Source organism: Devosia marina (assembly GCF_009758415.1).
Taxonomy (GTDB): Bacteria; Pseudomonadota; Alphaproteobacteria; order Rhizobiales; family Devosiaceae; genus Devosia; species Devosia marina.
This window is the reverse complement of record NZ_WQRF01000001.1, coordinates 744,053-859,395: the sequence shown is the minus strand read 5'-3', so window position 1 is coordinate 859,395 and position 115,343 is coordinate 744,053. Positions and strand designations below refer to the sequence as shown.

105 protein-coding genes (2 of these 105 running past the window's edge) are annotated in these 115,343 nt (G+C 60.8%); 58 read left to right on the top strand and 47 right to left on the bottom strand.

What is annotated here, in order from left to right; genetic code table 11:
• The 6 genes from GO014_RS03975 to GO014_RS03950 form a co-directional block, all read left to right on the top strand.
• Positions 1 to 146 carry the end of a hypothetical protein gene (locus GO014_RS03975; RefSeq protein WP_157289192.1) on the top strand. It extends 331 nt beyond the left edge of the window, so only the last 146 of its 477 coding nucleotides appear in the window; its start codon lies beyond the left edge, outside the window; it ends in the stop codon at positions 144 to 146.
• Positions 143 to 667, top strand: coding sequence for a hypothetical protein (locus tag GO014_RS03970; protein WP_157289191.1), 525 nt, complete (start codon positions 143 to 145; stop codon positions 665 to 667). Before GO014_RS03975 ends, GO014_RS03970 begins: the two co-directional genes overlap by 4 nt.
• Positions 668 to 754: 87 nt before the next feature.
• Positions 755 to 1,042, top strand: a complete 288-nt coding sequence (gene gatC, locus GO014_RS03965) for an Asp-tRNA(Asn)/Glu-tRNA(Gln) amidotransferase subunit GatC (protein WP_157289190.1) — start codon at positions 755 to 757, stop codon at positions 1,040 to 1,042.
• The gene (locus GO014_RS03960; protein WP_157289189.1) at positions 1,043 to 1,528 is read left to right on the top strand and encodes a GNAT family N-acetyltransferase; all 486 of its coding nucleotides are present in this window, start codon (positions 1,043 to 1,045) and stop codon (positions 1,526 to 1,528) included.
• 34 nt (positions 1,529 to 1,562) lie between these two features.
• Positions 1,563 to 3,047: an Asp-tRNA(Asn)/Glu-tRNA(Gln) amidotransferase subunit GatA gene (gene gatA / locus GO014_RS03955; RefSeq protein WP_157289188.1), complete on the top strand. Its 1,485-nt coding sequence runs from the start codon at positions 1,563 to 1,565 to the stop codon at positions 3,045 to 3,047.
• Positions 3,048 to 3,177: 130 nt separating this feature from the next.
• Positions 3,178 to 3,495: a hypothetical protein gene (locus GO014_RS03950; protein WP_116590801.1), complete on the top strand. Its 318-nt coding sequence runs from the start codon at positions 3,178 to 3,180 to the stop codon at positions 3,493 to 3,495.
• Between the two features lie 37 nt (positions 3,496 to 3,532).
• On the opposite strand, the gene GO014_RS03945 is transcribed toward GO014_RS03950, so the two are convergent.
• Positions 3,533 to 3,790: a YjhX family toxin gene (locus tag GO014_RS03945; protein WP_157289187.1), complete on the bottom strand. Its 258-nt coding sequence runs from the start codon at positions 3,788 to 3,790 to the stop codon at positions 3,533 to 3,535.
• A gap of 259 nt (positions 3,791 to 4,049) precedes the next feature.
• Here GO014_RS03945 and GO014_RS03940 point away from each other — a divergent pair, with 259 nt between their 5' ends.
• From GO014_RS03940 to gatB, 4 genes are read left to right on the top strand one after another with little or no spacing between them, the layout of a single operon-like run.
• On the top strand, positions 4,050 to 4,364 hold the full coding sequence (locus tag GO014_RS03940) for a chorismate mutase (protein WP_343030758.1): 315 nt from the start codon (positions 4,050 to 4,052) through the stop codon (positions 4,362 to 4,364).
• 9 nt (positions 4,365 to 4,373) lie between these two features.
• Entirely contained in the window at positions 4,374 to 4,883 is a 510-nt protein-coding gene (locus tag GO014_RS03935; protein WP_116590804.1) for a GNAT family N-acetyltransferase, read from the top strand.
• Positions 4,880 to 5,380 carry a GNAT family N-acetyltransferase gene (locus GO014_RS03930; protein ID WP_157289185.1) on the top strand — a complete coding sequence of 167 codons (501 nt, stop codon included), beginning with the start codon at positions 4,880 to 4,882 and terminating at the stop codon, positions 5,378 to 5,380. Before GO014_RS03935 ends, GO014_RS03930 begins: the two co-directional genes overlap by 4 nt.
• A 13-nt stretch (positions 5,381 to 5,393) precedes the next feature.
• On the top strand, positions 5,394 to 6,893 hold the full coding sequence (gene gatB / locus GO014_RS03925; RefSeq protein ID WP_157289184.1) for an Asp-tRNA(Asn)/Glu-tRNA(Gln) amidotransferase subunit GatB: 1,500 nt from the start codon (positions 5,394 to 5,396) through the stop codon (positions 6,891 to 6,893).
• Positions 6,894 to 7,182: 289 nt separating this feature from the next.
• On the opposite strand, the gene GO014_RS03920 is transcribed toward gatB, so the two are convergent.
• The 3 genes from GO014_RS03920 to purM all read right to left on the bottom strand — a co-directional run bounded on the left by GO014_RS03920 (position 7,183) and on the right by purM (position 9,832).
• The gene (locus tag GO014_RS03920; protein ID WP_157289183.1) at positions 7,183 to 8,073 is read right to left on the bottom strand and encodes a DMT family transporter; all 891 of its coding nucleotides are present in this window, start codon (positions 8,071 to 8,073) and stop codon (positions 7,183 to 7,185) included.
• A 101-nt stretch (positions 8,074 to 8,174) separates the two neighbouring features.
• Positions 8,175 to 8,759, bottom strand: coding sequence for a phosphoribosylglycinamide formyltransferase (gene purN / locus GO014_RS03915; RefSeq protein ID WP_343030756.1), 585 nt, complete (start codon positions 8,757 to 8,759; stop codon positions 8,175 to 8,177).
• The gene (gene purM / locus GO014_RS03910) at positions 8,756 to 9,832 is read right to left on the bottom strand and encodes a phosphoribosylformylglycinamidine cyclo-ligase (protein ID WP_157289182.1); all 1,077 of its coding nucleotides are present in this window, start codon (positions 9,830 to 9,832) and stop codon (positions 8,756 to 8,758) included. Before purM ends, purN begins: the two co-directional genes overlap by 4 nt.
• A 134-nt stretch (positions 9,833 to 9,966) precedes the next feature.
• On the opposite strand from purM, the gene GO014_RS03905 reads away from it, so the two are divergent.
• From GO014_RS03905 to GO014_RS03890, 4 genes are read left to right on the top strand one after another with little or no spacing between them, the layout of a single operon-like run.
• The gene (locus GO014_RS03905; RefSeq protein ID WP_157289181.1) at positions 9,967 to 11,058 is read left to right on the top strand and encodes an AI-2E family transporter; all 1,092 of its coding nucleotides are present in this window, start codon (positions 9,967 to 9,969) and stop codon (positions 11,056 to 11,058) included.
• Positions 11,039 to 11,773 carry a P-loop NTPase family protein gene (locus GO014_RS03900; RefSeq protein ID WP_157289180.1) on the top strand — a complete coding sequence of 245 codons (735 nt, stop codon included), beginning with the start codon at positions 11,039 to 11,041 and terminating at the stop codon, positions 11,771 to 11,773. The genes GO014_RS03905 and GO014_RS03900 overlap by 20 nt, the downstream gene beginning before the upstream one ends.
• A complete protein-coding gene (locus tag GO014_RS03895) occupies positions 11,766 to 13,931 on the top strand; it encodes an RNA degradosome polyphosphate kinase (protein WP_116590812.1) in 2,166 nt (721 codons plus the stop codon). The genes GO014_RS03900 and GO014_RS03895 overlap by 8 nt, the downstream gene beginning before the upstream one ends.
• Position 13,932: 1 nt before the next feature.
• Positions 13,933 to 15,468: a Ppx/GppA family phosphatase gene (locus tag GO014_RS03890; RefSeq protein ID WP_157289179.1), complete on the top strand. Its 1,536-nt coding sequence runs from the start codon at positions 13,933 to 13,935 to the stop codon at positions 15,466 to 15,468.
• Positions 15,469 to 15,480: 12 nt separating this feature from the next.
• Here the strand turns inward: GO014_RS03890 and rnd are convergent, their stop codons facing one another.
• Positions 15,481 to 16,650: a ribonuclease D gene (gene rnd / locus GO014_RS03885; protein ID WP_157289178.1), complete on the bottom strand. Its 1,170-nt coding sequence runs from the start codon at positions 16,648 to 16,650 to the stop codon at positions 15,481 to 15,483.
• 185 nt (positions 16,651 to 16,835) lie between these two features.
• Here rnd and aspS point away from each other — a divergent pair, with 185 nt between their 5' ends.
• The 15 genes from aspS (at position 16,836) to GO014_RS03810 (ending at position 33,693) form a co-directional block, all read left to right on the top strand.
• Positions 16,836 to 18,626: an aspartate--tRNA ligase gene (gene aspS, locus GO014_RS03880; RefSeq protein ID WP_157289177.1), complete on the top strand. Its 1,791-nt coding sequence runs from the start codon at positions 16,836 to 16,838 to the stop codon at positions 18,624 to 18,626.
• Positions 18,627 to 18,782: 156 nt separating this feature from the next.
• Entirely contained in the window at positions 18,783 to 20,384 is a 1,602-nt protein-coding gene (locus tag GO014_RS19495) for an EAL domain-containing protein (RefSeq protein ID WP_157289176.1), read from the top strand.
• 190 nt (positions 20,385 to 20,574) lie between these two features.
• Positions 20,575 to 22,860 carry an NADP-dependent malic enzyme gene (locus tag GO014_RS03870; protein WP_343030755.1) on the top strand — a complete coding sequence of 762 codons (2,286 nt, stop codon included), beginning with the start codon at positions 20,575 to 20,577 and terminating at the stop codon, positions 22,858 to 22,860.
• Positions 22,857 to 23,147 carry a Dabb family protein gene (locus GO014_RS03865; protein WP_157289174.1) on the top strand — a complete coding sequence of 97 codons (291 nt, stop codon included), beginning with the start codon at positions 22,857 to 22,859 and terminating at the stop codon, positions 23,145 to 23,147. Before GO014_RS03870 ends, GO014_RS03865 begins: the two co-directional genes overlap by 4 nt.
• Positions 23,148 to 23,199: 52 nt before the next feature.
• Positions 23,200 to 24,171 (top strand): ribose-phosphate diphosphokinase, encoded by a 972-nt coding sequence (locus tag GO014_RS03860; protein WP_157289173.1) that lies wholly within the window; start codon positions 23,200 to 23,202, stop codon positions 24,169 to 24,171.
• A gap of 57 nt (positions 24,172 to 24,228) precedes the next feature.
• A complete protein-coding gene (locus tag GO014_RS03855) occupies positions 24,229 to 24,627 on the top strand; it encodes an FtsB family cell division protein (protein WP_157289172.1) in 399 nt (132 codons plus the stop codon).
• A 115-nt stretch (positions 24,628 to 24,742) separates the two neighbouring features.
• On the top strand, positions 24,743 to 25,762 hold the full coding sequence (pdhA, locus tag GO014_RS03850; protein ID WP_104894342.1) for a pyruvate dehydrogenase (acetyl-transferring) E1 component subunit alpha: 1,020 nt from the start codon (positions 24,743 to 24,745) through the stop codon (positions 25,760 to 25,762).
• 6 nt (positions 25,763 to 25,768) lie between these two features.
• Entirely contained in the window at positions 25,769 to 26,161 is a 393-nt protein-coding gene (locus GO014_RS03845; protein ID WP_116590820.1) for a hypothetical protein, read from the top strand.
• Position 26,162: 1 nt separating this feature from the next.
• Complete coding sequence (locus GO014_RS03840) at positions 26,163 to 27,554, top strand: pyruvate dehydrogenase complex E1 component subunit beta (protein WP_116590821.1); 1,392 nt, start codon at positions 26,163 to 26,165, stop codon at positions 27,552 to 27,554.
• A gap of 11 nt (positions 27,555 to 27,565) precedes the next feature.
• Positions 27,566 to 28,924, top strand: coding sequence for a pyruvate dehydrogenase complex dihydrolipoamide acetyltransferase (locus GO014_RS03835; protein ID WP_157289171.1), 1,359 nt, complete (start codon positions 27,566 to 27,568; stop codon positions 28,922 to 28,924).
• 12 nt (positions 28,925 to 28,936) lie between these two features.
• Complete coding sequence (locus tag GO014_RS03830) at positions 28,937 to 29,584, top strand: SGNH/GDSL hydrolase family protein (protein WP_157289170.1); 648 nt, start codon at positions 28,937 to 28,939, stop codon at positions 29,582 to 29,584.
• A gap of 22 nt (positions 29,585 to 29,606) precedes the next feature.
• Positions 29,607 to 31,046, top strand: a complete 1,440-nt coding sequence (gene lpdA / locus GO014_RS03825; RefSeq protein ID WP_157289169.1) for a dihydrolipoyl dehydrogenase — start codon at positions 29,607 to 29,609, stop codon at positions 31,044 to 31,046.
• 56 nt (positions 31,047 to 31,102) lie between these two features.
• Positions 31,103 to 32,143, top strand: coding sequence for a Gfo/Idh/MocA family protein (locus GO014_RS03820; RefSeq protein WP_157289168.1), 1,041 nt, complete (start codon positions 31,103 to 31,105; stop codon positions 32,141 to 32,143).
• Between the two features lie 151 nt (positions 32,144 to 32,294).
• Complete coding sequence (gene lipA / locus GO014_RS03815; protein ID WP_157289167.1) at positions 32,295 to 33,248, top strand: lipoyl synthase; 954 nt, start codon at positions 32,295 to 32,297, stop codon at positions 33,246 to 33,248.
• A 1-nt stretch (position 33,249) separates the two neighbouring features.
• Positions 33,250 to 33,693, top strand: a complete 444-nt coding sequence (locus tag GO014_RS03810; protein ID WP_157289166.1) for a type II toxin-antitoxin system RatA family toxin — start codon at positions 33,250 to 33,252, stop codon at positions 33,691 to 33,693.
• A gap of 80 nt (positions 33,694 to 33,773) precedes the next feature.
• Here GO014_RS03810 and GO014_RS03805 read toward each other — a convergent pair whose 3' ends face one another.
• The 4 genes from GO014_RS03805 to GO014_RS03790 all read right to left on the bottom strand — a co-directional run bounded on the left by GO014_RS03805 (position 33,774) and on the right by GO014_RS03790 (position 37,619).
• A complete protein-coding gene (locus GO014_RS03805) occupies positions 33,774 to 34,982 on the bottom strand; it encodes a PAS domain-containing sensor histidine kinase (RefSeq protein WP_343030754.1) in 1,209 nt (402 codons plus the stop codon).
• The gene (locus GO014_RS03800; RefSeq protein WP_157289165.1) at positions 34,939 to 35,727 is read right to left on the bottom strand and encodes an alpha/beta fold hydrolase; all 789 of its coding nucleotides are present in this window, start codon (positions 35,725 to 35,727) and stop codon (positions 34,939 to 34,941) included. Before GO014_RS03800 ends, GO014_RS03805 begins: the two co-directional genes overlap by 44 nt.
• A gap of 155 nt (positions 35,728 to 35,882) precedes the next feature.
• On the bottom strand, positions 35,883 to 36,389 hold the full coding sequence (locus GO014_RS03795) for a CinA family protein (RefSeq protein WP_157289164.1): 507 nt from the start codon (positions 36,387 to 36,389) through the stop codon (positions 35,883 to 35,885).
• Entirely contained in the window at positions 36,390 to 37,619 is a 1,230-nt protein-coding gene (locus GO014_RS03790; RefSeq protein ID WP_343030753.1) for a bifunctional 2-C-methyl-D-erythritol 4-phosphate cytidylyltransferase/2-C-methyl-D-erythritol 2,4-cyclodiphosphate synthase, read from the bottom strand. It abuts the gene before it with no gap.
• A 140-nt stretch (positions 37,620 to 37,759) separates the two neighbouring features.
• Between GO014_RS03790 and dusB the strand changes: the two genes are divergently transcribed.
• The 7 genes from dusB to hflX all read left to right on the top strand — a co-directional run bounded on the left by dusB (position 37,760) and on the right by hflX (position 47,174).
• Complete coding sequence (gene dusB, locus GO014_RS03785) at positions 37,760 to 38,761, top strand: tRNA dihydrouridine synthase DusB (RefSeq protein WP_281351132.1); 1,002 nt, start codon at positions 37,760 to 37,762, stop codon at positions 38,759 to 38,761.
• Positions 38,758 to 39,897 carry a two-component system sensor histidine kinase NtrB gene (locus GO014_RS03780; RefSeq protein WP_116590544.1) on the top strand — a complete coding sequence of 380 codons (1,140 nt, stop codon included), beginning with the start codon at positions 38,758 to 38,760 and terminating at the stop codon, positions 39,895 to 39,897. Before dusB ends, GO014_RS03780 begins: the two co-directional genes overlap by 4 nt.
• A complete protein-coding gene (ntrC, locus tag GO014_RS03775; RefSeq protein ID WP_157289163.1) occupies positions 39,894 to 41,342 on the top strand; it encodes a nitrogen regulation protein NR(I) in 1,449 nt (482 codons plus the stop codon). The genes GO014_RS03780 and ntrC overlap by 4 nt, the downstream gene beginning before the upstream one ends.
• Before the next feature lie 378 nt (positions 41,343 to 41,720).
• Positions 41,721 to 43,979: a sensor histidine kinase gene (locus GO014_RS03770; RefSeq protein ID WP_179952913.1), complete on the top strand. Its 2,259-nt coding sequence runs from the start codon at positions 41,721 to 41,723 to the stop codon at positions 43,977 to 43,979.
• The gene (gene ntrX, locus GO014_RS03765; protein ID WP_116590385.1) at positions 43,980 to 45,362 is read left to right on the top strand and encodes a nitrogen assimilation response regulator NtrX; all 1,383 of its coding nucleotides are present in this window, start codon (positions 43,980 to 43,982) and stop codon (positions 45,360 to 45,362) included.
• Between the two features lie 184 nt (positions 45,363 to 45,546).
• A complete protein-coding gene (gene hfq, locus GO014_RS03760; RefSeq protein WP_104894367.1) occupies positions 45,547 to 45,798 on the top strand; it encodes an RNA chaperone Hfq in 252 nt (83 codons plus the stop codon).
• Positions 45,799 to 45,806: 8 nt separating this feature from the next.
• Positions 45,807 to 47,174: a GTPase HflX gene (gene hflX / locus GO014_RS03755; RefSeq protein ID WP_157289161.1), complete on the top strand. Its 1,368-nt coding sequence runs from the start codon at positions 45,807 to 45,809 to the stop codon at positions 47,172 to 47,174.
• Here hflX and mazG read toward each other — a convergent pair.
• The 8 genes from mazG to GO014_RS19345 form a co-directional block, all read right to left on the bottom strand.
• Entirely contained in the window at positions 47,171 to 47,980 is an 810-nt protein-coding gene (mazG, locus tag GO014_RS03750; RefSeq protein WP_157289160.1) for a nucleoside triphosphate pyrophosphohydrolase, read from the bottom strand. The genes hflX and mazG overlap by 4 nt on opposite strands.
• Before the next feature lie 260 nt (positions 47,981 to 48,240).
• The gene (locus tag GO014_RS03745) at positions 48,241 to 49,077 is read right to left on the bottom strand and encodes an MBL fold metallo-hydrolase (RefSeq protein WP_343030752.1); all 837 of its coding nucleotides are present in this window, start codon (positions 49,075 to 49,077) and stop codon (positions 48,241 to 48,243) included.
• A gap of 3 nt (positions 49,078 to 49,080) precedes the next feature.
• A complete protein-coding gene (locus GO014_RS03740) occupies positions 49,081 to 49,860 on the bottom strand; it encodes a TatD family hydrolase (RefSeq protein WP_157289798.1) in 780 nt (259 codons plus the stop codon).
• Positions 49,861 to 49,862: 2 nt separating this feature from the next.
• On the bottom strand, positions 49,863 to 51,413 hold the full coding sequence (metG, locus tag GO014_RS03735; protein WP_157289159.1) for a methionine--tRNA ligase: 1,551 nt from the start codon (positions 51,411 to 51,413) through the stop codon (positions 49,863 to 49,865).
• Positions 51,410 to 52,435, bottom strand: coding sequence for an AAA family ATPase (locus GO014_RS03730; RefSeq protein WP_157289158.1), 1,026 nt, complete (start codon positions 52,433 to 52,435; stop codon positions 51,410 to 51,412). Before GO014_RS03730 ends, metG begins: the two co-directional genes overlap by 4 nt.
• A gap of 19 nt (positions 52,436 to 52,454) precedes the next feature.
• A complete protein-coding gene (gene tmk / locus GO014_RS03725; RefSeq protein ID WP_157289157.1) occupies positions 52,455 to 53,141 on the bottom strand; it encodes a dTMP kinase in 687 nt (228 codons plus the stop codon).
• Between the two features lie 236 nt (positions 53,142 to 53,377).
• Positions 53,378 to 54,520, bottom strand: coding sequence for a D-alanyl-D-alanine carboxypeptidase family protein (locus GO014_RS03720; RefSeq protein WP_343030751.1), 1,143 nt, complete (start codon positions 54,518 to 54,520; stop codon positions 53,378 to 53,380).
• A 63-nt stretch (positions 54,521 to 54,583) separates the two neighbouring features.
• Positions 54,584 to 55,630, bottom strand: coding sequence for a septal ring lytic transglycosylase RlpA family protein (locus GO014_RS19345; protein ID WP_343030750.1), 1,047 nt, complete (start codon positions 55,628 to 55,630; stop codon positions 54,584 to 54,586).
• 272 nt (positions 55,631 to 55,902) lie between these two features.
• Between GO014_RS19345 and metH the strand changes: the two genes are divergently transcribed.
• Complete coding sequence (metH, locus tag GO014_RS03710; protein WP_157289155.1) at positions 55,903 to 59,670, top strand: methionine synthase; 3,768 nt, start codon at positions 55,903 to 55,905, stop codon at positions 59,668 to 59,670.
• A gap of 12 nt (positions 59,671 to 59,682) precedes the next feature.
• Positions 59,683 to 60,027 carry a hypothetical protein gene (locus GO014_RS03705; RefSeq protein WP_157289154.1) on the top strand — a complete coding sequence of 115 codons (345 nt, stop codon included), beginning with the start codon at positions 59,683 to 59,685 and terminating at the stop codon, positions 60,025 to 60,027.
• A gap of 87 nt (positions 60,028 to 60,114) precedes the next feature.
• On the opposite strand, the gene GO014_RS03700 is transcribed toward GO014_RS03705, so the two are convergent.
• Positions 60,115 to 60,663, bottom strand: coding sequence for a DUF1643 domain-containing protein (locus tag GO014_RS03700; RefSeq protein ID WP_157289153.1), 549 nt, complete (start codon positions 60,661 to 60,663; stop codon positions 60,115 to 60,117).
• Positions 60,660 to 61,562: a bifunctional methylenetetrahydrofolate dehydrogenase/methenyltetrahydrofolate cyclohydrolase FolD gene (gene folD / locus GO014_RS03695; RefSeq protein ID WP_157289152.1), complete on the bottom strand. Its 903-nt coding sequence runs from the start codon at positions 61,560 to 61,562 to the stop codon at positions 60,660 to 60,662. Before folD ends, GO014_RS03700 begins: the two co-directional genes overlap by 4 nt.
• 74 nt (positions 61,563 to 61,636) lie before the next feature.
• Here folD and GO014_RS03690 point away from each other — a divergent pair, with 74 nt between their 5' ends.
• The 3 genes from GO014_RS03690 (at position 61,637) to GO014_RS03680 (ending at position 64,482) form a co-directional block, all read left to right on the top strand.
• A complete protein-coding gene (locus GO014_RS03690; RefSeq protein WP_157289151.1) occupies positions 61,637 to 62,245 on the top strand; it encodes a DUF1176 domain-containing protein in 609 nt (202 codons plus the stop codon).
• 11 nt (positions 62,246 to 62,256) lie between these two features.
• Positions 62,257 to 62,691 (top strand): DUF1801 domain-containing protein, encoded by a 435-nt coding sequence (locus tag GO014_RS03685; protein WP_157289150.1) that lies wholly within the window; start codon positions 62,257 to 62,259, stop codon positions 62,689 to 62,691.
• A 315-nt stretch (positions 62,692 to 63,006) separates the two neighbouring features.
• The gene (locus GO014_RS03680) at positions 63,007 to 64,482 is read left to right on the top strand and encodes an AMP nucleosidase (protein WP_157289149.1); all 1,476 of its coding nucleotides are present in this window, start codon (positions 63,007 to 63,009) and stop codon (positions 64,480 to 64,482) included.
• A 117-nt stretch (positions 64,483 to 64,599) separates the two neighbouring features.
• Here the strand turns inward: GO014_RS03680 and eno are convergent, their stop codons facing one another.
• Together eno and GO014_RS03670 are read right to left on the bottom strand one after the other, a co-directional pair.
• Positions 64,600 to 65,877, bottom strand: a complete 1,278-nt coding sequence (gene eno, locus GO014_RS03675; protein WP_116590399.1) for a phosphopyruvate hydratase — start codon at positions 65,875 to 65,877, stop codon at positions 64,600 to 64,602.
• A gap of 102 nt (positions 65,878 to 65,979) precedes the next feature.
• On the bottom strand, positions 65,980 to 66,936 hold the full coding sequence (locus GO014_RS03670) for an NAD-dependent epimerase/dehydratase family protein (RefSeq protein ID WP_157289148.1): 957 nt from the start codon (positions 66,934 to 66,936) through the stop codon (positions 65,980 to 65,982).
• A gap of 91 nt (positions 66,937 to 67,027) precedes the next feature.
• On the opposite strand from GO014_RS03670, the gene GO014_RS03665 reads away from it, so the two are divergent.
• Both GO014_RS03665 and GO014_RS03660 read left to right on the top strand, forming a co-directional pair.
• Positions 67,028 to 67,459, top strand: coding sequence for a VOC family protein (locus GO014_RS03665; RefSeq protein WP_343030749.1), 432 nt, complete (start codon positions 67,028 to 67,030; stop codon positions 67,457 to 67,459).
• Positions 67,460 to 67,523: 64 nt separating this feature from the next.
• Positions 67,524 to 67,934 (top strand): hypothetical protein, encoded by a 411-nt coding sequence (locus tag GO014_RS03660; protein WP_157289146.1) that lies wholly within the window; start codon positions 67,524 to 67,526, stop codon positions 67,932 to 67,934.
• A gap of 32 nt (positions 67,935 to 67,966) precedes the next feature.
• Here the strand turns inward: GO014_RS03660 and GO014_RS03655 are convergent, their stop codons facing one another.
• The 5 genes from GO014_RS03655 to tpiA all read right to left on the bottom strand — a co-directional run bounded on the left by GO014_RS03655 (position 67,967) and on the right by tpiA (position 71,822).
• A complete protein-coding gene (locus GO014_RS03655) occupies positions 67,967 to 68,143 on the bottom strand; it encodes a DUF4169 family protein (RefSeq protein ID WP_116590402.1) in 177 nt (58 codons plus the stop codon).
• Positions 68,144 to 68,161: 18 nt separating this feature from the next.
• Positions 68,162 to 68,482: a GNAT family N-acetyltransferase gene (locus tag GO014_RS19490; RefSeq protein ID WP_343030835.1), complete on the bottom strand. Its 321-nt coding sequence runs from the start codon at positions 68,480 to 68,482 to the stop codon at positions 68,162 to 68,164.
• 239 nt (positions 68,483 to 68,721) lie between these two features.
• Complete coding sequence (gene pyrG / locus GO014_RS03645; RefSeq protein WP_157289144.1) at positions 68,722 to 70,350, bottom strand: CTP synthase; 1,629 nt, start codon at positions 70,348 to 70,350, stop codon at positions 68,722 to 68,724.
• A gap of 113 nt (positions 70,351 to 70,463) precedes the next feature.
• The gene (secG, locus tag GO014_RS03640) at positions 70,464 to 70,922 is read right to left on the bottom strand and encodes a preprotein translocase subunit SecG (RefSeq protein WP_116590404.1); all 459 of its coding nucleotides are present in this window, start codon (positions 70,920 to 70,922) and stop codon (positions 70,464 to 70,466) included.
• A 144-nt stretch (positions 70,923 to 71,066) separates the two neighbouring features.
• A complete protein-coding gene (tpiA, locus tag GO014_RS03635) occupies positions 71,067 to 71,822 on the bottom strand; it encodes a triose-phosphate isomerase (RefSeq protein ID WP_157289143.1) in 756 nt (251 codons plus the stop codon).
• A 123-nt stretch (positions 71,823 to 71,945) separates the two neighbouring features.
• Between tpiA and GO014_RS03630 the strand changes: the two genes are divergently transcribed.
• The 8 genes from GO014_RS03630 to lexA all read left to right on the top strand — a co-directional run bounded on the left by GO014_RS03630 (position 71,946) and on the right by lexA (position 80,386).
• Positions 71,946 to 73,820, top strand: coding sequence for a peptidylprolyl isomerase (locus tag GO014_RS03630; RefSeq protein ID WP_157289142.1), 1,875 nt, complete (start codon positions 71,946 to 71,948; stop codon positions 73,818 to 73,820).
• A 31-nt stretch (positions 73,821 to 73,851) separates the two neighbouring features.
• Entirely contained in the window at positions 73,852 to 75,360 is a 1,509-nt protein-coding gene (trpE, locus tag GO014_RS03625; RefSeq protein WP_157289141.1) for an anthranilate synthase component I, read from the top strand.
• Between the two features lie 84 nt (positions 75,361 to 75,444).
• Positions 75,445 to 76,044: an anthranilate synthase component II gene (locus GO014_RS03620; RefSeq protein WP_116590408.1), complete on the top strand. Its 600-nt coding sequence runs from the start codon at positions 75,445 to 75,447 to the stop codon at positions 76,042 to 76,044.
• Complete coding sequence (trpD, locus tag GO014_RS03615) at positions 76,041 to 77,060, top strand: anthranilate phosphoribosyltransferase (protein ID WP_425482051.1); 1,020 nt, start codon at positions 76,041 to 76,043, stop codon at positions 77,058 to 77,060. Before GO014_RS03620 ends, trpD begins: the two co-directional genes overlap by 4 nt.
• Positions 77,060 to 77,872, top strand: a complete 813-nt coding sequence (gene trpC / locus GO014_RS03610; RefSeq protein ID WP_157289139.1) for an indole-3-glycerol phosphate synthase TrpC — start codon at positions 77,060 to 77,062, stop codon at positions 77,870 to 77,872. Before trpD ends, trpC begins: the two co-directional genes overlap by 1 nt.
• Positions 77,872 to 78,351, top strand: coding sequence for a cyclic pyranopterin monophosphate synthase MoaC (gene moaC / locus GO014_RS03605; RefSeq protein ID WP_116590411.1), 480 nt, complete (start codon positions 77,872 to 77,874; stop codon positions 78,349 to 78,351). The genes trpC and moaC overlap by 1 nt, the downstream gene beginning before the upstream one ends.
• Positions 78,348 to 79,550, top strand: a complete 1,203-nt coding sequence (locus GO014_RS03600; protein ID WP_157289138.1) for a molybdopterin molybdotransferase MoeA — start codon at positions 78,348 to 78,350, stop codon at positions 79,548 to 79,550. Before moaC ends, GO014_RS03600 begins: the two co-directional genes overlap by 4 nt.
• A 116-nt stretch (positions 79,551 to 79,666) precedes the next feature.
• Positions 79,667 to 80,386 carry a transcriptional repressor LexA gene (lexA, locus tag GO014_RS03595; RefSeq protein ID WP_157289137.1) on the top strand — a complete coding sequence of 240 codons (720 nt, stop codon included), beginning with the start codon at positions 79,667 to 79,669 and terminating at the stop codon, positions 80,384 to 80,386.
• A gap of 69 nt (positions 80,387 to 80,455) precedes the next feature.
• Here the strand turns inward: lexA and GO014_RS03590 are convergent, their stop codons facing one another.
• The gene (locus GO014_RS03590; protein WP_157289136.1) at positions 80,456 to 82,264 is read right to left on the bottom strand and encodes an IlvD/Edd family dehydratase; all 1,809 of its coding nucleotides are present in this window, start codon (positions 82,262 to 82,264) and stop codon (positions 80,456 to 80,458) included.
• 296 nt (positions 82,265 to 82,560) lie between these two features.
• Here GO014_RS03590 and GO014_RS03585 point away from each other — a divergent pair, with 296 nt between their 5' ends.
• From GO014_RS03585 to GO014_RS03570, 4 genes are read left to right on the top strand one after another with little or no spacing between them, the layout of a single operon-like run.
• The gene (locus tag GO014_RS03585; protein ID WP_157289135.1) at positions 82,561 to 83,478 is read left to right on the top strand and encodes a 2-dehydro-3-deoxygalactonokinase; all 918 of its coding nucleotides are present in this window, start codon (positions 82,561 to 82,563) and stop codon (positions 83,476 to 83,478) included.
• Between the two features lie 10 nt (positions 83,479 to 83,488).
• Positions 83,489 to 84,100 carry a 2-dehydro-3-deoxy-6-phosphogalactonate aldolase gene (locus GO014_RS03580; protein ID WP_343030748.1) on the top strand — a complete coding sequence of 204 codons (612 nt, stop codon included), beginning with the start codon at positions 83,489 to 83,491 and terminating at the stop codon, positions 84,098 to 84,100.
• Positions 84,097 to 84,972, top strand: coding sequence for an SMP-30/gluconolactonase/LRE family protein (locus GO014_RS03575; protein ID WP_157289133.1), 876 nt, complete (start codon positions 84,097 to 84,099; stop codon positions 84,970 to 84,972). Before GO014_RS03580 ends, GO014_RS03575 begins: the two co-directional genes overlap by 4 nt.
• Before the next feature lie 8 nt (positions 84,973 to 84,980).
• Positions 84,981 to 86,936, top strand: coding sequence for a beta-galactosidase (locus GO014_RS03570; protein ID WP_157289132.1), 1,956 nt, complete (start codon positions 84,981 to 84,983; stop codon positions 86,934 to 86,936).
• On the opposite strand, the gene GO014_RS03565 is transcribed toward GO014_RS03570, so the two are convergent.
• Positions 86,905 to 89,049 carry a ComEC/Rec2 family competence protein gene (locus tag GO014_RS03565; protein ID WP_157289131.1) on the bottom strand — a complete coding sequence of 715 codons (2,145 nt, stop codon included), beginning with the start codon at positions 89,047 to 89,049 and terminating at the stop codon, positions 86,905 to 86,907. The genes GO014_RS03570 and GO014_RS03565 overlap by 32 nt on opposite strands.
• 73 nt (positions 89,050 to 89,122) lie before the next feature.
• Between GO014_RS03565 and gltX the strand changes: the two genes are divergently transcribed.
• Both gltX and gltA read left to right on the top strand, forming a co-directional pair.
• Positions 89,123 to 90,538 carry a glutamate--tRNA ligase gene (gene gltX, locus GO014_RS03560; RefSeq protein ID WP_157289796.1) on the top strand — a complete coding sequence of 472 codons (1,416 nt, stop codon included), beginning with the start codon at positions 89,123 to 89,125 and terminating at the stop codon, positions 90,536 to 90,538.
• Between the two features lie 184 nt (positions 90,539 to 90,722).
• A complete protein-coding gene (gene gltA, locus GO014_RS03555) occupies positions 90,723 to 92,012 on the top strand; it encodes a citrate synthase (protein ID WP_116590420.1) in 1,290 nt (429 codons plus the stop codon).
• On the opposite strand, the gene GO014_RS03550 is transcribed toward gltA, so the two are convergent.
• The 16 genes from GO014_RS03550 to proS form a co-directional block, all read right to left on the bottom strand.
• Complete coding sequence (locus tag GO014_RS03550; protein ID WP_157289130.1) at positions 92,009 to 93,136, bottom strand: lipid-A-disaccharide synthase; 1,128 nt, start codon at positions 93,134 to 93,136, stop codon at positions 92,009 to 92,011. The genes gltA and GO014_RS03550 overlap by 4 nt on opposite strands.
• Before the next feature lie 21 nt (positions 93,137 to 93,157).
• On the bottom strand, positions 93,158 to 93,967 hold the full coding sequence (lpxA, locus tag GO014_RS03545) for an acyl-ACP--UDP-N-acetylglucosamine O-acyltransferase (RefSeq protein ID WP_343030747.1): 810 nt from the start codon (positions 93,965 to 93,967) through the stop codon (positions 93,158 to 93,160).
• Complete coding sequence (gene fabZ / locus GO014_RS03540) at positions 93,964 to 94,437, bottom strand: 3-hydroxyacyl-ACP dehydratase FabZ (RefSeq protein WP_104894405.1); 474 nt, start codon at positions 94,435 to 94,437, stop codon at positions 93,964 to 93,966. The genes lpxA and fabZ overlap by 4 nt, the downstream gene beginning before the upstream one ends.
• Positions 94,434 to 95,462, bottom strand: coding sequence for a UDP-3-O-(3-hydroxymyristoyl)glucosamine N-acyltransferase (gene lpxD / locus GO014_RS03535; protein WP_157289129.1), 1,029 nt, complete (start codon positions 95,460 to 95,462; stop codon positions 94,434 to 94,436). Before lpxD ends, fabZ begins: the two co-directional genes overlap by 4 nt.
• 72 nt (positions 95,463 to 95,534) lie before the next feature.
• A complete protein-coding gene (bamA, locus tag GO014_RS03530; protein WP_157289128.1) occupies positions 95,535 to 97,661 on the bottom strand; it encodes an outer membrane protein assembly factor BamA in 2,127 nt (708 codons plus the stop codon).
• Positions 97,662 to 97,844: 183 nt separating this feature from the next.
• On the bottom strand, positions 97,845 to 98,981 hold the full coding sequence (rseP, locus tag GO014_RS03525; RefSeq protein ID WP_116590425.1) for an RIP metalloprotease RseP: 1,137 nt from the start codon (positions 98,979 to 98,981) through the stop codon (positions 97,845 to 97,847).
• Positions 98,982 to 99,019: 38 nt separating this feature from the next.
• The gene (locus GO014_RS03520; RefSeq protein WP_157289127.1) at positions 99,020 to 99,880 is read right to left on the bottom strand and encodes a phosphatidate cytidylyltransferase; all 861 of its coding nucleotides are present in this window, start codon (positions 99,878 to 99,880) and stop codon (positions 99,020 to 99,022) included.
• Positions 99,877 to 100,638 (bottom strand): undecaprenyl pyrophosphate synthase, encoded by a 762-nt coding sequence (gene uppS, locus GO014_RS03515; protein WP_116590427.1) that lies wholly within the window; start codon positions 100,636 to 100,638, stop codon positions 99,877 to 99,879. Before uppS ends, GO014_RS03520 begins: the two co-directional genes overlap by 4 nt.
• Positions 100,639 to 100,671: 33 nt before the next feature.
• The gene (gene frr, locus GO014_RS03510; protein ID WP_116590428.1) at positions 100,672 to 101,232 is read right to left on the bottom strand and encodes a ribosome recycling factor; all 561 of its coding nucleotides are present in this window, start codon (positions 101,230 to 101,232) and stop codon (positions 100,672 to 100,674) included.
• 111 nt (positions 101,233 to 101,343) lie between these two features.
• The gene (gene pyrH / locus GO014_RS03505; RefSeq protein ID WP_116590429.1) at positions 101,344 to 102,063 is read right to left on the bottom strand and encodes a UMP kinase; all 720 of its coding nucleotides are present in this window, start codon (positions 102,061 to 102,063) and stop codon (positions 101,344 to 101,346) included.
• Between the two features lie 198 nt (positions 102,064 to 102,261).
• Positions 102,262 to 103,188, bottom strand: coding sequence for a translation elongation factor Ts (gene tsf / locus GO014_RS03500; protein ID WP_116590430.1), 927 nt, complete (start codon positions 103,186 to 103,188; stop codon positions 102,262 to 102,264).
• Between the two features lie 106 nt (positions 103,189 to 103,294).
• Positions 103,295 to 104,068, bottom strand: a complete 774-nt coding sequence (gene rpsB, locus GO014_RS03495) for a 30S ribosomal protein S2 (protein ID WP_116590431.1) — start codon at positions 104,066 to 104,068, stop codon at positions 103,295 to 103,297.
• A gap of 336 nt (positions 104,069 to 104,404) precedes the next feature.
• On the bottom strand, positions 104,405 to 107,860 hold the full coding sequence (gene dnaE, locus GO014_RS03490) for a DNA polymerase III subunit alpha (protein WP_157289126.1): 3,456 nt from the start codon (positions 107,858 to 107,860) through the stop codon (positions 104,405 to 104,407).
• A 692-nt stretch (positions 107,861 to 108,552) separates the two neighbouring features.
• Entirely contained in the window at positions 108,553 to 109,239 is a 687-nt protein-coding gene (locus GO014_RS03485) for an ABC transporter ATP-binding protein (RefSeq protein ID WP_157289125.1), read from the bottom strand.
• Complete coding sequence (locus tag GO014_RS03480; RefSeq protein WP_157289794.1) at positions 109,232 to 110,587, bottom strand: ABC transporter permease; 1,356 nt, start codon at positions 110,585 to 110,587, stop codon at positions 109,232 to 109,234. The genes GO014_RS03485 and GO014_RS03480 overlap by 8 nt, the downstream gene beginning before the upstream one ends.
• A gap of 14 nt (positions 110,588 to 110,601) precedes the next feature.
• A complete protein-coding gene (gene proS, locus GO014_RS03475) occupies positions 110,602 to 111,951 on the bottom strand; it encodes a proline--tRNA ligase (RefSeq protein ID WP_116590434.1) in 1,350 nt (449 codons plus the stop codon).
• Between the two features lie 296 nt (positions 111,952 to 112,247).
• On the opposite strand from proS, the gene GO014_RS03470 reads away from it, so the two are divergent.
• The gene (locus tag GO014_RS03470; protein WP_157289124.1) at positions 112,248 to 112,562 is read left to right on the top strand and encodes an MmcQ/YjbR family DNA-binding protein; all 315 of its coding nucleotides are present in this window, start codon (positions 112,248 to 112,250) and stop codon (positions 112,560 to 112,562) included.
• Positions 112,563 to 112,658: 96 nt separating this feature from the next.
• Here GO014_RS03470 and GO014_RS03465 read toward each other — a convergent pair whose 3' ends face one another.
• The 3 genes from GO014_RS03465 to GO014_RS03455 form a co-directional block, all read right to left on the bottom strand.
• Positions 112,659 to 112,910 (bottom strand): DUF1467 family protein, encoded by a 252-nt coding sequence (locus GO014_RS03465; RefSeq protein ID WP_116590436.1) that lies wholly within the window; start codon positions 112,908 to 112,910, stop codon positions 112,659 to 112,661.
• A gap of 251 nt (positions 112,911 to 113,161) precedes the next feature.
• Positions 113,162 to 114,835 carry a ribonuclease J gene (locus GO014_RS03460; RefSeq protein ID WP_157289123.1) on the bottom strand — a complete coding sequence of 558 codons (1,674 nt, stop codon included), beginning with the start codon at positions 114,833 to 114,835 and terminating at the stop codon, positions 113,162 to 113,164.
• 74 nt (positions 114,836 to 114,909) lie between these two features.
• On the bottom strand, positions 114,910 to 115,343 hold the 3' portion of the coding sequence (locus GO014_RS03455; protein ID WP_343030745.1) for a biotin--[acetyl-CoA-carboxylase] ligase. 397 nt of this gene lie beyond the right edge of the window; the window shows 434 of its 831 coding nt (coding positions 398–831); its start codon lies beyond the right edge, outside the window — the gene reads right to left on this strand; it ends in the stop codon at positions 114,910 to 114,912.

The window sequence follows — 115,343 nt, the reverse complement described above, 5'->3', positions numbered from 1 at the left end:
ATGGCATGGCGGCGAGGTTGGGAATTGCCCGTCGTCTTGTTGCTGACTATCGTCGAGACAAGCCAATTCCTCCGGCCATCGCAATGGCAACCCGTTTTTTGGTTGAGCGCCACCGCAGGTCGATGCAGTTCGAGGACGCCATTTGAAACTGACATGGTTCGGCATGACCACCTTTCGCATCCAGATCGGTGGGCAGATCGTGGTGGTTGATGCCCATGCCTCTCCAGATGGCATCGTAAGCAACGAACTTATCAGCGGTTCGGATCAGCAAGTCCTTTGGGATGAGGCGCTGCCGCATGCGGACGGCGCGACATGGAAACGGCGGCCCGCAGAGCGCCTGCTGGATGCGGGGGACCGGCAGAGGCCGGTGGTGATCTGGTCGGTTGGACCGCGAGGGCTGCTGCTGGACGGTGACGACGAGCGGCCCTTGCTGGTATTGGCGTCCGATGTGCCGCAGTTGGGGCGCTGGGCGCAAGAAGCGGTGGTCGTGCTGGCCGGTGCGAATATCCGCCAAGCAGGGCAAAAGGTCCTGGACATGGCCTCGCCGAAGCTTATTGCGCTAGCGGTCGATGGGGGCGTGGTCGATACAACCTTTGCCGCACTCAAGCCGAGACTGGACGGAACGGGCCTCATCGCGCTTGAGCCGGGGCTGGCTGTGGAAGTCTGATCCGGCGCATAAGGCATTTTCATTGTCATTTGTCGCGGCGCGTTGCTAATAACGCGGCAACACGCCTTTTCTGCCGGAGTTTCTTGCATGTCTGTCGACGCCGCCACCGTCAAGCGTATCGGGCGCCTTGCGCGCATTCGCATCGAAGAAGAGGAAGTAGCAGCCTACCAGACCGAGCTGAATGCGATTCTCGGTTTCGTGGAGCAGCTCGGCGAGGTTGATGTCGAGGGTGTCGAGGCCATGACCTCGGTGACCCCGATGACCCTGCGCCGCCGGGACGATGTGGTTTCCGATGGCAATTATGCCGAGAAGATCGTCGGCAACGCTCCGCTGACGGAAGACAATTTTTTCATGGTGCCCAAGGTGGTGGAATAAATGGCGGTCACGATCGCCATTGAGTCGCCGCTGCAGGACGATGTGCGCGCGCTTGTGGCGCAGCTCAACGATCACCTGCTGCCACTTTCGCCGCTTGAGTTCCAGTTCAAGATGACCGTCGAGCAGATGGCTGACAGCGCCACCACGCTGTTCGTCGCCCGCGACGCGGCGGGCAAGGCTGTCGGTATGGGCGCACTCAAGATGCACGGACCGGAGCTGGGCGAGGTCAAGCGCATGTTCACCCTGCCCGAAGTGCGCGGGCAGCGCGTAGGCCGGCAATTACTGGAGCGGATCGTGGATCTGGCGCGCGAGCGCAAATTGCCCGTCGTAATGCTGGAAACAGGCACCGGCGAAGGCATGGCCGAGGCGCATCGGCTCTACACACGTTACGGGTTTGTCCCGCGCGGTCCGTTTCTGGACTATCCCGACAGCGAATGGTCGGCCTTTTTTGAACTGAACCTGGCGGCTGCGGCGCGCGTGGCCTGATGGCCCCCGCCGTGACGAAATAGAGAGATTTGTTTTGACTGACCTCACCCGACTGAGCCTCGCCGATGCCCGCAAGGGTCTCAAGGACAAGAGCTTTACCGCGCTTGAGCTGACCGACGCCTATATCGGTGCCATTGAAGCGGCCAATCCGAGCCTGAATGCCTATGTCGCCACTACGCCCGAGCAGGCCCGCGATATGGCCAAGGCAAGTGACGCCAAGCTGAGCCAGAGGCAGGGCGGAGCACTCGAAGGCATTCCGCTTGGCATCAAGGACCTGTTTGCCACCAAGGGCGTGCATACCCAGGCAGCCAGCCATATCCTGGATGGCTTCAAGCCAGAATACGAATCCACCGTGACGGCCAATCTCTGGCGCGATGGCGCCGTGATGCTGGGCAAGCTCAATATGGACGAATTTGCCATGGGCTCGTCCAACGAGACTTCATACTATGGTCCCGTCGTCAGCCCGTTCCGCGCGGAGGGCAGCAATGCCAATCTGGTGCCGGGCGGCTCGTCCGGCGGGTCTGCTGCGGCGGTCGCGGCCTGGCTATGCGCCGGTGCAACGGCGACGGACACGGGCGGTTCGATCCGCCAGCCGGCGGCCTTTACCGGCACGGTGGGCATCAAGCCGACCTATGGGCGGTGCTCGCGCTGGGGCACGGTGGCCTTTGCGTCCTCGCTCGATCAGGCCGGCCCTATTGCCCGCACTGTGGAGGACGCGGCGATCCTGATGACCTCGATGTCGGGGTTTGACGCCAAGGATTCGACCAGTGTGGATATTCCGGTTCCCGACTTTGCCGCCGCGGTTGAACGCGGGGTGAAGGGGCTCACCATCGGTGTGCCCAAGGAATACCGCATGGATGGAATGCCGGCCGAAATCGAAAAGCTCTGGGCGGAGGGGCTGGAGTGGCTCAAGGCCGAGGGTGCTTCGGTGAAGGACATTTCTCTGCCGCACACCAAATATGCCCTGCCGGCCTACTATATCGTGGCGCCCGCGGAGGCGTCCTCCAACCTGGCGCGCTATGACGGGGTTAAATACGGGCTGCGTGTATCTGGGAAAGATATCACGGACATGTATGAGCTGACCCGCGCCGAAGGGTTCGGGCGCGAGGTGAAGCGCCGCATCATGATTGGCACATACGTGTTGTCTGCCGGTTATTTTGATGCCTATTACGTTAAGGCGCAGAAGGTCCGGACGCTGATCAAGAAGGACTTTGAAGACGCGTTCAACGCTGGCGTCGACGCGATCCTGACCCCCGCCACGCCGTCGGCAGCCTTTGGCATTGGTGACGAGGCACTGGCGAGTGATCCGGTCGCAATGTATCTCAATGATATCTTCACCGTCACAGTGAACATGGCTGGTCTTCCGGGCATTGCCGTGCCTGCCGGCAAGGACGGGCAGGGGCTGCCACTGGGTCTGCAACTGATCGGAAAGCCGTTCGACGAGGAGACGCTGTTTGCGGCGGCTCGCGTCATTGAAAAAAGCGCCGGCGGGGACTTTGCACCCAAGCAGTGGTGGTAGCAGCTTTCCTGTTACGCAAGCGGCGGTGCTTGATTGCGCCGCCGTTCCGCATTATTTGCCGCCCATGCACAAATTGAAACTGGTGGAGACGCACCCGCTAGCTGCGTCAGGGCCGACAGGAAACCAGCCAATGGCCACAGATATCTTCACTTCGCTCGACTGGTCCGAGCCACCCAAGGATATGAGCAAGCCGCTACAGGCCCTGTGGTGGCTCAAGAAGGGCGAGTTGCGCGTGGGCCCCGAATGGGAGCGCGCGCACAACATCGTCCAGTCGATGGAGGGTGTTCAGGCCTTTGACTGGGTGCATGCGCTGATGCACTGGATCGAAGCCGATATGGGCAATGCCGATTATTGGTACCGCCGCGCCGGCAAGCGCCGGGCTACCGCGAGCGTTTCCCAGGAATGGGAACATATCGCGGCAGCGCTGAGCGACGTGACGAGGCACTGAATATGATCATCTCTGCCCCGACGGGGAGAGATGATAGTTAGCGATTATCCACCTGGCTGCGCGCCAGTTTCAGCGCGCGCCGGGTGATCCGGTAGGGTTGGCCGGCCTGCGATCTGATCGCCTTTCTTGCCTTGAGCTTGTTGAAGATGAGCGGAGTCAATCCGTTCATCAGCCAGCCATCGTGGTTGAAGAACTCGAAGTCGATGATCTTGCCGCGTCCGTTCTTGATGGCGGCGATGCGGCCGCCCTGCGCAAGTGCATGCAGCACGCGCTGTTCGTCTCGTGAAATATCCATTGGGAAGTCTGAAGCTTGGACTGGCGAGCACTGTTACTCGCGAACAAACTTGGCCGCGCTGCCCCTAAGGCCGGCGTCGTCCGGTTCATTCATTCCCCGTCGCGATAGGACGGGGTCTCAGGCAATCTCAGACTGGCTACACATGCGCAGATATTATTGCGGGGCGGCAATCTGCGCCAGATTGCCAATGCCGGGCGGGTTGAAATCCGGCAGCGGGCGGTGCAAACCAGCAACACCACACGAACATCGGGAGCCCGTCGTGACCGCTGCCAAACTGCCTGCTGAGTGCGAAACCAAGGATGATGTGCGCACCGAGATCGATCGTATCGACCAGGCATTGCTCAATCTTTTCGCGGAGCGGCACGGCTATGTCACGCGCATGGCCGAAATCAAGACGGACCCGCATGAGGCCTTCGACCCGGCGCGGATCGAGGCCGTTATCGGCAAGGTTCGTCGCCTCAGTTTGGACCTTGATCTGGACGAAGATCAGGCCGAACTTATCTGGCGGACCCTGATCAATTGGAACATCAATTATGAGAAGGGCATCATAGCGGCACGCAAGCGCGCCAAATAGGAGGCGAAGATGACGGGCATTGTGTTGCGCAAGGCGGAAATGACGGATGCCCAACGCCTGGCCGATATCGCCTTTCGCGCCTGGGAAGACGGCATTTATCCCATTCTGACCGACAGGCCTGGCCTCAAGGACGCGGAGCGACGCCGGCTTTCCCATGCGGTGGCTCAAGGCTGGCGGCACAGCATTGTTGCCGAGATCGACACGGTGGTTGTCGGCTGGTGCTCCCGCGTGCCAGGACGCAGCTACATTCCATACCTGTTCGTCATGCCCGAAATGCAGGGGCATGGCATAGGGTCGGTGCTGCTCCATCGCATGGAGCTGATGCTCGAATTGTACGGGGCGGAGCGGGTGCATCTGGAAACGCCGGCGGACCACGTTCGGGCCGTGCGCTTTTATGAGCGGCAAGGCTATCGCATCCTGGCACTGCGGCCTGATGGTCGCGATGGGCATTCCCCCTTCATGAGCGTCCACCTGGAGAAGCGGTTGCAGCCCTATGCCGGGGAGATTGAGGAGGATTGATACCGACTGACCTTGTTATCGGGCCGGCCTCTCCGGATCTCGCCGAATCTCTGGGGATGATAGGATTTGCGGCATGGGAGCAAAGCCCCTTCGGACAGGATGATGCCGGCCGCGCGGACAGGCAGAAGCTGCTCGCCGCGTTTGTCTCGTTCTGCCACGACAAGCAACATACCTTGCTCATTGCTGCCGCTGGCCACCAAATTCTCGGGTGGGGCGCGCGCGAGGATATGGACAATATCGTCACCGATCTCTGGGTTGCACCCATTGCGCAGGGACAAGGGGTTGGTGCGGCCTTGCTTGACGCGCTCGAAGGCGCTATCGCCAAGCGGGGCTTTGAATTTTCTCAGCTCGAAACCTATGCCGGCAATGCCGGGGCGGTACGCTTTTATGAACGCCGTGGGTATGAACCCATCTGGCGCGGCATGAAGTTTTCCGCCAGCCTGAATTATGAACTGGACAAGGTCCGTTTCCGCAAGTTCTTGCGCGAAGCGGTATAGGACTGCCCGAAACATGACCCTCGTTGATACCCGTACCCCCGACAAGAAGCGCCTGATTTCCGGTTCGACCGGCGACTGGGAGGTGATCATCGGCATGGAAGTGCATGCGCAGGTGACCAGTGAGAGCAAGCTGTTTTCAGGGTCGTCGACGGCTTTCGGCAATCCGCCCAATGCCAATGTCAGCTTTGTCGATGCGGCCATGCCGGGCATGCTGCCCGTGATCAACGAGGAGTGCGTGCGCCAGGCGGTCCGAACCGGCCTGGGTCTTAAGGCCCAGATTAACAAGCGCTCGGTGTTTGACCGAAAGAACTACTTCTATCCCGACCTGCCGCAGGGCTATCAGATTTCCCAGTTCAAGGACCCGATCGTCGGCGAGGGCAAGGTTTTGCTCAACGTGGATGGCGAACAGATCGAAATCGGCATTGAACGGCTGCATCTGGAACAGGACGCGGGCAAGTCGATCCATGACCAGCACCCGAATATGAGCTTTGTCGATCTCAATCGTTCGGGGGTGGCGCTGATGGAGATTGTCTCCAAGCCCGACCTGCGGTCCTCGGAAGAGGCCAAGGCGTATCTGGGCAAGCTGCGCACCATCCTGCGTTATCTGGGGACCTGCGACGGCAATATGGAGCAGGGCTCCATGCGTGCCGACGTCAATGTGTCGGTGCGCCGCCCGGGTGGCGAATTTGGCACGCGTTGCGAAATCAAGAACGTCAACTCGATCCGTTTCGCCGGTCAGGCCATTGAGTATGAAGCGCGCCGCCAGATCGATATTCTTGAGGATGGAGGTGAGATCGACCAGGAAACTCGCCTGTTCGACCCTAAGCTGGGCGAAACCCGGTCGATGCGCTCAAAGGAAGAAGCGCATGACTATCGCTATTTCCCCGATCCGGATCTGTTGCCGCTCGAATTCGACGACGCCTTCATCAGCGACCTGGCCCAGCACCTGCCGGAGCTGCCGGACGAGAAGCAGGCGCGCTTCATCTCTGACTATGGTGTGACGGCCTACGACGCCATGGTGCTGACGCTCGATCGCGAGACGGCAGACTACTATGAGGCCTGCGTGGCCCATGGCGGCAAGAAGCGTGACGGCAAGGCGGTGGCCAATATTCTCAATGCGGACGTGGCCGCATTCGCCAACAGCCAGGGGCTAGCTGTTTGGGAAACCCATCTGCAGCCTGCGCAAATTGCCGGGCTGGTGGACCTGATCGCCAGCGGCACCATCTCGTCCAAGGGTGGCAAGGATGTGTTGCAGATCCTGATTGCCGAGGAACCCGAGGGAGATCCGGCCGAGATTGTCGAGCGCCGCGGGCTGAAGCAGGTGACCGACCTGGGGGCGATCGAGAAGATCGTCGACGAGATCATCGCCGCCAATCCCGAGCAGGTCGAAAAGGTCAAGGCCAAGCCGACGATGATTGGCTGGTTCGTGGGTCAGGCGATGAAGGCTTCGGGCGGCAAGGCCAATCCGCAGGCCCTCAACGAGCTGATGAAACAGAAACTCGGCATCGAGTAATTCCGACAGGCTGCACGCGATAGTGCCCGGTCCCGGCATTCGCCGGGGCCGGGTTTTTTGTTGCCACTATATCTCTGGGGGCGCTGTTGGCGTCGGATCTTCCATAGGTTGATCAGGCGACGGAACTTCGTTTGGTTCGGGCGGCACCGGATCGACCGGTTGGGGCTGGGGTGGCTCCGGTTGTGGCTCTATTTCCGGGATCGGCCGCGGATCGATATCGGGTCTGGGGTCTGGCATATGCGCCTCCTGCTCGACCAACGCAGGCCGGACGGGGCGGTTCCATGCCGGATCAGACCGGCACGCGGCGCCAGATCTGGCGAATGCGACCATCGATGAAGAGCAAGCCAAAAAAGATCACCAGCATGCCAAGGATCTGAATGGGCAGGATCGTTTCATCGAGCACCGTCACGCCGATTATCAGGGCCGAAATCGGCGCGATGAAGGTTGTCGTGGCGAAATTGGTCGCGCCGACGCGGGGCAGGATACGGTACATGATCTGGAAGGTGAAAGCGGTGGACAGCAGGCCAATGGCAATCGCCGCGCCCCAGGTTTCTCCACGGGTGATTGTGGGCAGGCCTTCAGTGAGCAAAGCGACGGGAACCGCCACCACGGCAGCACCGGTCAGGGCAATTGAGGCGAAAGCGGTCGGCTCGATATGCTTGTAACTACGGGTAATGTTGAGCGAAAGACCGTAGCACAGGGTGGCGCCAAGACAGGCGGCCACGGCCCAAAGCTGGGAAGTTCCGCCTTCCGAAAGGGCTGGCGAGACCAGGATTGCGGCGCCCATGAAGCCAATGGCGACGCCAGTGAACTTGATCGGCGTGCCTTTTTCGCCGCCAATCCAGAAGTGCGAGATGATCGCTGTGGCCATCGGCGTCATGGCATTGATAATGGCGGCAACGCCGCTGGCCATTTCGGCCTGTGCCAAGGGAAAGAGCGCAAAGGGAACAGCATAGGCAATGACGCCCAGGCCACCGAGTTGCAGCCAGAGGCCCGGCGTGCGCGGAACCGGCTTGCGCAGTGCGAACATTGCGGCCCAGCAACCGAGCGCACCAATGCCGACGCGGAAAGAGGTGACCCAGATCGGTCCAAGTTCGCGGATCAACACGGCATTGAAAATGAAGGAACACCCCCAGATGGCACCGAGGAAAATGATCCAGAACCAATCGCGCAAATTCATCGTACCTGTCCCTTCAGCGAGGTCGGCACGCTACGCCCGAGCAGAACAAAGGTCGAACCGATTTTGACGATGGACGTCATCAATAACTGTGATGGGCAGGATCAGAGCTTTGCCTTGCCACTGACCAGCATGCGCAGAGCCTCTGGGTAGATGCGGTGTTCTTCAACCAGAAGCCGCTCGGCCAGCGTTTCAGGCGTATCCCCGGCAAAGACCGGTATGCGCGCCTGGAGAATGGCTGGACCTTCATCGAGCCCAGGGGTGACGAAATGAACGGTGCAGCCATGCTCGCTCACCCCATCGGCGAGGGCGCGTTCATGTGTGTGCAGACCCTTGTATGCTGGCAACAGGGACGGGTGGATGTTGACCATCCGGCCCAGCCAGCGATTAACGAAGTCCTCGCCGAGAATGCGCATAAAACCGGCGAGGCACACATAATCGACCTCCCAGCTCTCGAGGATCTGGGTCATGGTGTCTTCAAACATGTCCCGGCTGGGAAATTTGCTTTGCGCAAGCGATGCCGTGGCGATCCCGTTGGCGGCGGCAGTTTCCAGGCCTGCGGCAGCGGCTCGATTCGACAGAACGCCAACGATCTCTGCGGGGTAGTCAGGCGCCCTGGCGGCCTCGATCAGCGCAGCCATGTTGGAGCCGCGGCCAGAGATCAGGATGGCGACGCGCTTGCGGGTCACAGCGCGAGCTTGCCCCGGAAGGTGACGGGCTCGCCGCTGCGCGCTGTGAGTTGGCCGACAACAGCGGCGATCTCGCCCGAAGCGCTCAGGCTCTCGATAAGACGGTTCGCGTCTTCGGCGGCAACGGCCACCAGCATGCCGACGCCGCAATTGAAAGTGCGGAGCATTTCGGTTTCGCTCATGCCCCCGACCTGGCTTAACCAGCGGAAGACAGGGGGCGGCGTGATGGCGCCGAGATCGATATCGGCGGCCAGGGCATCGGGGAGCACGCGGGGGATATTGTCGATGAAGCCGCCGCCCGTGATATGGGCAAGCGCCTTGATGCCTATGCCGTCGCGCAATGCGGACAGCAGCGGCTTGACGTAGATGCGGGTGGGTTCGAGCAGCGCTTCGGCGAGGGTCTTGCCGGTGACGAAGGGGGCGGGGGCGTCCCAGGCAAGGCCGGAGAGTTCCACAATCTTGCGCACCAGCGAATAGCCGTTCGAGTGCACGCCCGAGGAGGCCATGGCAACAAGCACGTCGCCGGCGGCGATATCCTTGCGTGGCAGGAGGCCGTTGCGCTCGGCGGCGCCGACAGCAAAGCCGGCCAGATCGTAATCATTGCCATGATACATGCCGGGCATTTCGGCAGTCTCGCCGCCGATCAGTGCGCAACCGGCGAGGCGGCAGCCATGGGCGATGCCTTCGACGATGGCCTTGCCCTGCTCGACATCGAGCTTGCCGGTGGCCAGATAGTCGAGGAAGAACAGCGGTTCGGCGCCCTGTACGACCAGGTCGTTGACGCACATGGCGACCAGATCCTGGCCGATGGTGTCGTGCTTGCCGGTGTCGATGGCAATCTTGAGCTTGGTGCCAACCCCGTCATTGGCCGCCACCAGCACTGGATCGACAAAGCCGGCCGCCTTGAGATCGAACAGGCCGCCAAAGCCGCCGATCTCGCCGTCGGCCCCGGGACGCCGGGTGGAGCGAACTGCTGGCTTGATGGCTTCGACCAATGCGTTTCCAGCATCGATGTCGACGCCAGCCTGCTTGTATGACAGGCCGTTTGATGGCAGGTTTTGTGGGTCGGACATGAGCCTTCTTGCCATGCTGGGGATTGCGGGCGCAACTTCGTGCGCGCGAACCGGATTGGTTGATCTTTTCGGTGCTGGCCGTTAGACGGCCTGATAGCTTTTCGATTACCCAGACGCAAGGGCCAGCCGGCACCATGGCACTCAGAAATCAAGTGTTCATCTGGATCGGGCTGCTGGTCGCCCTGATTGTCTCCTTGTGGATCTTCCGTGGTATCCTGTTGCCCTTTGTCGTGGGGGCGGCACTCGCCTATTTGCTGAACCCCCTGGTCAACCAGCTGCAGAAGTTGCGGTTCAATCGTGTCTGGGCGACGGTGGTGGTGCTGTTCAGCGTGCTGACGGTGGTCATAAGCCTGTTCTTCATGTTCGTGCCACTGATCGGCCAACAGATCATCGGCCTGATCCAGCGATTGCCGGGCTATGTCGGTGATCTGCAGGAGCTGGCCGTGGCCTGGGCCCCCGAGATCAATGAATGGCTTGGGCCCGAACGCGCCGCTGACCTGCAGTCCAGCCTCAATGACCTAGCGCGCCAGGCTCTAGGTTTCATTGCGACCTTGCCTGCGGAGCTGGTCAATATCGGCCTGACCGGCGCTGCGGTGGTCGGGTTTACAGTGCTGGCTCCCGTTGTGGCTTTCTATCTGCTGCTCGATTGGGAAGGCATGGTGCGCGGGATCGACGAGCTGCTGCCCAAACAGCACAAGGGCGAAGTGAAGGGCATTCTGCGCGAAATCGACAAGTCCATGGCGGGGGTGATCCGCGGTCAGGGGAGTGTCTTGCTGCTCGATGCGGCGTTCTATGCCACTGCACTGAGTGTGATTGGCCTCAATTACGGCCTGGCCGTTGGCTTGATCGCGGGGCTGTTCAGCTTCGTTCCCTTTGTCGGATTTGCCCTGGGCCTTGGGCTTTCCGTCGGCATCGCCTTGGTGCAATACGCGCCCAATTGGTGGATGATCGTTCTGGTGGCTGGGGTTTACTTCTTCTGGCAGTTCATCGAGGGCAATGTGCTCTATCCCAAGCTGGTGGGTTCCTCGATTAACATCAATCCGGTCTGGATGATGTTCGCCCTGCTGGGCCTGGGCGCCATTTTCGGTTTTGTGGGGCTGTTGCTCGCCGTGCCGATGGCAGCAATCGCATCAGTTTTGGTCCGCTATGGGGTGCGCAAATACAAGGAAAGCTCGCTCTATCTCGGTGTAAGGCGGCGTGCGCCCGATGACGATGCTGCATCCTGATCATGGCCCGCGGCAATTGCCGCTCGATCTAGGACATGAACCTTCCCATGCTGAGGACGACTTCCTGGTCGGGGCGGGCAATGCGATGGCGCATGCCCGCATCCTTGCCTGGCCGCATTGGCCCGATGGCGTGACCCTGTTGATTGGCCCGACAGCGTCGGGCAAGTCGCATCTGGCCCGGATCTTCTGCGAACGAAGCCAGGCCGTGGTGGTGACTCCAGCCTCGATTGCCCAGATTGCTTCAGAGTCTGGGCAGGAGGCTCTGCTGGTCGAGGATGTCGACCGGCTGGACTATGACGAGCACCATCTGTTTCACCTGCTCAACCAGGCCATGCGCGGCTCCCGGACTCTGCTTCTCACCGCGCGGGAAGAGGTTGCGCGTTGGCCGCTACGGACTGATGATGTGCGCTCGCGGGTTCGTCGGGCCGCTGTTTTCCGGCTCGAGGTCAGCGACGACATTGAGTTGTCACAGATGTTCGTGAAATTGTTCGGGGATCGGCAAATCAAAGTCGACCCCAAGGTGATCGGCTATGTCGTGCCGCGCATGGAGCGCAGTTCCGAAGAAGCCGCTACCCTTGTCGAGCTTATGGACAAGCTGGCCCTTGCCAAAGGCTCGGCTATTACCCGCACAATAGCGTCGGAGGCCCTGGCGCTGCGTCAACAGGCGCACGGGCTGGACCGACAACAGGATTGGGACGCTGAGACCGATGAATGAAATAAGCGAATTTCCCGAGGCCGAGGGTTCGGTGCCGGATGTTGAGGCGCTCCGCACCAGCCCGGCGCGTTTCGTCAATCGCGAGGTCAGTTGGCTCCAATTCAATATGCGCGTTCTGGAAGAGGCCGGCAATGAAGCGCATCCGCTGCTTGAGCGGCTGCGTTTCGTCTCGATCTCGGCAAACAACCTGGACGAATTCTACATGGTGCGCGTGGCAGGTCTGAAAGGGCAGATCCGCGCGGGCATGACCAAGCAGAGCGCCGACGGATTGTCTCCGGCCGAGCAGCTTGAAGAGATCGCGACGCTTACCCAGCATCTGCAACTCGAACAGCAGGATCATTGGAAAGAGCTGCGTGAAGAACTGTTTGCGCAGAATGTGGTGATCCACGAGGCCGATGATCTGACCAATGACCAGATCGCCTATCTGCAAAAACTGTTCCGCGAGGAGATTTTCCCGGTCCTGACGCCGATTGCGGTCGACCCGGCGCATCCCTTCCCGTTCATCCCCAATCTGGGCCTTGCGCTCGCCTTCGAATTGCGCCGGCCCAATAGCGATCAGCCACTGACCGCCCTGGTGCGCATTCCGAGCAATCTAGACCGGTTCATCAACCTGCCAAGCGGTCTGGTTTCCGAAGGGCGCTCAGAAGTTGTGACCATCGATACCTTGGTCAAGCTCTTCTTCCATAAGATGTTTCCGGGCCATGAGGTGATTGGGTCCGGCACCTTTCGAGTCATCCGCGACAGCGAAATCGAAATTGACGATGAAGCGGCCGACCTGGTGGTCGAGTTCGAGAGTGCGCTGCGCCAGCGCCGCCGTGGTCAGGTCATTCGGCTGGAAATCGAGCGTTCAATGCCGCGCGCGCTCAAGCGGCAGATCGGCGAGCAGCTTGGTGTCAAGGAAGCGGATGTGTTCGAGGTACATGGCTTTCTGGGTCTGGCCGATGCCCGCAAGATCTGTGACGTGGATCGCCCGGACCTGAAATTTACGCCTTACCTGGCGCGCTTTCCGGAGCGCATTCGCGACTATAACGGCGACAATTTTGCTGCCATTCGCGCCAAAGACATACTGGTTCACCATCCCTTCGAGAGTTTCGATGTGGTGGCGCAGTTCCTGATGCAGGCGGCGCGGGATCCCGATGTCGTTGCCATCAAGCAGACGCTTTACCGTACTTCGTCGGACAGTCCCATCGTCAAGGCCCTGGTGCTGGCGGCCGAGGCGGGCAAATCGGTTACGTGCCTGGTCGAACTCAAGGCGCGGTTTGACGAAGAGGCCAATATTCGCTGGGCGCGCGACCTGGAGCGAGCCGGCGCTCAGGTGGTGTTCGGGTTTGTCGAACTCAAGACGCACGCCAAATTGAGCCAAGTGGTGCGGCGCGAAAAGGGCAAGCTGGTCAGTTACTGCCATATCGGCACGGGCAATTATCACCCGATCACGGCCAAGATTTATACGGATTTGAGCTATTTCACGATCGATCCGGCGATCACGCGCGATGTGGCACGGGTGTTCAACTTCATTACCGGTTATGCGCGGCCGACCGAGCTGGAAACCATCGCCGTTTCACCCGTCAATCTGCGTCAAACGCTGATTGACAATATCGCCCATGAGATCGAGCTGGCGCGCGACGGCCAGCCGGCCTCGATTTTGTTGAAGATGAACTCGCTGGTTGATCCTCAGGTGATCGACGCGTTGTACGACGCCAGCCAGGCGGGTGTGAAGGTGGACCTGATCGTGCGCGGAATTTGCTGCCTGAGGCCCGGCATCCCCGGGTTCTCGGACAATATCCGGGTCAAGTCGGTGGTCGGGCGGTTCCTTGAACACAGCCGCATCTATTGCTTTGGCAATGGCGAGACCATGCCGTCGCCGCGGGCCAAGGTCTATATTTCCTCGGCCGACATCATGGGACGCAATCTGGACGGCCGGGTGGAAACTCTGGTGCCAATCCTTAATGAAACGGTGCACAAGCAGATTCTGGACCGCATTCTGGTTGCCTATCTCAAGGACAACCAGCAGAGCTGGGAAGTGCTTCCCGATGGGAGTTCACATCGTATAAGGGTGGGCGAGGGCGAAGAACCCTTCAACGCCCACGACTACTTCATGACCAATCCTTCCCTGTCCGGCCGTGGCAGTGCGGGCGAGGCGGAGAGCGACGAGGATTAAATTGACTCAGTTCTGGGGCGTCGATGCCGATCCGACCGCACAAGGGCGCATTAAAGGTGCCCGGCCGGTAGCAGTTCTCGACATCGGTTCCAACTCGGTTCGCCTGGTGGTCTACGAGCGCCATGCGCGCGCGCTGACGCCGCTGTATAACGAAAAGTCCGCCTGCGCCCTGGGGCGCGGGATTGCGCAGAGCAAGCGCCTTGCCGACGCCAATATGGACAAGGCCCTGGAAGCCATGAAGCGCTTTGCGCTGGTGGCACGCATGATGCGGGTGGGCAAGGTCTATATCCTGGCAACGTCTGCCGTGCGCGATGCGGCCAACCGCGATGAGTTTGTCTCTGCTGTCGAAGCCATCATGGAAGCGCCGGTGCGCGTGCTCAGCGGCCAGGAAGAGGCCCATTATGCGGCCCTCGGCGTGGTGGCAGGCATACCCGGCTTTGCCGGGGTGGTCGGCGATCTTGGCGGCGGCAGCCTCGAGCTTTCGGACATCGCCAATGGGCATGATACCAATGGCGAGAGTTTCGAGCTGGGTGTCATTCGCCTGCAGGATGATGCCGATGGATCGCCGAAGAAAGCGGCGACCCTGGTGCGGGAGCGGCTGGCCGATTCAATTCTGCAGGGAGACCAAGCGGGTGCACAGTTCGCGGCGATTGGCGGCACCTGGCGTTCACTGGCCAAGCTGCATCAGGCCACCTGCGACTATCCCCTGCATATGGTGCAGGACTATGTGGTTTCTGCCGATGAGATGATCCGGTTCTGCGAAGAGATCGTGGCCGCCGATGCCCTCAAAGGCTATCCGGGGGCGAGCAGTGTTAGCAACTCACGCCGCGAATTGGTGCCGTTCGGCGCGGCAGTGCTGGCCGAGATCCTCAAGGCCGGGAAATTCAGCAACGTCGTGTTCTCCGCGCTTGGCGTGCGCGAAGGTTATCTCTACGGCATGCTCGATCAGCGCGAGCAGGAGATCGATCCGCTCATTCAGGGCGCCGAGGAACTGTCGGTATTGCGGTCGCGGTCTCCGGCGCACGCCAATGATCTGGTCGAGTTCACTGCGCAGTATTTTGCAGCCGTTGGCGCAGAAGAAACGCCTGAAGAGGCGCGCCTGCGGGTGGTGGCTTGTCTTCTTGCCGATATCGGCTGGCGTTCGCACCCCGATTACCGAGGGCCGCAAAGTGTGGATTCGGTGGCCTATGGCTCGTTGACCGGGGTGGACCATCCCGGTCGTTCATTTCTGGCCCAGACCCTGGCGATCCGCTATGATGGGCTGAAATCCAAGGCCGCGCAGGTGCTGGTGCCGCTGGGTTCCGACGCTCTGACGGCGCGGGCGCGCCTGATCGGGTCGATGATGCGCGTGGCTTATCCGATGACGGCTGCGATGCCGGGCGTCCTGCCGCGCACGCGGTTCAGCCTGGATGATGACACGCTGGTCCTCAACCTGCCGGCGGACTTCGCCTTTCTCAATGGCGATCACCTGCGGAACCGGCTGCGCCAGTTTGCCGAAGGAGCCGGGCACGCCAAATGGCGGGTGGATGTGGGGTAGCTCGTCGGGGCGCTATTCGGCCGCCTCGGTCTGATTCACCGCAAATTCGATGATGCCCTTGCGGGTCGCCACAAGGCCAATGCGCCCATGCTTGATGGCCAATGCCTTTTCGCCAAACAGCTTGCGGCGCCAGCCCTTGAGCGCGGGAACATCGGCTTCGTCATCGAGTACGAGCGCGTCGATTTCATCTGATGTAGCGATGATGCGGGCGGCGACGCCGTGCTGTTCGGCCACAGCCTTGAGCAGCACCCGCACCAGATCGCCGATGGCCCCCTTGGGGGAGGGGCCGCGGTAACGCTCGGGCAGGCTGGGCAGGGCCGATTTGGGCATGGCGTCGACCTGCTTGAGCAGCGCCATGATTTCTCCGGCTGCGGCGCTCCGGCCAAAGCCACGCGGCACGGCACGCAGCTTTTCGAAGGCATCAGGAGTCAGGGGCCGCTGGGTGGCCAGTTCGCCCAGCACGTCATCCTTGAGAATGCGGCTGCGGGGCTGATCGGTATCCTGGGCCCGTTGCTCGCGCCACTGCGCCAGCAGCTTGATGGCGGCCAGATCGCGCGGCCGATTGAATTTCATCTTGAGGCGGTTCCAGGCCTGTTCGGGCTGGACGACATAGGTATCGATGCTGCGCAGGGTGGTCATTTCGTCTTCGACCCAATCCCAGCGCCTTGTGGCCTCTACCTGCTTGCGCAGTTCGCGATAGATGTCGCGCAGCCAAGTGACGTCTGCGATGGCATATGTGCGCTGTTTCTCCGAAAGCGGACGGGCGGACCAGTCGGTGAAACGGGAGGACTTGTCCAGTTCCACCTTGCAAATAGAGCGCACAAGACTGTCGTAGGACGCGCTGTCACCGAAGCCGCAGACGCTGGCGGCGACCTGGGTGTCGAAGATGTTGTGCGGCACAGCGCCAGTCAGCTTGACGAAAATCTCAACGTCCTGCCGCGCGGCGTGAAACACCTTGGTGACATTGGGATTGGCCAGGAGCTTAAAGAAAGGGGCCAGCTTGATGTCCGGTGCCAGCGGATCAATGAGCACCGCTTCATCGTCGGTGGCGACCTGGATCAGGCATAGACGGGGCCAATAGGTCGTTTCGCGCAGGAATTCCGTATCAACCGTCACAAACTCAAACTGGGAAGCGCGCTCGCAAAATTCCGCCAGGGCTTCTGTGGAAACTATGAGGTCCATACGTACTACCGTCTCAAATTCGTCACTATTCTTCCTAGCAGGTGCGCTGGGTTAGCTCCACCTTGGATTTTTCTTGCGGTAAAGGGGCGTAGCGCGAGAAGTCCTGCCGCCTTGACAAGCGGGGCGCGCCATGCGCTTTTCCCGCCCGAGATTCCGGCCTTTATTCAGCAATTCCGAGACCCGACATGACCCTTCATCGTTACCGTTCCCACACCTGTGGTGCCCTCACGGCAGACGATGCCGGAAATAATGTGCGCCTGTCCGGCTGGGTGCATCGCGTACGCGACCATGGGGGGCTGCTGTTCATCGATTTGCGCGACCACTACGGCATTACGCAATGCGTGATCGATCCGGATTCGGCAGCATTCGCAACGGCTGAAACCGTGCGCTCCGAATGGGTGCTGCGGATCGATGGCGAAGTGAAGCTGCGCGATGCGACGGCGGTCAATCCCAACATTCCCACCGGCACGATCGAAGTGTTCATTCGCGAGATTGAAGTGCTGTCTGCCGCCAAGGAACTGCCGCTGCCGGTCTTCGGCGAGGCCGAATATCCCGAAGACATCCGTCTGCGCTACCGCTTCCTCGACCTGCGCCGCGAGACGCTGCACGCCAATATCGTCAAGCGCACAAAGATCATTTCGGCGATGCGCTCGGGCATGGGCGAGGCCGGCTTCACCGAATTTTCGACGCCGATCCTGACTGCATCCTCGCCGGAAGGTGCGCGCGACTTCCTGGTTCCCAGCCGCATTCATCCGGGCAAGTTTTTTGCCCTGCCGCAGGCGCCGCAGCAGTACAAGCAGCTTCTGATGGTGGCTGGTTTTGATCGCTACTTCCAAGTGGCGCCGTGTTTCCGCGACGAAGACCCGCGCGCCGACCGCCTACCGGGCGAGTTCTACCAGCTCGACCTGGAAATGAGCTTTGTGACCCAGGAAGATATCTGGAACACGGTCGAGCCGGTGATGACCGAGGTGTTTGAGAAATTCGCCAATGGCAAGCCGGTGACCAAGGGCTGGCCGCGCATTCCTTATGCCGAGGCCATCCGGAAATATGGTTCGGACAAGCCGGACCTGCGTAACCCGATTGAAATCCAGCCCGTCACCGAGCACTTTGCCGGTTCCGGTTTCAAGGTCTTTGCCAACCAGATCGAAACCGATCCCAAGGTCGAGGTCTGGGCGATTCCGGCCAAGAACAAGGCTGGCGCCGAGCCGATCGGCCGGGCCTTCTGCGACCGCATGAACGGCTGGGCGCAGGGCGAGGGTCAGCCGGGGCTGGGCTATATCTTCTTCAAGGAAGGGCAGGGTTCCGGTCCGATCGCCAAGAATATCGGTGAGGAACGTACTGCCGCGCTCAAGGCGCAGCTCGGGCTGGAGGACGGCGATGCGGTCTTCTTCGTGGCGGGCCGACCGGAGAAATTCTACAAGTTTGCCGGTGAAGCGCGCACCAAAGTCGCTACGGATCTGGATGTTGTCGACAAGGATCGCTTTGCTCTGTGCTGGATCGTCGACTTCCCGTTCTACGAGTGGGATGAGGAAGAAAAGCGCGTGGACTTTGCGCACAATCCATTTTCGATGCCGCAGGGTGGCCTAGAGTCCCTCAATAGCGAGGACCCGCTTTCGCTCAAGGCCTATCAGTATGACGCGGTCTGCAACGGCTTTGAGATTGCCTCCGGGTCGATCCGTAACCAAGAGCCGGACACGATGGTCAAGGCGTTCGAGCTGACAGGTAAGTCCCGCGAAGAGGTCGAAGAGCAGTTCGGCGGTCTTTACCGCGCCTTCCAGTATGGTGCGCCGCCGCATGGCGGGGCGGCCTTCGGTATCGACCGCATTGTGATGCTGCTGTGCGGGGTGCAGAACCTGCGCGAAATCACGGCATTCCCGATGAACCAGCAGGCCGAAGACCTGCTGATGGGCGCGCCGAGTGCCGCTGAGCCCAAGCAGCTCCGCGAATTGAGCCTTCGGCTCAACGTACAAAGCTGATTGCACGCAGTATCTGGTGACGGATTGGAGGGGTGGCCTATGGCCGCCCCTTTGACGTCTGCAACATGGTTAGCGCGAATTAACCAGCATTAATGATCCGTTAAATCCTTGCTTGCTAGCTAGGTAGGCAAGATTTTCCGGGTTCGGATTCGCAGTGTGAAATCGAAGTTTTCCCATGTCCTGATGCTTTTGGGCGCCGTGCTGGCGTTTGTGCCCATTATTGCAGTGGACTACCTGCTGGATGCCTATGTCCAGTATCGGGAAAAAGCCGAGGCGCAGTGGTATGTTGAGTCCATCAGTTCACACATAAATTCAGGTGCCATGGATGGCGTGGCAGCGCTGCGCCAGGTTATTGCGGCCAGTCCGTCGCTATGCACCGCAACTTTCGTCACCAATGCGCAGGAAGCCATTGAGGGTGGCCTGAATCTCAAGCAGTTCCTCGTCGAGAACCTCGACGGTGTGCAGTATTGCGACGCCTATGGCCGCGTGGTGAACTATTCTCCGCTGTCCCAGCCTTTGCCGGTGCCCGGTCTCACCGAGACGATGGCGGTGGTCAAGCTGGGTGAAATGGACATGCCGGCGCTTAAACTTTCCCAGACCTTTGGTGAGACACGGCGGGTTTCCACATTTGTGCCGCTGCTGGGACAGTCAGAGAGCGCGCTGAATGAAACGCTGCCCGACTCGGCTATGATGCGTGTCACCCTGACCAACGGTCTTTCCATTGTCACGTTGGGCGACCCGTCGGGCTTTGACCGGCGCCAGTCCAGCTCGGACTATATCAGCGCCCAAGGCTATGCCGGCCAGTTCCCGATCAAGGTGGAATATGCGGTGCCCTTCGCCATGGCACGGGCGGGCTATGCCGATCTCGACGTGGCGTTCACATTCATCGCCTGCCTCGCCAGTGCCGTGTTCCTGATTCTCAATTTGCGCTATGTGCGCCGCTCGCGCGTGCCCGCTTTCGATCTGGAACGCGCTATCGAGCGCAACGAGATCAAGCCCTACTATCAACCGGTCATCAATCTGCGGACCGGTGAATTGGTGGGCTGTGAGGTGTTATGCCGTTGGGAGAAGCGCAATGGGAAGGTGATACCTCCCGGCGCCTTCATCGATTATGCCGAGGTGACGGGGCTGGCCATCCCGATGACCGTGTCGCTGATGCAGCAGGTGCGCAACGATCTGGGCGATCTTTCCCGGACGCTGCCGAACATGAAGATTTCGATCAATCTGTTTGAGGGTCATTTTCGCGATGTCGGCATTGTCGAGGATGTGCAGGCGATTTTCGGGCAGTCGCCGATCAACTTCCGGCAATTGGTCTTCGAAATCACCGAGCGGCGCCCGCTGACCAATTCGATGACCACGACCAGCGTGATTTCGGGCCTGCATGCCCTGGGCGCGCGGTTGGCAATGGATGATGCGGGCACCGGGCACTCCAATCTGGCCTATCTGGCGACATTGGGCGTCGACGTCATCAAGATCGACCGCATCTTTGTGGACATGATCAAGCCGGGAACGACCCAGGTGCCGGTTCTGGATGGTCTGATCGCCATGGCCAAGGATCTTGATTGCGAGATCGTGGCCGAGGGCGTGGAGACGGAGGAACAGGCGCTCTATCTGCGTTCGCGCGGGGTCCTGCACGCGCAGGGCTATATCTTCGCGCCGGCATTGAAAGTTGGTGCGTTCAAGGAATTGGCGCTGGCACTCAATTCGGCGTCCAATCCGCAGCCGCGGCTGGAAGTGGTGGCGTCCGCAGCGGCTTGATCGTCAGATTGCCCTTCGGCCCCAGAGTAAAACTACACGAAACTGTCGAATCTCTGTCAGCACAACGCTGCAGCTTCGACGTCTGCCGTATTTTTGCCGTCGACTCGACGCCTTGGGCTTTTCCAGCCTTTTCAATCCGTGTGATTGATGGCACCAACGCGGCCAAAAGGGCTTGCCGGGAGAGAGTTTCGTGACCACAGACATCAATGAGCAGCGCAAGGCACTTCGTGATGCGGCGCTGCACTTCCATGAATTTCCCAAGCCCGGCAAACTGGAGATCCAGCCGCTCAAGCCGCTCGGTAACCAGCGCGACCTGGCGCTGGCCTATTCTCCCGGCGTTGCGGCCCCTTGTGAAGAAATTGCCCAGACGCCCGAGGCCGTAGCCCGCTATACCTCGCGGCAGAATCTGGTGGCTGTCATTTCCAATGGCACGGCAGTGCTGGGGCTGGGCAATATCGGCGCGCTGGCCTCCAAGCCCGTGATGGAAGGCAAGGCGGTTCTGTTTAAGAAATTTGCCGGCATCGACGTGTTCGACCTTGAAATCGACGAGGTTGATCCGAAGAAGTTCACAGACGCCGTCGCGCCGCTCTGGCCTACCTTTGGGGGGATCAATCTCGAAGATATACGCGCCCCGGACTGCTTCGAGATCGAGGAGGCGCTGCGCGAGCGGATGCCGATCCCGGTCTTCCATGATGACCAGCATGGCACGGCGATCATTGTTGGCGCCGCGGTCCTGAACGGCCTGGAGCTTGCTGGCAAGTCGATCGAGACCGTCAAGATCTGCACGTCGGGGGCAGGGGCGGCGGCCATTGCCTGTCTCAATGTGCTGGTGGCGCTCGGCGCCAAACACGAAAATATCTGGGTGGCCGACAAAGATGGTCTGGTCACACACAAGCGCAACGACATCAATGACAAATGGCGCGGACAGTTCAGACGCACCAGCGATGCGACGACGCTGGCCGAGGTGATCGAAGGGGCCGATGTATTCCTTGGGCTGTCGGCAGCAGGCGCGCTCAAGCCGGAGATGCTCGCCAAGATGGGGCCCAAGCCGCTGATCCTGGCCCTGGCTAACCCAAACCCGGAAATCATGCCCGAATTGGCCAAGGAAACCCGACCCGACGCCATGGTTTGCACGGGTCGTTCGGACTATCCCAACCAGGTCAACAATGTCCTGTGCTTCCCGTTCATCTTCCGCGGTGCGCTTGATGTACATGCCACCACGATTAATGAGGAGATGAAGCTGGCTGCGGTGCGGGCGATTGCCAAGCTGGCCCGCGAGCCCGGGCTGGAGGTGTCACCCTCCGGCGCGCCGGCGGTCTATGGCCCCGAACACATCATTCCCAACCCATTCGACCAGCGGTTGATCTTGCGCATTGCACCGGCGGTGGCTCGGGCGGCGATGGATTCGGGCGTCGCCAAGAAGCCGATCGAGGATTGGGACGCCTATTACGACGGCCTCAACCGCTTCGTGTTCCGCTCGGGCCTGGTGATGAAGCCGATCTTTGATCGTGCGCAGGGGCAGGGCAAGCGAATTGCCTTTGCCGATGGTGAAGACGAACGCGTCTTGCGTGCCGCACAAGTGCTGCTCGAGGAGGGCATTGCCCGCCCGATCCTGATCGGGCGTCCGGCGGTGCTGGAGGCGCGCATCGAGCGGTTTGGTCTGAGCATCGAGCCGGGCAGGGACTTCGAGGTCATCAACCCTGAAGATGATCCGCGCTATCGTGACTATGTGAGCCTGTTCCACTCCCTGGTCGGGCGCACCGGCGTAACGCCGGACACGGCCCGAACCATCGTGCGCACCAATACAACGGTGATCGGTGCTCTGGCTCTGAAACGCGGTGAGGCAGACGCCATGCTGTGCGGGCTGCAAGGTCGCTTCATCAAGCATGTGCGGGATATCAAATCGGTCCTGGGCATGCAGGCGGGGGTCACGGAGGCGTCTGCGCTCTCCATGCTGATCATGCCGCGCGGGGCGTTTTTCCTTACTGACACCTATGTCAACCAGAACCCCAGCGCCGACGAGATCGTTTCGATCACCTTACAGGCCCGCGACCATCTCAAGCGTTTCAATATCGAGGCAAAGGCGGCTCTTCTGAGCTATTCCAATTTTGGATCTCGCGATGGCGACAGCGCCTACAAGATGCGCGAGGCCTATGCCAAGCTCAAGGCTATCGCGCCGGACCTGATCGTCGAGGGCGAGATGCAGGGCGACCTGGCGCTCAATGAGGGGCTGCGCGAGCGCTATATCCCGGACACCATTCTCAAGGGCGAAGCCAATCTGCTGGTATTCCCGGACCTTGATGCGGCCAATCTTTCGATGACCCTGCTCAAGGAAATGAACAATGGCCTGGCGGTCGGCCCGATCCTGATGGGCATGCAGTCACCGGCCCATATCCTGGCGCCATCCGTCACAAGCCGCGGCATTGTCAACATGGCCGCCATCGCCGCCAATGAAGCCCTTGGAGAAACAGCATGATCCGGCACACTGTCAGCTTCACCCTCAAGCACCCGGCAGGTTCTGATGCTGAGCGTGCTTTTCTGGAAGCGGCGCTCGTGCTTGCAGCCATTCCGGGCGTGGAGCAATTTGAGCGTCTCCGTCAGGTTAGCGCCAAGAGCGACTTCAGTTTTGGCTTCTCGATGGAATTTGCAGATCAGGCCGCCTATGACTCCTACAACGTGCATCCAGATCACGTGGCGTTCGTGCGCGACCGCTGGGTGCCGGAAGTCGAGCGCTTCCAGGAGCTCGATTACATTGCACTCTGAGCCGGGACAATGTTAAGTGCGGCCATCCGCAGTCGGCAGCCGAGGACAATCCATGAACCAGATAGCTGTGTTCAGCGGCAGTTCCCACCCCGAACTGGCGAATGAGATTTGCGCCGAACTTGGCGTGCCGCTCAATCCCACACAGATCAAGCGCTTCTCCAATGATTGCCTGGAAGTGCAATTGCAGGCCAATTGCCGCGAGCAGGATGTGTTTCTGGTCCAGACGCTGAGCGCGCCGGTCCAGGACCATTTGACCGAGCTTTTGCTGATGCTGGACGCCGCGCGCGGCGCATCGGCGGCCCGAATTACAGCCGTTATTCCGCATTATGCCTATGCCCGCTCAGACAAGAAGGATGCCCCGCGCATCTCGATTGGCGGCCGGCTGGTTGCCGATCTGCTCAAGACCGCCGGCGCTGACCGTGTCCTGACGATGACGCTGCATTCACCGCAGGTGCATGGTTTCTTCAGCGTACCGGTTGATCATTTGCATGCGCTGCACGAGATGGCGCGCCACTTCCGGCGATATGATCTGTCGAACACCGTGGTCGTGTCGCCCGATCTGGGCAATGCCAAGACCGCTGCGGCCTTTGCCCGGTCGCTGGGGCGGCCGGTTGCCGCCGGGGCGAAGGAACGCATTTCGGACACGCAAGTGCGGATTTCAGCGATAATCGGGGATGTGCAGGGCCGCGACGTCATTGTTCTCGACGATGAGGTGGCCAGCGGCGGCTCCATTCTGGAACTGCTCAAGCATTTGCGCGGCGGCGGTGCACGAACTGTCCGGATTGCCTGCACGCATGGCATCTTTGCCGATGGCGCGGTGGCGCGGCTCGCCGCCGAAGGGGATGTTGCGGAAATCGTATGCACCAACACGCTGCCCAATGCGCTGCTGCAGCCACACCAAAAACTGACGGTGTTGTCGGTTGCGCCGGCCCTGGCCGAAGCGATGCGCCGGATCAACAATGGAGATTCGGTCAGTGCGCTGTTCGGCGAGGGTGGGCACGCTCAGCGCGTCGCGGCCGAATAGGAAACCGGGCATTAATCCCTTGTCAGGCAAGGTTGGCCAGCTTCAACTGGTCCATTCATGCCCACCCGTCTCAAACGTCCCGCATTCTGGCGCCCACTGGCTCTGACCGTGACCCTGCTGGGGTTTCAGGGCTATCTGGGCTATTCTGCGATCTCGGGTCAGTTCGGCATCGAGAATCGGGCAGATATTCTGGCCGATATTGAAATCCTGCAGGATCGGAGCGCCGCTTTGCAGGTGGAAATTGATGCCTATCGGCACAGGGTTTCCCTGATGAACCCGCGTCATCTGGATCCTGACATCATAACCGAAAGAGCCCGGGCCCTGCTGAACATGGCCCATGCCGATGACATTCTGGTGATGGTCAACCCGGAGACAGGTCAACCAATTTCCGGTAAATTTGTAGAATTAATCGATGATGAGTTAATCTCGATTATTCAAGAAGATTCAACGCTTTGAGCCGAGTTTCGTGTTGCTTGGCGGACAATGTTATTGCTTGCGCGCTTGCGGTATGATGCGCGAAGTGGCCTGATTGGCCAAAGCGGCAAATTCCCCGACCCAAGCGGAGTGTAGAATGGCGCGCAAGGCGACGGCCACCAAGGCCAAGACGCAGCCCAATGTCCCCCAGTTCACCCAGGAACAGGAGCTCGAAGCGTTTCGTGAAATGCTGCTGATCCGGCGGTTCGAGGAAAAGGCCGGCCAGATGTATGGCATGGGCCTGATCGGCGGCTTCTGCCACCTCTATATCGGCCAGGAAGCAGTGGTGACTGGCATCACCATGGCCTCGGAAAAGGGCAAGGACGCCCAGATCACCGGTTATCGCGACCACGGCCACATGCTGGTCATGGGGCTGGACCCCAAGGGCGTGATGGCCGAATTGACCGGGCGTCAGGGTGGCCTGTCGAAAGGCAAGGGCGGCTCGATGCACATGTTCTCCAACGAGCACCGCTTTTATGGCGGCAATGGCATCGTTGGCGCGCAGGCCTCGCTGGGCACAGGCCTGGCCTTTGCCAGCAAGTACACGGGCGACGGCTCGGTCTCGATCACCTATTTCGGTGACGGCGCCGCCAACCAGGGCCAGGTCTATGAGAGCTTCAACATGGCCAAGCTCTGGAACCTGCCGGTCGTCTACATCATCGAGAACAACAAGTACGCCATGGGCACCTCGACAGAGCGTTCCTCGGCGACGACAGACTTTTCCATGCGTGGCGCCTCGTTCAACATTCCGGGCGAGCAGGTCGACGGCATGGATGTGCGCATGGTCTATGATGCCGCCCAGCGGGCCATCGAACATGCCCGCTCCGGCAAGGGCCCCTATATCCTTGAAATGCTGACCTATCGTTATCGCGGTCACTCCATGTCCGACCCGGCCAAGTACCGGTCCAAGGATGAGGTGACCAAGTACCGTCAGGAGCGCGACCCGATCGAACAGGTGCGGGCGCGTCTGCTCGAAGGCGGCTCGATCACCGAGGAAGAACTCAAGAAGATCGAAACTGACATTCGCGCCGTTGTCACCGAAGCAGCGGATTTTGCGACCAACGATCCGGAGCCGGATGCGTCCGAGCTGTGGACCGACATCACCATCAAGGCCTAAGGCACGATGACCATCCTGCTTGGCGTCATTCTGCTGTTTGCGGTGCTGTCGGCGGTCATGGCCGCTGTACAGGCATTGGCGATCAGCAAGCTGGCGCCTGCCGATGCGTGGCGTGGCTGGCTGTTTGGCTGGTGGCGCTTTGCCGAGGTCGAGCGGCGTGCGGGCCTGGCCGGCGAGGCGCAGGCTGGCATCTATAAGCGCGCCGTGATCGCGACGATTGCCTTTGTGCTACTCGGCTTGGTCCTGAGCGGCTGGATGGTCAATCAGCGCCCCGGTGGTGCTGCCGACATCGCAGTTAAGAAATTGAACGGTTGGCGGATCGATGCCGCAACCGCAAAACCCCATTCCTCTATCCGCCCGTTGGCCTCCATGCCCGGCGCGATCCTTGTGGAGAGCTGATATGCCCCAAATCCTCATGCCCGCTTTGTCGCCGACCATGGAAGAAGGCAAGCTTGCCAAATGGGTCGTCAAGGTTGGCGATCAGGTCAAATCCGGCGATGTGCTGGCCGAAATCGAGACTGACAAGGCGACCATGGAAGTCGAGTCGGTCGATGAAGGTACGGTAAGCGAGATTCTCGTTGAAGAAGGCACCGAGGGCGTGAAGGTCAACACGCCGATTGCTGTGGTGCTGGCCGAGGGTGAAAGCGCCAGCGAAGCGGCGGCACCCGTTGCTGAGACGGCGCCTGAGCCGGCAGAAGCGCCTGTTGCCGCCGCCGAGAAGGCAGCCGAAACAGCCCCTGCCGCTGCCGTGCCGGCTGCTCCCAAGTTCGAGCCACAGGCCGATCCCGACCTGCCAGAAGGCGTGGAAATGGTCGAAATGACCGTCCGTCAGGCCCTCAACGAGGCCATGGCCGAGGAACTGCGCCGCGACAAGGATGTCTTTATCATGGGTGAGGAGGTCGCTGAATATCAGGGCGCCTACAAGATCACCCAGGGCCTGTTGCAGGAATTCGGCAAGGAACGCGTGATCGACACGCCGATTACTGAGCATGGTTTTGCCGGTCTGGCAGTCGGGGCCGCCTTCGCTGGCTTGAAACCTGTCGTGGAATTCATGACCTGGAACTTTGCCATGCAGGCGATCGACCAGATCATCAATTCGGCCGCCAAGCAGCTCTACATGTCCGGCGGGCAGGTGAAGGCTCCAATGGTGTTTCGCGGTCCGAACGGTGCCGCTGCCCGCGTGGGCGCGCAGCACAGCCAGGATTATTCGGCATGGTACAGCCATGTTCCGGGTCTCACCGTCATCGCGCCCTATAGCGCGGCCGATGCAAAGGGCCTGCTCAAGGCGGCGATCCGTTCGCCCAATCCGGTGGTGTTCCTTGAGAACGAAGTTCTCTACGGTTCGACCGGTCTTGTGCCGCAGGTCGACGATTTCGTGCTGCCGATCGGCAAGGCGCGGATAGCCCGCAAGGGCGCCGATGTCACAGTGGTCTCGTTCTCGATGGGGATGCGCTATGCAACCCAGGCGACAGAGAAGCTGGTGGCGGCCGGCGTCGATGTCGAACTGATCGACCTGCGCACCTTGCGTCCGCTGGACAGCGATACCGTTATCGAGTCGGTCAAGAAGACCGGGCGTCTGGTGACTGTGGAAGAAGGCTGGCCGCAGGGCGGTATTGGCGCGGAGCTGGCTGCGCGCGTGATGGAAGAGGCGTTCGATTATCTCGATGCGCCGGTGACCCGTGTCACTGGCAAGGACGTGCCGATGCCCTATGCCGCAAACCTCGAAAAGCTGGCGCTGCCCAACGTTGATGAAGTGATCGCGGCGGTGAATGCCGTGACCTATCGTTCGTAAGGAGAACCGGGATGCCAATAGATATCACCATGCCGGCGCTCTCTCCGACGATGGAAGAGGGCAAGCTTGCCAAGTGGCACGTCAAGGAAGGCGACAGCGTTTCATCCGGCGATGTCATTGCCGAGATCGAAACCGACAAAGCCACGATGGAAGTCGAGGCCGTTGACGAGGGCAAGATCGGCAAGATTCTTGTCGATGAAGGCACGGACAATGTGAAGGTCAATGCCGTCATCGCCGTGCTGCTGCAGGAAGGCGAGGACGCAAGCGCCATTGATTTTGCTGCCCCCGCGCCCAAGTCGGAAGCGCCGAAGGCTGAGGCGCCAAAGGCAGAAGAAACCAAGGCTGAAGAACCCAAGACTGAGGCTGCGCCAGCACCGGCTGCAAAAGCAGAAACGCCCAAGCCTGCGCCAGCACCTGCCAAATCCGCCGGCGACCGCGTGTTCGCCTCTCCATTGGCTAAGCGGCTCGCCAAGGAAGCGGGCATCGATATTGCCGCCATTTCCGGCACCGGCCCCAAGGGTCGCGTAATCAAGGTCGACGTTGAAGCGGCCAAGTCTGGCAAGACGCCGCTCAAGGCCACTGCTTCTGCACCTTCTGCGGCGCCTGCTGGTGCTGCCATGGCTGGCGGGCTCAGCAAGGCCCAGGTGCTGGCGATGTATGAAGAAGGTACCTACGAGCTGGTGCCAGCCGATGGCATGCGCAAGACCATTGCGGCCCGTCTGACCGAGAGCAAGCAAACGGTACCGCATTTCTACCTGACGGTGGACTGCAAGATCGATGCGCTGCTAGCCGCTCGTGAGCAGATCAACGCTACTGCGCCGAAGAACAAGGATGGCAAGCCTGAATTCAAGCTTTCGGTCAACGACTTCGTGATGAAGGCCTGGGCCGTTGCCCTGCAGCGCGTGCCCACGGCCAATGCCACCTGGGCCGGGGATTCGATCCTCTACCACAAGCGCAGTGACGTCGCGGTGGCGGTGGCCATTCCGGGAGGCCTGTTCACCCCGGTGGTCAAGAGCTGCGACACCAAGACCCTCAGGGAAATCTCCGAGGCGGTAAAGGACCTTGCTACCCGCGCGCGCAACAAGAAGTTGATGCCGCATGAATATCAGGGCGGCGCTTCGGCGGTGTCGAACCTGGGCATGTTCGGCATCAAGGATTTCGCCGCGGTCATCAACCCGCCGCATGGTACGATCCTCGCGGTAGGCGTGGGTGAAGAGCGCGTCTATCCCGACAAGGGAGAGATCAAGATCGGCCAGTTCATGACCTGCACGCTGTCCTGCGACCACCGTTCGGTCGATGGCGCCCTTGGCGCCGAAGTGCTCGGCGTGTTCAAGGGCCTTATCGAAAATCCGGTGATGATGCTGGCTTAAGGAACCAAGGCGATGAAAACCATTCTCGCCTATGGCGACAGCCTGACATATGGCGCTGATCCCGGTGGCGGTCCTCGCCATGCCTATGAAGACCGCTGGCCCACCACGCTCGAACATGGGCTGGGCGGCAAAGCTCGGGTGATAGCCGAGGGTCTTGGCGGGCGTGCCACGGCCTATGACGACTGGACGGCGGCGGCGGACAGGAACGGCGCGCGCATACTGCCGACGCTGCTCGCCAGTCACGCCCCGCTTGATCTGGTCATCATATTTCTTGGTACCAACGACCTGAAGCCGTTCGTTGCGGGCACGGCGGCCTATGCCGCCCGTGGCGCGCGGCGGTTGATCGAGATGACGCGCGGCCACTTCGCCAGTGTTGGCGAGCCGGTGCCGCAGATCATTCTGGTGTCTCCGCCGCAAGTGGTGGAGACCACTAACGAGAACATGCTGAGTAATTTTGGCGGTCTCGACCACCTCCTGCGTGAGTCGCGAGATTTCGAGCGGCACTATCGTCGCCATGCCGAGGAAACCGGCGTGCATTTCTTCGACGCCGCCAGTGTCGCCAAGGCCGACCCGCGTGACGGCGTGCACCTCGATCAGGCAAATACACGTGCTATCGGCGAGGGCCTGGTGCCGCTCGTCAAATCCGTTCTGGGTCTCTGACCCAACTATCCTGGAGGCCCTTATGGCTGACCAATACGATCTTCTCGTCATCGGCGCCGGTCCCGGCGGTTACGTTGCTGCCATTCGCGGCGCGCAACTTGGAATGAAGGTGGCCATTGTCGAGCGTGAGCATATGGCCGGGATTTGCTCCAACTGGGGCTGTATCCCGACCAAGGCGTTGCTGCGTTCAGCCGAAATCTACGGCCATATGGGCCATGCAAAGGATTATGGCCTGACCGCCGAGAAGTTCGGCTTCGATCTTGACGGTATCGTCAAGCGGTCTCGCGCCATTGCGGCGCAGATGAACAATGGCGTGCAGTTCCTGATGAAGAAGCACAAGATCGACATCATCTGGGGCGAAGCAACCATTACCAAGCCAGGTGAAATCAAGGTCGCGGCATCCAAGAAGCCGGTCGTTGAGCCGCAAGGTCCGGTGCCCAAGAATGCCTTGGGCGAGGGGACCTACAAGGCAAAGAACATCATCATCGCCACCGGAGCCCGCCCGCGCGTGCTGCCGGGGATCGAGCCCGACGGTGACAAGATCTGGACCTATTTTGAGGCGCTGAAGCCCGCCGAAATGCCGAAGTCGCTTGTCGTCATGGGCTCGGGCGCCATCGGGATCGAGTTCGCGTCCTTCTATCGCTCGCTGGGCGCCGAGGTGACGGTGATCGAGCTGCTTCCACAAATCCTGCCGGTGGAGGACGCCGAGATTTCTGGTCTGGCCCGCAAGCGGCTGGAAAAGCGCGGCATCAAATTCCTCACTGAAGCCAAGGTTGCCAAGGTCGAAAAGACCAAAAATGGCATTGTTGCTCATGTCGAGACGAAGGACGGCAAGACCCAGCAGGTCACTGGCGACAAACTGATTTCGGCGGTTGGCGTACAGTGCAATATCGAAGGTCTTGGCCTCGATACGGTTGGCGTCAAGACTGATCGCGGCGCCATTGTCATTGATGGCTATGGCAAGACTAATGTGGACGGCATCTGGGCCATCGGCGATGTTGCCGGGCCGCCGATGCTGGCGCACAAGGCCGAGCATGAGGCGGTCATCACCGTTGAAAAGATCGCCGGTATGAAGGTGCATGGTCTGGACAAGACCAAGGTGCCCGGCTGCACCTATTGCGAGCCTCAGGTGGCAAGCGTCGGTCTCACTGAAGCCAAGGCGAAGGAATCCGGGCGCGAGATCAAGGTCGGTCGCTTCCCCTTTGTGGGCAATGGCAAGGCGATTGCGTTGGGGGAACCCGATGGGCTGGTCAAGACCATTTTCGATGCCAAGACCGGGGAACTTCTGGGCGCCCACATGGTTGGGGCCGAGGTCACCGAGTTGATCCAGGGTTTTGTTGTCGCGATGAACCTCGAAACCACTGAGGAAGAGCTAATCCACACCATATTCCCGCATCCGACGCTGAGCGAAACGATGAAGGAAAGCGTGCTCGATGCTTATGATCGCGCGCTGAATATCTGATCGCTGCGCGTGGCCCAGCGGCCGATGCGCATTGGAGAACCAGAGGAGTTATCCACATGGTCAAAGCCATCCAGATCGGGCTGGGACACTGGGGTTTCAGTTGGTCGAAAGACGTTATCCCCAATGTTCCCACTGTTGAGATGGTGGGCTATGTGGATACCAATCCCGAGGCCACTGAGCGAGTCCAGGACGAATTGGGCATCGACGCCAAGCTCTGCTTCCATAGCCTGGAAGATGCCTCGCATCATACCGACGCGACGCTGGCCCTTTGCACGCTGCGGACCGAGGCGCATTACCCTGTCGTCAAGCGCTGCCTGGAGCTGGGCTATAACGTGCTGGTGGAGAAACCTTTCACCACCACGATTGCCCAGGGCAAGGAACTGGTTGCTCTGGCCAAGGCGCAGGGTAGGTGGCTGATGGTGAGCCAGAATTATCGCCACCAGCCAGCTCCGATTGCGGCAGCCGACCTCATCGCGGAGGGCAGGTTCGGTGCGCTCAACATGGTTTCGATCGATTTCCGGCGGCATGGTCCTAGCCAGGGCTATCGCTATTGGGACATGCCTGATCCGCTGCTGGCGGACATGTCGATCCACCATTTTGATCTGATGCGTTTTGTGCTCGGCGATGAACCGGTGCGGCTCTCGTGCCGGACCTGGAACCCGCCGGGCAGTCCATTCCGCTTCGATCCGAGCGGGGTGGCGACCATCGAATTCTCCAAGGGTACGGTCGTGTCCTATCGCGCGAGCTGGATGAATTCGGGTCCGGTGACACCCTGGGCCGGCGAGTGGGTGATGGATGGCGCCGAGGGACAGATTGCTTGGAGCTCGCGCGATCATTTCCGCGACAAGTCTGGCCCGGATGTGCTGACCCTGTTGCCGCTCGATGGCAAGCCGGAGAAGGTCAAGCTCAGCCCGGTGAAGTTTGCCGACCGCATGGGCACGCTCAATGCGATGGCCAATGTGCTCGATACCGGCGAGGTGCCTCGCGGTTTCAGCTCGGGCGCTGACAATTTGGGGTCGCTTGCGCTGGTGCAGGCAACCATCCTCTCGGCCTCGCGTGGAGGGGATTGGGTCGAGATGAAGGAAGTCATGGGGTAGGGCACCACACATGGCTGCCAATCACCCATAAGGCCGGGTTGAACCGGTCCTCCAAGGGAGCGATATAGGGGCAAAACTCTAGTGGTCGTGTTTCCGAACGGCGAACCGGTGCCCACTTCGCCTGGAAACACTCTAGCCAGTCAGGACTGACATGGTCACGCTCATCGATAATTCGGCTGTAAAGCCACGCCACCCGGAAAAGGCCAATCGGCCGGACAGCGTCGTGCTGCGCAAGCCCGACTGGATTCGAGTCAAGGCGCCGGGCTCGCAAGTCTACAAGGAAACCCAGCAGATCGTGCGCGAGAACAATCTCGTCACCGTCTGTGAGGAAGCCGGCTGCCCCAATATCGGGGAATGCTGGAGCAAGAAACACGCGACCATGATGATCATGGGCGAGATCTGCACCCGCGCCTGCGCCTTCTGCAATGTGCGCACGGGATTGCCGACCGCGCTTGATCCGCATGAGCCAGAAAACGTTGCCATTGCTGTTGAGAAACTTGGCCTTGAGCACGTGGTGATCACCTCGGTGGACCGCGATGACCTCGCCGATGGCGGGGCGCAGCATTTCGCCGATGTGATTCTAGCGATCCGTGCCCGCAACCCCAGGACCACGATCGAAATCCTGACGCCGGACTTCCTGCGCAAGGACGGGGCCCTGGAAATCGTCGTGGCGGCCAAGCCGGACGTGTTCAACCATAATCTTGAAACCGTGCCCTCGAAATATCTCAAGGTCCGGCCCGGCGCGCGGTATTTCCACTCGATTCGGCTGCTGCAGCGGGTGAAGGAGCTGGATCCGACCATTTTTACCAAGTCCGGCATCATGGTCGGGTTGGGCGAAGAGCGGAACGAAGTGCTTCAGTTGATGGACGATCTGCGCTCGGCCGACGTCGATTTCTTGACCATCGGGCAATATCTGCAGCCGACCAAGAAGCACTATCCGCTGCAGCGTTTCGTGACGCCGGAAGAGTTCAAATCCTTCGCCACAGTCGCAACCTCCAAAGGTTTCCTGCTGGTCTCGTCGAGCCCGCTGACGCGTTCCTCGCATCATGCCGGAGAAGATTTCGCGCGTTTGAAGGCCAACCGTCTGGCCAAGCTCGGGCACTAGAATGAAGCGGTTCTTCGAGCGGCATGTGCCGCATTTGCCCGAGCGGATGTTTAACATCGTCTCGGATCTTGAGGACTATCCGCGCTTCGTGCCCAATTGCCAGGCGATGCAGGTGCGGCCCGACCCGGCGGCTGGGGAGAAGGATATCCGGCTGGCCCGCATGACCATCTCCTTCGGTCCCATCACTCAGGCCTATACCAGCCGGGTGACCTTGGATGCGGTGGCCCGGACGATCCGCGCCAAGGCCGTGGATGGGCCCTTTGCCTATCTCGACAGCGTCTGGAGCTTCGAGCCTGAAGGGCAGGGGACGCGGGTGCGGTTCGAAATCGACTTCAAGATATCCAACCCGCTGATCGCTGCGGTGGCCGAACCGGCCTTTGCCGCCAAGCAGGAAGAGATCATGCGTGCCTTCTGTGACGAGGCCGACAGGCGGTTTGGCGCCTGAGCGAAATCTGCCTGGTTTATCGGCTCAGTGCTTGCATTGGCCGGGGTACGTTCCGCCCGGGCAATAACTGGATGCTCGATTCACTGAGCCGGTAGATGGAAGATGAAGCGGGTTTCACTTTGTTCGGATTCCACATCGATCCGGCCACCGTGCGCGTGGGCAATTTCTGACGCGATATAGAGACCGAGACCGAGGCCGTAGGCGTTACTGCGTACTTGGCCTCGATGGAAAGGCTGGAACAGCAGCGGGATCATCTCTTGAGGAATCGGATCACCTGCATTGGCGACGCTGAGCGCGAGATTTCCCGCGCTATCGACCGTACACTCAACGCGAATTTCTTTGTCTTGCGCTCCGTGGGTTACGGCATTGCCAAGAAGGTTTGAGAGCAATTGCGCAATGCGGTCGTGATCAAGCCTCACGGGTCTAGCAATTTCGAACCTGGTCGATATCACCCTACTGGGATGGGCAGTCTGTATTTCAGCGATCACCAGTTCCAGCGTCGGTTGCAGCGGGCGGTCGACAAGATTGAGGACTATGCCTCCGCCAAGTCGACTGCGCGCGAGATCCAATACGTTGTCAATCAATGCGCTCATACGGGAGACGCTGTTCTTCATCAGGCGCAAGATGACAGGCGTGCTATCTGTCCAAGCCTGATCTCGAAGCATCTTGCTGGCGCCTGCGTCGATTGCGGCCAATGGGTTGCGCAGGTCGTGTCCAAGCACTGCGACGAACTGTTCCTTCAGTTCGGAATTGCGCTTCTCCTCCATGACAATGGCGACCTGTTCAGCCATTCCGGCCTGAAGGGATGACACAATATCCTCAAGTTGACGGCGGGCCTCGCGCTCAGCTGCCCGCGCTTCCACCAGATCGCGCTCGTACTGGCGACGCTCTGTGGCCTTGAAGACTGTGAGTCTGGTGAAGAGAAGGTCGCCGGAACCGTCTCTTCGTTCCGCGGCATTGGCCAAAACTGGCACCAAGCCGCCATCGGCCCTGACCATGTCCAATGCTACTTCCTGGAAGAAGCCCTGCATGCGCAGCATTGGCGCGAAATGGGTTTCATAAAAAATGCTGCCCGCTACGTTGAGGAGGTCGCGGAGGCGCTTGCCGACGATTGCCTCTGGCGACTTGCCAAGCCAGTCGCAGAGCGTCGTGTTGACCTTGGCAATTCGTCCATCCGGGCGCATGGAGAGATAGCCGCAGGGCGCGTGCTCAAAAAGATCCTCTAAATCCTCGGCATGCTTTCCCTCAGACAAAATCGCGCATCGCCAATATGACTTCTTCAGGCGCACTCAGATTCGGGCAATGGCCACTGGCCTGAAGATGCCTGATCTGACTGCCTGGTATGGCGTTGTGGACGTATTCACCCACGTGCTCGGCAGCAATTATGTCATTGCTGCACTGCAGTATAAGTGTCTGCGCTTCGACTTTGGACAGGTCGGCCCGGTTGTCAGACATGAACGTCACCCGCGCAAACTGTTTGGCAATCTCGGGGTCGGTTCGACAAAAGCTATTGGTAAGCTCCTCGCCAAGCTCAGGCCGATCTGGATTACCCATAATGGCCGGGGCCATGGCTGCGGACCAGCCCATGTGATTGTCATCAAGCGAGGTCAACAGTTCTTCGATTTGTGCGGCGCTGAATCCACCAGAGTATTCGCCATCATCAATGTAGCGCGGCGAGGGACCGATCATCACAAGTTTGTTGAACATGCCGGGCGCTCGAATTGAGGCCAATGCGCCAATCATGGCGCTGACTGAGTGGCCAACAAATACGGCTTTTTCAATTCCGAGTTCTTGGCCGATTTCCACGATGTCGGCGGCGTATCCGTCAAGGCTGGAATATTTCTCCGTATCGTATGCCTTAAGGTCGGACATGCCAGCGCCAACATGATCGAAAAGCACCGTTCGAAAATCATTGCGGAAGTGGGGCTCGATGAATCTCCACATATTGCGATCACAACCGAACCCATGGGCGAACATCATAGCAGTGCCGCCCAAGCCATTCACGGTTACATTATTGCGATGGGTGATCGGCATATTACGTAGGCTACCTAAACAGACCCCAAATGGGTTATACTACTTGCTCCCCGCGCGCTTAGAAACGACACTTAGCACTTCCGGCCGTTGGTATGCCAGCCAGGTCCGTCCTGAGCCTCGCAATGTGAAGCGTACCGGCCGTCGCGGCTACAAGTTTAAGGGCTGGGAGGGTCGCTGGTGAGAACTTGCAGTACAAGCTCCAGCGCCGCATCGACGGTGGCTTTCCTGATGCCGTCGCGGCCCAGATCGCCGAAACGGTGTTCGATGACGACGGTGGCCAGTTCCGAAGAGACAGCGACATAGACCAGGCCGACGGGCTTTTTCTCGGTTCCACCATCGGGACCGGCAATGCCGGTGGCAGCGACGGCAAAATCGACGCGGGCGGTGTTGCGGGCACCATCGGCCATGGCGCGGGCCACCTGGTTGCTGACGGCACCGTAGTCACCGATGAGGCGCGGCTGCACCTGGATCATGCGCGACTTGGCCGAATTGGCGTAGGTGATGTAGCCGCCATAAATGGCCGCGGACGCGCCAGGAACATCGGTAAGGGTCGAGGCGATCATGCCGCCGGTGCAGCTTTCGGCGGTGACCAGAGTCTGGTTGCGTTCGGCGAGGAGATCGATGATCTGCTGGCCCGCAGAAGGTTTAGCCTTGCCTGCCATTCAATCCTCCCTTGGCAATTCTATACTGGCACTGGCCATGGACACGATACCCTCCTCCCGCCCGATAAAGCCGAGCTTTTCGTTTGTCGTCGCCTTGACTGCCACGCGATCCGCAGAGATGCCGAGCGTCTCGGCGATCACGGCGCACATGGCGGGGACGTGAGCGGCAATCCTCGGCGCTTCGGCGACAATTGTCACGTCCAGATTCACGATGCGCCCTTTGCGGCGCGCAACCAGCTCTCCGGCATGGGCGAGGAACAGGGTGGAGGCTGCGCCTTTCCACTGATCGTCGCTGGGCGGGAAATGCGTGCCGATGTCGCCTTCGCCTATGGCGCCGAGAATGGCGTCGGTCAGGGCATGTAGTGCAACATCGGCATCTGAATGGCCCTGGAGCTTTGCCTTGTGGGGGATTTTCACTCCGCACAGCCAGACCGCGTCGCCGGGCGCAAAGGGATGGACATCGTAGCCGGTGCCGATGCGTGTTTCGGTGCCGTGGTCGGGCATGATAATACGCTCCGCGCGCGAGAAATCTTCGGGATGGGTGATCTTGAGATTGTTGCGCTCGCCTTCGACCATGGCCACGCTGAGGCCAGCCCATTCGGCAATTTCCGCATCATCAGTGAACTCGCGACGGACCGTTTCGGCCCGCATATGGGCAGAAAAGATCTGGCCGAAACGAAAGCCCTGAGGGGTCTGAGCGGCAAAGAGCTGGCGGCGATCTTCGGTGGTGGCGACACGAGTGCCGTCGCGTGAGCGCTTGATGGTGTCCGTGACGGGCAGGGTGGGCAGGGCCGCGTCATGCTGGTCCAGGGCCGCAATGACACGCGCAATGAGGGCAGGGGTGGCAAAGGGACGGGCGGCATCCTGGATCAGCACCAGATCGGGGCGCAGCGGCGCCAGGGCCTTCAAACCAGCGAGGACTGAGCCTTGCCGGGTGAGGGCGCCAAGGACTGGCGGCAGCAGGCGGGCGTCATCAAGGACCAATTGACCATATCTTGCCGCGTGGTCCGGGTGAATGACGGCGACGATCTGGGTGACGGCGTCGGTGGCCAAGAAGGCTGTGATGGTGCGGGACAGCACCGGCTTCCCGGCCAGCAGGCGGTATTGCTTGGGGTCTGGATTGCCGTCGGTTCCAGCGCGCTCGCCTTTGCCGGCTGCGACAATGATGACGGCTATGGATTTTGGACGCATGGGGATATAGGCACTGGGCAATGGAACCGTCTGTTCCAAAAGGTCTAGCTGCCGCTCTGCCATGCGGCAAGAGCAGGGCTGGTTTACCCTGCTGCGACAGTGAGAAGCGGTTGCGCGGTGTCCGAAATTGACTATTGTGCGGGCACCATTGCCAAATTGAACAAATCTGGGGCAATTCCTTGACCGACACTGCCTGCGCATTGAGCATTGGTGGGCATGCCATCCGAAATCGCGCTTTTCTGGCGCCGATGGCGGGTATAACCGATCGGCCATTTCGCGAGATCGCTGAGCGCTTTGGCGCCGGGCTTGTGGTCTCCGAAATGGTGGCCAGCGCGGCGCTGAGCACCGGCCATGGCGGCATGGTGCGCAAGCTGACGCGTGCGGGCACGCTGCCGCATGTGGTGCAATTGGCCGGTTGCGAGGCGCAATGGATGGCCGAGGGCGCTCGCATTGCCGAGGGGGCGGGCGCAGATATCATCGACATCAATTTCGGTTGCCCCGCCAAGCGGGTGACCAATGGCTATGCCGGCTCGGCGCTGATGCGGGTGCCCGACCAGGCGCTGGGCATTGTTGAGGCGGTCGCAGGTGCGACGACGCGTCCGGTGACGGTCAAGATGCGGCTGGGCTGGGACGATGAGAGCCTCAACGCTGCGCAGATTGCGCAATTGGCGGTGAGCGCTGGCGCGCAGATGATTACCGTGCATGGCCGGACGCGGCAGCAGTTCTACAAGGGCCAGGCGCGTTGGGCGCTGGTGCGCAGCGTAGTCGAGGCCGTTGATGTGCCGGTGGTGGTCAATGGTGACATTGTGGATATCGCGAGCGCGCGGCAGGCACTGGCCGAATCCGGGGCTGCGGCCGTCATGCTGGGGCGCGGGGCGCAGGGACAACCCTGGCGCGTTGGCCAAATTGGAGCAGCGCTGAGCGGGCTCGAGGCCGAGGCGCCTCCGGAGGGCTCTGAGCTCGTGGCGCTGATCCAGCGGCATTATGAAGACATGCTGGTTGACTACGGCATCGAGGTCGGGTTGCGGGCGGCACGCAAGCATCTGGGCTGGTATGCCGACGCGGCCGGACTGGCGCTGGACAAGCCGACGCGGACGCAATTGCTGGACAATGAGGACACCAAAGCGGTGCTGTCGCTGATTGATACCCTGTTTTCAGGGGAATGGAGGGCGGCCGCATGAGCAGTGCTGTTGTGATGGATCTCGATTCCGTACCGGCGCGCGCCGTGCTGCAGGCGCTGCCGCAGCCCGTAATGGTGCTCGACGAGGCGCGGCGCATCCAGTTCGTCAACTATGCCGCCGAGGCGTTTTTTGGCGCATCGCTGAGCGTGCTGACCCGGCAGAGCCTGGACGATCTGATCGCCTTTGGATCGCCGATCATTTCGCTGGTCGAGACGGTGGTGCAGCGACGTGCGCCGATGACCGAATATCGGGTGCGGGTGGGGTCGTCGCGCTTTGGCGATGAGCGTATTGCCGATGTTTTCGCCAGCCCGATTTCGGACACGGATGGGCGGGTGGCGGTGCTGATCCAGGAACGCACCATGGCCGACAAGATCGACCGGCAGATGGTGTCGCGCGGCGCGGCGCGCTCGGTGACCGGGCTGGCGTCCATGCTGGCCCATGAAATCAAGAACCCGCTTTCGGGCATTCGCGGCGCGGCGCAATTGCTTGAGCAGTCGGTGCCGAGCGACGAGGTGCCTTTGGCACGGCTGATCCGCGAAGAGACCGACCGGATTGTGGGGTTGATCGACCGGGTCGAAGTGTTTGGCGACGAGCGCCCGATGGAACGCGAGCCGATCAATATTCACGTCGTGCTGGACCGGGTGAAGCTGTTGGCACGCAATGGCGTGGCGCGAGGCATCACCTTCTACGAAGAATATGATCCCTCGCTGCCGCCGGTATTCGGAAATCGCGACCAGCTCATCCAGATCTTTCTGAATTTGATCAAGAACGCCTCGGAAGCTCTTGAAAGAACACAGAAACCCGAGATCAAGATTTCGACGGCCTTCCGTCCAGGCATCCGCATCAGCGTGGCCGGCGTGGCCGAGCGCATCTCGCTGCCGCTCGAAATCGTCATCGAAGATAACGGACCGGGTGTGCCGCCCGATATCCTGCCGTTCCTGTTCGATCCGTTCGTGACCACCAAGACCAATGGATCTGGCCTGGGGCTCGCGCTGGTGGCAAAGATCGTGGGGGATCATGGCGGGGTGATCGATTGTGACAGCCGCCCTGGCCGTACCCGTTTCCGCATCCTGCTACCGGTTGCCAGTGGTGCCTTCCAGAATTCCGCCGATGTCGAAGAGGGTTCGCCCGTATGAGCCATGTCGTTCTGCTTGCTGATGACGATGCCGCAATCCGCATGGTACTCAACCAGGCGCTTACCCGCGCTGGCTACGAGGTACGGCCGACAGGCAATATCTCGACCATGTGGAACTGGGTGAGCCGCGGGGAAGGGGATATCCTGATTACCGATGTGGCCATGCCCGATGGCAATGCCTTCGAGGTGATGCCCAAGATCAAGAAGCTCCGGCCGGAGCTGCCGATGATCGTGATGAGCGCGCAGAACACGTTCATGACGGCCATTCGCGCCTCAGAAGTGGGGGCATATGAATACCTGCCCAAGCCCTTCGACATTACCGAAGTGCTCTCGGTGGTGGCGCGGGCCCTGGCCGATGCCAAGAAGCCGACCAATGCCGAACGCAAGGCCGAGGAGCCGGGCGAAAGCATGCCGCTGGTCGGGCGCTCGACGGCGATGCAGGACATCTATCGCGCCCTTGCGCGGCTGATGCAGACCGACCTGACGGTGATGATTACCGGCGAGAGCGGCACCGGCAAGGAATTGGTCGCGCGGGCGTTGCACGATTTCGGCAAGCGGCGGAACGGCCCCTTCGTGGCTATCAACATGGCGGCCATTCCGCGCGATCTGATCGAAGCAGAGCTGTTCGGACACGAAAAGGGGGCCTTTACCGGCGCCAATACCCGTTCCTCGGGCCGGTTCGAGCAAGCCGAGGGTGGCACGCTGTTCCTCGATGAAATCGGCGACATGCCGATGGATGCGCAGACCCGTCTGCTGCGTGTGCTGCAGGAGGGTGAATACACGATGGTGGGTGGCCGAAATGCCATCAAGACCAATGTGCGCATCGTCGCTGCCACGCATCGCGACCTCAGCCAGATGATCCGGCAAGGCTTGTTCCGCGAGGACTTGTATTACCGGCTGAATGTGGTGCCGATACGTTTGCCGCCGCTGCGCGAGCGCATCGACGACATTACAGACCTGGTGCAGCATTTCCTGCGCCTGGCGCAGCGCGAGGGCGAGCCGGCCAAGTCCATTTCGCCCGAAGCTATCCGGCTGATGCAGGATTACAATTGGCCCGGCAATATCCGTGAACTGGAAAACCTGGTCCGGCGTCTTTCTGCGCTCTACGTGGACGAGCAGATTTCGGCCGAAATTGTGCAGAATGAGCTCAATATCGTCGACAGGCCGACAGGAAACGCAACCTCGGGACCGGTGGATGTCTCCATGGCGGTGGAAACCCATGTGGGGCAGCTGCTGCGCGAGCACGAACCGAACCTGCCGCCAGCGGGCATGTATCAGAGGGTGATCGACAAGGTTGAGGCGCCGCTGATTGCCATGGCGCTTAATGCCTGTGGTGGCAACCAGATCAAGGCGGCGGACTTGCTGGGCCTGAACCGAAATACGCTGCGCAAGAAGATCCGGACGCACAGCATCGAGATCGTCAAGCATAGCAGCCGTCGGGGGTAGGGGCCTGCCCTGCGAGCCGCTCCGCCGGGATCGGATTGCCACTTGAGCACAGGTCTCAAGGCACGGGTCCATGGCGTTCGTGCCCTGCGCGCACAGCTCTCCGGGCCTCGTCTGCGGAAAACGCTCCACTGGGGCGTTCTCTCGGCGCAGCTGAGTGTCACATTTTGGCAACAATTGTCTTGAAGGGTCAGGTGAATTGGGTCAGGCTTCGCTTTCCCTCTGGTATTGCACATAGATGGTGGCTCGCGACGGGCCGCCAATGTCACAACCACTGCGGTCGAAGCGGAGCAAACTGGGCAGTCTATGGCCGAACTGGTCTCAGCCAACGCAGAGCAAAATAGCCCGTCTGCCGGCGAATCGCCGGCTGGACAGCGCGGATTGCTGCGCATCCAGCAGAACTACTCGTTGCGCGTGCTCGGCTTCGTGGTCGTCTTTGCCTCGGTGCTGATGTCGTCGGCATCCTTCTTCATCCTCTCCGGCGTCACCAATATCGAACCCTCGCCGACGGTCTGGACTGTCATCTGGGTGGTCACCGGCCTCCTGGTGCTGCTGGTGATTGCCCTGGTGGTGACCGAGGCGGTGTTGCTGTTGCAGGCGCGGTTGCGCGGGGTGCCCGGGGCAGGGTTACAAATACGCATGGTGGCGATGTTCGCTTTTGTGGCGGCGGTGCCTGCGGCCCTTGTGGCCGTGGTGGCGACCATCGCGCTCAACCAGGGGCTGGATCAGTGGTTCTCCGAGCGGACGCGGGCGATGGTAGAAAGCTCGCGGCTGGTGGCCCGTTCCTACATGCTCGAACATGCCCAAGTGCTGCGCGATGACATTATCTGGGTGGCGACCGAGCTTGAGCAGGCGCGCGAAACTTACCTGGAAGAGCCGGTCCGATTTGAACGGATCCTGACAGCCCTGGCGGTGACGCGCTCACTGCCCTTTACAGCGCTGATCGACCGGGACGGCGAGACGCTGATGCGGGCGCAGATCAATGTAGCGGGGGCCTATCCCAAGTTGCCTGCCGGGGTGACCGATGGCGTGGTTGAGGGAATACCGACGCCAATCGCACCGGGGTCGACCCAGTTCGTGGGATCGGTGGTCAAGCTGCGCGGCTATGACGAGACATTTCTGTTCGTGGCACGTCCGGTTGATGCAGAAGTGCTCGAATATATGCGTCTAACCGACGAGAATATAACGGAATATCGAGAGTACGCCTCGAGCCGGCTAGTGTTCCAAATTACCTTCACGATCATGTATGTGGGGCTGGCCGTGGTACTGTTGCTGGCCGCGCTCTGGATCGGCATCGCGCTGGCCAACCGCTTCGTCGACCCGATCCGAAACCTGATGATCGCGTCGCGACGGGTGAGTTCGGGCGATCTCGACGTGCAGGTGCCGGTGCAGGAGGGCAGGGGCGATCTGCGGGATTTGTCCAATGGCTTCAACCGCATGACGCAACAGCTCAAGTCGCAACGGCTGGACCTGCTCAAGGCCAATGAAGTCAATGAGAAGCGTCGCCAGTTTACCGAGGCGGTGGTGGAGGGTGTGTCGGCTGGCATTATCGGGCTAGATCCCTATGGCGCGGTGACGCTGGTCAATGCGCGCGCCTGCGAAATGCTTGGCAGGACAGAAATCGAGCTGATGGGCGAGCCTATGGACAAGATCATGCCGGAGCTCGCAGCAACGCTCGACAAGGCAAAATCCGCCCGCCGCGGTCAGGTACGGGACCAGATCCAGCTTGGCAATGAAACCGACCGGCGCATCTACCAGGTGCAGTTGACGCGCGAAGGCTCGATCACCGAATCCAAGGGCTATGTGCTGACCTTTGATGACATTACCGATCTCGAATCGGCGCAGCGGACCAGTGCCTGGGCCGATGTGGCGCGCCGCATTGCTCACGAGATCAAGAATCCCCTGACCCCGATTCAGCTCTCGGCCGAACGGTTGCGCCGGCGCTATGGCAGCAAGCTCGAAGACGATCGTGATGTGTTCGACAAATGCATCAACACGATCGTGCGCCAGGTGGGGGATATCGGCCGCATGGTCGATGAATTCTCGGCCTTTGCGCGCATGCCAGAATCGGTTCCGGAAACCGCCGATCTGAGCGATGCGATCCGCCAGGCTGTGTTCCTGGAGAGCGTGCGTCTGCCTGAGGTCAACATCAATACGGTGCTGCCCGAGGAGACGATCATGGCGTGGTTCGATACGCGCCTTGTCAGCCAGTCGCTGACCAATCTGATCAAGAACGCCGTCGAAGCTTTCGAGGGCATCCCCCTTTCCGGGGATTGGCAGCCCACCATAACTGTGGAAGCCCATCTGGAGGGCAATCACGCCCGTATTTCGGTGTCCGACAATGGCAAGGGCTGGCCGGCGGAAAATAGACAAAGGCTGCTGGAACCCTATATGACAACGCGGGAGAAAGGCACCGGCCTCGGCCTGGCCATCGTCGCCCGCATCATTGAGCAGCATGGCGGCATCGTCGAGTTGATCGATGCAGAACCCGATCCGCAAGGCAGGGTGGGCGCTTGCGTGACCTTCACGCTGCCGTTGCATTCACCAGCAATGAACACCACAGAGGCAGGAGCCGCGGCGGCGGACGACAATCCTGCCCACAAGGAGGAGCCGCAATTACCCGCGGTTGTTCACAAATAAATGGCTTTGGACATTCTGATCATTGATGACGAGGACGATATCCGTGACCTGATCGCGGGGATCCTCGAGGACGAAGGCTATGAGGCGCGGCAGGCCCATGATGCCGATAGCGGGCTGAACGAAATCGCCCGGCGCCGCCCAAGCCTGGTGTTTCTCGACATCTGGATGCAAGGCTCGCGGCTCGACGGACTGCAATTGCTCGATGTGTTCCAGAGCCAGCACCCCGATATGCCGGTGGTGATGATATCCGGCCACGGCAATGTCGAAACGGCGGTGTCGGCGATCCGTCGGGGTGCTTATGATTATATTGAAAAGCCCTTCAAGATCGACCGGCTCCTCCATGTCACGCAGCGCGCCATGGAAGCGACACGCCTGCGCAGCGAAGTGGCTGAACTGAAGGAGCGTTCGGCGAGCAAGAGCCTGGATATGGTGGGGACTTCGCCGGCGCTGCAGCAGGTGCGCGGGGTGATAGAAAAATCGGCGCCGACCAATTCGCGCATCTTCATTTCCGGGCCCAGCGGGGCAGGCAAGGGCCTTGTGGCGCGCCAGATTCACCAGCGTAGCCCGCGCGCCGACGCGCCGTTTGTCGAGATTAATGCCTCGCTCTATGCCCCCGAGGAAGTGTCGGTGGTCTTGTTTGGCCGCGAGGCGCGCGACAAGACGGGCCTGCTCAAGGTCGAGGTCGGGGCGCTGGAGCGGGCTCATGGGGGGACACTCTATCTCTCTGAAGTAACCACCTTGCCGCAGCCGGTGCAGGCCGCTTTGTTGCGCACGCTTGTGGAAAACCGGTTCCAGCGTGTGGGCGGGAGCCAGGCGGTGCCGATCGACGTGCGTATCATATCGTCGAGTTCGCAGAATGTGGCGGCGCAGGTGGAGGCCGGAGAATTCCGCTCGGACCTGTTCCACCGCCTCTCCATCGTGCCGCTGCCCCTAACGCCGCTCAAGGAGCGCCGCGAGGATGTGCCGCCGTTGGTGTCTGTATTTATCGAGCAGGTCTGCCGCATGCACAACCTGCAGCGGTTGAACGTTGGCGAGGATGCCATGGCCGTGCTGCAGGCGCAGGACTGGCCGGGCAATGCGCGGCAATTGCGCAATTCCATCGAGCGCCTGCTGATCCTGATGAAGGACCAGCAGCCTGAAGGCGGCGTGATAACAGCCGCCATGCTGCCCTCGGACATTGGCGAGGTGTTGCCGACGGTTGGTGACGCGGATGCCTCGGCACATCTGATGAGCCTGCCGCTGCGCGACGCGAGGGAAGTGTTTGAGCGGCAATATCTGCTGGCGCAGATCGAGCGCTTTGGTGGCAATATTTCCAAGACTGCGGAGTTTGTAGGCATGGAGCGCAGTGCCCTGCATCGCAAGATAAAATCGCTGGGTCTCTGAAAACACGATGAAAATAGCTCTCAGCCATGCGCGGTGGGCGGGTAGGCAGTTCTGCGCAACTGTGCCATAGTGACTAAGATATGATAATTCGGATCCCGGGGCTGGGCGGCAGTCTCATCAGGATTCGGACGCAAGCAATTGCGACAAGAACAGCGACAATAAAGCCGCGGTAAAGAGGCCAAACATGGCTAGCGAAAAGCAGCAAAACCTGCAGGATTCCTTTCTCAACCACGTGCGCAAGCAGAAAGTACCCGTCACCATCTTTCTGGTGAACGGAGTCAAGCTGCAGGGCGTGATTACCTGGTTCGACAATTTCTGTCTGCTGCTGCGGCGTGACGCGCAGTCGCAACTGGTTTATAAGCACGCCATCTCAACCATTATGCCCGGCGCGCCGATCCAGTTGTTTGATCCCGAGCAGAGCACAGATCACGACTGACCGCTTATATGCACGAATTTGACGACGAGCGGGACGCCCAGGCTGGTGGCCCGAAGCCCTTTATTGATCGCCAGGCCCAGCCGACGCGAACCGGGCTTGTGTGTCCCGATGTGCGCGGCAAATCCAGCTATCACGACATCGATGCGCGGCAGGCCGAGTTCGAAGGCCTGGCGGGGGCTATAGCGCTCGACATCATCTTCTCCGAAGTCGTGCGGGTGCGTGAAATCCGACCGGCGACCTATATCGGAGCGGGCCATGTAGCCACGCTCGCCGAGAAGGTGAAGGCGGAAGATATCGAGCTTCTGCTGGTCGACTCGGCCTTGACGCCGATCCAGCAGCGCAATCTGGAGCGGGAAACCGGCACCAAGGTGCTCGACCGTACCGCGCTGATCCTGGAAATTTTTGGCGAGCGGGCGGCGACGCGCGAAGGCGTGTTGCAGGTGGAACTGGCCCATCTCAATTACCAGAAGGGGCGCCTGGTGCGCTCCTGGACCCACCTGGAGCGGCAGCGTGGCAGCGGCGGCACCGGCTTCATGGGTGGTCCGGGCGAAACCCAGATCGAAAGCGACCGCCGTCAGATCACCGAGCGGATCGTGCTGCTCGAGGACAGGCTGGAGAAGGTCAAGAAGACGCGCGAGCAGCAGCGCCGGCAGCGCACGAAGGCGCTGATCCCGGTGGTGGCGCTCGTGGGCTATACAAACGCCGGAAAATCCAGCCTGTTCAATGTGTTGACCGGGGCAGGGGTGTTTGCAGAAAACCTGTTGTTTGCCACGTTGGACACCACCGTGCGCAAGATTGCCCTGCCGCATGGGCGCGAGGTGATGTTGAGCGACACGGTGGGTTTCGTCGCTGATTTGCCGCACGATCTGGTGGCGGCCTTCCGGGCAACCCTGGAAGAAGTGGTGGATGCCGACATCATCCTGCATGTGCGCGATATCGCCAATCCCGATCATGCCGCGCAGGCGCAGGATGTTCTGACCGTACTCGAAGAGCTGGGTGTTTCCTCGGAGACAACGCCCATCGTCGAGGTCTGGAACAAGATCGATCTGCTCGATGAGCCGGGGCTTGCCCTGGCGTCAGCGGCGCCTGCCGGCAAGGTAGTGGCGACCTTGCCTGTATCGGCTCACACCGGACGGGGGCTGGATGCGCTGCGGCTCAAAATCGAGCAATTGCTGAGCGAACAGAGCCGGACCTATCACGTGCATGTGCCGCATAGCGCAGGCAGTGATATCGGCTGGCTGCACTCCAATGCCGAGGTGATCTCGCGGGACGAGGCCAATGAGCAGGGCTCGGACTTCGTCGTGCGCGTCGATCCGAGGCATCGTGCGGCGTTTCTCGAGCGGTTCAACGGCCGGATCGCCGTCTCAGATCTCTAGGTCTTGTCTTTGGACCGGATCTCGTTCCAGTAGCCATCCAGGCGATCCAAGCCAGCTACGGCGGGTTCGATCGCGTCTTCGCGGCAGCGGGACTCGACATAGTGGAAGCGCCGCGTGAACTTGGAATTGGCGTCGCGGAGTGCGGCCTCGGGGTCCACGCCGGCCTTGCGCGCCAGATTGGCGACAGCAAAGAGCAGATCGCCGATTTCCTCGCGCAGGGCATTCTCATCGCCCGAGGCTTCGGCCTCGACGACTTCCGCCAGTTCTTCCTCGATCTTGGCGCGGACGGCCGGCAGGTCGGGCCAGTCGAAGCCGACCTTGGCCGCGCGCTTGGTGAGTTTTTCAGCGCGGGCGAGGGCGGGCAGCACTTGCGGTACGTCGTCGAGAATGGAAGGTTCGGCATCGCCTTTGCGTTCGGCCTTGGCAGCCCTCTCGTGCACTTTGATGGCTTCCCAGCGCTCCTGCGCATCCGCGGCGCCATCAGCCACCACATCGCCAAAGACATGGGGATGCCGGCGGATCAGCTTTTCGGTGATGGTTTCGACGACATCGCCAATGTCGAAATGGCCGGCTTCCTTGGCCATCTGTGCATGGTAGATCGGCTGAAGCAGCAAATCGCCCAGTTCCTCGCGCAGATCGCCAAAGTCCTCGCGCTCGATGGCGTCGGCGACCTCATAAGCTTCTTCGATTGTGTAGTGGCGGATGGAGCGGAAATCCTGCACCAGATCCCAGGGGCAACCGCCATCCGGATCGCGCAGCGCGGCCATGATCTCGATGAGGCGGGAAATGTCTCGGGATGGCTGCATCACTGAGTGTCCGGGTGATTGGGATTCGGTGCGTGCACCATAGCAAAGCGTGAGGGACGTGGGACATTGCGGTTTGGGGAACGGACAGAATTCCGCACACAAACTCTTCGCGTAATATATATTATGGAACTTGCAGGTGTTAGCATTTGGCGGGAACGCTGAGGTTTGGTGTCCCTGCAGTATCGGAAACGTAGAAGCGCTGATGGATTGTTCCCGACTCTGGCAACGTAGCCGCTTTCCATATACGCAGCCATGTCCGCTCAACGATTGAGGACGCGACCACTGACGACGTCGATCTGCATGCCGTCAAAGGCCGGTGTCACGTTTGGCGGTGTTTCGGCTTCGGTGGCGGCGTAGTCGAGATCGATGTGCATATTGGTGAGCACGGCCTGGCGCGGCTGGAAGCGTTCGATCAGTTCGAGTGTTTCAGGCAAGCTCAGATGACTCGGATGTGGCGTTGGGCGCAGTGCGTCAACGATCCAGATATCGAGGTCCTGCAAGGCAGAATGCGCGGCGGCGGGTACGGCCGAGAGATCGCAACAATAAGCCAGGCCGCCAATGCGGTAGCCAAAAGCCTTGATATCGCCATGGACCAGGTCAAAGGCGTTGAGGTCCAACGTGCCACCCGGGCCATCAACCGACACGGTGTCGCCCGTGGCGATTTCGTGGGCGTTGAGGATGGGCGGATAGGCGCTTCCGGGCGGGGTCGAAAAGCAGTAGCCGAAGGCCTCGCGGAGACGCGCACCGCAGCTTGCGGAGAAATAGACGTCAACGCGGCGCCGGTTGTGCAACGCCAGAACGCGCAAATCGTCGATGCCGTGGGTATGGTCGGCGTGCTCATGTGTATAGAGAACGGCGTCCAGCCGATCGACTTGTGCGCCCAGCAATTGCTCGCGCAGATCGGCCCCAGTGTCGATCAGCACGCGTGTCGGGTGTTCGCCACCATTGCGCCAGGCTTCGATCAGCAATGAACAGCGGCGGCGGCGATTACGCGGCTCATGGGGATCGCAGGCGCCCCAGGCATTGCCGATGCGCGGCACGCCACCGGATGACCCGCAGCCCAATATGGTCGCGATGATCCGGTCGGGTGCTGCCACTGCCTAACTCACGCCGGTCTTGGAAAAGAGACGCCCGAAACTAGCAGTCGATTCCGCGGCGAGCTGTTCGAGCGAAATGCCACGGACATCGGCCAGCTTTTCGGCCGTGTGGCGCACAAAGCTGGGTTCGTTGGACTGGCCTCGGTGTGGGATGGGTGCCAGATAGGGCGCGTCGGTCTCAACGAGGTAGCGATCAGCCGGCACGATTTTGGCGACCTCGCGAATTTCTTCGGCATTCTTGAAGGTGATGATGCCCGAAAAGGACACATAGCCACCCAGAGCAAGGGCGCGTTTGGCCAGATCCATGCCTGCGGTGAAGCAATGTAGAACGAAGGGGAAGGCCCCCTGCCCGGCTTCCTCCTCGAGGATAACCGCCATGTCTTCATCGGCCTGGCGGCTGTGGATAATCAGTGGAAGACCGGTGATGCGAGCGGCGGCGATATGGCGGCGCAGACCGGTGGCCTGTGCATCGCGCGGGGCGTTGTCGTAGAAATAGTCGAGACCCGCTTCGCCGATGGCAACGCAGCGCGGATGGGCACTTAGGCGGACAAGTTCATCCGTCTGAATATGCAGCTCTTCATGCGCATTGTGCGGATGGGTGCCGACAGAGCACCAGACGTTCTCATAACGTTCTGCCAGCCCCGCATAGGTGGAAAAGTTTTCCACTCTTGTGGATATCGTCACCATGCCGGTGACCCCGGCGGCGGCCGCACGCGCCATGACGCCGTCCAGATCGGCGGACAGGGCTTCGAAATCGAGATGGCAATGGCTGTCGATCAGCATGGTCACTCGGCCGGTTTTTCGAGGCGCGCGAAGACGCCCTGGGGCGCGGGCAACTCGGTATTCGCTAGCAGACTGTTAGCATTGAACGCAGCCTGGAGAACACGCTGGTCAATGGGCACAGCCAACTGGTCGAGGAGACGCTCCGCCGAGGCGGGTACGAAGGCCAGCATGGGTATGGCGAGGCGGCGGACCGTGTCGGCCGTAACGTAGAGTACGGTCGCCATGCGGACCGGATCGGTCTTTTTCAGCGCCCATGGTTCCTGCGCGGCAAAGTAGTTGTTGGCCGAGCTCAGCGCGCCAACGATGGCGCCAGTCGCTTCGTGGACCAATTGCTTGTCCATCGCCTTTTGTGCTTCGGCGATGGCTTCGGTGACTTCGGCGATGAGGGCGTTGTCCGCCTCGGTCAGCGTGCCCAGTTCAGGCACCCTGCCCTCACAGTTCTTGTTGATCATCGAAAGCGAGCGCTGCGCCAGATTGCCCAGATTGTTGGCGAGGTCGGCATTGACGCGATTGACCAGCTTTTCGTGGCTGTAGTCGCCATCGCTGCCGAAGGAGACTTCGCGCAGGAAGAAATAGCGTACGGCGTCCTGGCCGAAGGTTTCGACAAGGGCAAAGGGATCAATCACATTGCCGAGCGACTTGCTCATTTTCTGCCCATCGACCGTGAGGAAGCCATGCGCGAAGACGCGGTGCTGAACCTCAAGTCCGGCGCTCATCAGGAAGGCGGGCCAATAGACCGTATGGAAGCGGATGATGTCCTTGCCGATGACATGCAGGTCCGCCGGCCAGAACTTCTTGAACAGTTCGTTGTTCTCGTCAGGATAGCCAACGCCGGTGATGTAGTTGGTCAGGGCGTCGACCCAGACATACATGACATGACCCGGCGCGTCGGGCACCGGAATGCCCCAGTCAAAGGTGGTGCGGGAGATGGAGAGGTCCTGCAGGCCGCTCTTTACGAATGAGATGATTTCATTGCGCCGCTCCTTGGGCGCAATGAAATCGGGATTGGCCTCATAAAGATCGAGTAGCTTCTGCTGATAGGCCGAAAGGCGAAAGAAATAGGTCGGCTCCTCGACCCATTCGACCTCGGCGCCCGACGGCGCGAACCGCTTGCCGTCCTTTTCAGTGAGTTCGTCTTCATCGAAATAGGCCTCGTCGCGGACCGAGTACCAACCCTTGTAGGTGGACTGGAAAATGTCGCCATTGCTGCTGGAGGCCATCTTCTTCCAGATGGCCTGCGAAGCCTCGTGATGGCGCTGTTCGGTGGTGCGGATGAAATCGTCGTTGGACAGATTCAGCGCTCCGGCCAGCGCCTTGAACGCGCCGGCATTGCGGTCGGCCAGTTCGCGAACGGGAACGCCTTCCTTGGCGGCGGTCTGCACCATCTTGATGCCGTGTTCGTCCGTGCCGGTGAGGAAATAGACCTCGCGGCCCTCAAGGCGCTTCCAGCGGGCGATGGCGTCGGTCGCGATCATCTCATAGGCGTGGCCGATGTGCGGCGCGCCATTGGGGTAGGAGATCGCGGTGGTGACGTAAAACGGCTTGGAGGTCATGCTGGCTCGGCAGGATTGGCAAACAGGGCGCAATGCTTCCGGATGGCGTCGAAGATGACCGCCAGCGTCTGTTTCATGTCGAGATTGACGCTGTCGGCTTCGCCCAGAAGTGCGCCTGCCTTCTCCCATAGCTCGGTGGCCGAGGCAAGCCGCGAACGCCCCGTGGGGTGCATGGCGGCCTCCCGCATCTCATGGGCCAGCCAGTCGTTAAGAATTTCACGGGCAAAGGACATGTCCGGCCCCTGCGCATCGGCGCCCAGAGCATCGGCAAGCTGGATCTGCGCCGCGACGGGCATGCGCTCGGGGCCCTGCAACCAGGCGAGCAATGCGCCGACGGGCGAATTTTCGGCCAGGGCCAGGGTTTCAAAAGCCCGGCGTGGCCGACCGCCCGCGAGTTGTACGGCGCGCTCCAGCGTCGCGGCATCCAGGCCGGGATGGCTGCTGGCGACGACGGCCCGGACCATGTCATCGGTCAAACCGCGCATGGCCAGGTTCTGGCAACGCGAGCGGATGGTGGGCAGCAACTGACCGGGACGGTGCGAAACGAGCAGGAATGTCGTGTCGGACGGCGGCTCTTCGAGCGTCTTGAGCAGCGCGTTAGCCGCGGAGGGATTGCACTCGTCGATGCTATCGAGAATGGCGATGCGGTGCCCTGACCTGCCCCTGGTGTGCTGGAGAGTTTCGCGCAGCTCGCGGATATCTTCGACGCGAATGACGGAATAATAGCCCTTGGCATCCTTGGGGCGGCGGCGGAGCAGCGCCAGATTGGGGTGCGACAGCGCCGCTACCTGTTCGCGCACGCGCTTGGGGTCTTCGTCGCCAGTCGCGGTCAGAATGGCCGTGGCCAGCTCAAAGGCCAATGTGGCCTTGCCGATACCCTGCGGGCCCTGCAGCATGATGGCGCCGGGGAGCCGGTGCTCGGCCAATTGGGTCAGGACGGCCGTTCGGGCCGCGTCATGTCCTATGGCCACCTGACGCTGTTCGGGCAGCGGCAGGTCGGGAAGCGCGGTTGGATCGGTCACGCAGCTGGTCCTTCAGGTGTCACGAGACCGGTCTGCCCTGGAGTTCGGGGAAGCGGGCGCTGACGACATCCCATATGGCGGCTTCGAGCGCTTCCTCGTCCTGCTCGGCGGAGATCACGACGCAGCGGTCGGCATTGCGGCGGGCGATGTCGAGAAAATTTTCGCGCAGGCGCTGATGCCAATCCAGCTCCTCCTTCTCGAACCGGTCGCCCGTCAATTGCAGGCCATCTTCGACGGCGCGCTGCTCGACGCGGCGGAAAGCGATGGCCGGGTCCATGTCGAGAACTATGGTCAGGTCCGGGGTGTGACCGTCGAGGGCGAGATTTTCCAGCGCGTCGATGAGCTTGTCATCGACGCCACCTGTCAGGCCCTGATAGGCCCGAGTCGAATCGCAGAAGCGGTCGGAAATGACCCAGGTGCCCTTTTCAAGATTGGGCGCGATGAGCTGGTTGACGTGATCGAGCCGGGCCGCGGCAAACAGCACCGCTTCCGAACCGGCGCCCCATGCCTCCGAGCGACCCTGCAGGATGAAGGAGCGGATCGCTTCTGCCTTGGGGGTGCCGCCGGGCTCGCGGGTGCGCACCGCCTCGATGGCATGATGGGCCAGATTGTTGAGCAGACGCCGAACCTGAGTCGACTTGCCAACCCCTTCGCCCCCTTCGAAGGTGATGAAGCGAGCTGGGCGTCGATTTGGCGCTTCAAGCATGGGCAGGCTGATTCCTTGATCCGGGTCTCTTTTAGGACACCTGCGCGCACGGGAAAAGGGAGGAGCCAGCTTTGCCCGCCATTCGACCATAGGCCGAGTAGCTTTTGAGCCTAAAGTTCGCCCACCAGGGAGATTAGGCCTCCGGCACGGCTTTGCCCGCCATTCGAGCACAGCTTTCATGGCCTTTCAGCCTAAAATGGGTCCACCGGACCAATTTTGCCGCTACGCGGCACGGCTCAAAGCCAACCCAATGCCAGTTGCTTCAACGCATCGGTAGCGCGGCGGATCAGATCGCCCTGGCTGATGTCCTCTGCGGCGTAAAGAGGTGCCGCCTGCACGAGTTGGCCGTTGCAGAAGACCCTCAGTTCTGCGATCCGGTCACCCTGGCGCACCGGCGGCAGAAGCGGGGCTTGATAATTGACTGTGGCCGACAGGCACTGGCGCGAACCGCGCGGCAGGTAGAGCGCGATTTCGCCCTGCCCGACAAGACCAACGTTAGGCTTAGCTCCGCCATAGACGTCAGCATAGGCGACAATCTGGCCCTCGGCGTACGGGTTGAAGCGCTCAAAGGCGCGGGCGCCCCAGGTGAGCAGTTTCCTGGCCTCTTCAGTGCGCTCGCGCATCGAGGTGAGGCCATGGACGACGGCGATCAAGCGACGGTCGCCCTGATCCGTCGAGGTCACCGATCCGTAACCAGCCGCTTCCGTGTGGCCGGTCTTGAGGCCATCGACGCCAATGCCCATTTCCACGAGCGAATTGCGGTTGGCCTGATTAATGCCGTTCCACTCCATCGAGGGCTCGGAAAAGTAGTGATAATATTCGGGAAATTCGCGGATCAGATAGCGGCCGAGTTCGGCGAGATCGCGCGCCGTGGAACGCTCGTTGGGGTCGGGCAGCCCGGTGGAATTGGTAAAGTTCGAGCCCTCGAGACCAAGATCGTTGGCCAGCTCATTCATCATCAGTGCAAACGTCGCCTCGGAACCGGCAATGCCTTCTGCCAGGACAATGGCGGCATCATTGCCAGATTGAATAATGACGGAGCGTACAAGGTCTTCGACACGAATCTGCGAATTGAGCTCGGCAAACATTGTCGAGCCGCCGGAGGCAGCACCCCCCGTGCGCCAGGCGTTCTCGGACACGAAGAACTCATCGTCCAGGCTGACCCTCCCTGCCCTGATCTCATTGAACACGACAGCCAAAGTCATCAGCTTGGTCATGGAGGCCGGCTCAAGGGGCGCGTCGGCGTCCTTCTGGAAGATGACCGTGCCAGACTCGTAGTCCATCAGGACTGCGAATTTTGCCTTGGTGTCGAATTCGGCCTGGGCCAGTGCTGCTCCGGCGAGTGAGAGCAGGGCAAATATGGCGATCAGCACTCTCACGGCGCAGTTCCCTTGCGATTGCAATATCGACGCCGAGTTCCTTCCGGCGCAATATAGACGCAATTAATAGAGAATTGCGTCAGTCAGGCCAAGGTCTCGGGCAAGATCAAGCGCGTCCTGACGTGTTGCCCCGGCCTTGAGGTGGGTCAAAGTCAGTTTGGTTGCGGGGCGGCCGTTGGCCGAGACTGGTTCTTCGGTAACCGCGCCAAGGCGGGCAAAGTTCTGCGCCAGCGTTGCCGCGTTGCCCGGATCGGCGAAGATGCCGAGAGCAAGATGAATTTTGCGGCTGTCGGCGTCGACGGAGCCTGCCCAATCGGCCAGCTCGGCGTTTCCGCTGGCCATGGCGTTGGCCGCGGCATGAGCAGAGCCCACAGCGGCGTCAAGTTCCTGCGGGGACGCTTCGGCATAGGAGAACAGCCCACTAATGAAATTGGTGGTCATGCCGACAAGACTGCGATTGCTCTGTCCGCCGGAACTGGCGACGCGGATCGGGCCGCTGTCATAATCGGCGGGACCATTGTAGCTGGCTATGAGCATGCGGGTATCGTCCCCCTCAAGCGGGGCCTGGCCGACATATTCGACTTGAACGCTGGTTGAGCCCTTGTTGACATAGCCCAGCATGGAGGCGGCGCGGTAGCTCAGGTCGATAATACGGCCGGAGACGTACGGCCCGCGATCATTGACGCGAACGATCAGTGAGCGGCCGTTGGCAGTGTTCGTGACACGCACATAGGACGGAAGCGGCAGCGTGGGATGGGCGGCGGTGATCGCATTGGCGGAAAAAATCTCGCCATTGGCGGTTTTCCGGCCATGGAAGTCCGAGCCGTACCAGGAAGCCGACCCGGAGGCAGAATAGCTGGGATCGTGCTTGGGCACATAGGTCTTGCCACGCACCGTGTATGGCTTGCCGATCTGATATCGACCACCACCCTTGGGCGGGTTCGGATTGGAGGTGACGCGTGGCGAAACGGCGACGCCATATTCGCTCGAGGTAAACGCGGCACGCTTAACGGTAGCGCCGAGATTGCCAGTAGCACAGGCGGCCAGCGAGGGGGCGATCAGGGCGGCCAGGACAATGGCTCGGACGGCGCTGCGCCAGATGGTCGTCACGATACGCAATACTCTACATGAACAGAATTTTTCTGGCCGAAGGATAGCGGCATTGGGCGCCAGCTCACAGAAAGGAACAATTTTACGGTTTAGGGGAAGTTAAGACCAATGAACCGTTACATTGCCGATGGAGATTGTTGGCGTTTTCTCCATAGAACCTGCGGCACAGAAACGAATGTCGCTCTGTGCGGGTTGACTGATATAAAGATATCTTTATGTGATGACGCAGCGCTGATAGAGTGCCCTCGACTTGCAAGAAAGTGAGGACGGCGATGAGCCCCTCCCCCGATCAGATCTCCGATACGCCCATCATCCCCGACTGGCAGGAAGTCCGCACCGCTCTGGCGCGCGCCATGGAGGAGCGAATCCTGATTCTTGACGGCGCCATGGGCACGATGATCCAGCGTCTAAGCCTGACGGAAGAGAACTTTCAGGGCGAGCGGTTCAGGGATTGGAGCCACCCGCTCAAGGGCAATAATGACCTGCTGGTGCTTACCGAGCCGAAAATGATCGAGGACATTCACCTCGAATATTATCTGGCCGGGGCTGATATCGTCGAAACCAATACCTTCTCGGCGACTTCGGTGGCCCAGGCGGACTATGCCTGCGAAGAGGCCGTTTACGACATCAATTACCACGGCGTGCTGTGCGCGCGTCGCGCGGCCATCCGGGCCGAGGAGACGGACGGGCGCCGGCGGTTTGTGGCTGGTGCGCTTGGGCCGACCAACAAGACCTCGTCCATGTCCACGGACGTCAACAGTCCCGGACACAGGGCCATTTCATTCGACGAGCTGGTCGAGGCCTATGGCGAGGCCATTCGTGGTCTGGTCGATGCCGGCGCGGACCTGCTGCTGTTCGAGACCATTACCGATACGCTCAACACCAAGGCCGGTATCTTTGCCGCGCAGAGGCTATTCGAAGAGCGCGGAATCGATGTGCCGATCATGATTTCAGGCACGATCACGGATCTCAGCGGCCGCACCCTCTCCGGCCAAACGCCGACCGCCTTCTGGTATTCGATCCGGCACTCCAATCCGATCACCATCGGGCTCAATTGTGCCCTGGGCGCCGATCTGATGCGGGACCACATTTCCGAGCTTTCTTCGGTCGCCGATACCTTTATCTGCGCCTATCCCAATGCCGGGCTGCCCAATGAGATGGGTGCCTATGACGAGACGCCGGAGCAGATGGCCGGGCAGTTGGAGACATTTGCCAGCGAAGGCCTGCTGAATATTGTTGGTGGCTGCTGTGGTTCTACGCCGGACCATATCCGGGCGATTGCAGAGACCGCCGCACGCTATGCGCCGCGCAAGGTGCCAAGTGCCGACCGGCTATTGCGCCTCTCCGGATTGGAGCCCTTCACGCTCACCAAGGACATCCCGTTCGTAAACATTGGGGAACGTACCAATGTCACGGGCTCGGCCCGGTTCCGCAAACTGATCACGGCGGGCGACTACACCGCCGCGCTGGATGTGGCGCGGGACCAGGTGGCCAATGGCGCACAGGTCATCGACATCAACATGGATGAGGGCCTGATCGATAGCCAGCAGGTGATGATCGAGTTCCTCAACTTGCTCGCCGCAGAACCCGACATCGCCAAGGTGCCGCTGATGATCGACAGCTCCAAGTGGGAGGTCATCGAGGCAGGCTTGAAATGCGTGCAGGGCAAGGCGCTGGTCAATTCCATCTCGCTCAAGGAAGGCGAAGAGGCGTTCATCCATCATGCGAGATTGGTGAAGGCCTATGGCGCCGCCGTTGTTGTGATGGCGTTCGACGAGACCGGGCAGGCGGACACCAAGGCGCGAAAGGTCGAGATCTGTACTCGCGCCTACAAGATCCTCACAGAGGTCGTCGGCCTGCCGCCTGAGGACATCATTTTCGATCCTAACGTCTTTGCCGTGGCGACAGGCATAGAGGAGCACAATAACTACGGCGTCGACTTCATCGAGGCGACCAAGGAAATTACCGACAGCCTGCCCCATGTCCATATTTCGGGCGGCATTTCGAACCTGAGCTTCTCGTTCCGCGGCAATGAGCCGGTGCGCGAGGCGATGCATGCGGTTTTCCTGTACTATGCCATCCAGAATGGCATGGACATGGGCATCGTCAATGCTGGCCAGCTGGCGGTTTACGAGACCATCGACAAGGAACTGCGTGACGCCTGCGAAGACGTGATCCTCAATCGGCGCGCGGATTCGACCGACCGCATGCTGGACCTGGCCGAACGCTACAAGGGCCAGGGCGGTGGCGCCGGCAAGGCCAAGGATATGAGCTGGCGCGAATTGCCCGTGGGCGAGCGCATCACTCATGCGCTGGTCAATGGGGTGACCGAATTCATCGAGGCTGACACTGAAGAAGCGCGGCAGACCTTCGAGCGGCCGCTACATGTGATCGAAGGCCCCTTGATGGCTGGTATGAATGTGGTGGGGGACCTGTTCGGGTCGGGCAAGATGTTCCTGCCTCAGGTGGTCAAGTCGGCCCGCGTGATGAAGCAGGCCGTGGCCTATCTCATGCCCTTCATGGAAGCTGAAAAGGACGCCAATGGCGATGCCGCCGGCCGCAAGAGCGCGGGCAAGGTGCTGATGGCGACAGTCAAGGGTGACGTCCACGACATTGGCAAGAACATCGTGGGCGTTGTGCTGAGCTGCAACAACTACGAGATCATCGACCTCGGTGTCATGGTACCGACCCAAAAGATCCTCGACACTGCCAAGGCCGAGAATGTCGACATAATTGGCCTGTCCGGTCTCATCACGCCCTCGCTGGACGAAATGGTACATGTTGCTTCGGAAATGGAGCGCGAAGGGTTCGACATTCCACTTCTTATTGGCGGGGCGACGACCAGCCGCGTGCATACGGCGGTAAAAATTCATCCGCGCTATGCGCGTGGGCAGGCGGTGCATGTCAATGACGCCAGCCGCGCCGTGGGGGTGGTCTCGAACCTGCTTTCCGATGAGACCAAATCGACGTTCATCGAGCAGGTCCGGGCCGAATATGCCAAGGCAGCCGCTGCACATGAACGCGCCGAGTCCGAAAAGCGCCGCTTGCCGCTGGAAGCGGCCCGCAGCAACGCGTTCAAGCCCGACTGGACGGGCTATACGCCCCCTGCCCCGAGCTTTCTGGGCACGCGCAGCTTCACCGAATTCGACCTCTCAGAGCTGGCGCGCTACATAGACTGGACTCCCTTCTTCCAGACCTGGGAGTTGAAGGGGCGTTATCCGGCCATTCTGGATGACGAAAAGCAAGGCGAAGCGGCACGGGCCCTTTGGGCCGATGCGCAGAAAATGCTCAGGCAGATCATCGACGAGAAGTGGTTTGCGCCCAAGGCCGTGCTCGGTTTCTGGCCGGCCAATGCCGTGGGCGACGATGTGCGCCTGTTTGCCGATGATGACCGCCAGAGCGAACTGGCCACCTTCTTCACGCTGCGCCAGCAATTGAGCAAGCGCGATGGCAAGCCGAACATGGCCCTGTCCGATTTCGTGGCGCCTGTGGACAGCGGAAAAAGAGACTATGTCGGCGGCTTTGTCGTGACGGCGGGCATCGAGGAAGTCGCGATTGCCGAGCGCTTCGAGCGCGCCAATGATGACTATTCGTCAATCCTTGTGAAGGCCCTGGCCGACCGTTTCGCCGAGGCCATGGCGGAATATATGCATGAGCGCGTGCGCAAGGATTATTGGGGTTATGCCCCGGACGAGGCCCTGTCGCCAGACGAACTTGTGGGCGAACCCTATCAGGGCATCCGCCCGGCACCCGGATATCCGGCCCAGCCCGATCACACCGAAAAGACCACACTGTTCCGCCTGCTGGACGCGGAGAATAGCGTCGGTGTGAGCCTGACCGAAAGCTATGCGATGTGGCCTGGCTCATCGGTATCGGGCATTTATCTGAGCCACCCGGATTCGTATTATTTCGGCGTGGCCAAGGTGGAACGCGACCAGGTGCTGGACTATGCGCAGCGCAAGGACATGGATGTGAAGGAGGTCGAGCGTTGGCTGGCGCCGATCTTGAACTATATTCCAGGCCGAGTAGCGGCGGAGTAATCGGTAACAACCATGTCACGCATTGACCCGATCCCGGTGACCTTGATCTCCGATCCTGCCAAGCTGGTGCCGCTCGACCGCGACACCGCGTTGATCCGGCTGCCGGCCAATTCGGGGCACGGGCATGCCGATGGAGAGATTTGTATCGCATGCTCCGGTATCACCGATGTGCGGGCGCTGCTCTACAACCTGCTCGAGGAGCATCGGCGCAATATGCGACCGGCTTTTTCCCGGGTAGTGGTGGACGCCAGTGCAGTGGCTGACTCATCCCAGGTGGTGGCGGCCCTAACCGGCAAGCTGCCCGCGCAGGCATTGCGGGACCATACGGTCGCGCGGATGTTCTATTTGGCGGGGTGAAAGCAAATCCATCGAGCTTGTGTAGGCTTACCCTCACCGACACGGCTGCGCCGGGCCACTCTCCCCGAGGGGGAGAGGAATTGCCGCCTATCCCGGAAATGGCACCAGCGGTGTGTCGGCCCTGAGATAGAGCGGATGTTTGGGTGAGCCGTCGGCATTGGTGCCGAAGCACCAGAGGTCGATGCCCTCCGCGTGCAGCGCCGCAACGATTTCCCGGCCCGCGGGCGCCAACGCCTTGTTGAGCTTGCCGTGGCAGAGGACGACGCGCCCTGCCCCTCTAGCAGCTTCTCGGATTGTTGGCAGGTTTGCCGGCGATACCGCCTCGACGCCGGGCTGCACCAACATTTTGGGATGGGTGGCGCGGTAGTCGCCGACATTGCATTTGACCATGCCGGTGAAGCCCTCGCGGCGAGCAAAATTCCACTCGCGGGCGCATGTCGGGTCGTCCACCGTGGCGTCGGCGGTGGAAGGGTTCATACCGATAAAGACGATGTATTGATCCGGAAAGGTTTCGCCCAGCCAGCGCCGCATGCGCTGGCGATAGCGACCATCTTCACTCATCATGGCGTCACCACGCACGCCCTCGCCGAGTCGCAAGCGAACCTTGCCGCCCGGATCGTGTGTCAGGTCGTTCATGCTGTCAGGTCACCCGGAGGGGTAAGCCCGTTGATCAGCGACGCCGTCGTGATGGTGTTGGCCAGCAAGCAGGCTATGGTCATGGGGCCAACGCCGCCGGGCACCGGCGTGATGGCCGCTGCCACTTTGGATGCCGAGTCGAAATCAACGTCACCGATAAGACGCGTCTTGCCCTCGCCTCTCTCTGGCGCCGGTACACGATTGATGCCGACATCGATGATCGCGGCACCCGGCTTGATCCAGTCACCCTTGATCATGTTCGGACGACCTACAGCGGCCACTACAATGTCAGCCTGGCGCACGACATCGGCCAGGTCCTTCGTCCGGGAGTGAGCAACGGTGACCGTGCAGTTGTCGCGCAGCAACAACTGCATCATCGGCTTGCCGACCAGGTTGGAGCGACCGATGATGACGGCGTGCTTGCCTTCGAGCGAACCGAGTTCGTCTCGCAGTAGCATCAGGCAGCCCAAGGGCGTGCATGAAACCGGACCCGGCAAGCCAATTTGCACTTTGCCGACATTAGCGGGGGTGAAACAGTCGACATCCTTGGCCGGATCGATGGCCTCGATGACCTTATTGGCGTCGATGTGTCTGGGCACTGGCATCTGGACAAGGATACCGTGCACGGCGGGATCTGCATTGAGCTGATGCACCAAGGCCAGCAAATCCGCTTCCGGCGTGTCAGCGGGCAATTCGTGCTTGAACGAATTCATGCCGACTTCGGCGGTCTGCTTGGCCTTGGACGAGACATAGACCTGGCTGGCCGGGTCTTCGCCCACGATTACGACTGCGAGGCCGGGGGTAATGCCGTGTTCGGACTTAAGGCGCGAAACATGGCCGGAAATGCGGCCGCGCAGATCTTCGGCAAAGCGTTTTCCGTCGATGATTTTTGCGGTCATGTCGGCCTCGATCTGTTTAACTGCCATTGGCGGGCGGAGGACCCGCTTTTGTGCATCGACATAAGGGATGAAGGATGATCCGTCCATTGCTTTGGCTGCCGCTGATAGCGGCTTGCGTGTCTCCCGTCCTGTCGCAGGAAGCGTCGCCGGAAAAGCGGGCGCAGAAGCTGCATGCCCTGTCTTTTGGCGAGCGGTGCCACTCCGCCGCAGGTTACGCGCCAGACGATCCGATCGAGAGCTGGACCTTCAGCTACGCACCGAGTTGGAGCGAGGGGGCGGAGGAAGACAAGGAGGATGTGACCCTGGTGCGCATCTTCTGTTCGTCGGGCGCTTATAATGAGACCCACGCCTATTATCTGCTGCGCGAGTATGAGGGCTTGGCAATGGTCGGCTTCGCTGAGCCAGTCTTTGATGTGAAATATGAGAACGACAATTTCGACGGCGCAGTTGAGGGGATCACCACCGTCGGCATGAGCTCGACCGGGCTCCTAGCGAATTCACTGTTTGATCCGGAGACCTTGAGCATCGATTCGTTTTCGAAGTGGCGAGGGCTGGGTGATGCCAGTTCTTCTGGACAATGGGTGTTTCGCGATGGAGCGTTCGCGCTCGTACACTATGCCGTAGATGCCAGCTACGATGGAGAAATGAACCCGGAAATCCTGGTGAACTACCTGCCGAATTGAGGGTTGAGGAAATGCCCGAACAGAAAACCAAGCCTAACACTGGTGATGTCGGAGAGTTTCTTGCGCGGATTGAAAGTGAACAGAGGCGCGCCGATTCTCACGCGCTCATCGAACTTTTGAGCGAAGTCAGCGGGGAACCGCCGGTTCTGTGGGGCACGATGGTCGGGTTTGGCCAGTATCACTACCGATATCCCACCGGACATGAAGGCGATGCCTTCCTTGTGGGGTTTGCCCCGCGCAAAGCCGCGTTCAGCATCTATTTGATGGGTACATACTTCCCCGAGGAAAATGCGCGGCGCGAAGCGCTGCTCGCGAAGCTTGGCAAGCACCGCATGGGAAAGGCATGCCTCTATGTGAACAAGCTCAGCGACGTCGATCTCGGCGTCCTAAGAGAACTGGTTGAAATCTCCGTGCAGAAGCTGAAAGACACCTATCCAGCAAAATGAAGGCCGCCACAGCATTGCTGCCGGGCGGCCTCCAAGGGGATGCGGTCCACCGCGCTGTTGAGGGCTTGGGGGACAAGCGGCAAACCGCTTCCCGCTCATCGGTTGCATGGGTCGTTTGCTATGCCGATGAACTGATTGAAAGATGGTGGGCAATTGCGGCGAGAAAAGAGCGGGTCACCGAAGTGTGAATGTTCGTGACCCTAATCGGCTCCGCGTTGAGAAGCCGTCATGTGCCCTCTATATTGGCGGGCATTGAAAGAGACGAATCCAACATACCGCCACCCGATCCGCGGGATGGCACCGAGGGACACCTTAATGACGACACTCAGCCCGCCACGCCTGGAATCCCAAGCTTTTACTGATCCGGCTGCGGCCTGGGCGCATATCGCCCATATTTACCACCGCAATTGCGACTTCATCCGCAATCATCTCGACGGGTTGACCAAGGGCACCATCCCCGCTGGTCGCGTACGCGCCTGCTACCCCCAAGTTGAAGTGCGGTCCACCAGCTATTCAAAGCACGAGAGTACCCTGCCCTATGGGTACCTCCATAGCCCGGGCATATATCGGACCACGGTAACGGCCCCGGACCTGTTCCAGGGCTATCTGCAGGAGCAGTTCGAGGTCATTCTAAAGAACCATGGCGGTGTAATCGAGGTGGGGGAATCGGACACGCCGATTCCGCTGCATTTTGCGCTCGGGCCGCATGACCATCTCGATGGCAAGGCGATCAATGCCATGGATGTACCGCTGCGCGACCTGTTCGACGCGCCGGACCTGGGCAATACCGACGATGAAATCGCCAATGGCACCTATGTACCGCCGCGCGGCGGGCCCTACCCACTATCGGCCTTCACGGCGCCTCGAGTCGATTACTCGCTGTTCCGGCTGGCGCATTATACTGGCACCGATGCCGAACACTTCCAGAACTTCGTGATCTTTACGAACTACCAGTTCTATATCGACGAGTTCTGCCGGCTAGCAAAAGGCTGGATGACGGAGAAACATCCACATTATCAGCGCTTTATCGAGCCGGGCAACGTCGCGACCGACAATATGCTGACAGGCGGCGGGGTCACTGGCAATCCGCCGCCGCGCACGCCTCAAATGCCGGCCTATCACCTGGTGGGTGACCGCGGCCGCGGGATCACCATGATCAATATCGGCGTCGGTCCGTCCAACGCCAAGACGATCACGGATCACGTCGCGGTTTTGCGGCCACATGCCTGGATTATGTTGGGGCATTGTGCGGGGCTCAGGAACAGTCAGGAACTGGGAGATTACGTCCTGGCGCATGCCTATGTGCGCGAGGACCATGTGCTCGATGCCGATCTGCCGCTGTCGGTGCCGATCCCGGCGCTGGCGGAAGTTCAGGTGGCGCTCGAGCAGGCGGTGGAGGAGATTACCCAGACCGAGGGCCTGGAAACCAAGAAGATCATGCGTACGGGCACCGTCGCTACCTTCGACAATCGCAATTGGGAGCTGCGCGACCAGACCGAGATCACGCGGCGGCTCAGCCAGTCCCGCGCCGTGGCGCTGGACATGGAGAGCGCGACCATTGCCGCCAATGGATTCCGCTTCCGCGTGCCCTATGGGACGTTGCTCTGCGTGTCTGACAAGCCGTTACATGGGGAGCTAAAACTGCCCGGCATGGCTTCAGATTTTTACCGGACGCAGGTTAACCGGCATCTGCAAATCGGACTCCGGGCCATGGAGATATTGCGGGACCAGCCGGCGGAGCGGTTACATTCGCGGAAATTGCGCAGTTTTGCCGAGACGGCGTTTCAGTAGCGGAACATTTCGCCGGAGGCGGCATCTCCCTTGTCCGGTGGCTCGTCATCTTCTCTCCGAGGATAACAAAAAGCCCGGGATCGCTCCCGGGCTTTTGCGTAACGTCTTGCGAACCGATCAGCGGCCCTTGACCACCGAGTAACCGGCATACTTGGCCGAGGAGCCGAGCTGTTCCTCGATGCGGATCAGCTGGTTGTACTTGGCCAGCCGGTCCGAGCGGGAGAGTGAACCGGTCTTGATCTGTCCGCAGTTCAGCGCCACGGCGAGGTCGGCAATGGTGGAATCCTCGGTTTCGCCCGAGCGGTGCGACATGACCGAGGTATAGCCAGCGCGGTGCGCGGTATCGACGGCGTTGAGGGTTTCAGACAGCGAGCCGATCTGGTTGACCTTAACCAGGATCGAATTGGCGACGCCCATCTTGATGCCGGAGACGAGGCGCTGGGTGTTGGTGACGAAGAGGTCGTCGCCAACAAGCTGCACCTTGTCGCCAATGGCTTCAGTCAGCGCTTTCCAGCCATCCCAGTCATCCTCGCCCATGCCGTCTTCGATGGTGATGATAGGATAGCGATTGGCGAGGTCTTCGAGGAAGCGGACGTTTTCGTCCGAGGAGAGCGACTTGCCCTCGCCCACCATCTCGTATTTGCCGTTCTTGTAATATTCGGTGGCAGCGCAATCGAGACCGAGGAAGACGTCCTCGCCCGGCTTGTAGCCGGCCTTCTCGATCGAGCGCATGATGAAGCCCAGGGCGTCATCGGCGCTTTTGAGGTTCGGAGCAAAGCCGCCCTCGTCACCCACGGCGGTGTTGTGGCCCTCGGCCGACAGGCCCTTTTTCAGCGTGTGGAAGATCTCGGCGCCGATCCGCACGGCGTCGGCAATCGACTTGGCGCCGGCCGGCAGGATCATGAATTCCTGCATGTCGATGGGATTGTCGGCATGCTCACCGCCATTGATGATGTTCATCATCGGCACCGGCAGCACATGGGCGTTCGGGCCGCCGATATAGCGGTAGAAGGGCAGTTCGCTCGATTCAGCAGCGGCCTTGGCGACGGCCAGGGACACGCCGAGAATGGCATTGGCGCCCAGCTTGCCCTTGTTGGCGGTTCCGTCCAGGTCGATCATGGCCTGGTCAACGGCGAGCTGGTCGAGTGCGTCCATGCCCTGGATTTCGTCGGCAATGGTCGTGTTCACGTTCTCGACGGCCTGGGTCACGCCCTTGCCCATATAGAGCGCACCACCATCGCGCAGTTCCACGGCCTCGTGGGCGCCGGTCGAGGCGCCTGAGGGCACGGCGGCACGGCCGAAGCTGCCGTCGTCCAGCACCACATCGACTTCGACGGTCGGGTTGCCGCGGCTATCGAAAATCTGGCGGCCATTGACGTGGATGATTGAAGACATGCGTGCCCTTCCCGGAATGCTTCTTGGGTATGAGTGCCTGTCTAGACGGGCCTTGTGACAGTGAAAAGAGGGAACGCGCAAAAAAGGCGCCCTCCTTGTCTCCTAGAGCGCGAGTTTTCCATTGCCCAATAGCCAGGACACCGATTCCTGCACGGCGGCCAGAGAAGTGTACCGTGGGGCATAGCCCAGTAGACGACGGCCTTTTTCGATGCTGGCATTGGGACTGCGCGCGATGTGTTCCCAAGTGGCGGCGGCGTTTTCCGGGGTCTGCATGGCTTTCCAATCTTCCCAGGAATGGAAGCTTAGTGCTGGTTCCTTGCCAAACCAGCGATACATGGCCTCGGCATATCCACGAAGCGTGACCGCGCCGGGCGAGACAGCATGGAAGGCTTCCCCGACCGCCACGCTCCAATTGTCCATCGCCAGCATCAGCAGGACGGCGATGTCGTCGGCATGGATGTGGTGCACCGTCTCCATGCCAAAATTGGGCAGCGCGAGTGTCTGGCCCCGTGCAATGGTCTGGAACGCAGCATCATCAAAGTGCCCGGCCGGATTGAGCGGCGACCAGCCCTGCCCCACAATGTGGCCGGGATGCAAAATGGTCACCGGGAAGCCGTCGCGTCGAGCAAGCCCAAGCAGATAGTCTTCGATGGCCGCCTTCTGTACGCCGTATTCGCCAAAGGGACGCTTGGTGACGTCTTCTGGTGTGGGCACAACTTCTGAAAAGCCGTGTGTCCAGATCGTGCCGATATGCAGAAAGTGCCGCACCCTGCCCTTCAGTGCCTCAGCCAATTGCCGGGCGCTGTCGAGCGTGAAGCAGATATTGTCGATCACGATGTCCGGCTGGAGATCAGCGATGGCCGCGCCGAAGGCCCCTTTTGCCTCTTCCGCCGTGCGATCCATCGTGACCCGTTCGACCCGCCTCCATGCGCTGTCGGGCAGATAGGGTTCGGATGCACCGCGCGTTACCGCCACCACCTCGTGTCCTGCCCGGACCAGCCGCGGGATCAGATAGGTACCGATGTGGCCGGTGGCTCCGATCACCACTATGCGTGACATATTTGGTCCTCCTCGGTCTGGCTTAAACGCCCAGTCTGTCCTAACATGTTAGCGCGAACTGTCCAGTTTGCAGATTCCGGAGGAGAGAATAGTGTCCCAACCCCTCGTCAAGCAGGTGGCGCATACCTGCATATTTGCCCGCGACCTCGACGCTGTGGAGGCGTTCTACCGGGACGTGCTGGGCGTCTCGCCCAAGTTCGATTTCAGGCGCGGTGACGACCGCATCGGCTTTTACCTCGATTTCGGCAATCGCACTTTTGTGGAGGTTTTCAAGAAGGGCGAGAGCCGGTTCGAGGAAACCAACCAGATCAACCATATCTGCTTCGAGACCGACGACATTGACGGCTTTATGGCCAATGCGAAGGCCAAGGGCGTTTCGGTGACCGACAAGAAACTGGGGGTCGACCACACCTGGCAGTGCTGGCTGGCCGATCCGAGCGGGGTCAAGCTCGAGATCTTCCAATACACGCCCGAGAGCATGCAGTTTGGGCCCGATGGGACCGTTTGTCAGGTGGATTGGTAGTCCCGGTCATCTTGCCAATGACTTGAACTGGATGTTCACTCTTGCTGACTTGAGGGAGGCAGAGATGAAGCCGGTTCTGACCGCACTTGTCATGATGTTGGGCTGCACGCATGCCGCCCTCTCGCAATCGGCCATCGTCCAAGGCGGTGGCCAGCAATTGCTGGAAAGTTATGTCGCCTATATCGGGGACATGGACCTATACAATTCCAGCGGGCAACGCCTGACCCAGCCCTGGCAGATTATCCGCCAGGACCGGGCCAATTATCACCGTTTCCGCATTCGTCATGACGGCGATGAAAGTGACAGCTTTTTTGCCAGCGCCGACAATCGCGCCGTCATGGAAGACATGCTGCGCCGAGGGCAAATTTCTAATGGCGCCGCGCGCGATATCGTCAATGGCGATGTCTTCATAGAAGTGGAAATATACGGTCAGGGAGGACGCGGTACCTCCGTCTATGTCACGACATACCGCTAACGCCGCACCATAGGTCGAACGCGAAGATTGCCCTACTCTTCCCGCTTGTGTCCGTCGATATGCTTATCGGCCCGCGCCTTTTCGCCTGCGTTCTTGAGCTTTTCGGCCTTGGTGCGGCCAAATTTCTGACGATTGGCCTCGGCCGTGATGTCCTTTTCCGCACGCGCCTTCGCCTTGCGGGCTTTGGAAAGGGATAGAATCTCAGCCATCGTGCGGGCTTCTCACGTTCAGGTTGCGCAATCGATCATACCGCGTCTGAGCGAGAGGCGAAATCGGGTATAGCTGTCAAATGTGTCAGTTGGCTCGAAGCCCAAACGCACCAGCAGCGCCTCGCTGGCTCTGTTGCCGTGCGTGACACCGGTATAAATTTCTGCTGCATCGCTATTGGATCGAGCGAAATCGATCAGCGCGTCCAGCGCTGCAGTGGCAATGCCGCGCCCGGTGTGGGCTTCTGCGAGCCAGTAACCGATGCTGAAGCGCGCTGGCTCGACGCCGATCAGGTCGGCCCTGCCGACAAGACGTGCATCGAAAAAATACAAAAACGCCAGTTTGGATTGGTCGTCCGAGACAGCTCTTCGACGAGGTCCTGTTGCGAGCTTTGCACCAGGACCTGGTAGTCGCCGTGGCGTGTCAGGTGTCGCGCATTGTTCGCGATAAGGTCCAATAGAGCCGATGCGTCGCTGCTCTCCAGCAAGCGCAAACTCACCTCGGGCATCGTCGTTTGCAACGAGCGGGGCAATGGAACGTCTTCGAACCGAGGCCCTGCCCGCTTCATGCTGGCGAGCCCTTAGACCAACCTGCTCTGTTCCATCGCGGCGGCGATGAAGCTGGTAAAGAGCGGATGCGGCTCGAAGGGCTTGGATTTCAGTTCGGGATGGAACTGCACGCCGATGAACCAGGGGTGGTCGGTGCGTTCGACGATTTCGGGCAGCTTGCCGTCAGGCGAGACGCCGGAGAACAGCAGGCCATTGGCCTCCAGCCGCTTGCGATAATCCATGTTCACCTCGTAGCGGTGACGATGGCGCTCGGAAATGCGGGTGGTACCGTAAATATCGGCAACGCGGGAGCCTCGGGTGAGCTGGGCCGGATAGGCGCCCAGACGGAGCGTACCGCCGAGATCCCCTTCGGCGCCCCGGGTTTCCTTTTCGTTGCCCTTTACCCATTCGGTCATCATGCCCACGATCGGCTCCTTGGTGGGGCCGAATTCGGTGGAAGATGCATTCTTGATACCAGCCGTGTTCCGCGCGGCTTCAATACAGGCCATCTGCATACCGAAGCAGATGCCGAAATAGGGCACATCCTTGATGCGGGCAAAGCGTGCGGCTTCGATCTTGCCGGCGGAGCCGCGTTCACCGAAGCCGCCAGGCACCATGATGCCGTGCACGTGTTCGAGATAAGGCGCCGGATCGTCACGCTCGAAGACTTCCGAATCGATCCACTGGAGATTGACCTTCACCTTGTTGGCGATACCGCCATGGGTGAGCGCTTCTGAGAGCGACTTATAAGCGTCCTTGAGGCCAGTATATTTACCCACGATGGCGATGTTCACTTCACCTTCGGGATTGTGATAGCGGCGGGATACTTCTTCCCAGGAGGACATGTCGGGTTCAGGCGCGTCGGTGATGCCGAGCGCAGCGAGGACTTCCCGATCCAAGCCTTCATTGTGATAGGCGACCGGCACGTCATAGATCGAACCCACATCAAGGCCCTGGATCACGGCGGTTTCGCGCACGTTACAGAACAGTGAGAGCTTTTTCTTCTCGCCTTCTGGAATGGGGCGGTCGCAGCGGACCAGCAGCACGTCCGGTGCGATACCAATCGAGCGCAGTTCCTTTACCGAGTGCTGGGTCGGCTTGGTCTTCAATTCCCCTGCAGAGGGGATATAGGGCATCAAGGTCAGATGAAGATAGGCCGCGTGATTGCGCGGCAGTTCATTGCCAAGCTGACGGATGGCCTCGAAGAACGGCAGACCCTCGATATCGCCGACCGTGCCGCCGATCTCGACCAGCACGAAATCGTATTCCTCGTTGCCGTCGAGGACAAACGCCTTGATCGCATCCGTGACATGCGGAATGACCTGGACGGTGGCGCCGAGGAACTCGCCCTTGCGCTCCTTGGCCAGCAGATCCGAATAGATACGGCCGGAAGTGACATTGTCACGCTTGTTGGCGGCGCGACCGGTGAAGCGCTCATAGTGACCCAGGTCGAGATCGGTTTCCGCCCCATCATCGGTGACGAAGACCTCACCGTGCTGGGTCGGCGACATCGTTCCAGGATCGATGTTGAGATAGGGGTCGAGCTTGCGCAGGCGGACCTTATAGCCACGCGCCTGCAGCACGGCGCCGAGCGCCGCCGAAGCCAAACCTTTGCCAAGGGAGGAAACCACGCCTCCGGTGATAAATACGTACCGAGCCATGGGCGATCACCATAAGCACATCAGACATGATTCGCAGAGCAGCTTTTGCGCTCTACACAAAAAGAAGAAGGGGATGTTCCCATCCCCTTTTCTCACGGACGCCTTGCGGCGGATCAGTTGCCCGCAGGCACTGCGGGCGTTTCTTCGGTATCGGTCGATACTTCGGGCACCGGCAATTCGCTATCCGATGTCGCCGGCTCTTCAACCGGCGTCTGTGCTTCCGAAGGCAGCAGCAGATCGGAGGTCTCATCGCCCTGAAGCGCGTTGAGCGCGTCGAGAACGGTCGAAGGCTGGCTGCCATCTTCAAGCGCGGTCGCGTTGTCCAGAATGCTGGAGGTACCGCGATCAACCTCGTTGAGAATGGTCAGACCGATTGCCGAAGCGAAGAACAGAACAGCCAAAATGGCCGTTGTCCGGGTCAGCAGGTTTGCCGAACCGCGAGCGGTCATCAGACCGCCGCCGCCACCACCGCCACCGATCCCCAGGGCGCCGCCCTCCGAGCGCTGAAGCAGGATGACGACAATCAGCGCCAGCACAATCAGCAAATAGGCGACGAGCAATACGTTGGCCATGAATCTCTTGTCTTCGCGTCAGTCAGGACGTGCCAATTCGGCCCGCCCGGTTTGGAAAGGATGCGGGGTCATACACCCCCCGAACAGCAAATGCCAGCCGCTTGCGGCGCTTTTTCGCCACAGGCAGGCTGCTGTCCGGATGCTCTATACCGCTGAGATAATCGTATAGAAGTCCTTTGCCAAGAGGCTTGCGCCTCCGACAAGGCCGCCATTGACATTGGCAATGCCAAGAATCTCTCGCGCATTCTGGGGCTTGAGCGACCCGCCATATAGAATGCGAATGCCTTCCCCCTTGGACAGACCAAAACGGTCGACCAATCGGGCACGGATCGCGTTGTGCATTTCACCGATCTCATCGCGAGTTGGCGTGCGGCCCGTTCCGATGGCCCAGACCGGCTCATAGGCAACGACAACCTCATGATGTTCGGCCGCGTCCGGAATGGATGCGGCCAATTGAGCAGACACCACCGATTCTGCCTCAGCGGCATCGCGCTGCGCTTCCGTCTCGCCAACACAAATGATCGGTTTCAACCCCGAACCGATGGCAGCTTCCGCCTTCGCGCACACGACAGCATCGGTTTCACCGTGATTTGTGCGCCGCTCGGAGTGTCCGACTATGACGTATTGTGCGCCAGCGTCTGCGAGCATGCTGGCAGAGATGTCACCGGTATGGGCGCCATGCGGTTCCTGATGGCAATCCTGCCCTCCGGCAATGATACCGCTAGAGGCGCCCTGCGCCGCGACCGCGGCCAGCAGAGTGGCTGGCGGGCAGACCACAACAAGGGCCCGGGGCGACTCACCGGTAGTGAGCAGACGGGCGAGTTCACTCAACTCATCAAGCGAGTGGGTGAGCCCGTTCATCTTCCAGTTTCCAGCGATCAGAGGTGATACGGTCGACAATCTTGGTACTCCTGCCTCTTGCGCCGGACAAGGCTTTGCCCTAACCCCGGCTGTCGTATTTGTCTTACTAGTCTGACCTTCGCTTCACGGTAAAGGATTGGACCCGAAAGTGGAACGCTTCAGATGCTTGATGGTTTGCGTGATTTTGCAAAATCCTGGCCGGGAAAAATCCTGGGCGCGTTTCTGCTGGTCGGTGTAGCAGGTTTCGGCATCAACAATGTGATCGTCGATCTGGGCAGCAATACCGTGGCGCGGGTTGGCGACGAGGAAATCAATTCGCGTGAGTTCCTGCGGGCCTACCAGAACCAGGCCAACCGGATCGCCCGGCAGATCGGTTCCGTGCCCACGGCCAGCCAGGCCGAAGCCATGGGCATTCCTACGGCTGTAATTTTGGGCTTGTCCGAGGGGGCTGCGCTCGACACGCTTTCGGCCCAGTTCAGCATGGGCGTCTCGGAAAGCAAACTCGCACAATTGCTGCGCGAGGACCCATCATTCCATGGGACGCTGGGCACGTTCGAGCCGGCTCTGTTCACGCAGGTGCTGCAGAGTGCCGGCTGGACTGAGGCTGAATATTTCGAGGCGCGGAGCGACGAAGCCCGCCGCGACCAGCTCACCACGGCGCTGTTTGCCGATACAGATATGCCCGAAGTGGCGGCCGGTCTGATCAATGACTACGCGACAGCCACGCGCACTATCGATTACATCGTTCTGAGCGGGACCAGCATCGAGAGCCCGGAGGCGCCGACGGAAGCCGAATTGGCCGAATACCTGGAAGAAAACCAGTCCGATTTCCGCACCGTGGAAACACGGACCGTAAAATTGCTGGACCTGTCGCTGGCCTCGCTGGCCGCGACCAAGGAAATTTCGCCGGAGGCGGTGAAGGCAGAATATGAGGCCACCAAAAGCACGCTAACAACGCCCGAGCGGCGCGCTATCGAACAGGTTTCGCTAGCAACGCCCGAGTTGCAAGCGCAGTTCGAGGCAGGCTTGGCGGCGGGCACTGACTTCGACACGCTGGTTGCGGAAGCTGGGTTGGCGCCGTCGAGCCTTGGTACACTCACGCAGGCAGAGATTACCGATACGCGTCTTGCTTCTGCGGCATTCGGTCTGGCAGAAGGCGGCTTCGCCATTATCGAAGGCATCGGCGGCAAGCGCGCCGTGCATGTGTCGGATATCGAAGAGGAACGAGAGCCTTCGCTCGATGAGGCTCGGGACGATATCGTGGCGCGGCTGGCACAAGCCGAGGCCCGCAACGAAATCAACGATGTGCTCGATCAGATCGAAGAGCTGCGTGCGGCCTTCCAACCCATCGACCAGATTGCCGAGCGCTTCGGCCTGCCGGTCTATGAGGCGGAGGTGACTGCGGGAGGGACTGAACTGGCCGTGTTGCCTAACTTGGCCGCGGAGGATTATGCCCGCGTCTCGCAGGCTATCTTTGCGGCCGAGCAAGATCGCCTGATCCCGTCCATTCCCCTGTCCGGCAGCGCGCATCTCTGGTTCGACCTCGAACAAGTCGAGCCCGCCCGTGACCAGACCCTAGACGAGGTGCGGGCAGAGGTCGAAGCGGCAATTGTCGCGGAGCGGATAGATGCGGCGCTGGCATCGAAGGCCGAGGACATTGTTGCGCGGCTCGAAGCGGGCGAAGCGCTGGCTGATATCGGCTTTGAGCTGAGCGCCTTTCCGCAACTCAGCGCGCCCTTTACGCGCTTCGGATCCGAGGATGGGCTGGTGGATCGCACCGTGGCCTCGGCCGCGTTTGCCGGTGGTCCGGCACATGCGGGTGCGGTTTTGAACGAGAGCGGGGAACAGGTGGTCTTCCAGGTTGTCGACACCGCCGAGCCGACCGCACCGCTTGATGATGTTGCGCTCGAAAGCATCAATGCCGAGGCGCGTGCCGGCCTCATCTCTGAATTTGTGGCAGCGGTGCGCGAGGATGCGGGTCTTCGAATCAACCAGCAAGCTCTCAACCAGCTACTCGTGCAGAATTACGGCCAGTAACCGGCACCTTTACCAACGGAACCAGACCAAAATGGGCGACGACACCTCCAAGACCTTTGCCGCGCAATATGATGCCGGAAAGTCTGGACTGCTGTGGCGTCGAGTCGTGGCGGATCTGGAAACCCCGATTGGCACCTATCTCAAGCTGGCGGCAGGCCGCAGTCATTCCTTCCTGCTCGAAAGCGTACAGGACGGCACAACGCGCGGCCGCTATTCGATGATCGGCCTATTGCCGGACCTGATTTTGAAGGTCGAGGACGGCAAGGCCTCGATCAATCGAACGGCACAGGCTGCACCTGACGATTTTGAGCCGCTCGATGACCTGCCGCTTGACGCCTTGCGCAAGCTCGTTGCCGAAAGCCAGATCGACATGCCTGCGGGCCTGCCTCCGCAGTCGGCAGGGATCTACGGCTATCTCGGCTATGAGATGGTCCGCTACATGGAAGTGCTGCCCAACGAAAATCCTGACGATCTGCAGACGCCCGAAGCGCTGCTAATGCGTCCCTCGTTGCTGGCGATCTTCGATACGGTCAAGGACGAACTTTACCTGACCGCGCCCATCTATGTGCGCGAGGGGGTGACAGCGGCACAGGCGCTTGCGGCAGCCGAGGACCGGATTAACGACGCCATTGACCGGCTGACGCGGGCAACCCCGGCCACCCCCGCCCTGCCCGATCTGGAATCGATCTCGGTGACCAGCAACACATCGCGGGACGAATATTTCGAGATGGTTGCGCGGGCCAAGGACTACATCACGGCTGGAGACATCTTCCAGGTGGTGCTGAGCCAGCGGTTTTCTGCCGATTTCACTTTGCCGCCCACAGCGCTCTATCGCGCTCTGCGCCGCACCAATCCTAGCCCTTACATGTATTTCTTTGATTTCGGCGGCTTTGCCGTTGCCGGATCGAGCCCGGAAATTCTCGTGCGAGTGCAGGACGGCCAGGTGACCATTCGCCCCATTGCCGGTACGCGCAAGCGCGGCGCCACGCCGACACGTGACAAGGAACTGGCCGCCGAGCTGCTGTCGGACCCAAAAGAGTTGAGCGAGCACCTGATGCTGCTTGATCTGGGCCGCAATGATGTCGGCCGCGTCACGAAGTCCGGGACGGTGAAAGTCACCGACAAGTTTTTCCTCGAGTATTATTCCCACGTCATGCACATCGTTTCGAACGTGGTGGGTGAACTCGATCCACAGTATGATTTCGTGGATGCGCTCTCGGCCGGGTTCCCGGCCGGTACGGTTTCGGGTGCACCGAAAGTACGGGCGATGGAAATCATCGACGAGTTGGAGAAGTCGCGCCGCGGCATCTATGGCGGCTGCGTTGGCTATTTCGGTGCCGACGGCACAATGGACACATGCATTGTGTTGCGTACCGGCATCGTCAAGGACGGCAAGCTCTATGTCCAGTCCGGTGCCGGAATCGTCGCCGACAGCCAGCCTGAGCTCGAGCAGCTCGAGTGCGAAAACAAGGCCCGCGCCCTTTTCAGTGCCGCCGAGGAGGCGCTACGCTATGCCGGTGAGGCCGGAGTGGGGCAATGATGGTGCCGAGGGGCAAGGACTTTCGATGGCGGGGCTGGTTCTGAATCGCAAGTCACGGAACCAACGCCCTGAGGCAGACTAGAAATGACCAAAACCCTCGTTATCGACAATTACGACAGCTTTACATACAACCTCGTCCACTATCTGGGTGAGCTGGGTGCCGACATCATTGTCAGGCGAAACGACAAGGTGACGCTTGAAGAGATCGCCGCCATGGCGCCGGACGCAATCGTCCTCTCGCCTGGCCCTTGCACGCCCAACGAGGCCGGGGTCTGCCTCGCCGTGATCGATCGCTTCAAGACCTCCATTCCCATGCTGGGCGTATGCCTGGGGCACCAGGCCATGGGCCAAGCGCTGGGTGGGGAGGTCGTCCGGGCGCCGAGCCTGTTTCACGGCAAGACCAGCAAGATAAATCACTCCGGCAAGGGCCTGTTCTTCGGGCTCAATTCCGGGTTCGAGGCGACGCGCTATCATTCCTTGATCGTCAAGGCAGACACATTGCCTGCTGAACTGGAAGTCACGGCCACGACCGATGATGGCCTTATCATGGGTATGCAGCACAAGAGCTTGCCGATCCATGGCGTGCAGTTCCATCCGGAGAGCATTGCCAGCGAGAATGGCCACGCCTTGCTGCAGAACTTTCTCAACATTGCCCGCGACTTTAACGGACGGAAGGCTGCGTGATGGATATCAAGCAAGCCCTGAACAAGATTGCTGACGGCAAGGACCTGGCCGGCGAGGAGATGCGCGATGTCATGCGCATCATCATGGCCGGTGAGGCCACGCCAGCGCAGATCGGCGCCTTCCTGATGGGGATGCGGATCAAGGGCGAAACGGTAGGCGAGATTGCCGCGGCGGTTTCGATCCTGCGCGAGCAGATGGTACCTGTTAGCGCACCCGAGGACGCCATCGATATCGTCGGCACCGGTGGCGACGGGGTCGGCAGCCTCAATATTTCAACGGCGACGGCCTTGGTAGTGGCAGCGGCCGGTGTGCCGGTGGCCAAGCATGGCAACAAGGCGCTTTCGTCCCGGTCCGGGTCGTCGCAGGCGCTTGAGGCACTCGGCGTCAAGCTTGACCTGACGCCGGAGCAGATCGGCCAGACCATCGCCGAAGCCAATATTGGCTTCATGTTTGCGCCCAGTCATCACCCCGCCATGCGCCATGTGGGCCCGGCACGGGCGGAGATGGGTGTGCGGACGCTCTTCAACCTGCTAGGGCCGCAATCGAACCCCGCTGGTGTCCGGCGCTACCTGCTCGGCGTTTATGCACAGGAATGGGTGGAGCCGGTTGCCGCGGCGCTGCTGGCGAACCGCGCGACAAAGGCCTGGGTGGTGCATTCCAGCGAAGGGCTGGACGAGCTTTCGACCTCTGGTCCCAATTTCGTGGCCCAGATCGCCAATGGCGACCTGCGCAGCTTCGAGCTACACCCTGAACAGGTTGGCTTCAAGCTGACCGATCCCCGGGACCTGTTGGGCGGTGAGCCGAGTGAGAATGCGGCGGCTATCGTGGCGCTGCTGGATGGGGCCGCTGGGGCCTATCGCGACACGGTGTTGCTTAATGCCGGCGCCGCGTTGCTGGTGGCCGACAAGGTGGACACAATTGAGGAAGGCATTACGCTTGCGCGGGAAACCGTCGATAGCGGCAAGGCCAAACAAACCCTCGCGCGCCTGGTGGCGGTATCGAACGGACGAACCTGATGAGCGATATTCTCAAGCAGATCGAAGCTTATAAGCGCGAGGAAATCGCGGCGGCCAAGAGCGTACGTCCTTGGGCTGAAGTCGTCGCCGAGGCGCATGACCAGCCCGTACCGCGCGGCTTTCTCAAAGCCATTAAGGACAAGCGCGCCAAGGGCGATTATGCTCTGATCGCGGAAGTGAAGAAGGCCAGTCCCTCCAAGGGGCTGATCCGGGCCGACTTCAACCCGTCCGAAATTGCCCGCGCCTATGAGCAGGGGGGTGCGGCCTGCCTTTCGGTGCTTACTGACCGCCCGAGCTTTCAGGGCTCGCCAAGCTATCTGATAGAGGCACGGGCTGCGACCAGGCTGCCGGTGCTGCGCAAGGACTTCCTGTTCGAGACCTATCAGGTGGCCGAGGCCCGATCCTGGGGCGCCGATTGCATTCTGATCATTCTGGCGGCGGTGGGCGACGATGTGGCCCGCTATCTGCTCGATGCGGCAGAGGAATGGGGCATAGACGCGCTGGTGGAGGTGCATGACCAGCTTGAGCTGGACCGCGCCCTGGCGCTGGATGCCAAATTCATCGGCGTCAACAATCGCAATCTGCGTACGTTCGAAACCACGCTCGAAACCACGGTCAATCTGGCCGCGGGTGTGCCGGACGACGTGCTGCTGGTCAGCGAAAGCGGCATTGTCACCCATGAGCACGTCAAAATGCTCGACGAGCGATGCAATGTCGGCACGTTTCTGGTGGGCGAAAGCCTGATGCGGCAGGACGACGTGGTCGCAGCCACGCGCGCTTTGCTGATGGGTGCAGCGGAGACGGTGCGCTGATGACGAGCGGCCTCACCCATCTCAATGAAAAGGGCGAGGCCCATATCGTGGATATCGGTGACAAGGCGGTTACGCGACGCCGCGCCGTGGCACAGGCGGTGCTGAGCGGCCAGGCGGAAACGATTGCCACCATAATGGGTGGCGGGCTCAAAAAGGGTGACGCGCTTGCCGTGGCGCGGATTGCCGGAATCATGGCCGCCAAGAAGACGGCGGAGCTGATCCCGCTTTGCCACCCGATCCCGTTGACCAAGGTCAGCGTCGATATCTCCGGGGCGAGCAACACCAGCATCCGGGTTGTTGCGACCGCTGAAACCACCGGACAGACCGGCGTCGAAATGGAAGCGCTGATTGCGGCCTCGACCGCGGCCTTGACGCTATACGACATGGCCAAGGCCATCGACCGGGCCATGGTGGTGTCCGAGATGTGCCTGGTGGAAAAATCCGGCGGCAAGTCCGGCGACTTTGCGCGGACGCCATGAGCCTTCTTCCGGTCGACGAGGCCTTGAAGGCCATTTTGGGTCGGGTCCCTGCCGTCACGCCTGAACAAGTGTCGCTTGGCGAGGCCAATGGCCGTGTCCTGGCCGCCCCGGTCATTGCGGGACACAACCAGCCGCCGTTTGATGCCAGCGCCATGGATGGTTACGCCATTCGGGCGGAAGACGTTGTCGAAGGGGCGCGGCTGCGTGTGATCGGCACTTCGCAGGCCGGCGCGGGCTATGGTGGCGGCGTGCATCGCGGGGAGGCCGTCCGAATCCTCACGGGGGCGCCGGTACCGCCGGGTGTGGACACGGTCATCATGCAGGAAGAGGCAGTTCGAGACGACGACTTCGTCCATTTCACGGCCCCTGCCCGGCTCGGCCACAGTGTGCGCGCCAAGGGCAATGATTTTTCGATCGGTCAGAACCTGATTGCAGCGGGAACCCGCTTGACGCCGATGCAGATTGCAGTGGCGGCAGCGGCAAACCAGGCCCGCCTCACCGTTGCGCAGCGTCCCAGCATTGCGCTTCTGGCCACTGGTGACGAACTGGTACTGCCCGGCACGCCACTTGGGCCGGATCAGATCGTCGCTTCGAACAGTTTCGGCCTCTCCGCCATGCTGACGCCCTATGCCCGGCAGGTCGCCGACCACGGCATAGTCAGCGACGACGTCGAGCAGCTGCGGGAGCGGCTGGAGGGAATTCTCATGGCGGGGCCGGATGTCCTCATCACCACGGGCGGCGCCTCGGTGGGTGAGCACGACCTAGTGCAGGACATTCTCACGGGGCTCGGCGTGTCGCTCGATTTCTGGCGCATCAATATGCGTCCAGGAAAACCGCTGATGTTCGGCACCCATGGCCGAACGCTGGTGTTTGGACTGCCAGGAAACCCCGTTTCGGCGATGGTGACAGCGATGGTCTTCATCAAGCCGGCCTTGCGCGCCTGGGTTGGTCACGGCGAGCCAGAACCTTGGCGCTTGCCGCTCGCTGGCCCCACCCCATCTAACAGTGCGCGCCGGCATTTCATGCGAGCGCAACTTGTCCCGGGGGCCGACGGCATGCAGGCGCTGCCGATTTCCCAGACAGACAGCGGCCATACCTCTTCCCTGGCGGCGGCGGACCTGCTTGTCGTGCAGCCGGAGAACGATCCCGGCCAGCCAATTGGGACCGTGGTCGAAGCCCTGCCGATCGACGCCTTCTAGCTCGCGCCGGGTCGCGGGAGGCTTCGGCAGTGCCCCGCACTCAAGGCCGTTGCAGAACATAACTGGAACATGTATGGTCGTTCCGTCTATGTTCCGATTCTGGGGTAGTGGGGCCAATGCTGACACGCAAACAACACGAGCTGCTGATGTTCATCCATGAACGGATGAAGGAGAGCGGCATCCCCCCAAGCTTCGATGAAATGAAGGACGCGCTGGATCTGGCGTCCAAATCCGGCATTCATCGGCTGATTACAGCCCTGGAGGAGCGCGGCTTTATCCGGCGCCTGCCCAATCGGGCCAGGGCCCTGGAAGTGGTGAAGCTGCCCGACTCGATGAACCCGTCTCTGGGCGGTCGCAAGGGGCGGTTCGAACCCTCGGTGATCGAGGGTAATCTGGGCAAAGTGGCCAATCCACCGGCCCGCGGCAATTCCGGCGGCGGAGATGATTATGCCCGTCCGGTTTCGATCCCGGTCATGGGGCGCATTGCGGCCGGTACCCCGATCGAGGCTATCCAGTCTCATTCCCATACTATCTCCGTGCCGCCTGAGATGCTCGGCGCGGGCGAGCATTACGCGCTTGAGGTTCGGGGGGACTCGATGATCGAGGCCGGCATTTTCGATGGCGACACCGTGCTGATCAAGAAGCAGGAACACGCCTCGACCGGCGAAATCATCGTGGCTCTGGTCGATGATGAGGAAGCGACCCTGAAGCGTCTGCGCCGCAAGGGCGACACGGTCGCCCTGGAGGCCGCCAACCCGGCCTATGAAACCCGCATTTTTCCGCCCGACCGGGTCAAGGTGCAGGGTCGGCTTGTGGGGTTGATGCGGAAGTATTGAGATCAATAGCGCTGGAATTAAGAGGCCCGCCGAAATGGCGGGCCTCTGGTTTTATGAACGACGCGAGCCTTAGTGATTGTCGCGCGGCACGCCTTCAGTCTGAGCGATGCGCTGATACTTCTCGGCGGGCTTGAGAATGGCCCCCTCGCCCAGCTGCCCCACGATGCCGCGCTGGATTTCCTGCCAGGGTGTCTGGTGCTTGGGGAATTTGTAGCCACCATCGGCCTCAAGCGCAGAGCGGCGGTTCGCGATTTCCTCGTCGGAAATGAGGATGTCGGCTTCGCCCTTGTTGAGATCGATGCGGACCCGATCGCCGGTCTTTAGAATGGCAAGATTGCCACCTGCGGCAGCCTCAGGGGAGGCGTTGAGGATAGAGGGCGAACCGGAGGTTCCGGACTGGCGGCCATCACCGATGCAGGCCAGCGAGTGAATACCCTTCTTGATGAGGTAGTCGGGCGGACGCATGTTGACCACTTCGGCGGCGCCCGGATAGCCGATCGGGCCGGCGCCGCGCATGAACAACAGGGTGTGTTCGTCGATCTCAAGCGCCGGGTCGTCGATTCGGTGATGATAATCCTCGGGGCCATCAAAGACCACGGCCTTGCCCTCAAACATGCCTGGATGTGCCGGATCGGACAGGTAGCGGTCCTTGAACTCCGGGCTGATAACGCTGGTCTTCATAATAGCGTTGTCGAAGAGATTGCCACGCAGCACTAGGAAGCCCGCCTCGGCCATGAGCGGATTGGCGAAATGGCGGATGACCTTGTCATCTTCGATGACGGTGGTGCGGCAATTTTCGCCAATCGTCTTGCCGTTGACGGTAGGCGCATTTTCGTGGATCAGGCCCTGCCCCATCAGCTCGTTGACCACGGCAGGCACGCCACCGGCGTGGTAGTAGTCCTCGCCAAGATATTCGCCAGCCGGCTGCAGATTGACCAGCAGAGGCACCTTCTGGCCGTGCTGCTGCCATTCATCGATCTCGAGGTCGACGCCGATATGCTTGGCAATGGCGTTGATATGGATGGGCGCATTAGTCGAACCGCCGATGGCAGAATTGACGACAATGGCGTTAAGGAAATTTTCCTTAGTGAGGATGTCTGAGGGCTTGAGATCCTCATGTACCATTTCCACGGCGCGCTTGCCGGTGCGGTAGGCCATTTCCTGACGGTCGCGATAGGGCGCGGGGATGGCGGCGGAACCGGGGAGCTGCATGCCCAGGGCCTCGGCCAGCGAATTCATGGTCGAGGCCGTGCCCATGGTGTTGCAGTAGCCGGTGGACGGCGCAGACGAAGCGACAAGCTCGATGAACTTGGGGTAGTCGATCTCGCCAGCGGCCAACATTTGCCGGGCCTTCCAGACGATGGTGCCCGAACCGGTGCGCTCACCCTTGTGCCAGCCATTGAGCATGGGGCCGACGGAAAGCGCGATGGCCGGAATATTTACCGTGGCCGCGCCCATGAGCATGGCTGGCGTGGTCTTGTCGCAGCCAATGGTAAGGACCACGCCATCGAGCGGATAGCCGTAGAGCACTTCAACCAGGCCCAGATATGCCAGGTTGCGGTCGAGGCCCGCCGTCGGTCGCTTGCCGGTTTCCTGGATCGGGTGCACCGGAAATTCGATGGCGATGCCGCCCGCCTCGCGAATGCCCTCGCGCACGCGTTCGGCCAGCACCATGTGATGGCGATTGCAGGGGCTGAGATCCGAACCGGTCTGGGCGATTCCGATAATCGGCTTGCCGGACTGCAATTCCTCTCGCGACACGCCGAAATTCATGTAGCGCTCAAGATAGAGCGCGGTCATGTCGGGATTATCGGGATTGTCGAACCATGCGCGCGAGCGAAGCTTGCGGCCGCCGGCGCCGCCATTGTCTGCAGTCATCTTGCCTGTTCCTTGCTTGTCCGCCGGGCGCGGATCAGAGGGCCTTCGTCGGAGTGTTTTACCACGCGAAACCGCGCTGTGAATGGGTTGGGGACAAAAAATCATACAAATCAACCAAAGCTGTGCCATGGATGTTAGAAATCTAGTCAACGGGCTTCCTGAGCTTACCCTGGGACAAGCTGGCAGAGCCGCGATCGCGTAAGCAAAGGTCTGGAGTTGGAATCGAACTGGCCAGCGGGCGCAGAGGCCATTAGGGTCGCGCCGCATCGTTCCGGGATCGAGGGAGAGGGATTAGTTTGACCGAGTCAGTTGCATGGGTTGGGGTGGATTGGGGGACGTCCAATCTGCGGGCCTGGGGCATTGGGGGTTCTGGTGCTGTGGTTGCACGCGCCGACTCCGACCAGGGCATGGGCAAATTGGCCCGCGCGCAGTTTCCACAAGCGCTTGGCGCTGCGCTTGGGCAAATGCAGTTGCAAGCCGGCCCGCTTGACGTGGTTATTTGCGGCATGGCCGGAGCGCGGCAGGGTTGGATCGAAGCGCCTTATCTTGAGGCGCCGACCGATCTTAGGTTGCTTGGCCAGGGCGCGGTAAGCCCGGATATGCCAGATGAACGGTTTCGTGTCTCGATCCTGCCCGGAGTCTGCCAGCGGCAAGGCGGCGAAAATGTCATGCGTGGTGAGGAAACCCAATTGCTCGGATTGGCGAGCCTCAACCCCGATTATGCCGGTCTGGTCTGCATGCCGGGCACGCATTCGAAATGGGCAAGGCTCGACGGCACGCGAATCGAGCACTTTTCGACGGCCATGACGGGGGAAATGTTCGCCCTGCTCAAGAGCCAATCGGTGCTGCGCCACTCGCTGAACGGGCCACTGGATGGCCCCGGCCAGGATGAGGGATTTGTAGCCGGAGCGCGAGACGGGCTGGACAATCCTGCCGGGCTTTTGGGCCAGTTGTTCACCGTTCGCGCCGCCTCGCTCCTATCGGGCCAGGCGCCGGACTGGTGTGCCGGCTATCTCTCGGGCCTGCTGATCGGCACCGAGATTGCTGCGAGCCGTAACGAGATCAGCACAGATCCGGTGCCACTGATCGGCTCGGACAAGCTCTGCGCGCTGTATATGCGCGTGCTCCACATGGCCGGCGCCTCTGGTCGTCTGGTTGATTCAACTGAAGTCGTGCTGGCCGGTCTGACAGCCGCACGCGCGTCCATTGCCTGAGGATTTGCCCGTGACCCATCGCCACATCATCGCCATTCTGCGCGGCATTACACCCGAAGAGGCCGTGCCCGTCTGCACGGCACTGGTGGAGGCCGGCATTACGCTGATCGAAGTACCGCTCAATTCACCCAATGCGGTGGATAGTATCGGCCGTGCCGCCAAGGCCCTGTCTGATCGGGCCGAGATTGGCGCGGGCACGGTGCTGACGCCAGAAGATGTGCGGGCGGTAGCCGGTGCTGGTGGCACCTTCATTGTCTCGCCGGACACCAATGTCGAGGTTATCGAGGAGACCGTGCGGCTGGAGCTGAAATCCTATCCCGGGGTGTTTTCTCCGACCGATGCATTTGCCGCCATTCGTGCCGGCGCGACCGGACTCAAATTCTTCCCGGCCGAAGTGCTGGGTGCCAAGGGCATTAAGGCGATGAAGGCCGTGCTCCCCCCCACCCTGCCGCTATACGCGGTTGGCGGCGCCAATCCGGATAATTTTCACGAGTTCTTCGCCGCGGGCTGCACCGGATTTGGCCTGGGCACCTATATCTTCAAGCCGGGCATGGGTGTGGCGGACGTGAGCGAACGCGCGAAACTGGCCGTTGCGGCCTATGATCGGGGAGCCGCAAAATGACTGAAACCGCCAAACTTCTCATCGACAGCCAATGTGCATTGGGCGAAGGACCTTTCTGGCATGCGGTCCGGCAGCAATTGTTCTGGTTCGATATCAACAACCAGATCCTGTTCGCCGCCAATGCCGAAGGCGACGTGCAGAACCGTTGGCATTTCGACGAGACCGTTGCCGCAGCGGCCATCATCGACGATGCAACGCTGGCGCTCGCCAGTGAAACTGGCCTGAAACGCTTCGACCTGGTTACCGGTGACATGGAGCATCTGATCGACGTCGAGCGTGACGTGCCCGCCAATCGTACCAATGACAGCCGAGTGCATCCCTCGGGCGCATTCTGGATCGGCACTATGGTCAAGGATGAAGGGCCGAAGGACGGCGCGGTCTATCATTATCGCGCGGGCGTTCTGACCAAGATCATCTCGAATGCCGCCATTCCCAATGCCACCTGTTTCTCGCCCGACGGCCGGACGGCTTATTGGACCGACACTCCGGACCAGAAGATCCTCAAATGTACCGTCGACCCCGAAACGGGGATGCCGGTTGGCGAATGGGAACTGTTTGCGGATGTTTCGGAGCATCGCGGCTATCCAGACGGCGCCGTTGTGGATAGCGCGGGCTTTCTTTGGAATGCCCGCTGGGGCGGCTCCTGTGTGATCCGCTATGCGCCTGACGGGTCCATTGACCGCATCATCGAGGTGCCTGTGAGCCAGGTCACCTGCCCCGCCTTTGGCGGCAAGGACCTGAAGCGCCTGTTCCTGACCAGCGCCAACAAGACCATGTCGGCCGAGCAATTGGCGTCGGAGAAGGTCGCCGGCGGGGTGTTCTATATCGACCTCGAGGTGGCCGGACAGCCCGAACCCAAAATCAAGCTTTGAGACCCGCAATGAAGCCCAGCCTTGGCGTCTGCTATTATCCTGAACACTGGCCAGAGGCCCTTTGGGAAACCGATGCCAGACGCATGGCCGAAGTCGGCATTAGCTATGTCCGGATTGGCGAATTCGCCTGGTCGCGGCTCGAGCCGACTGCCGGCAATCTCCAACTCGACTGGATGCTCCGCGCCATGGACGTGCTGGGGCGCCACGGCCTCAAGGTGATCGTCGGGACGCCGACCGCGACGCCGCCGCGCTGGATGATCGACAAGCATCCCGACATGCTGGCGGTCGATCGTGATGGGCGAAGCAAGGGCTTTGGCTCCCGCCGGCACTATGATTTCTCACATCTGGGCTATCGCGAAGAAAGTGCGCGTATCACGCGCATCCTTGCCGAGGCATTGGGCGATCACTCCGCCCTAGGAGGCTGGCAGACCGACAATGAATATGGCTGCCACGGAACGACCTATTCCTATTCGCCGGCGGCCCGAGACGGGTTTAGACTGTGGCTGGCCAAGAAATATGGAAGCATCGAGGCGCTGAACCAGGCCTGGGGCAACGTGTTCTGGTCGATGGAGTACAACAGCTTTAACCAGATCGAGCTGCCCAACCTGCTGGTCTATGATGCCGCTCCGGCCCATGAGCTGGATTTCCGGCGCTACTCGTCCGATCAGGTCGCCGCGTTCAATGCGGTGCAATATGAGATCTTGAAGAACCGGCGGCCTGACCTGCCGGTGATCCACAATTTCATGAGCCGGTACAGCGAGTTCGATCACTTCAAGCTGGGCGAGACGATCGACGTAGCCAGCTGGGATTCCTATCCCCTCGGGCACCTCGCCGGCAGCGATGAAGCCGCGGAGCACAAGGCGCTCTATATGCGGCAGGGCGATCCAGACAATGCGGCCTTTCACCACGATCTCTATCGCAGCGTCGGGCATGGCCGGATGTGGATCATGGAACAGCAGCCCGGCCCGGTGAACTGGGCGGCGGCAAATCCCGACCCATTGCCCGGCATGGCGCGACTCTGGGCCTGGGAGGCCTTTGCGCATGGCGCGGAAGTCGTGTCGTATTTCCGCTGGCGCCAGGCGCCTTTCGCGCAGGAGCAGATGCATGCGGGACTGTTGCGACCCGACAGCGAACCGGCGCCCGCCTATGGCGAGGCCACTCGGGTGGCGCGAGAGCTTGCCGAAATCAGGCTTGAGGGCACGGCTTCCCAAGGCAGGATTGCCCTGATCTACGACTATGAAAGCGAGTGGGCCTGGGAAATTCAACCGCAAGCGGCTGGTTTCACGCATGGCAATCATGTGCGTGAACTCTATTCGGCATTCCGCAAGCGCGGGTTGGATGTCGATGTGCTGCCACCATCGACAAGTAGTTTTGCGGGTTATGATATTGTCGCCATTCCCGCGCTTCTGGCCTGGACAGACAGTATGCGCGACGCTGTCGCCAAGTTTGACGGTCACGTTTTGATAGGGCCGCGCACTGGCTCGAAGACTGCGCATTTTTCCATTCCCACCCGCCTGGGTCCTGACCTGCCGCAAAACCTGCTCGATGCCCGCGTGGCCAGGGTGGACAGCTTGCCGGCAGGCATCGAGGTGGCCGTTAAGGGTGGCGGCGCGGCGCGGCTATGGCGGGAAAAGGTCGAGGGCAGTGCAGAAATCGTCATGGAGGATGTCGAGGGCCTGCCAGTGCTGCTCTGCCAGGGAAAACTCTTCTACCTCACCGCCAGTGGCGACCAGGCACTGGTGCAGCGTGTGGCCGACTATCTGATTGCCGAGGCCGATACGCCAACACTGGCCCTCCCCGCGGGCGTTCGCTGTCGGGTGCGCGGCCAGTATCGCATCTATGTCAATTACGGGACCGGCACGCAGACACTCATCCCGGCCCAGGACGAAGTTGGCTATGTGCTGGGTGGTGCCACCATTCCGGCAGCCGGTGTCAGCGTGGCCCGATGCGCCAGGGCCGATTGAGATTTTCAATGGCCGGGCGGATATCGAACCGCCCGGTCGCCTCATTCCAGACCAGCCAGTGCACACCGCCTTCGACCAGGTCTCGCGGTCCGATGAGCTGCCCCGTGGCGTAGCAGAATTGTGGCGGATAGATGCGCGCGATCAGCAGGTCATGTCGGCCACAGTCTTCGGCGAAAGCTGCAGCATTGCGAACGACGGCTACGCTATAGGCCGGGTTGGTCAGAATGCAGCCAAGACTGTCACAACGGGCCGCCGGGTGCGGGGCCGTGATTTCGGTCTGGTAGTGGTCGCTCCAGACATCGACGGCAAAGCTGCCGGTTCGGCCAGTCACCAGCGCCATTGCCTCACCATCGCGGATGGCAACAGCCTGGGTGGTATCGGCAATCAGGATATCCGGGCGCGGTTCGAACCCCATTGCCAAAATGACGGGGAGCGCCAGGGCCGGCCCAAGCAAGCGCCAGCGGGTTTCCAGGAAAGCGAACCAGGCCAGAGCGATCAGGCCCACGCCCAGTGTCCAGCCTGCGAGCAATGGATTGCCGGTCCAACCCTGGCTCCAGGCGGCCACCAGTTCGGCGACATCGATCATGCGGTCAATGCCCCAGCCCATTATAACCAGGCAAGGCCCGTCAACGCTTAGCGGCATGGCCAAAACGGACAAGACCCCGAAAGGCATGATGACCAGGCTGACAAAGGGCAAGGCCAGCACATTGCCGATGACCCCCAACGGGGCAGTCTGCTGAAAGTGATACGCGGAAAACAGGAGGGTCGCCAGACCCGCGACCAGGCTCGTCCATGCGGTGGCGGCGACGACCCCGCCAATACGGGCCAGGCGCCCAGCAGAAGGCGTTCCACTCAGGCGCGGCAGTTCATATATGCCGATGAGACCGACGACCGCAGCAAAGGAAAGCTGGAAGCTGGGCCTGAAGATGCTCGCCGGATCAATGAAGATAATGATTATGGCAGCAATGGCGACATTGCGCATGGTCAATGCCTGGCGTCCGGCAAGGACCGCGCCAAAGATCAGGGCGAGCATCAGGGTGGAGCGGAAGGCGGGCACATTGTCTACACCACCAGCCAACAATAGATAGAGAAAGGCAGCTACAATGCCGACCGATGCGGATATCTGCTTGATGGGCCAGGCCACGAGAGCCGGAACTGAGGCCAGCGCCAGGCGCAGGAGCCAATAGATACCACCGGCCACAATAGACAGGTGCAGGCCCGAGATTGAATAGATGTGGGCCAGGCCCGAGGCGGCCATGACATCGCGCGTTTCATCGGTGATGTCGCTTTGATCCCCGACCACCATCGCCTTGCCGATTGCGGCTGTAGCTCCATCCAGAACCGTGTCGATACGATTACCGATGGCGGTGCGCAGGCCCTGAACCTGCCGGTTCAGACTCCATACGTCGCCGGCCGCAATAACCTCAAGCGCCCCGATGGTCGAGCCATAGGCGCCCACGCCAACGAAGTGGGAATGAAATTGCCCGTCATGGGCGCCGGGCAAGACCGGCCCGGGAATGGGAGCCAGCCGCAGGGCGGCCCGAAACCTGTCGCCCGGCGCGAGTTTTACATCGCCCGGCAGTACGATACGGGCGCGGCGGATCGGTACTGGTCTGGCGTCCTCGACTGGCACAAGCTGGGACGCAATGATCCGGATCCGGTTCTCATCGGCGGACAGGACCTCGTCGACCTGGGCTTCATAGGTGCCATAGGCCGGATAGGCCAGCATCGGGGTGCCAAAGGCCAAGCCATGCAGGGGCAAGAGGCAGAAGCCGAGCCAGAAGGCGGACATCTGAACGACGCCCCGAAGCCCATTCAGCGCGAGCCGAACACGCGACAACACCATCAGGGCCGCCAGGGATATTGCCCCGGCGGCGAGCAGATAGGCTGACGGCTCGGCAGGCATGGATGCGTAGCAAATCAGCCCGGCGATCATCGAAAACGGCAGCAGGACAAAGAGCCGACGCTTTTCAACGGCACTGTCTATGGCGCTGCGCAGGCTAGCCCCTGCCGCAGGTTCTCCAGGAGCAGGCCAGTCCGTCCGCTCGCCATGCGCGCGCAACCATCCGGTTAGCCCGGACGCACCCTCGACAGCCCTTTGCCCAGCCCCCATGCGCCCTGCCCTTGCGCTCAAGCCCGCCTATGCTACACACAGCCCGCAATTTCTCAAATCCTTCCGGTTTGCCATGTCTCAGGTCGTCACGCGTTTTGCTCCTTCTCCCACCGGCTATCTGCACATCGGCGGTGCGCGAACGGCGCTGTTCAGCTGGGCCTATGCGCAGAACAAGGGCGGCAAAATGCTCTTGCGTATCGAGGACACGGATCGGGAAAGGTCCACCGAGGCCGCCGTCACCGCACTGATAGATGGGTTGAAGTGGCTGGGGCTAGACTGGGAAGGCGAGCCGATCAGCCAGTTCTCCCGCGCTGCGCGACATGCTGAAGTGGCTCACGAGCTGGTGAAAATGGGGCACGCCTATTACTGCTATTGCTCGCCCCAGGAGCTGGAACAGATGCGCGAGGAGGCCCGCGCCGCCGGCAAGCCACCACGCTATAACGGCTATTGGCGGGACCGCGACGCCTCGGAGGCCCCTGCCGACATCAAGCCGGTGATCCGTATCAAGGCGCCGCTGGAAGGCGAAGTCGTCGTGCGCGACCATGTGCAGGGCGAGGTGGTGTTCAAAACCGAGAACCTGGATGACTTCATCATCCTTCGCTCCGATGGCACCCCGACCTATATGCATGCCGTGGTGGTCGACGACCATGACATGGGCGTGACCCATATTATTCGCGGCGACGACCACCTGACCAATGCGGCCCGCCAGATCATCATCTATAATGCCATGGGCTGGACCGTCCCGGAAATGGCGCATATCCCCCTGATCCATGGACCGGATGGCGCCAAGCTTTCCAAGCGGCACGGCGCGCTCGGGGTCGAGGCCTATCGGCAGATGGGCTACCTGCCCGCGGCCTTGCGCAACTATCTGGCGCGCCTGGGCTGGAGCCATGGCGACGACGAGTTCTTCACGACCGACCAGATGGTGGAATGGTTCAGCCTCGAGGCCCTCAACAAGGGCGCCGCGCGCTTCGACTTCGTCAAGCTCGAGAACATTAACGGTCACTATATTCGAGAGGCCGACCCCGGCTATCTTTACGAAGTCATGGTCGACACGGCCAAGGAAGTCGGGCGCGACGAGGATGCGAAGGGCCTGATGGCCAATCACAATACGGTTCTAGCTGCCCTGCCCGAGTTGCAGCCCCGTGCCAAGACCGTGCTCGAACTGATCGATCTGGCTCAGTTCATCTATGCCCTGCGCCCGATCCGGCCGGACGAAAAAGCCGCGGCCTTGCTGACCGATGAGGCGCGCGTTGTGCTCGCGAGCGTTGCCGATACGTTAGGGGGTCTTGCCGATTGGTCAGTGCCGAGCATCGATGCGGCCATGCGTGCCCTGGCTGAGGAGAAGGGGCTCAAGCTCGGCAAACTGGCACAGCCTTTGCGTGCAGCGCTCACCGGACGCACTGTTTCTCCGGGGATTTTCGAGGTCATGGTGCTGATCGGACGGGATGAGAGCCTCGCCCGACTCAGTGATCAGACGGCTCCGTGAAACACGATAAACGAGCCTGTCGCCAGTCTGTCGGATAGATAAGTCATACTCACCTATCGGTTGCTTGCGATGGGCAAGACCTGATACCTCTGCACCGGAAATTCGGCGCTTTAGAGGCGCCGCCCCCGGGACCGCATTTCCTGTCCTTTTCTGCGGACAAACGGGGTGAAGCGAGGAGAGCTCAATGACCGAAAAAGTCGCCAAACTCGTCATCGGAGACCAGACCCACGAATTCCCAATATTGAGTGGGTCGGTGGGTCCGGATGTGATGGATATCCGTTCGCTCTATGCCAAGACGGGCCTGTTTACCTACGACCCCGGATTCACCTCGACGGCAGCGTGCGATAGCGCGATCACCTATATCGATGGCGACAAGGGCGAGTTGCTCTACCGCGGTTACCCCATCGAGCAACTGGCCGAGAAGTCCAGCTATCTCGAAGTGTGCTACCTGCTGCTCTACGGCGAGCTGCCGACCCCGACCCAGTTCAAGGAATTCGAGGCATTGGTGACGCGCCACACCATGGTGCATGAGCAGATGCACTATTTCTATCGTGGCTTCCGCCGCGACGCGCACCCGATGGCCATCATGACCGGAGTTGTCGGCGCCATGGCCGCTTTCTACCATGACAGCACCGACATCAACGATCCGCAGCAGCGCGAAATCGCCTCGATCCGCATGATCGCCAAGATGCCGACGATTGCTGCGATGGCCTATAAATACTCTGTTGGCCAGCCCTTCGTTTATCCGCGCAATGATCTCGATTACGCGTCGAACTTCCTGCATATGTGCTTCTCGGTTCCGGCCGAGGAATACAAGGTCGACCCGAAGATCGCCCGCGCCATGGACCTTATTTTCACGCTCCATGCCGACCACGAGCAGAACGCTTCGACGTCGACGGTGCGTTTGTCGGGATCGTCGGACGCCAACCCGTTCGCCTGTATCGCGGCTGGCGTGGCGTGCCTCTGGGGCCCAGCTCATGGCGGCGCCAATGAAGCCTGCCTCAACATGCTGCGCGAAATCGGCACGGTGGATCGTATCCCTGAATTCATTGCCCGCGCCAAGGACAAGAACGACCCGTTCCGCCTGATGGGCTTTGGTCATCGCGTCTACAAGAACTTCGATCCGCGCGCCAAGGTGATGCAGGCCACCGCCAAGGAAGTGCTGGAGATCCTTGGGGTAGGCAATAATCCCACGCTGCAGGTGGCACAGGAACTGGAGCGTATTGCGCTTGAGGACCAATACTTCATCGATCGTAAGCTCTATCCGAATGTCGATTTCTATTCCGGCGTCATCCTGGATGCGATCGGCTTCCCGACCTCTATGTTCACCGTGCTGTTCGCCGTCGCCCGCACCGTTGGCTGGATCAGTCAGTGGAAGGAAATGATCGGCGATCCGCAGAAAAAGATTGGCCGTCCGCGCCAACTCTACAATGGCGCCACTGCTCGGGATTACGATCCGATCAGCAGCCGCTAATTGCGCCAGATCTTAAGGATCCGGTCTGCCGGATCCTCACGGAGATGCGGGGGCAGCCCCGCCTCCATGATCCGAAAAAGCTCGTCAAAGGCCTTTATCTGGTCCTGTCGGGCTTTTTTGTTGTCCAGCAGATCGCGCATTGCTGACTTTGCCGGGCTTGCTAAAAGCGGCGCCGCAACGAACTCGGGCACAATCTGTTCGCCCAGAATGATGTTGGGCAGGGATACCCAAGGCCGGCCGAGTTTCGCGTAGACATGGGATTGGTGGCTATCGAGCGCGTAAATCACCACCATAGGAACACGCGCCAGAGCTAGTTCGAGCGTCACGGTGCCCGAAACGCAGATGGCGCCAATGGCCTGCTGATAGACTTCGCTACGCGCAGCGCGCGATTCAACGACACGGACTGGCGCCGACCAACTGGCGGTTTCCCTGATCAGCCTGTCGCGCAGCCGGGGCAAGGTCGGGATGATGAGTTCAGTCACCGCCTCGTGGCGCGCGAGGTCGGCTGCCATTTCGCCAAAGACGGGCAAGTGGCGGCGTAACTCGCCATTCCGGCTGCCGGGTAGCAATACGAGCGGCCCGCGATCCGGTGGCGTTAGCGAAGCGATGGCCTCGGCGAGTGCCGGATGGCCGACATAGCTGGTGGGGGGGCCGCCAAGTCGGTCCATGGCCTCTGGCTCGAACGGGAGCACGGCCAGAACGGAATCGAAGAGCGGCGCCAGGCGTTTGGCGCGCTCCGGATGGCGGGCCCAAACCGACGGCGCCACATAGAGGACCAAGCGGCCAGTATAACCGCGCTTGCGTAGGCGTGCCGCCAGAAGTCGCGAGAAATCCTGCGCATCGACAAGCACCACCATATCGGGGTTGGCCGCCAGTATGGCCCTGGCGGTCTGCTCAAGACGCCAGAGCAGGCGCGGCAGGTTGAGCAGGACATCGGTGATCCCCATGACTGCCAGATCGGACATGGGATAGAGCGTGGCGAGCCCCTGCCCTGCCAACTCGTCGCCGCCGACGCCAGACAGCTCCAAATTTATCTTGCCGCGCAGCCGCGCCACCAAATCAGCAGCAATCCGATCACCGGATGGCTCACCGGCCAGAATAAAGAGGCGAAGATTTTCGATCATGGCAGCCTCCGGATCGGATGGCTATTCAGTCTCGTGGCCGTTGCGGGGCAGCAGGATGGGGCGATCCTGGGCATCTGCAATGAAACGCACCACGTCCTGAACCAGGGCATCCTGGCTGAAGATTTCGGCAGCGTCTTCCACGCGTTCCCGAAGCGTCCCCTCACTCGCAAAAATCTGCCGATAGGCGGCACGCAGGCGATGGATGGCTTCGCGCTCGAAGCCTCGCCGCTTGAGGCCAATGAGGTTGAGGCCTGTCAGGGTCGCGCGGTTGCCGACCGCCATTCCGTAGGGAATGACGTCGCCATCCACCATGGACTGGGCACCGATAAAGGCATGGGCGCCAATGCGGGTGAATTGATGGATGACGCAGGTGCCGCCGAAGATCACATTGTCACCCACCTGAACATGGCCGGCTACGCCGACATAGTTGGCCATGATGACATTGTTCCCCAAAATCGCGTCGTGGGCGACGTGAGCGTTGGCCATAATCAGGCAGTTGTCGCCAATACGCGTGACCATACCGCCACCTTCGGTGCCCGGATTGATGGTCACCGATTCCCTAATGGTACAGTTCGCGCCGATTTCGAGGCGCGAATTCTCACCATGAAATTTGAGGTCCTGCGGTTCGTGTCCAACCGAGGCGAAGGGGAAGATGCGCGTACCTGGTCCGATTGTCGTGTTGCCTTCGACAACGGCGTGCGAGACCAGCTCGACCTTGTCGCCAAGCGTCACATTGCTGCCAACGATGCTATATGGCCCGATGCGAACATCCGCTCCGAGCCTAGCCCCATCGGCGACAATCGCCGTGGGGTGAATCAGCGGGGCTGTCACGCTTCGGCCCCGACGATCATCGCGGTGATTTCAGCTTCAGCAATGACCGTGCCGTTGACCTTGGCCTTGGCCTCGTAACGGCCCACATTGCGGCGACGATGCATTTTGGTGATGTGGAACTCGATGGTGTCGCCAGGCCCTGCGGGCTTGCGGAAACGGGCATTGTCGACCCCGAGCATCAGCACGATGTTCTTCCGGCCACCGGTCGAGTCGTGCTTGATCACGATCGCTCCGGCCGTCTGGGCCATGCCTTCGATGATCAGGACGCCGGGAAAGATCGGGTTGTTCGGAAAGTGTCCGAGAAATATCGGTTCGTTAAACGTGACGTTCTTCACCCCAATGGCGGATTCGTCGCCATTGATCTCCACGATCTTGTCGATCATCAGGAAGGGATAGCGATGCGGCAGCGCCTCAAGAATTTCGGCGATGTTCATCGCATTGAGTTCGGTGACGGCGGTGGTTTCGTTCATCCCCGCTTCTCCCCCTTCGACAGTTTCCGCACAACGGCGAGTTCTCGCCAGAAATCTCTTATATCCTGCGCTGGAGCACCAGCAAGCTTGGACCCGGCAGGCCAGTCCTTGGTCACGGCCGCCCGACCATGAATCACCGAGCCCGCGCCAATGCTGAGATGGCCCGAGGTGCCAACTCCGCCGCCCATCAACACGCCATCGCCCAGGATTGTGGAGCCGGACAGACCACTCATGGCCGCAATGAGGCAGTTCCGGCCGATCTGGCAATTATGGCCGATCTGGACCAGATTATCGATCTTGGAGCCTTCGCCAAGCACGGTATCGCCGAGAGCCCCCCGATCGATGGTACTGTTGGCGCCGATCTCCACGCGGTCCTGAATGACAACTCGCCCCAATTGCGGAATTTTGCGATTGGACTGCCCAAAATCGAGCCAGCCGAAGCCCTCAGTGCCAATGCGCACGCCGGAGTGCAATACAACTTCATTGCCAAGATGGGCGCAGTCGATGGTGCAATTGGCGGCAATGATGCAGTTGCGACCAATGGTGACACCGGCACCAATGACTGTATTGGCACCGATCACAGTTCCGCGCCCAATCTCAACACCGGCGCCCACCACGACGTTGGTGCCAAGGGTGACGTCGCGCTCAAAAATCGGTGCGCCCAGGTCTTCCCGCCCGGCTGCGATGATCGAACGGGTACTGGAAGGATAGAGCGCGTCAAGAATGTCGGCAAAGACGTTGTGGGGCTTGTCGATCACGACGGCGATGCAGCCCTCGGGAACGGCATCCTTGAGAGCGGGCGAAACCAGAACGGCTCCAGCAGTGGTGGCGCGCAGTTCCTCAATGTAGCTGGGCTGGGCCGCAAAGGCCAGTTCGCCCGGCCCGGCCAGTTCGAGTTCGTCGACCCCGGTAATAGTGAGATCGGGATTCCCCAGGCCCGCCGCCAAATCTGATTGACCAACCAGAGCAAGCAATGCGCCCAGGGTCTGCGGACCGGCGAAGCGATGGAAACGGGTATCGACCATGATGTCACTTGAACAGAAGGAGCCGCGGCGCTACCGCCCCGCGGCTCCAAAAAAATATCTACACCGGCCAGACTAGAGCAAAGTCGAGATGGTGAACTGGAACATCTGCGTGCGGTCGTCGGTCGACTTGTTCAGGACATGGGCAAAATCGCCGCGCAGCGGGCCGAACGGAGAATCCCAAATAAGGGATGCACCAACCGAAGTGCGCCATGGCTGGTCGTTGCTTGTGGTCGCAATCGTGCTCGTGCCGGTGCCGATACTGCTGCCATCGCCAATCCAGGCGGCATCGGCCCAGACTGCGCCACTTAAGCCATAGCTTTCAGGAAGGCCGGGGATCGGGAACTCAATCTCGCCGGAGATACCGGCAAACATCGTGGTTCCGAGATACTCGCCATTGACCATGCGCGGGCCAAAGCCGCGACCCTCAAAACCACGGATCAGCTGGGAGCCAGGCGTGAAGGCCTCGACGGCATGGACGTTGCCGTTATTGAGGCTGTTGATTACGCCGGCCTGACCACGAACGCTTGCAATCACGCCGCTGTCGGGAATGAGCGGCACGAAATAGCGGGCGCGCGCCTCAGTCCGGAGCAGGTTGTGGTCCCACCCGATATATTGCTGGGAGAAGGTAGCGTAGAGCCCTTCGGTGGGGTTTTTGACGTCATCGACGCCGTTCCAGACCAGAGTATAGCCAACGAACGCCTTATTGAACTCCTGACCGTCGTTCACGACGGCCGACTTGCTGGCAGGGTTGTCCTTCACGTCGGCAATGACCTTGCGTTCATATCCGCCGAAGAACTGTGCATTGAGTGCGCTGGTCAAGGGGACGCCGACACGCAGTTGTCCACCAGTCACCTGTGAACCATAATAGCTAACCGAAGTCTCGTCATAGATGCGATGATAGGCGTCGACACCAGCAGAAACTTTCAGACCCATGAAGCGCGGTTCGGTGAACGAGAAGTCGAAGGTGCGACCTGACTGGGAGGCACCAATGGCCGCCCGCAGATACTGGCCGCGGCCAAGGAAATTGCGCTCGGTCAGCGACAGCTCGCCCAGGATGCCATCGGTGGTGGAGTAACCGGCTGTGGCCCCGTACTCGCCGGTGGACTGTTCTTGGACATTGATGTTGAGGACAATCTTGTCGGGCGAAGAGCCAGGCGCGGTCGAAATATCGATCCTGGAAAAATAGCCAAGAGCGTCGATATTGTTGCGACCACGGATCACCATGGAACGGTTGAACGGGTCGCCTTCAGCAAAATCGAGCTCACGACGAATGACGAAGTCACGCGTCTTGATGTTGCCCGTAATGTTGATCCGCTCGACATAGATGCGCGCACCTTCGTCGACCAGATAGGTGACATTGAAGGAATTCGTGGCCGCATCGCGGTCCAGACGGGCCCGGACGTCGGCAAAGGAGTAACCCTGGACCGTGGCCTCATAGGCCATATCTTCAATGGACTTCTGCAGATCGAGAGCCGAATAGGTCGAACCCTGACCGGTACGAACCGTACCGCGCAGCACGTCGGTGTTCAGGCCACCAATGCTGGTTTCGATACCGACATTGCCGAACTCATACTTCTGACCCTCATTGACGGTCACATTGATGAAGTAGGCGTTGCGGGCAGCATCATATTCAGCAACCGAGTTGACCTGCGCGTCGGGGAACCCCCGATTGGCGTAGTACGCCCGGATACGCTCACGGTCGACGGACATCTTCTGCTCGTCATACGTGTCGTCCCGGAGCAGCCAGCTCAGAATGCCCGACTCCTTGGTGAGCATGGCGCCCTTGAGGTTGCCTGCGCCAATGGAATTGTTGCCGGTGAAGTTGATCGCAGCGATCCCTGCGCGCTCACCCTCATTGATCTCGAAGATGACCCGCACCCGACCGTCTGTGGTCTGCTCAGTCCGAGCCGTTACCGAAACGGAATTGAACCCGTCACGATCATAGGCCAGGCGAATGCTTTCGATGTCAGCGTTGAGACGCTGCTGGCTGTAGATTCCCGAGGTCGAGATATCGACCATGGTCAGGAGTTGACTATCAGGGAAGCGGCGATTGCCTTCGAACAGAACGGAAGCAACCAATTGCTCCTGCGCCTGTGCCGTCACGACGCCAAGGACAGGCACGCCAGCAACCATTGGGGCTGCCCCCAAAATGGCTATCGCCGAAACCGCGCCACGCATCAACTTGGTGGGGTGAATCATATTGTTATTGCCTTCTGCGACCCGCTTGAAGAATCGCCATGCACAGCGCTCCCCCAAGCTAACTCCATTGAAGTGTTTTACTGTTTTTTTAACCAGGAACAAGGCGTGACTTCTCACGCGGTTAGCAATTCATTGGCGACCTTGTATTCGTGCAACACCTTGCGAACCAAGGTTAACAAGGCGTTAGCGCAAAATTCCGAAGTGGTCGAACACCGTGTCGTTGAACAGGGTAAACACCATGAGCGCAAGCACAAGGGCAAATCCGAAGCGGAAGCCGATTTCCTGTATGCGCATGCTGAGTGGGCGCCCGCGAGCTGCTTCGATGAAATAGTACAGCAGGTGCCCGCCATCGAGCATGGGCACCGGCAACAGGTTGAAGATTCCGATATTGAGCGAGAGCAGCGCCATCAGGTTGATCAGGGCCACAAAGCCCAGCGTAGCCACCTCCCCTGAAACCTTGGCCACCTTGACCGGCCCGCCAAGTTGCTCGACATCGCCCCTACCCACGAAGAAATCGCCCAGGAAGGCGCCCGTGCGCTGCACGATGAACCGGATCTCCTCGAAGGTCATGCCGACTGCCTCGACGGGGCCAGGACGGTAAAGTGTCACATCTGTTTCTTCAACGTCACGAGAGACCCCGATCCGGCCAATCCGCTGGTCATTGCCGAATCGATCCTCGATTTCAACAGCTTCGGGGACCAAGGTAAGCGTTCGTTGCGCACCGCTGCGCACAAGGTCCACCACCACCGGGCGTTCTGGACTGGTGGCGACATAGCGCTGGAAATCTTCAAAGCCGCGAACAGCATAGCCATCGACTGCCACGATTTTATCGCCCGGCAGGAAGCCCGCCGTTTCGGCGACCGAGCCGGAGACGACCTCGCTGATGACCGGCGGGATCGTGTAGCGCCCATAGCCGAGCAAAAGGGCATAGAGAATCAGGAAGGTCAGCAGGACATTGGCAAGCGGGCCGGCGGCGACGATCGCAATGCGTTGCCAGACGTTTTTGTTGACGAAGAGGCGCGGCGCCAGGGCCGGGTCCACCTTTGCGGCGGCCTCCGGGTCAGGCACGCTGGCCGGGTTCATGTCGCCAACAAAGCGGACATAGCCCCCCAATGGGATAGCGGAGATACGCCAGCGCGTGCCGTGCCGGTCGTTCCAGCCCACCAACTCGCGCCCAAAGCCAACCGAGAAGGTGTGGATGGCCACACCATTCCAGCGGGCTACCAGATAATGGCCCATCTCGTGGACGAAGACGATAACCGTCAAAACGACGAGGAATGGAACGAGATAAGACAGCAGCCAGTAGGCGAAATCAAACATTGGATTCCAATACTCTCACAGTTCGGTACGGGCTGGCGCTACCAGTGGAGCAATCCCGCCGCTATCGCCTCGAACCCGGCATGGGTTGCGCCCACTATTACGACCAGAAACACGCCGAATGTGAGACTGTCCAGGCGATCCATCAGCCCGCCATGTCCGGGAATAATGTCGCCGCTGTCCTTGATGCGGAAGAAGCGCTTGATCGCACTCTCGGCCAGATCGCCGGCCTGAGCGAGTACGCTGATCGTCGCAGAGAGAAGGATACCAATCCAGATCGGTGAGTCGGTCAGCCAGAGCCAGACCACCAGCCCCGCACCAGTACCAAGAGCGAGCCCGCCCAGGGCGCCCGACCAGGTCTTGGATGGCGAAATGTCGGGGGCCAGCTTTTCACCGCCAATCTGGCGGCCTGCAAAGAAGGCTGCAGAATCGGTCATCCAGACCACCGTGCCAAGATAAAGGCCGGCCCAAATTCCTGCCGTCCCGGTGCCACGCATGGCCATGAGAGAGGTTATCAGCGCCACGAACAGCACCAGCCCGACAATCCGCCAGACCATGTGCTCCCGCTCCATGGTGAATGTCAGGCCACACGCCAGAACAATTGCCCCTGTTGGTCCCCAGAGGCCGACGAGTGGGTAGAGCAGGCCGGACAGCGCCACGAGCCCGATCAACACCATGCCCCGTGGGGTCAGCGGCGCGCGGGTCACCATTGTCTCCCATTCGCGATAGGCAAGGGCATAGACCGCGCCCACAACCGCGGCAAAGAGATAGCTGCCAACGACAAGCGCTGTCGCGGTCAGCGCAATCAGAACAGCAGCAGAAGCGAGTCGCGGCCCGATATCGGCCCAGGACCGCCGGGCTGGGGCCGGCTGATCAGCATTCGGGTCCCCCTGCCCGCTCAACGCGCGTCCGCCCCAATACCGCCAAAGCGCCGGTCGCGCTGGGTGTACGTTTCAAGCACACGCACAAAGCTGGCTTCATCGAAATCGGGCCAGTGCTCATCGACGAACACGAACTCTGCATAGGCCGCCTGCCAGAGCAGGAAATTGGACAGACGCTGTTCGCCACTGGTGCGGATGATTACGTCCGGATCAGGCAGACCAGCCGTATAAAGCGCGTCGCCAAGCCGTTGCTCGTCGATGTCGTCAGGGCTCAGGCGCCCTGCAGCCACTTCCTCTGCCAGGTGACGGGCTGCAGCGACAATCTCGGCCTTGCTACCATAGTTGAACGCGACAACAAGGGTCAGTCCCGTATTGGCCTGCGTCTTGGCTTCGACATCGTCAATCAACTTGACGAGGCTCGGTTCCAGCCCGACGCGCGAACCAATGATCCGAACACGCACGTTGTTGCGAATCAGTCGCTGCAGATCTGATGCAACAAAGCGCCGCAACAGGTTGAAGATGAAAGACACTTCATCGGAGGGTCTCGACCAGTTTTCCGACGAAAAACTGAACACCGTCAGGCAGGGTACGCCATAGGTGACGCAGTGTTCGACCAGCCCACGCAGGGATTTGACACCCTCGACATGACCTTCGGTCCGCCGCTTGCCGCGTTGCCTGGCCCAGCGGCCATTGCCATCCATAATGACGCCAATATGGCGCGGGATTTTCAACCCCGCACCTGGCTCAACTTTCATACTGGCGGCCGGTTCCCCTGCCATCAACGCCCTCCCGGCGCGAGACCATGTGATCCCCTAGACCTGCATGATCTCCTGTTCCTTGGTCGCAACGATGGTGTCAATCTCGGCGACGGAGTCATCGGTGGCCTTTTGAACGAGATCGGACTGCTTCTTGGCGTCGTCCTGGCTCATGTCGCCGTCTTTCTCTGCCTTTTTCAAGGCATCCATGCCGTCGCGACGAATGTGGCGCACAGCGACGCGCGCCTGCTCGGCATAGGTGTGGGCAACCTTGGCAAGCTCCTTGCGGCGCTGTTCATTCAGTTCGGGCAACGGCACGCGAATGATCTGTCCTTCGCCCATCGGGTTCAGCCCCAAGCCGCTGTCACGAATGGCCTTCTCGACGGCATTGGCGTTGGACCGGTCCCAGACCTGCACCGAGAGCATCCGGGGCTCGGGCACGGTCACTGTCGCTACCTGATTGAGCGGCATACGCGAGCCATAGACTTCCACCGTCACAGGGTCGAGGAGACTGGCGCTTGCGCGCCCGGTCCTCAGGCCACCCAACTCATCCTTGAGAGACGCGACGGACTTCTGCATGCGCGTCTTGAGGTCGTTGAGATCGTAGCTCGAGGCCATTGCTGTTTCCTTCCAGTCCATTGCCGGCCCGGGTCTTGTGCCCGTTCTCTGGCGTTCATCGGGTTCATCAACACCCATAATGTGGGGCCGACGGCGCCTGCAAGCAGGCGTCTAAAGCGGATTGCCCACGCGCGTGGACAGGCCCTTGCCCTCCAATACACCAGCAAGGCCCGCCTTGTCGTCCAATGCATATACGATTATCGGCATGGAGTTGTCGCGGGCAAGTGCGAATGCAGCGGTATCCATCACCTTGAGGTTTTGATGGATCACGTCATCATAGCTGATCTGTGTGTAGCGGGTTGCGGTCGGGTCCTTCATCGGGTCGGCCGAATAGACCCCGTCGACCTTGGTTCCTTTGAGCACCATGTCGCATTCAAGCTCAATAGCGCGCAGGGTCGCTGCGGTATCGGTGGTGAAGAACGGATTCCCCGTTCCGCCGCCCAGGACAACGACAAAGCCCTCTTCGAGTGCCAGCTTGGCGTCGCGCGCGGTAAAAGTATCTGCAACCGATGGCATGGTTGCTGCACTGAACGGCTTGGATTTGACACCGTGGCGGGTAATGGCGTTGCTCAGGGCCAAGGCGTTGATCATGGTGCCCAGCATGCCCATCAGGTCGGCGGTCACGCGGTCGGTGCCGTCAGCCGCACCGGCCATGCCTCGGAAAATATTGCCCCCACCCACCACAATGGCAACCTCGACGCCCGTGCGTGCCACGTCGGCAATCTGGCCGGCAATGCGCTGCAGGTATGGCGGTTCAATGCCAAAAGAATTGTCTCCCGCCAGCGCTTCACCCGAAACCTTGAGCAAGATGCGCTTATGTGCGGATGGCATTGATGGGGACCCCTTGATCTTTGATGAGCGGGCCACCGATTCCGGCGGACCCGGCAAACCCTATGGCAAATTGCCCGGCAAATGAAGCCAAGGCTGCATGCTGAAATAATTTGAAGTGGAAGAGCTCAATCCAGAAAAGCGGCCTTTCCGGAGAGCGTGGGAACGGGCGAAGTCGCCCATTCCCCAATTTCGTCTGGCTTATTTGGTGCCAGCGGTGGCCGCGACTTCTGCGGCAAAGTCACTTTCGACCTTCTCGATGCCTTCGCCCAGGGCATAGCGCACGAACTTTGTGAGCTTGATCGGGGCGCCAGCGTCCTTCTCGGCGTTCTTGATCGCGTCGCCAACCTTGGTCTCACCGTCGATGACGAAAACCTGGCTGAGCAGGGTGACTTCTTCGAAGTACTTGCGCATACGGCCTTCAACCATCTTCTCGGCGATGTCAGCGGGCTTGCCGCTTTCCTTGACCTGCTCGAGGATGATGGCGCGCTCACGGGCTACAACTTCCTGGTCCAGCTCGTCGGGCGAGATGGCCTGGGGCTGGGCGGCGGCGATGTGCATGGCAAGCTGCTTGCCGAGAGCCGACAGAGCGGCCTTGTCGCCGGTCGATTCGAGAGCGACCAGAATGCCGATCTTGCCCATGCCGGGCTTGACCGCATTGTGAACATAGCTCTCGACCACGCCGTCGGTGACCGAAACGGTCTCGGTGCGGCGCAGGTTCATGTTCTCGCCGATCTTGGCGATGGCTTCGGTCAGTTCTGCGGAAACCGAGTGGCCGGTGCCGGGGAACGGCATTTCACCGAGCTTGACGACATCGCCATCAGCATCGAGCGCCAGCTTGGAGACGGCTTCGACGATGTTCTGGAACTGCTCGTTGCGGGCAACGAAATCGGTTTCAGAGTTGACTTCAACGGCAGCGGCCTTGGTGCCGGCAGTGATGACGCCAACCAGACCTTCAGCAGCGACGCGGTCTGCCTTCTTGGCGGCCTTTGCCAGGCCACGGGTGCGCAGCCAGTCAATGGCGGCGTCCATGTCGCCATTGGTTTCAGCCAGGGCCTTCTTGCAGTCCATCATCCCGACACCAGTCGAGTCGCGGAGCTGCTTGACCATTGCAGCAGTGATTTCCATGGGTTCACCTCTTGGCGGCCCCTCTCGGGGCGGCTTATTCGAGTGGGTACTTGCCCGGAATCGGGCGGAGCGTGCCTCCCCACAGGAAGGCACGCCTGCACGAAGATTAGTTGACGGTTGCGTCGCCTTCGGTCGGCAGGTCCTCGGCGGGAGCCTCGTCAGACGAACCCAGATCGGCGCCAAGGGCGCTCGAAGAGCGGCCGATGCCGTCAATGGCAGCACGCGAGATCAGCGAGACATAGAGCTCGAGAGCGCGGCTGGCGTCGTCATTGCCGGGGATGGCGTAGTCAACGATATCGGGATCGCAATTGGTGTCGACGATGGCGACGACCGGGATGCCCAGGCGACGGGCTTCCTTGATTGCGTTCTCTTCCTTGTTCGTGTCGATCACGAACAGGAGGTTGGGCAGGTTGCCCATGTCCTTGATGCCGCCCAGGTCGCGCTCGAGACGCTCCTGTTCGCGGGACATCATCAGGCGCTCCTTCTTGGTGCGCAGGGCCAGATCAGCTTCGCTCATCGACTCGAGCTCGCGCAGGCGGGCGATCGAGTTGGAGATGGTCTGCCAATTGGTCAGCGTACCACCGAGCCAACGGGAGTTGACGTAGTACTGGGCCGACTGCTTGGCCGCGTCAGCCACCAGCGGGGCAGCCTGACGCTTGGTGCCGACGAACAGCACGCGACCGCCATCGGCCACGGTGTCGGACACGAGCTGCAGGGCGCGGCTCAGGGCCGGCACGGTCTGGCTCAGGTCGAGAATGTGAATGTCGTTGCGAACGCCGAAAATGTAGCGTTCCATCTTCGGGTTCCAGCGATGCTTCTGGTGGCCGAAGTGCACGCCAGCTTCGAGAAGCTGACGCATGGAGAATTCTGGCAGTGCCATGATGGGCTGCTCCTTTACCGGTTGATGCCTCCACGAAGCCTTGCAGCGGGACCCGCCACCGGTTGGATTTTCCGCAAGGGAAAAGCCTGCTTCGTGTGTGAAATCACGTTCGACCCATGCCGAACGCGTGGCTGCTATATGCCAAGGCGGTGCCGGAAGCAACCCAGATATGGCCGAGCGACGGGCGCCTACGGCATTCACAACAATTTCAAGCAACCCGAGGCGCTATTGTGGTATTGATTAACCATAGACCCGCGCCCAGACGCGGGGTCAAGGGTGAGAGCCCCTGAGCGAGGGAGGAAGGGCCCCCAAAGGCTCGCCTCCCCCGCGTTCGTTTCAGGCGAAGCGCACATCCGTCACACCTTCCAGAGCCTTGATGCCGCCGGCGACCTCCGCCGTGACATTGTACTTGCCGGGCAGTTCGATCTCGTATTCGCGCGCGCCCCCATCCCGGATCACCACGAAATTGACCGTGCCATTGCCGCCGCGCTTGAGTTGCGCGCTGGTCGGGCCCAGGGCCTGTGGATCCGCAAGGAATACGGTCAATTGCCGGTCGATCCGCTCGGCCATGCCTTCAATGGGTTCGGCGGATATCAGGCGCACGCTGATGCCTTCGGCGCGCTCATCGGCCCCGACCTGCAAAATGACCGAATTGCCTGGCTGCAGGATGGCGCCGAACTCGTTGATCTGCTCAGAAAAGGCAATGCACTCATAGGTGCCGCTCTGATCCGACAGGGTCAGGATCATCATCGGCGTGCCCTTACGCGTACGCCTGTCGTTACGCGATGAAATCGTGCCGGCCAGGCGCCCTGCCCCCGCGCCGTCCTTTACGGCCCGTTCAAAATCGCTCCAGCGCTGGACGCGGAGCTTTTCGAACAGGTCGGCATATGCATCGAGGGGATGGGCCGAGAGGTGGAAGCCGATGGCCGAGAGTTCGCGATCGGCCCGTTCGGTTGAATTCCAGACAGCGACCCCCGTCGGCAGACGGAATGGTTCTTCCTCCACGCCGCCGAACAGCGAGACCTGGCCGGAGCTACGATCGGCCGTGAGGGCCTGGGCCGTGCCGATGACCGATTCGACAGCGGCAAACGCAATCTCCCGACGAGGAACAAGGCAGTCGAACGCGCCGGCATTGACCAGGGTTTCGAGCGTGCGTTTGTTGAGCACGCGCGGATCGACCCGCCGGGCAAAGTCCCCCAGATCCTTGAAAGGCTGATCACCGCGTACTTCGACAATGTGCTCGGCCATGGCCCTGCCGACGCCCTTGACCGCCGAAAGGCCATAATGGACCCGATCATCCTTGACCGAAAACACCACCTCGGACTGGTTGACGCAGGGCGGAACCACCTCAATGCCCTTCTTGCCGGCCTCGCGCCGGAAATCGGAGAGCTTGTCGGTCTGGGCCATATCGAGGGTCATTGAGGCCGCATAGAATTCGTGCGGGAAATGCTCCTTGAGATAGGCGGTCTGATAGCTGACCCAGGCATATGCAGCAGCGTGGCTCTTGTTGAAGCCGTAATTCGCAAATTTGGCCAACAGGTCGAAGATCTCGTCAGCGAGCGCGGCGCTCACCCCGTTGGGACCCGCACCCTCGCGGAAGCGGATGCGCTGATTGTCCATCTCCGCCTTGATCTTCTTGCCCATGGCGCGGCGCAGCATGTCGGCTTCGCCGAGCGAATAGCCCGAAAGAAGCTGGGCGATCTGCATCACCTGCTCCTGATAGACGATGATGCCGTAGGTCTCGTCCAGCACTTCGGACAGCGCAGGATGGGGGTAAACAACCTCCTCGGTGCCATGCTTGCGGTTGATGAAGCTGGGGATATTGTCCATCGGGCCGGGCCGATAGAGCGCGTTCATGGCGATCAGGTCTTCGATGCGGTCGGGCTTGAGATCCATCAAGGCGCGACGCATGCCCGCGCTTTCAAACTGGAAGATGCCGTAGGTGTCGCCACGTGCATACAGCTTGTAGGTGGCAGCGTCCTCAATATCGATGGCGTCGATGTCGAGTTCGATCCCCCGCTGCTTCACCATGTCTACCGCATAGCGGATGGTCGTCAGGGTCTTGAGACCCAGAAAGTCGAACTTGACCAGGCCCGCAGGCTCAACCCATTTCAGGTTGTATTGGGTGACCGGCATGTCGGAGCGCGGATCGCGGTACAGCGGCAGCAGTTCCTGGAGGGGCCGGTCACCGATGACAATGCCGGCGGCATGGGTCGAGGCGTGGCGGAACAGGCCTTCGAGAGCCTTGGCGATCTCCACCAACTGCCCGACCGTCTCGTCCTCATCGGCCATCTGCTTGAACTGTGGCACCTCTTTCATGGTGCGCTCAATGGACCAGGGATCGGCCGGGTTGGCGGGCACGAGCTTACAGATGCGGTCGACCTGGCCATAGGGCATCTGCAGCACGCGGCCGACGTCGCGCAGCACGGCGCGGGCCTGCAGAGTTCCGAAGGTGATGATCTGGGCGACCTGGCTGGAGCCGTATTTGTCCTGGACGTAATCGATGACTTCCTCACGCCGGTCCTGGCAGAAGTCGATATCGAAGTCCGGCATCGAAACGCGTTCGGGATTGAGGAAGCGTTCGAACAGCAGATTGTAGCGGAGGGGATCGAGGTCGGTGATGGTGGTGGCATAGGCCACCAGAGAGCCGGCGCCCGAGCCACGCCCCGGCCCGACCGGTATATTGTGGGCCTTGGCCCATTGGATGAAGTCGGCCACGATCAGGAAGTAGCCGGGGAATTTCATCTTCTCGATGATGCCCAGTTCGAAATCGAGCCGCTCGCGATATTCCTTCTCTTCCTTGCCCGGTGCCAGGCCGACGATCTCGAGGCGCTTGTCGAGCCCCTCGACAGCGATCTTGCGCAGGGCGGCGGCCTCGGCGGCAACCACTTCGTCTTCAGTGGCGTGTGAACCAGCAGCAAATTTAGGCAGGATCGGCCCGCGGGTGCGCGGGCGGTAAGCCACGCGCCTGGCGATCTCGATGGTCGAATCGAGGGCTTCGGGCAGGTCGGAGAACAGCTCGACCATTTCCGCCCGGGTCTTGAAATAATACTGGTCGTTGAGCTTGCGCCGCTCGGTCTGGGCGAGCACGGAACTGCCGGCAATTGCCAGCAGAGCATCATGCGCCTCATATTCCTTCTCGGTCCTGAAGAAGGGTTCGTTGGTAGCCACCAGCGGAACGCCCTTGCGATAGGCATAGTCCACCAGGCGCGGTTCGACCGTCGTCTCCATTGGCCGGCCGTGACGCTGCAATTCGATATAGAAGCGGTCGCCGAACAGATCGACCAGCCGATCCAGCCGTCGGGTCGCATTGGCGTCCTGTCCATTGGCGAAAGCCATGTCGATGCCGCCTTCGGGACCGCCAGACAGACAGATGAGGCCCGACAGGCTTTCGCGTGTCATCCAGTCCAAATTCGCCCGGGCCATGCCATCCTCGCCCTCAAGATAGGCGCGTGAGACCAGTTGCGAGAGATTGGAAAACCCCTCTTCGGATTGCGCCATCAAGACAATGCTGGACTTGCCCGTCCAGGCCGTATGTCCCCGTTCGCTGACCCTTTCTTCGGCAGCCGCGAAATCGACCGCAAGTTCGACGCCGATAAGAGGCTGAATGCCTTTTTTGGTGGCCTTCTCAGAAAATTCGAGGGCACCGAAGAGATTGTTGGTGTCGGCTATGCCGAGCGCCGGCTGTTCGTCTTCGGCGGCCAGCTTGAGAATGGTCTCAAGCTGCAATGCCCCTTCAAGCAGGGAAAAAGCGGAATGAACGTGAAGGTGAATGAAGCCAGGGCCGCGCATATGGATCTCCTGATTTGACCCTGCGGCAGCACTTTGCCCGGGTCAAACCACCGTTGCTTCAATCCACAGCGGATCACACGAGATGGGTGATGATATCCATCCAGGTCAACGAGCCGATGGTGAAGGCGCCAAGGGTAACGAAAGCGGCGAGGTCTTTGACAAAATCGAGCATCTTGGTCTCCCGTGTTTCTGTAATGTTCTTTTATATTCTCTGTTTGTTCTCGTCCAGACAGGAACAGCGGTGAAACCGGGGACAGGGGTTTCTTAGTTAGGATTTCGTTAGGAGAGCTTTGTCGGGTGTTAAGATTCGGGACGTGCGGAAGAGCCGCCTCGCCTCTCGGCTATCGGTTGCACGGTAGCGAACGGCCAGTAGCCCTTCCGAAAATAGGTAGAACGGACCACTGGCCGTTCGCCACGGAAACACGGATTTTCCACGGGTCCGGATTCAGGCGGTACCGTTATTGCAGGTCCGGCTGCCGAGCTTCTACCCGCGTAAAGAGGCGCCCCTCTTCCCGGCCTCCCCGCCCGGCCCTGCGTCGGGGCCGCGTGTGTGACGGGGATGAGAGGAGTATGAAGGAGGGTTTGCGCGCGGGGATTACTTATTTAGATGCTTGGGCCCGAGAGTGACGTCTGGCGGGGGTGGAAATATGCAAACGGCCGCGCCACCGGTGCGCCCAGCCCTCCGGGACGGCTCAAAGCGTGTGAGGCACCACCAGGCCGCCCTTGAGCGTGACGATTCGGTCGGCGCGGCGGGCGAGGTCGTGATTGTGGGTGGCGATGAGGGCGGCGGCGCCTTCGTTCTTGATCAGATCCTTGAGCGCTTCGAACACCAGATCACTGGTTTCAGGATCAAGATTGCCCGTAGGTTCGTCGGCCAAAACGACGCGAGGATGATTGGCGGCGGCGCGGGCGATGGCAATGCGCTGCTGTTCACCACCGGACAATTCGGCCGGGCGGTGTTCTGCCCGAGGCGACACACCAAGCAGGTCGAGCAGTTCCATGGCCCTGGCCTCGGCCTTTTTCTGGTCCTGGCCGGCGATGAGCTGCGGCATAACCACATTTTCGAGTGCGGTGAATTCGGGCAGCAGGTGATGGAACTGATAGACATAGCCGACGGTCGAGCGCCGGAGCTGGGTGCGGGCGCGATCGCCGAGGCGACTGGTGGGCTGGCCGATGATTTCGATTTCGCCGCCTTGGGGGGATTCGAGCAAACCACACAAGTGCAGCAGCGTGGACTTGCCGGCCCCCGATGGCGCAACAAGAGCAACCAGTTCGCCGCTCTCGACGGTCAGATCGGCGGCCTCCAGGACGCGAACAAGGCGCTCGCCTTCGCCATAATGGCGATGGACGCCGGAGAGCTTGAGATGGGGCTTACTCATAACGCAGGGCCTCGACCGGGTCATATTGCGCGGCGCGCCAGGCGGGATAGAGCGTGGCCAGGAAGCTCAGGCCCAAGGCCATGCACACCACCACGGTGACCTCTGTGGGATCGGTGCGACTGGGGAGCGAAGACAGGAAGAAGACTTCTGGCGGGAACAGGGTCACACCGAGAAGATTGGAAATCGAGGCGCGCAGGGCCTCTGCATTGGCGGCGACGATCAGGCCAATAACGGTACCCACCAGTGTGCCGATGACGCCGATGGCGGTACCGGTGATGGAAAAAATGCGCATGATCGCCCCGCGCGTGGCGCCCATGGTACGCAGCACCGCAATGTCGGCGCCCTTGTCCTTCACCAGCATGATGAGGCTGGAGATGATGTTGAAGGCAGCCACGAGGATGATCATGGAGAGAATGGTGAACATCACCACGCGCTCGACCTGGAGGGCCGAGAAGAAGGTTTCGTTGCGCTGCTGCCAGTCGGTCAGGATCAGCGGGCGCACGCCGGGCGCCGATTGCAGGCGTTGGCGCATCAGGGCCACTTCATCGGGATCGTCGATGAAGACTTCGACGGCCGTGGCGCGGGGGACGCGCTCATACGCGGCGTCGATCTCTTCATCCGAGGCGAGCGGATCGAGCCGCTCCATGCCGGGCTTGAGGACCTCGTCGACCATGCGGAAGTAGTCCTGCGCGGCCTCGAGCGGCATATACATGAAGAAGCTGTCGAACTCGACCATGCCCAGATTGTAGATGGCATTGACCGGGTAGGAGCGGATCTGTGGGGTCGAGCCGAAGGGCGTCATGGCGCCATCGGGATTGATGATCTGCACCTGATCGCCAATGCCGACGCCCAAGGTTTGCGCCAGACGATAGCCGATGGCGACGCCCCGGCTGCCGTCCCACTGGTCGAAGCCGCCCTGCTCTGCCGAAGTGTAGAGCAGATCGAGCTTCTTGAGATTCTCCTCATCCATGCCGCGCACGGAAACGCCGGTGGACGAGCCACGGCCGGAGGCCAGCACCTGGCCCTCGACGAAATAGACGGCGAAGGAAACGCCATCGACCTGCTCAAGGGCGGCCACGGTTTCCTTGTAGTCGGTGAACTGGCTCTCGATGGGATGGGCAGTGAAATGTCCATTCAGGCCCAGGATCTTGTCGAGCAGTTCGCCACGGAAACCGTTCATCACCGACATGACGACGATGAGCGTTGCGACGCCAATGGCGACGCCCACCATGGTGAGGCTGGCAATGACCGAGATGAAGGCTTCCTTGCGGCGGGCGCGCAGATAGCGCCCGGCGATCAACCATTCGAAACGGGCGAATGGCCGGGTTGCCCGGCCTCCCCTCGGCATTGGCGCGCTGTCGGTCAAATGTCGGTCATCCGTTGGGGTTCGATCAGGCCCTTGAGACGGGCGACCGCCTCGGTGAGCGGCAGCGATTCGCGCTCGCCGGTCTTGCGATGCTTGATTTCAACTTCGCCCGATTTAAGGCCGCGCGGCCCCAGGATGAGCTGATAGGGAATGCCGACCAGATCGGCGGTGGCGAATTTGGAGCCGGCCGGCTGGTCGCGATCATCATAGAGCATGTCGAGGCCGGCTGCGTTCAGCTCATTGTAGAGCTTTTCGCAGGCCGCGTCGGTGTCGGCGTCGCCGGCCTTGAGATTGATCAGGACGGCCTCGAAGGGCGCGACCGAAACCGGCCAGATGATGCCGTTTTCGTCGTGGCTGGCTTCGATGATGGCCGGCACGACGCGGGTCAGGCCGATACCATAGGAGCCCATATGCACAATGGTTTCCTTGCCATCCTGACCAGTGACGCTGGCCTTCATGGGCTCGGAATATTTGGTGCCGAAATAGAAGATGTGACCAACCTCGATGCCGCGGGCGGAAACGCGCTTGTCCTCGGGGACGGCGGCTTCGTACTCGCCTTGGTCAACCATTTCCTCGGTGGCGGCGTAGAGCGAGGTCCAGTCGTTGAAGATGGGCTTGAGATCGCCCATGAAATCGGTGTCCTGGCCGGGAATGGGCTTGTCAAGCAGATCGCGGTGGCAGAAGACCTGGCTTTCGCCGGTTTCGGCCAGAATGATCCATTCGTGGCTGAGATCGCCGCCGATGGGGCCGGTATCGGCGCGCATCGGAATGGCGGTCAGCCCCATGCGGGCATAGGTGCGCAGATAGGCCACGAACATGCGCTCATAGGCCCTGACCGCGTCTTCCTTGGTCAAGTCGAAGCTATAGGCATCCTTCATCAGGAATTCACGGGAGCGCATGGTACCAAAGCGCGGACGCACCTCGTCGCGGAACTTCCACTGGATGTGGTAGAGGTTGAGCGGCAGGTCCTTGTAGGACTTCACATAGGTGCGGAAGATGTCGGTGATCATCTCCTCATTGGTGGGGCCATAGAGGAATTCGCGCTCGTGCCGGTCCTCGATGCGCAGCATCTCCTTGCCATAGGCGTCGTAGCGGCCCGATTCGCGCCAGAGATCGGCGGACTGGATGGTGGGCATGAGCAGCTCAATCGCGCCGGAGCGGTTCTGCTCCTCCTCGATGATCTTTTGCACCTTCATCAAGACTTTGTAGCCGAGCGGCAGCCAGGAATAGAGGCCCGAGGCCTGCTGGCGGATCATGCCGGCGCGCAGCATCAGGCGGTGCGAGACGATCTCGGCTTCCTTGGGCACATCACGAAGCACCGGCAGAAAATAGCGGGAAAGGCGCATGGGAACTCCGACAAAAAGGTGCTTCGACTCGCAGGATTTGTTGATGCACACTCAAATCGCAACCGTCCATTCGATGCAAGCATGCAAGCTATGCAGAATCTACTTGGCAGAGCGATTTTCTGTTGTTAGGGTCCGCCGCAATAAAACAAAGGCGGCCCAAACCGCCGGACGTCGACAACGTCAAGGGAGGAGCGTTGGCAGCCGCTTCGTAGCGCGCCTAAGACCAACGTATTGTCGAACAAACTCATTCAAGCAGGGCCTCGTGCCCTGCTTTTTTGTTTTAGGAACAAGTTGCTATGACCGATTCCGCAACATTCACGCGAATAGCGATGAGCCTGCCGGGGGCAATCTCCGCGCCGCATTTCGACAGGGTCGCATTCAAAGTAAAACGCACCTTTGCAACCCTGGCGGCCGACGGTCGAAGCGCCAATATCAAATTCACGCCAGACGAGCAGGAACTGAAGTGCGTGGTGGCGCCGGAGATATTCCGCGCCATCGACAATGGCTGGGGGCGCCAGGGCTGGACGACCATGACTCTTGCTTCGGCCAATGAGGCGGACATCGTGGCCGCGCTGGAGCTGGCGCATGTCCACGCGGTAGCGAAGAAATAGCGCCGCTGGAGCGGTTTCCCCTCAGTGTCGGTTCGAAGCCCCTCATCCGGCGCTGCGCGCCACCTTCTCCACGAGTGGAAGAAGAGGCTTGAGACCTCAGCGGTTCCAGTAGGCCTGCAGGGTTTCGTTGCTGAGGCCCCACAGCAGAAGGGCGGTAAACAGGGCCGCCAGCGCAGTGGTGATCAGCATCTTCGAGATCAGGCGCGGGGCAACCGGTGCGCCGGGGTCGGACCCCGCGACGATTTCAGCCCCCTTCTCATGGTGGCTGTGGTTGCCGATGGGCAGGACGGCCACAAAGGTGAGCCACCAAACCACGAAATAGACGGCGATGAGGGATGCGATCTGCATAGGGCTACCTAACGCGGATTGGGGCCTGTGGGAAGCGGCGCGGTGTCGCGGCGGGAAACTCGCATTCGATCCGCTCTCACCCCCACCCTAGCTACGCTAGGGACGCTAGGCGTCCAGCTTCGCTACCCTCCCCACAAGGGGGAGGGCGACGATGAACACCGTCATCGCAACCTGCGCCTCCCTCACCTCGATGGGGAGGGAATGAGGGTGGGATGACGAACAAGCTCGTTGATTTGCCTCTGCGCGTGACATCAAACCCGGTGCACGAAGACCGAGACGTTGGGCTTGCGGCCCCAGAAAGCGTTGACCTCGTTGCGGATGGCCTTGAACAGGGCGGAGTTGAGCACTTCGGTATCGCTGCGGCGCTTGGCGGGCATCGACTTGATGACGCCGGTAATGGTGTCTTCGATGAGGTCGGTAACCGATTCCTCATCCGTTTCGGGCAGGCCTTCGACCACCAGGTCGGGGCCTGAAACGACCTGACCACCGCCATTGACGCAGAGGCTGACGATGACCATGCCGCCAAAGGACAGGCGGCGGCGGCCCTTTACGCCGCTTTCCTCGGGGGTGCAGAGCACCAGGCCATCGAGATAGAGTTCGCCGGTGCGCACTTCGGCCGGATAGGCCATGGGCTCAGGGAAGAGCCGGACCATATCGCCATTGCGAGCCTCGCAGACATTGGGAATGCCCTCTGCCCGGCCGAGGTTGGCATGGGCCTGCAGATGCACGGATTCGCCGTGTACCGGTACCAGCACTTCGGGCTTGACCCAGGAGTAGAGCTTCTGCAGCTCGCCGCGACGGGGGTGGCCGGTGACATGGACGAGTGCGTCATTGGCGGTGACGAGTTCGACGCCCTTGTCGATCAGCAGGTTCTGAATGTCGATGACTTCGCGCTCATTGCCGGGAATCGCCCAGGACGAGAAGATCATGCGATCGCCGGCATTGAGGTCGATCACCGGATGATCGCCGCGTGCGATACGGGCAATGGCGGCACGGGCCTCGCCCTGGCTGCCGGTGCAAATCAGCACGCACTTGTCGCGCGGAATGGACTTATAGGCATCCTGGTCGTGCAGCGTCGGCAAGCCTTCAAGCATGCCCAACTCGCGGGCGATGCCCATGATCCGGTGCAGCGAGCGCCCGGAAAGGACCACTTCGCGGCCTGCCTTATGGGCGGCGCGAACGATGGAAACCACGCGTCCGACATTCGAGGCGAAGGTCGTGACAGCAACACGGTGCGGGGCATCAGCGATCAGCTTGGCGAGATTGTCGCCGACTTCCTGTTCGCTTGGGCTTTCGCCTTCCTTGGTTGCGTTGGTGGAGTCGCAGATCAGCGCCAGCGGTGAGGACGTGTCCTCGCCGATCTTCTTGAGGCGATCAAAATTGGTTGGTGCGCTGATCACCGGGGTCGGATCGAGCTTCCAGTCGCCGGTATGCAGGGCGCGGCCAATCGGCGTGGTGATCAGGATGGCGTTCGATTCCGGGATCGAGTGCGCAACATTGATCGGCTCGATGGTGAAGGGGCCGACGTCGAACGGCTTGCCCGGCTGCATAATAGTCACATCGACATTTTCAACGATCCCATCCCCTGCCCGCTTGGCGGCCAGCATGGCAGCGGTAAACGGGGTCGCATAGACGGGCTTGTCAAAAACGGGCCAGAGGTCGAGCACGGCGCCATAATGGTCTTCGTGGCTGTGCGTCAGGATCAAAGCCAGCAAGTCGTCGGCATTTTCCTCGAGAAATTCGGGATTGGCCATGATCAGTTCGATGCCGGGCAGATCGGGGCCGCCAAAGCTGACCCCGCAATCGACGACGATCCATTTGCGGCGATGCGCCGGGCCGAAGCCATAGGCAGCCATGTTCATGCCGATTTCGCCAACGCCGCCGAGCGGCACGAAGACGAGTTCATCCCTTTGGTTCTTAGCCATGGGTATTTTTCCTTTGTCTGGGAGGACGCCGGACGATCTCGAGGTCGCCGGCCGCCCTGCCATTCATGTTGTGGTCAGCTTCGGGCGCTGGCCGTTGCCCCAAAATGCACATCGCCCGCCGTGATCGGATGCCGCGCGCCGTCGTCGTCGCGAATGATCAACCGACCCGAGGAGTCGATGGTTTCAAAAATGCCCCGCCGCACCACGCCGTCCTGGCTGATGGCCACCGGTGCGCCTATGCCTGCGGCAGCGCCCCGCCAGCGGGTAAGTACCGCGCCGACGCCCTGGCCATCGTTCCAGAGGCTGAAAGCGTCCACCCAAGCGTCAGACAGGGCCTCGAACACGTCCTCTGCCGAGCGTGCGACGCCGAGAGCCTGCAACGAGGTTGCTGGATAGGGCACCCCTTCTGGCGCCGCAACCACATTGACGCCAATGCCGATGATGACGGCTTGACGTCCATCGGCTGTCTTGGTGGTTTCGAGCAGGATGCCGGCCAGCTTGGCGCCGT

Excerpts from the sequence above, each read along its gene's own strand:
- gatC (WP_157289190.1), top strand. The coding sequence starts at position 755 with ATGTCTGTCGACGCCGCCACCGTCAAGCGTATCGGGCGCCTTGCGCGC.
- GO014_RS03960 (WP_157289189.1), top strand. The coding sequence starts at position 1,043 with ATGGCGGTCACGATCGCCATTGAGTCGCCGCTGCAGGACGATGTGCGC.
- GO014_RS03950 (WP_116590801.1), top strand. The coding sequence starts at position 3,178 with ATGGCCACAGATATCTTCACTTCGCTCGACTGGTCCGAGCCACCCAAG.
- GO014_RS03945 (WP_157289187.1), bottom strand. The coding sequence starts at position 3,790 with ATGGATATTTCACGAGACGAACAGCGCGTGCTGCATGCACTTGCGCAG.
- GO014_RS03935 (WP_116590804.1), top strand. The coding sequence starts at position 4,374 with ATGACGGGCATTGTGTTGCGCAAGGCGGAAATGACGGATGCCCAACGC.
- gatB (WP_157289184.1), top strand. The coding sequence starts at position 5,394 with ATGACCCTCGTTGATACCCGTACCCCCGACAAGAAGCGCCTGATTTCC.
- GO014_RS03920 (WP_157289183.1), bottom strand. The coding sequence starts at position 8,073 with ATGAATTTGCGCGATTGGTTCTGGATCATTTTCCTCGGTGCCATCTGG.
- purM (WP_157289182.1), bottom strand. The coding sequence starts at position 9,832 with ATGTCCGACCCACAAAACCTGCCATCAAACGGCCTGTCATACAAGCAG.
- GO014_RS03905 (WP_157289181.1), top strand. The coding sequence starts at position 9,967 with ATGGCACTCAGAAATCAAGTGTTCATCTGGATCGGGCTGCTGGTCGCC.
- GO014_RS03900 (WP_157289180.1), top strand. The coding sequence starts at position 11,039 with ATGACGATGCTGCATCCTGATCATGGCCCGCGGCAATTGCCGCTCGAT.
- GO014_RS03895 (WP_116590812.1), top strand. The coding sequence starts at position 11,766 with ATGAATGAAATAAGCGAATTTCCCGAGGCCGAGGGTTCGGTGCCGGAT.
- rnd (WP_157289178.1), bottom strand. The coding sequence starts at position 16,650 with ATGGACCTCATAGTTTCCACAGAAGCCCTGGCGGAATTTTGCGAGCGC.
- aspS (WP_157289177.1), top strand. The coding sequence starts at position 16,836 with ATGACCCTTCATCGTTACCGTTCCCACACCTGTGGTGCCCTCACGGCA.
- GO014_RS03865 (WP_157289174.1), top strand. The coding sequence starts at position 22,857 with ATGATCCGGCACACTGTCAGCTTCACCCTCAAGCACCCGGCAGGTTCT.
- GO014_RS03860 (WP_157289173.1), top strand. The coding sequence starts at position 23,200 with ATGAACCAGATAGCTGTGTTCAGCGGCAGTTCCCACCCCGAACTGGCG.
- GO014_RS03855 (WP_157289172.1), top strand. The coding sequence starts at position 24,229 with ATGCCCACCCGTCTCAAACGTCCCGCATTCTGGCGCCCACTGGCTCTG.
- pdhA (WP_104894342.1), top strand. The coding sequence starts at position 24,743 with ATGGCGCGCAAGGCGACGGCCACCAAGGCCAAGACGCAGCCCAATGTC.
- GO014_RS03845 (WP_116590820.1), top strand. The coding sequence starts at position 25,769 with ATGACCATCCTGCTTGGCGTCATTCTGCTGTTTGCGGTGCTGTCGGCG.
- GO014_RS03840 (WP_116590821.1), top strand. The coding sequence starts at position 26,163 with ATGCCCCAAATCCTCATGCCCGCTTTGTCGCCGACCATGGAAGAAGGC.
- GO014_RS03835 (WP_157289171.1), top strand. The coding sequence starts at position 27,566 with ATGCCAATAGATATCACCATGCCGGCGCTCTCTCCGACGATGGAAGAG.
- GO014_RS03830 (WP_157289170.1), top strand. The coding sequence starts at position 28,937 with ATGAAAACCATTCTCGCCTATGGCGACAGCCTGACATATGGCGCTGAT.
- lpdA (WP_157289169.1), top strand. The coding sequence starts at position 29,607 with ATGGCTGACCAATACGATCTTCTCGTCATCGGCGCCGGTCCCGGCGGT.
- GO014_RS03820 (WP_157289168.1), top strand. The coding sequence starts at position 31,103 with ATGGTCAAAGCCATCCAGATCGGGCTGGGACACTGGGGTTTCAGTTGG.
- lipA (WP_157289167.1), top strand. The coding sequence starts at position 32,295 with ATGGTCACGCTCATCGATAATTCGGCTGTAAAGCCACGCCACCCGGAA.
- GO014_RS03810 (WP_157289166.1), top strand. The coding sequence starts at position 33,250 with ATGAAGCGGTTCTTCGAGCGGCATGTGCCGCATTTGCCCGAGCGGATG.
- GO014_RS03800 (WP_157289165.1), bottom strand. The coding sequence starts at position 35,727 with ATGCCGATCACCCATCGCAATAATGTAACCGTGAATGGCTTGGGCGGC.
- GO014_RS03795 (WP_157289164.1), bottom strand. The coding sequence starts at position 36,389 with ATGGCAGGCAAGGCTAAACCTTCTGCGGGCCAGCAGATCATCGATCTC.
- GO014_RS03780 (WP_116590544.1), top strand. The coding sequence starts at position 38,758 with ATGAGCAGTGCTGTTGTGATGGATCTCGATTCCGTACCGGCGCGCGCC.
- ntrC (WP_157289163.1), top strand. The coding sequence starts at position 39,894 with ATGAGCCATGTCGTTCTGCTTGCTGATGACGATGCCGCAATCCGCATG.
- ntrX (WP_116590385.1), top strand. The coding sequence starts at position 43,980 with ATGGCTTTGGACATTCTGATCATTGATGACGAGGACGATATCCGTGAC.
- hfq (WP_104894367.1), top strand. The coding sequence starts at position 45,547 with ATGGCTAGCGAAAAGCAGCAAAACCTGCAGGATTCCTTTCTCAACCAC.
- hflX (WP_157289161.1), top strand. The coding sequence starts at position 45,807 with ATGCACGAATTTGACGACGAGCGGGACGCCCAGGCTGGTGGCCCGAAG.
- mazG (WP_157289160.1), bottom strand. The coding sequence starts at position 47,980 with ATGCAGCCATCCCGAGACATTTCCCGCCTCATCGAGATCATGGCCGCG.
- GO014_RS03740 (WP_157289798.1), bottom strand. The coding sequence starts at position 49,860 with ATGCTGATCGACAGCCATTGCCATCTCGATTTCGAAGCCCTGTCCGCC.
- metG (WP_157289159.1), bottom strand. The coding sequence starts at position 51,413 with ATGACCTCCAAGCCGTTTTACGTCACCACCGCGATCTCCTACCCCAAT.
- tmk (WP_157289157.1), bottom strand. The coding sequence starts at position 53,141 with ATGCTTGAAGCGCCAAATCGACGCCCAGCTCGCTTCATCACCTTCGAA.
- metH (WP_157289155.1), top strand. The coding sequence starts at position 55,903 with ATGAGCCCCTCCCCCGATCAGATCTCCGATACGCCCATCATCCCCGAC.
- GO014_RS03705 (WP_157289154.1), top strand. The coding sequence starts at position 59,683 with ATGTCACGCATTGACCCGATCCCGGTGACCTTGATCTCCGATCCTGCC.
- GO014_RS03700 (WP_157289153.1), bottom strand. The coding sequence starts at position 60,663 with ATGAACGACCTGACACACGATCCGGGCGGCAAGGTTCGCTTGCGACTC.
- folD (WP_157289152.1), bottom strand. The coding sequence starts at position 61,562 with ATGACCGCAAAAATCATCGACGGAAAACGCTTTGCCGAAGATCTGCGC.
- GO014_RS03690 (WP_157289151.1), top strand. The coding sequence starts at position 61,637 with ATGATCCGTCCATTGCTTTGGCTGCCGCTGATAGCGGCTTGCGTGTCT.
- GO014_RS03685 (WP_157289150.1), top strand. The coding sequence starts at position 62,257 with ATGCCCGAACAGAAAACCAAGCCTAACACTGGTGATGTCGGAGAGTTT.
- GO014_RS03680 (WP_157289149.1), top strand. The coding sequence starts at position 63,007 with ATGACGACACTCAGCCCGCCACGCCTGGAATCCCAAGCTTTTACTGAT.
- eno (WP_116590399.1), bottom strand. The coding sequence starts at position 65,877 with ATGTCTTCAATCATCCACGTCAATGGCCGCCAGATTTTCGATAGCCGC.
- GO014_RS03670 (WP_157289148.1), bottom strand. The coding sequence starts at position 66,936 with ATGTCACGCATAGTGGTGATCGGAGCCACCGGCCACATCGGTACCTAT.
- GO014_RS03660 (WP_157289146.1), top strand. The coding sequence starts at position 67,524 with ATGAAGCCGGTTCTGACCGCACTTGTCATGATGTTGGGCTGCACGCAT.
- GO014_RS03655 (WP_116590402.1), bottom strand. The coding sequence starts at position 68,143 with ATGGCTGAGATTCTATCCCTTTCCAAAGCCCGCAAGGCGAAGGCGCGT.
- pyrG (WP_157289144.1), bottom strand. The coding sequence starts at position 70,350 with ATGGCTCGGTACGTATTTATCACCGGAGGCGTGGTTTCCTCCCTTGGC.
- secG (WP_116590404.1), bottom strand. The coding sequence starts at position 70,922 with ATGGCCAACGTATTGCTCGTCGCCTATTTGCTGATTGTGCTGGCGCTG.
- GO014_RS03630 (WP_157289142.1), top strand. The coding sequence starts at position 71,946 with ATGCTTGATGGTTTGCGTGATTTTGCAAAATCCTGGCCGGGAAAAATC.
- trpE (WP_157289141.1), top strand. The coding sequence starts at position 73,852 with ATGGGCGACGACACCTCCAAGACCTTTGCCGCGCAATATGATGCCGGA.
- GO014_RS03620 (WP_116590408.1), top strand. The coding sequence starts at position 75,445 with ATGACCAAAACCCTCGTTATCGACAATTACGACAGCTTTACATACAAC.
- trpC (WP_157289139.1), top strand. The coding sequence starts at position 77,060 with ATGAGCGATATTCTCAAGCAGATCGAAGCTTATAAGCGCGAGGAAATC.
- moaC (WP_116590411.1), top strand. The coding sequence starts at position 77,872 with ATGACGAGCGGCCTCACCCATCTCAATGAAAAGGGCGAGGCCCATATC.
- GO014_RS03600 (WP_157289138.1), top strand. The coding sequence starts at position 78,348 with ATGAGCCTTCTTCCGGTCGACGAGGCCTTGAAGGCCATTTTGGGTCGG.
- lexA (WP_157289137.1), top strand. The coding sequence starts at position 79,667 with ATGCTGACACGCAAACAACACGAGCTGCTGATGTTCATCCATGAACGG.
- GO014_RS03590 (WP_157289136.1), bottom strand. The coding sequence starts at position 82,264 with ATGACTGCAGACAATGGCGGCGCCGGCGGCCGCAAGCTTCGCTCGCGC.
- GO014_RS03575 (WP_157289133.1), top strand. The coding sequence starts at position 84,097 with ATGACTGAAACCGCCAAACTTCTCATCGACAGCCAATGTGCATTGGGC.
- GO014_RS03570 (WP_157289132.1), top strand. The coding sequence starts at position 84,981 with ATGAAGCCCAGCCTTGGCGTCTGCTATTATCCTGAACACTGGCCAGAG.
- GO014_RS03565 (WP_157289131.1), bottom strand. The coding sequence starts at position 89,049 with ATGGGGGCTGGGCAAAGGGCTGTCGAGGGTGCGTCCGGGCTAACCGGA.
- gltX (WP_157289796.1), top strand. The coding sequence starts at position 89,123 with ATGTCTCAGGTCGTCACGCGTTTTGCTCCTTCTCCCACCGGCTATCTG.
- gltA (WP_116590420.1), top strand. The coding sequence starts at position 90,723 with ATGACCGAAAAAGTCGCCAAACTCGTCATCGGAGACCAGACCCACGAA.
- GO014_RS03550 (WP_157289130.1), bottom strand. The coding sequence starts at position 93,136 with ATGATCGAAAATCTTCGCCTCTTTATTCTGGCCGGTGAGCCATCCGGT.
- fabZ (WP_104894405.1), bottom strand. The coding sequence starts at position 94,437 with ATGAACGAAACCACCGCCGTCACCGAACTCAATGCGATGAACATCGCC.
- lpxD (WP_157289129.1), bottom strand. The coding sequence starts at position 95,462 with ATGGTCGATACCCGTTTCCATCGCTTCGCCGGTCCGCAGACCCTGGGC.
- bamA (WP_157289128.1), bottom strand. The coding sequence starts at position 97,661 with ATGATTCACCCCACCAAGTTGATGCGTGGCGCGGTTTCGGCGATAGCC.
- rseP (WP_116590425.1), bottom strand. The coding sequence starts at position 98,981 with ATGTTTGATTTCGCCTACTGGCTGCTGTCTTATCTCGTTCCATTCCTC.
- uppS (WP_116590427.1), bottom strand. The coding sequence starts at position 100,638 with ATGGCAGGGGAACCGGCCGCCAGTATGAAAGTTGAGCCAGGTGCGGGG.
- frr (WP_116590428.1), bottom strand. The coding sequence starts at position 101,232 with ATGGCCTCGAGCTACGATCTCAACGACCTCAAGACGCGCATGCAGAAG.
- pyrH (WP_116590429.1), bottom strand. The coding sequence starts at position 102,063 with ATGCCATCCGCACATAAGCGCATCTTGCTCAAGGTTTCGGGTGAAGCG.
- tsf (WP_116590430.1), bottom strand. The coding sequence starts at position 103,188 with ATGGAAATCACTGCTGCAATGGTCAAGCAGCTCCGCGACTCGACTGGT.
- rpsB (WP_116590431.1), bottom strand. The coding sequence starts at position 104,068 with ATGGCACTGCCAGAATTCTCCATGCGTCAGCTTCTCGAAGCTGGCGTG.
- dnaE (WP_157289126.1), bottom strand. The coding sequence starts at position 107,860 with ATGCGCGGCCCTGGCTTCATTCACCTTCACGTTCATTCCGCTTTTTCC.
- GO014_RS03485 (WP_157289125.1), bottom strand. The coding sequence starts at position 109,239 with ATGAGTAAGCCCCATCTCAAGCTCTCCGGCGTCCATCGCCATTATGGC.
- GO014_RS03480 (WP_157289794.1), bottom strand. The coding sequence starts at position 110,587 with ATGCCGAGGGGAGGCCGGGCAACCCGGCCATTCGCCCGTTTCGAATGG.
- proS (WP_116590434.1), bottom strand. The coding sequence starts at position 111,951 with ATGCGCCTTTCCCGCTATTTTCTGCCGGTGCTTCGTGATGTGCCCAAG.
- GO014_RS03470 (WP_157289124.1), top strand. The coding sequence starts at position 112,248 with ATGACCGATTCCGCAACATTCACGCGAATAGCGATGAGCCTGCCGGGG.
- GO014_RS03465 (WP_116590436.1), bottom strand. The coding sequence starts at position 112,910 with ATGCAGATCGCATCCCTCATCGCCGTCTATTTCGTGGTTTGGTGGCTC.
- GO014_RS03460 (WP_157289123.1), bottom strand. The coding sequence starts at position 114,835 with ATGGCTAAGAACCAAAGGGATGAACTCGTCTTCGTGCCGCTCGGCGGC.